This window comes from Phycobacter sedimenti, assembly GCF_038148855.1.
Taxonomy (GTDB): Bacteria; Pseudomonadota; Alphaproteobacteria; order Rhodobacterales; family Rhodobacteraceae; genus Phycobacter; species Phycobacter sedimenti.
Genome location: NZ_JBBVGR010000011.1, coordinates 5,458 through 118,348, shown reverse-complemented (window position 1 = coordinate 118,348; position 112,891 = coordinate 5,458). Strand labels below are relative to the sequence as shown.

Below are 112,891 nucleotides of genomic sequence, written 5' to 3'. Positions count from 1 at the left end.
GCGGTGACGGCGGCGCCAGCCGCGCCCAAGAGCATTGGCCCGGCAGCAATGGCGCCCGTCAGCAGGAAGGCGACGACGATGCCCGGCAGAACCACATGGCTTATCGCATCTCCGATCAGAGCCTGACGGCGCAGCAAAAGGAAATTCCCCGGCAAGGCGCAAGCCACGGCGGCAAAGATGCCGATCAGCAGCGGCGTCAGGGAGAGGGGGACAAATTCGGCGCCGCTCATCACGCGGGGACCTCCTGCGGGCCGCCGATGCGGCGGTCGATTTCGCTGATCTGATCGGGGGTCAGCACGGTCTCGATCTCGCGCAGCCCATCATAAAGCGCGGCGGCGGCCTCATGCGCCAGATCGCTGCGCACCAGCTCCCAGCGTTTTTCATCGCGCAGGGCTTTCATGGCGCGAGCCCGGCCCATGTCGGTGGCCACACCGTCAGCGCGCACCAGTCCGGCACGGCGCAACAGACGCAGGGTGAGCGGTTCATAGATCGGTTGCCCCTGAGCGAGCGCCAAAAGCCCCTGCCGCAGGTGTACACGGCGCTGGAACCGCTGGTGGCGCAAAACGGCGGCCAGAACGCCCCGGTTGGGGGCAAACAGCAGCGACAGGGCAAAAAGGACAAAACTGACCAGAACGATGATCGGCCCGGTCGGCAGGTTCGGCGCAGAGGCGGAAATCGCCGCGCCCACATAAGCCGCAGCCGCGCCGACCAGGCCGGCGATGACAACCACGCGGTCCGACCTTTCGGTCCAGAAGCGGGCGGTGACAGCTGGGATGATCAGCAGGGCCACAATCAGGATCAGCCCGACGATCTTCAGCCCCACCACGGTCACGGCCATCACCAGCCCCATCATCAGCATGTCGATGCGCTGCACCGGCAGGCCGCGCGCGGCGGCATATTCGGGATCAAAGGCCACCAGCATCATTGGTCGGCGCATCAGCAAGATCACCGATAAGGCCAGCGCGCTGCCACCCGCGATGATCATCGCATCGCTGAGCAGCATTCCGGCGGTGGATCCCAGAAGAAAGCCTTCCAGCCCGGCCTGCCGCCCCACGCCAAGAGTCTGAATCACGGTCAGTAGCACGATACCAAAGCCAAAGAAGACGGACAGCACCGCCCCGATGGCCGCATCCTCGGCCAGGCGGGTGTTGCGGGTCAGCCAGTTCATACACAAAAGGCCAACGCCGGCCGACAGGGCCGAACCGATCAGCAGCCCCGCCAGATTGCGCCCGTCGCCGCCAAGATAGACCATAACAAGGAAGGCAAGGCCGACGCCCGGCAGGGTCGCATGGCTCACCGCGTCGCTCACCAGCGCGCGTTTGCGCAGGAACAGGAAGGTTCCCGAGATCCCCGCAGCCCCCCCCAGAAGGGCCGCCCCGATCGAGACCAGCGTGGCGTTATAGCCCAGTTGCAGAAAAAGCGCATCCAGCAGCATGGGTTCAGCCCTGCAGGCCCGAAAGCTGGTCGATCTGCGCGGTCGCCAGCCTGCCACCATAAGCCGCCTGTAGCGTTTCCGGCGTAAAGGCCTCAGCCACCGGGCCTTCGGCAACCTTGCGGGTGTTGATCAGGAAGACATTGTCGAAATAGTCGGCCACGGTGGCCAGATCGTGATGCACCACCACGACGGATTTACCGGCTTCGCGCAGGGATTTCAGCACCGTGATGATCGCCTTCTCCGTCGCCGCGTCCACCCCGGCAAAGGGTTCGTCCAGCAGGTAAAGGTCCGCATCCTGCGCCAGGGCGCGCGCCAGGAACACCCGCTGCTGCTGGCCACCCGAGAGCTGGCCAATCTGGCGGTCGGCGAAATCGCCCATGCCAACGCGATCCAGACAGTCGCTCGCTACGGTGCGGTGATGGCCCCGGATGCGTCCCAAAAGGCCCAACTCCCGGTAGAGCCCCATCATCACCACGTCGATCACACGTGTGGGGAAATCCCAGTCGATGCTGGCACGCTGCGGAACATAGGCAATACGGGAGCGCATTGCCTCCAGCGGGCGGCCAAAGACCTGCACGCGGCCCGAGACCGGCGCCACGATCCCGAGCGCGGCCTTCAAAAGCGTCGATTTTCCCGCTCCATTGGGGCCAATGATCGCGGTCATCTTGCCCGGCTCCACCGTCATGTCGACACTGAAGACTGCAGGCTTTTCACCATAGGTGACCGTCAGGCCGCGAACGGCCAGCGGGCTGGCGTCACTCGACTGCCCTGCCATGTCGGCACCTTGGCCACGCACCAATTCTACCGTCTGCCCCATGATCAAAGCCCCGCCGAAAGTTTGCCATCCATGCCGCGCGCGGGCACATCCGCGCCCAGCGCCCCGGCGATGGTCGTGATGTTGTGGTCCAGCATGCCAAGGTACGTGCCCTCGTAGGTGCCATCCGCTCCCATGGCATCCGAAAACAGCTCTCCGCCGATCTTGACGATATGGCCCTGCGCCGCCGCCCCTTCGATCAGAGCGCGCATGGAACGGTCAGAGACCGAGCTTTCCACGAAAACCGCCGAAATCCTGCGCTGCACCAGCAGATCGACCAACTCGCTGATCCGGTTAAGGCCGGCCTCGGACTGGGTGGAAATGCCTTGAATGCCCAGCACCTCGAACCCGAAATCGCGGCCGAAATAGCCAAAGGCATCATGGGCCGAGATCAGAACCCGGCTGTCTTCGGGTACGCTGGACAGGGTCTCGTGCGCAAAAGCCAGGAGCCGGTCAAGATCGGCCATATGCGCCATGGCATTTTCAGAAAAAGTCGCGGCCTGATCGGGACGCGCTTCGCTAAGAACCTCGGCCACGCGCGCAACGACCTCTTTCCACAGCGCGGGGGTCATCCAGACATGCGGGTCGAACTTGTTCTCATAGTCGTCATGGGCCCGCAATAAATCCTTCGGCAGGCTCTCGGCCACAGCAACCACCGTGCGCTTGCGCGACAGATCGTGCAGGAAATCTTCCATCTGCGCTTCAAGGTAGAGACCATGATAGAGCACCAGATCCGCGCGGGTCATGGCAACGATATCCGAACGGGTCTGACGGTAAGCATGCGGATCCACCCCCGGTCCCATCAAGGCGCGGACCTCCACCGCATCACCGCCCACCTGGCGCGCAGCATCTGCAATCATGCCGGTGGTTGCGACCACCTTGAGCGGAGCCTCGGCCAAGGCCCCTCCTGCAGATGCAACAAGGGACAACGGAACGGCCAACATAAGACCCAAACCCAAAATGACACGGCGCAGAGGTTGCATCCCCGAAACTCCTTGGAACGTCACATACCGGATATATGAGAACGGTTCTCAACAGTGTCAATGAAAATGAGAATTATTCGCAACAAAGATTGAAATTTGTCCGGAAGGTCAAATTTGCTGCGCGAAAAGCAGGCGCTTCGCTTGCCAAGATGCCGCACCCGTGCGAATTTCGCGCAAACCTGTGATGAGGAAACCCCCGATAATGGAAAGCCACGTCTCTGAGAATGCTGCGCAGAGCACTGCTGCGGGCAATGCGCAACTGCCGCAGGTGAGCGAACCCCGCAATCCCGGCATGGAGCTGGATCTGGATTGGGCGCTTGGTGTGCAAGCCAATACCTCGGCGATCGAGCGGCGCTGCGCGACCCTGCCCGGACGGCGCAGCGTCAAGAAAGACTATCAGGCCGCCTGGCTTTTGAAGGCCATCACCTGCATCGACCTGACCACGCTGTCGGGCGATGACACCGCCGGACGTGTGCGCCGCCTGTGCGCAAAGGCGCGCCAGCCGGTACGCGCCGACCTTTTGCAGGCCCTTGGCACCCCCGGCATCACCACCGGCGCCGTCTGCGTCTATCACGACATGATCGCCCCGGCGGTCGCGGCGCTGAAAGGTACCGGTATTCCTGTCGCGGCAGTCTCCACCGGATTTCCGGCGGGTCTGTCGCCCTTCCATCTGCGCGTCGCCGAGATCGAGGAAAGCGTCAAGGCAGGCGCCCATGAGATCGACATCGTGATTTCGCGTCGGCATGTGCTGAGCGGCAACTGGCAGGCGCTTTATGACGAGATGAAAGCCTTCCGCGCCGCCTGCGGCGAGGCCCATGTGAAGGCGATCCTCGCTACCGGAGAGCTGGGATCCCTGCGCAACGTCGCACGCGCCTCGATGATCTGCATGATGGCGGGGGCCGACTTCATCAAAACCTCCACCGGCAAGGAAAGCGTCAATGCTACCCTGCCTGTCTCCCTCGTGATGATCCGCGCCATCCGCGACTATCATGAGCGCACGGGCTATCGCGTCGGTTACAAACCCGCCGGGGGGATTTCCAAGGCCAAGGATGCGCTGGTCTATCTCAGCCTCATGAAAGAAGAGCTGGGCGACCGCTGGCTGCAGCCCGACCTGTTCCGCTTTGGGGCGTCGTCCCTGCTGGGCGATATCGAACGCCAGCTCGAACACCATGTCACCGGCGCCTATTCCGCCGGCTACCGCCACGCGATGGCCTGAGGAGTGCCCAAATGTCCATCAAAGAGATCTTTGACACCATGAGCTATGGTCCCGCCCCTGAAAGCGCCGCAGAAGCGCTCGCCTGGCTGGTCGATCAGGGCGACCGCTTTGGCCACTTTATCAATGGTGCATTCACCGCGCCCGGCGACGGCTTTAACAGCCAGAACCCCGCCACCGGAGAGGTGCTGGCCACGCTCAGCCAGGCCACACAAGCGGATGTGGATGCCGCCGTCGCCGCCGCCCGCAGCGCGCAGCCCAAGTGGGAGAGGCTGGGCGGGCCGGGCCGGGCGGCATACCTTTATGCCATCGCGCGCCTGTTGCAGAAGCACAGCCGCCTGTTCGCCGCGCTGGAGAGCATGGACAACGGCAAACCGATCCGCGAAAGCCGCGATATCGATATTCCCCTGGCGCAGCGGCATTTCTATTATCACGCGGGCATGGCCCAGCTGATGGACAGCGAACTCCCGGACCGCGCCGCCCTCGGCGTTTGCGGCCAGATCATCCCGTGGAACTTCCCGCTCTTGATGCTGGCCTGGAAGGTGGCGCCTGCGATTGCCATGGGCAATACCGTGGTGCTGAAACCGGCAGAGTACACATCGCTCACAGCACTTCTGTTTGCAGACATTTGCCGTCAGGCGGGCCTGCCCAAGGGCGTTGTGAACATCGTCACCGGCGATGGCGCCGTGGGCGAGATGATCGTGGCCTCGGATGTGGACAAGATCGCCTTCACCGGCTCCACCGCCGTCGGGCGCCGCATCCGCGAAGCCACCGCAGGCAGCGGCAAGGCGCTGACGCTCGAACTGGGCGGTAAGTCTCCCTACATCGTCTTTGACGATGCCGACATTGACTCAGCTGTCGAAGGGCTGGTGGATGCGATCTGGTTCAACCAGGGTCAGGTCTGCTGCGCAGGCTCGCGTCTGCTCGTGCAGGAAGGCATCGCCGAACGGTTCCACACAAAACTGCGCGCCCGCATGGACAAGCTGCGCATTGGTGATCCGCTGGACAAATGCATCGATGTGGGCGCCGTGGTGGATCCCGTCCAGCTGAAGACGATCACCGATATGGTCGCCGCGAATGACGCTGGTGAGACCTATCAGGCCAAGGTGGACCTGCCAGGGGAAGGCTGCTTCTATCCCCCCACCCTGATCGAGGGGCTGACCCCCGCCGACCGTCTGATGCAGGAAGAGATCTTTGGCCCCGTGCTGGTCTCCTGCACCTTCCGTACCCCGGCCGAGGCGGTGGAGCTCGCGAACAACACACGCTATGGCCTTGCCGCCAGTGTCTGGAGCGAGAACGTGAACCTTGCCCTTGATATTGCGCCGAAACTGGCCTGCGGCGTGGTCTGGGTGAACGGCACCAACATGTTCGACGCCGCCGCAGGCTTTGGCGGCGTGCGCGAAAGCGGCTTTGGTCGTGAAGGCGGATGGGAGGGGCTGTCGGCCTATACCAAGCCAAACGGCAAACCCAAGGCACTGGCACAGGTCGAAGGTTTCACCGGTCAGGGCAGCGGCACCGATCCCATCGATCGCACCGCCAAGATGTATATCGGCGGCAAGCAGGCCCGCCCCGACAGTGGCTATTCCCGCGCGGTCCATGACAGATCCGGCGCGATTCTTGGCCATGTGGGCCTTGGCAGCCGCAAGGACGTACGCAACGCGGTCGAGGCCGCGGCCGGGGCCAAGGGCTGGGCCAGGACCACCGGCCACCTGCGCGCGCAGATCCTCTATTACATTGGCGAGAACCTCTCGGCGCGGGCAGATGAGTTTGCCCATCGCATCGACCACATGACAGGGCGCAAATCCGGCGCGAAGGAGGTCGAGGCTTCGATCCAGCGCCTGTTCACCGCCGCCGCATGGGCCGACAAATACGACGGGCAGGTCCATGGCGTGCCGATCCGTGGCGTCGCCTTGGCGATGAAAGAGCCGGTTGGCGTCATCGGCGCGCTCTGCGCCGATGAGGCGCCGCTGCTGGGGTTGGTTTCCGTGATGGCCCCTGCCATTGCCATGGGCAACCGGGTGGTGCTGGCGGCATCTGATCCTTTCCCGCTGGCCGCTACCGATTTCTATCAGGTGCTCGATACTTCCGACGTTCCCGCTGGCGTGGTCAACATCCTGACCGGCATCCACGCCGATCTGGCAGGACCGCTGGCGTCACATATGAACGTGGATGCGGTCTGGAGCTTTTCCTCCTCCGATCTGTCGGGTGAGATCGAAAAAGCCTCTGCCAGTAACCTCAAACGGACCTGGGTCAACAATGGCACCGCGCCTGACTGGTACAGCGACCACAGCCGCCGGTTCCTGGAGGCAGCCACAGAGGTCAAGAATATCTGGGTGCCATACGGCGAGTAAGGCCGCACCCAAGACAAAAAAACGGGCCGGAGATCTCACTCCGGCCCGTTTGCGTTTCCGTCATGTAGCAGCGATCAGCCGCCGGTCTTCAGACCTTCAGGACGGCCCACGACCACGAAATGGAGGTTATCGGGCTGCAGTACTTCAGACGCCACCCCATTGATTTCTTCCAGCGTCACCGCGTTAATCTTGTCGTTGCGTGTCACGACGTAGTCGATCGGCAGCCCTTCCATCTGCATGCCCACCAGGATCGAGGCAATGCGCCCATTGCCGTCAAAGCGCAGCGGATAGGCCCCGGTCAGATAGGTCTTGGCATCCTGCAGTTCCTTTTCCGTGACACCCTCGGTGGCCATACGGGTCCATTCGGCGCGGATCACCTCAACCGCCTCGGCCATCTTGGTATTGGCAGAGGCGAGGGAGCCCATGTAGACCGCGCCAAGATCGCGCGGCACAAGGTAGGAATAGACGCCATAGGTCAGACCGCGCTTTTCGCGCACCTCGGACATCAGGCGGCTCTCAAACGACCCGCCGCCAAGGATCTGGTTCATGATATAGGCCGCGAAAAACCGGGGATCTTGCTGATCGATGCCAATATGGCCAAAGAGTGCAACTGACTGCGGCGTGTCGAAATCGATCACCGTGATGCCGCCCGCAATCGTGACCTCGGCGAGGCCGGGCTGAGGCGACCCGGTTTCCGGGAGATCGCCAAGCAATCCGTCCAGCAGGGTCCCCAGCTCTGCTTCGCTGATGTCACCTACCGCAGCAACATAAAGCCGGTCGCGGGCAAGAACCGCCGCATGGGCATCGAACATGTCCTGACGGGTCAGGGCTGAAACCGATTCAATCGTGCCGGTCCCATCGCTGCCATAAGGATGATCGCCAAAAGCCATCTTTCCGAAGGCACGACCGGCAATGGCATCGGGATCCTTTTCATCCGAACGCAGCCCCGAGAGCACCTGCGCGCGCACCCGGTCCAGGGCATCCTGATCAAAGCGTGGCTCGAGCAGGGTCTGCCGCAGCAGATCCATCGCACTGTCCCGGTTCTCGGTCAGGAAGCGTGCCGAGACGGACAGGGATTCCTTATCAGCATCGTAGGAGAAACTGGCTGCAAGATTTTCCACCGCTCTGGTGTAATCCTGGGCTCTCATATCGCCAGAGCCTTCCTCGAGCAGGCCTGTCATCAAATGGATGGCACCACGTTTGCCGGGTGCATCCAACGAAGTGCCGCCCCTGAAGCGCAGTTCCAGCGCGGCAAAGGGAATTGAGTGATCCTCAACCAGCCACGCCGTGATCCCGCCGGGAGACGTGACTTCCTTGATGTTGATCTCGGCCGCCGCAGGCAGCGCCGACATCAGCAGGGAAAAACAGGCGAAAAGCCCGGCGCGGACCGTGGTCAAGACAGTCATTGGGTGACCTCCTCTGGGCGCATCATCCAGCCTGTAACGGATGCCTCTGGGCGCAGAAATTCCCGCGCAACCGCTAGGATCTCATCGGCGGTGATCGATTGCAGGATCCTGGGCCAGTCCTGCACATCCTGAACCGTCAGACCCGAGGTCAGCGCACGGCCATATCGGTTGGCAATCCCGTCCACATTGTCCCGCGCGTAGATTTCAGAGGCCCGCAGCTGCAGCTTGATGCGCTCCAGCTGGTTTTCGTCGACACCCTCCTCCAGGAACTTGCGGAAGGTGGCATCAAGGGCCTCTTCGGCCTCCTCAAGGGACACCCCCTCGGCGGGCACGATCAGAAAGATGAAGTTGGTCTTGTCCAGTGATACTCCCGAATAGAACGCACCGGTGTAAACTGCGGTCTGCTGGTCGAACTGCAGGGCATTGGCGAGGTACGAGGTGTTCCCGCCGCCCAGAAGCTCGGACAGAAGAAAAAGCGCCGCTGCCGCTTCCTGTGCGCCGCTGTCGCGTTCCGGAACCAGGTAGGAGCGCTGTACATAGGGCTGCGCCACACGGGGATCGCGATAGGTCAGGCGCCGCGCTGCGGTCTGTGGCGGGTCCTGGCTGCGGAAGCGTTCGGGCAGATCAGGGTTTGCCGGGATCACCCCGTAGTACTTCTCAGCCAGGGGGCGCACCTCTTCGGGTGTGACATCGCCGGAAACCACCAGGATCGCATTGTTGGGCGCATAATAGGTCTTGTAGAACGAGAGCGCATCCTCGCGGTCCAGCGTCTCCATCTCGTGCCGCCAGCCGATGACAGGCTGACCATAGCGATGATTGAGGAACTGCGCGGCGCGCAGCTGTTCGCGGAACAGAGCGCGCGGGTCGTTGTCGGTGCGCTGGTTGCGCTCCTCAAGGATCACTTCCCGCTCGGTCACAATTTCCTCTTCGCTGAGCCGGATGTTGACCATCCGGTCGCTTTCCATCTTCATCATCAGCTCCAGTCGGTCAGAGGCGATGCGCTGGAAATAGGCCGTATAATCGTAGCTGGTAAACGCGTTGTCCCGCCCGCCATTGGCCGCGACGGTCGCCGACAGCTCACCGGGGGCCAGGGTATCCGTTCCCTTGAACAGGAGATGCTCAAGGAAATGCGCGACACCCGATTGCCCAGGCGGTTCATCCGCGGATCCGGCGCGATACCAGACCATGTGCTGAACGACGGGCGCACGGTGGTCTTCGACCACCACGACCTCCATTCCATTGTCCAGGGTAAAGGCCGTGACCATATCCTCGGCCTGCGACTGCGACTGCGCGCGCACAGACCCAGCAAGCACCGCGGTCAAGGCGATGGCACTCAAAACAATCCGTCGGATCATGTGGCATCCTCCAATCCTACCGGCCCATGGACAGATTCCATGGCCCATCCTGCCCCAGGCTCCTGTCTGGCTGGAAAACCACTGCCACACAAAGCGCTCGGGCGCCCCTCATATTGGGAGCATCATGGTTAACCGCAACCTAAGCCGATGCGGCAAAGGTACAAGTCGGCGAAACAATATTGTGAAAAGCCGCCCTCGGATGCGGGCCGCGCGTCAGGTCGACAAAAGGGCCGTTACTCGCCGCCTGCCGGCGGGGCCGATGGCGTTGCGATCCCAGCGCGACGGAACTGCTCGTTCGCCTCGAATGGATCGAGCGTCTGCTTGGCATAAATCTGCTCGTAGCGATCCACAGGGAACAGTTTGATCCGACCCGTGATCCGTTTGCGCTTGAGGAATTTTGCGTCTTCCTCGGCCAGTTCCTGGCGGACAGATGACGAGACGCCATAGCGGCTGGAGGCAGAGACCAGCGCCAGATCTGAGCTCGGCACGCCCTGCCCCGGCACCAGAGCGGATGCCTTGCCGCCCAGTGCAGCCACGGCATCGGCCTGCGGCGTAGCATCCGTGATGTTGGTCCCACCGGGTGTCGGGGTCGGCAGGCTTGAATAATCGCTTGGCTCGCTCAAGGGCTTGCTTGGCAGAACGAGAAACTCATCCGGACCGGTGCCCGTCTTGCGAATATCGCGCAGCCCTTTTTGCGAGCAGCCCGCAACAGCCACCGCGCCCACCAGAACAATCATGCCCAAAGGGATCCGCATTCCCAGATACTCCTGCCAGTTTCGAGGCTCTTCTACCGCAATTTCAGACCAAGGTCACGCGGGGTTTTTCCCGCCCCGGTCAAACAGGATCAAACCAGCCGCTCCGGCAAAGATGAAGACATCTGCCACGTTGAAGACAAACGGGTTGGTGATGCCGCAGCAGGACATGTTCAGAAAGTCCAGCACGTATCCATAAAGCAGCCGATCCGCCACATTGCCCAGCGCCCCGCCGATTACCAGACCCGCGGCCAGGGCCATCAGACGCGCACCTTGGTGCGAGCGATTGATCCAAACCGCCAGCGCCACGCAGATGACCAGCGACAGGGCGATCAGAACCCAGCGCGCGGCCTCATCCCCGCCGCCGAACAGACCGAAGTTGATGCCGGTGTTCTCACCGTAGCGGAAGTTCAGCAAGGGGGGCAGCACGTCGATGGCCTGGCGCTGGGACAGGCCCATCCAGTGAATCACCAGGTATTTGCTGGCCTGATCCAACAGAAAGGCCCAGAAGGCGCCCCAGAACATCATACGCACTGCCATATCCCTTGCCGTCCGCCGTTCAGTGCCGGAAGTGGCGCATGCCGGTAAAGACCATTGCGAGGCCCGCCTCGTTGGCAGCCTTGATCACCTCGTCGTCCCGCATCGAACCACCCGGCTGGATGACGCAGGTCGCGCCCGCAGCAGCCGCTTCGAGCAGACCATCGGGAAAGGGGAAGAAGGCATCCGAAGCCACGGCCGACCCTTTGGCGAGGCTCTCATCAAGGCCCAGCTCATCCGCCATGCGCTGCGCCTTGGCGGCGGCAACGTTGGCACTGTCAAGGCGGCTCATCTGACCTGCGCCCACGCCCACGGTCGCATCGCCCTTCACATAGACGATCGCGTTGGATTTGACGTGTTTGGCGACCTTCCAGGCAAACAGAAGATCCTGCATCTGCTCGTCCGTCGGGGCCTTTTCGGTGACGACCTTCAGATCGTCCATGCCGATGTAACCCACGTCCTTGTCCTGCACCAGCATGCCGCCAGCGACCTGTTTGTAAGCGGTGATCGGCTTGCGCGGATCGGGCAGCGCGTCGGTCAGCAAGAGGCGCAGGTTCTTCTTGGCGGCAAAGATCTCCCTGGCCTCATCCGAAGCGCCCGGCGCGATCACCACCTCGGTGAAGATCTCGGTGATCTTGGCGGCGGTTTCGGCGTCCAGCGGCTGGTTCAGCGCCACGATCCCGCCAAAGGCGGAGGTACGGTCGCAGTCAAATGCCTTCTGATAGGCTTCGGCCAGGGTCGCGCCACGTGCCACGCCGCAGGGGTTAGCGTGCTTGATGATGGCGACGGCAGCGGTTTCCGCCGGGTCGAACTCGGCGACCAGTTCATAGGCCGCATCGGTATCGTTGATGTTGTTGTAGGACAGCTCCTTGCCCTGCAGCTGCACCGCGGTGGCAACACCTGGACGGTTGCTGCCATCGGTGTAGAAGGCGGCCTTTTGGTGGCTGTTTTCACCATAACGCAGGGTCTGTTTCAGATCCCCGGCAAAGGCGCGGCGACGGGGGGCTTCCAGCTCCAGCGCGCCCGCCATCCAGTTAGAGACAGCAGCGTCATAAGCAGCAGTGCGGGCATAGGCGGTTTGCGCCAGACGCTGACGGAAGACATAAGAGGTCTGACCGTCATTTTCATCCAGCTCGGCCAGAAGCGCGTCATAGTCTTCGACATCTGTGACCACGTTGACGAACAGGTGGTTCTTGGAGGCCGCGCGGATCATGGCCGGACCACCGATGTCGATATTCTCGATCATCTCGTCATAATCTGCGCCGCGCGCCAGTGCAGCCTCGAACGGGTAGAGGTTCACCACCAGAAGATCGATGGCGCCGATCCCGTGTTCCTTCATCGCCGCCACATGGGCATCGTTGTCGCGCAGGGCCAGCAACCCGCCATGCACCATCGGGTGCAGGGTCTTCACGCGGCCATCCATCATTTCGGGAAAGCCGGTGACGTCAGAGACGTCCTTCACATCCAGCCCCGCATCGCGCAGCGCCTTAGCGGTGCCGCCAGTCGAGAGCAGCTCAACCCCGCGTTCGGCGAGGGACTTACCCAGCTCAATGAGGCCGGTCTTGTCGGATACGGAAAGCAGCGCACGGCGTACGGGGTGAAGGTCGGTCATGGCAGGGCGGTCCTTTGCAGGCTCAGTCAATACTCTCGGGGTCGTCCCGGTTCAGGTCGCGCACGGCATCGGCAGTTTCCTGCGCCTTGCTCAGCGTCCACCGGACGCGGGTGGCATAGTCGATCACCCGGCCGGATAAAACGATCTGTTTTGACGCACGCGGCTTCAAGCGGGTCTTTTCCAGGTAAACCCCCGGCTCCAGCTTCAACTCGCAAGTGCCGTCATGGCGGAAAACCCAGATTTCCCCGCTCTTGAGCGCCATGGATACTGCTGCGCCGCCCAAGTCAAGGGTTGCATCCACTTCGGGATGCAGATGCAGGCGAATATCAAAACCAATCCCGTCAGTTCCATGAGACGCCAGCGCGGCCGAGCAGCGTGTTTCGGCTGCCTCGTCGAGTGCCACCAGCATGTCCTCACCCGCGAGCGCCCGCCCATCAAAGGACAGATCCAGCGTGCGCGCATGGGTCAGGCCAAACTCGCGCAGGTAGCCATCATGACCACCCTGGAACCGGCTGCCGTCGCTCAGATCTTCAAGCTGAACCTGAACATCACTCGGTCCGTCGACAAGCTCTTCCTGCGCTGTCGCGCGATCAGGCGGAGCCAGGCGAGCGCTGGAGTGCCCCTCAAGGCACAGAGTCGAATGCGAGGGGGTGGCCCGTCCAGCGCGACGCCACTCGACGCCAAAGGTTTCACCCGAGCCGCAGTTGACGATCAAGGGACGCCGCCCCGAAGTCAGCTCGAACGCCAACGTGGAAGCATGCCCGTTTCCCGAAGCACGCCCCTTGGGTGGCACCGCAGCATCCACCACAACCGATGTGCGGCGGGCCGACAAACGCGCATAACCCATGGCCAACCCTTGTGCCGGGCGGGCTGCCACATGACTGGCAGCCAGAGCATGATCCAGCCACCCTTCCAACCCGCGCCCTCCGCCATGGAACCGCGCCAACCCGCCATCGCTGTGGCGCAGGGCGCGCAGGGTGGGCGCGATACGCTCAATCGCAGCGACTTGTGGTGCAGGAACGGTCCGACCTGCCTCGTGCAGGGCCGCAGCTGTCCAGGTCAGCAGAGTAAAGACTTCCAGCAGTTCTTCAGGATTTCGGGTCGGAAGGCCGCCCTGCTCATCGATCTGGCGCTCGCATTCCTCGCTGAGGGCGCGAATCGCGGGATCGGCCAGCTCCTCTTTGCCCTGCAGGGCAAGACCCGCGTAAATAAGCCCCGCCAGCGCCTCGAACCGGGGAAGGCCAGGCGTGGCGCCCTGCCAGCGATGCGCAAGGAACCAGGTCTGCTGCGACAGAGAGCGATAAAAGGCTTCGGTATCATCCCGCCCCTTGCCGCTGAGCAGGAACAGGGCGTGGTTGATCCATCGGATGACCCGGCGCCCGGTCAGATCCGGCGACCAGCCGGGGCCAGTGCCGCGCCCGTGCATCAGGATCCAGCCCCAGACCCAGTTCTGCGCCTTCATGCGGGCCTTGATATCCCCCACGGCAGCCAGATCGTCGAGCCAGGCAAATCCGTGCCGTTCCGCGTCAAAGGCGGCATCGGGGGCTGCGACCTCCCAGAGGCCGGTGGTGGTCGATTCGACGAGGTAACCCGCAAGCAGAAGATTGCCCGCAACAAGCTGCCGCCCGCGGGCAAAGCTTCCGATGGTACGGGGTTCGGGCTGGGATACGAATCCGGTCGCCGCAGGCTGCTTGCGCGCCCGCCAGGCATATATCCGGTTCATCAGGCGGGTTCCGCGCCCCGCCAGTCTGTCGTATCTGGACATGCTCTTTCCGCCTCACGCCGCTGGCGTTTTGGTCGAAGCATAGCCCGGTCAAACATCCGAGTCACCGAAGAATAACCGTGCCGCACCCCTTGGGCGAGAATTGATCAGCCTGCTTTGCGCAAAAGGGCCATGTAAAAGCCGTCCATCCCGCCGCGCTCCGCCCAATAGTCCGGTCGCAGGCGCAGACCGCCTTCTTCGGTGATCCAGGCCGGATCAACGCCAAGACCTTCGAAACAGGCACGATCCGCTGTCATCTCCGGGAACATATCAAGCGCCTCTTCGATTTGGCATTCGCCCTCGTCCGGCAACAGGGAGCATGTGCAAAAGACCATGCGCCCGCCGGGTTTGACCAGGGTCCAGGCATGAGCCAGCATCTGCGCCTGCAATTCGATCAGAGCGCCGAATTCGCTACCGTCCTTGGCATGAGGCAGATCGGGATGGCGACGAATGGTGCCGGTCGCCGAACAGGGCGCATCCAGCAGCACCGCATCGAACTGCCCGGCCTGCTCCAACGCATCGCCTACGATCAGATCGGCGCTGAGGCCTGTGCGCGACAAATTTTCTTGCAGCCGTTCCATCCGCGCCGCCGAGGCATCCACCGCCGTCACCTGCGCGCCTGCGGCGGCCATCTGCATGGTCTTGCCACCGGGCGCGGCGCAAAGATCCAGCACCCGCTCGCCCTTTTGAGCGTTGATCATCTTTGCGGGCAGGGCCGCCGCTGCATCCTGCACCCACCAGTCCCCGGAGGCATAGCCCGGCAGCGCAGAAACCTGACCGGCCTCCGTCAGGCGCACCGATCCAGTGGGGAGCACAGCGCCGCCCAGCGCCGACAGATCCGCACCGGGTTTGCCGGTGATATCCAGCGGCGCGCCCGCGAAATGGGCAGCCTCGATCCCCAGCATCGCCTCGGCGCCCCAGGCCTGCACCAGCGGTTTGCGCAGCCAGTTGGGCAAGCGGGGAATGCGCAGCTTTGCCCATTCCTCCGGTCCCTTTTCGGCCACCTTGCGCAGCACGGCATTGACCATACCCTTGAGCTGCCCGTGGCGGCGGTGTTTCGAAATGATCGTCACCATGGCATTGACCACCCCATGGGCCGCGCCGCCCGAACACAGTTCGACCGCGCCAAGGCGCAGCGCACTCATCACCGTCAGCGGGGGCGTTTTCTTCAGATGCTTTTGCAGGATCCGGTCGGCCCGTTCCAAGGATCGCAGGGTCTCGACCGCCAGCCGCTGGGCACGGGCGCGCTCTTCGGGGGCCAGCCTTTCGAGCGTCCCGGCGGCATAACATTCGGCCAGCAGCCGCCCTTCGCCCAGTACCTGATCCAGAAGATAGATCGCAGTCTTACGGGCCTGGAGCGCATCGGGGGTTTTGTCGGACATCGGGGTTCTGGCTTTCTCTGGCGGCTTGGGGATCACCGGCGCTGACTTGTTCCCGCCGGACAGGGGCGTATATCATGGCCAAAGCATAAAGGAACCCGCGATGAGCGACGAGACCACACCGAAGGCCCCCGCGCCAAAAGACCTGCCCCCCGCCGCCCAGCGCGCCCTGGCTGAGGCAGAGGAACGCCGCAAGGCCGCCGCCGAAAAGGCCCCGCTGCCCAAGGAATTGGGCGGGCGCGACGGCCCCGACCCGGCGCGTTATGGCGATTGGGAGAAAAAAGGCATCGCCATCGATTTCTGAGCCCCGCCTATCATATGGTGGCCACCACCCGGCGGGCAAACTGCCGCGCAGGGCAAAACAGTTCAAACCGAAAGATCTTTTCCATGAAATCAATTGGCTTGCTCGGCCTTTTCCTCTGCGCTGTTGCTGCGGGCGGCTGGTACTTTTTTCTCCGGGACAGCTCTCCCTCAGCTGATGACGTTCTGGCGGAAATTCGCAAAACGCTGCCAGACGACCAAGAGATAGAAGTTGCCCTGTCAGGGTGCCATTTCTCCCTAGACGCAAAAACGCAGATCCAAGGCACCAGCCAGGCCAGGGATGGAACGGCCCAGTTTTCAATGTCCCGCGTAGAGGCCGATCTGTCCCTGTTCCGGCCTGATCGCGCCAATATTCGCCCGACCACCGGCAATCGCGCAGTGCTGACCCTTGAGACGAAACCGATTTCGCAAGATACGCTTTTGCAGGCCGAGGCGCTGGTCCAGCGCGCGCGTGAAAGCATGCCGCCCAAGGAACAGGGGACTTTGATCATGCTGCCCAATTCCGGCGGCCAGATCACCCACACTCCTCTTGAAATGCATGCGGACCAAGCCAAGCAACGACAGGCCCTGCAAAAGATGCTTGAGCAACCAAACAGTCAGTTGACCTTCAGGCTGTCCAGCATGGTGAAGATTTCGCAGGAGGGTGAAGCTCCCCCGCCGGTGACCCCCCACGAGGATGCGCCAAAGTTCCACGCGCTTGCCCAAGAACTGATGGCAGACGCCGCATTCACGAATTACGCGCTGACGCTTTTGTATCTCTCAGAGACCCCTAGGGCCGACACGCTGCTGACGGGCCTCATCGCATTTCCGCCAAGGCTTCAGTTTGCGGCGGCCTCGGAAGAGGGTGCCAAACGGCTGGCTCAGAGCATGCTGGGTTACATGACGGCGAACTGCGATTAGCAAAATCGCGCTAACCAGCCTGACATGGGAGAGGCGACATGATCTTTGAAATCCGCCGCTACCGCCTGAAACCCGGCAAGCGAGAAGACTTCATCCGGTTTTTCGAGACCGTGAACCGCCCGACCCTGCGCGCGGCTGGTATGCTGGTCTTTGGCCCGATGCGCGATCTTGAGGATCCCGACGTGGTGCATTGGCTGCGCGCCTTCCCATCGATGGAAGAGCGCGAGCGGATCAAGGCCGCCTTCTATGACGGCCCTGTCTGGGAAAAGGAAGTGGAGCCGATCGTCATGCCGATGATCGAACACTTCGAAGCCTCAGTCGCCGAGGCAACCGAAGGGTTTGAAGAGCTGAGTTAGGTTCTTGACCGGGTTCGGCAGGCTTCGAATCGATGGTTCACGATCAGCTAAGGTTCACAGAACCGCCTGAAAAGGCCTTTCCCCTCATTCCTTGCTCTTCAAACATCAAAAATCACCTATCGGCCAAAATTAGTCCCGCGCAAGCTCCCGTAATAGAAGCACGCCGGACGGAGAAACGTTGGTCATAGTTATTCAATACCAGACCGGCCATCATACACACGTCAAACCTATTTCTTTCGGAACTTGAAAATCCGGGAGTCGCCGTAGATCGGCCCAGTTCCGTCTTCATCTGTTGAACTTGAAAGAACATAAAGTCGCTTTTGCCAGAAAGAGGCCATTCATCCCCATACGCCTCCTTCAAAATCACTCCTGAAACAAACTGATTCCCTCTGATGAACGCCTCCGACTGCTTGGCCAAAACTTGAATCGCGGGAACTAGGATTTTTGGTACGAAATCCTGATCCTGGAAGTCAGACGTAAAGACAACGAACAAGTCAACATCCTCGGTCGCGACCCACCCCGGCTCCCGGGAGAAGACTTCGTTCTCATCAAGGCGAAACAGGTATTCCATCAAACTTGGCGGGGACGAAAACAAACGCACACGAACCTGCCCCTCTGCATGCAGGGCACTTGTAAACAAGCCGCAATACACACACAAAGATGTGCAGAAGGCGTTCAAATACTTCCATGAAAAAACCATAGTTTTCTCCAGCCCTTTTGTTCGCAATCTGATTTCTCAAAAACTGTGAAGGTGTAATAACGGCGACAGCCTTGTGATGTTGCTACCTCATGGCCTGACCACGCCGCAGGTTCAGACCGGCGTCAAAGCCCCAGAACGTCGATCATGTCGTATTCGCCCGGGGATTTGTCCTGCCCCCAAAGCGCCGCTTTCAGCGCGCCGCGGGCAAAGAGTGCGCGATCAGTGGCCATGTGGCGCAATACGATCCGTTCACCTGCACCGGCGAACAAGACGTCGTGTTCGCCCACGATGTCACCGCCGCGAATGGCGGTGAAGCCGATATCGCCGCGTTTGCGCGCACCGGTGATCCCGTCGCGGCCCCGGTCCGAGACATCCGCCAGATTGACCCCGCGCCCTTCGGCGGCTGCCTCGCCCAGCATCAGCGCGGTGCCAGAAGGCGCATCGACCTTGTGGTGGTGGTGCGCTTCGATCACCTCGATGTCGAAATCCTCGTCCAGGGCGGCGGCGACCTTTTTGGTCAGCTGCACCAGAAGGTTCACGCCCAGCGACATGTTTCCGGCGCGCACGATCACCGCGTGGCGGGAGGCAGGCTCCAGCCGGGCGATCTGTTCATCGGTCATGCCGGTGGTGCCGATCACATGCACGGCGCGAGCCTGCGCGGCAAGCGCGGCAAATTCCAGTGTGGCCTCGGGGGCGGTGAAATCAATGACCGCCTGCGCCTTGGAAAAAGCCTCCAGCGCGTCATCGGTGACAGTGACGCCAAGCTGTGTGCCGCCCATCGCCTCACCCACATCGCGGCCAACCCAGTCATGGCCGCTGCGCTCCACCGCGCCGACCAGCGTGGCCTTGTCGCTGTCCAGCACGGTCTTGATCAGCATCTGCCCCATCCGGCCAGAGGCTCCGGTGATCACGATACCCGGTTTATGAGTCATTTGGCCTGATCCTTTTCCCAAGCTGGCGCTTCAATCCATAGCGGCTTTTGTCCTACCCTTTTGGACGTGTCTTGGCAAAGGGCTGCTTTCGGCATAGATCGAACCCATGGCAAAGAACAAATTCCACGATGGCCCCGGCCCCTCTCAACGTCAGCTGCGCGTCGGCGAGCTGATCCGCCGCTCTCTGTCCGAAGTGCTGGCGCGGGGCGATGTGCATGACCCCGAGCTGAACCGCATGTCGATCACGGTCGGTGAGGTGCGCACCTCACCCGATCTGAAGATCGCCACCGCCTATGTGCTGCCGCTGGGTGGCAAGGGGCAGGAGGACGTGCTGAAGCTCTTGGCCCGCAACAAGAGCGAGCTGCGCCGCGCAGTGGGCAAGAAGCTGGGGTTGAAGTTCACACCCGATCTGCGGTTCCAGCTGGATCAGACCTTCGACCAGATGGATGACACCCGCCGGATGCTGAGTCAGGACGCGGTGCGCCGCGATATCGAAGAGTGATCTTTCGGGCGGCGTCCATCTGCGCTGCCCTTTTGGCGGGCCTCTGGGTCAGTGCCGCCGCCGCTGTCGAATGTCGCAACGACAGCTATGACGGCAACCGCTACACCATCTGCGAGGTGGATGCGGGCCGTGAAGAGTTGCGCCTGTTCCTGCGCAATGCGGATGGAAAGCCCTATGGCCATTTCGCCCCCATCGAGGCAGCGCTGGCACAGGATGGAAAAAGCCTCGCCTTTGCCACCAATGCCGGGATGTATCACGCGGACCGCTCTCCGGTTGGCCTCTATGTGGAAGACGGCCAGCAGGAGATGCGACTGATCCCAAATGCAGGTCCCGGCAATTTCGGCCTGCTTCCGAACGGTGTCTTCTGCATCAACGACAGCCGCGCCGATGTGATCGAGACGCTGACCTTCCGGCATCGGGGGAAGACCTGCCGCGATGCCACCCAATCGGGGCCGATGCTGGTGATCGACGGCGCGCTGCACCCGCGCTTCCTGCCCGACTCCACCTCCTACTATGTGCGAAACGGGGTTGGCACCTCGGCGGACGGACAGCGCGCGGTCTTTGTCATCTCGCGCAATGCGGTGACCTTCCACCAGTTCGGCAGCCTGTTCCGGGACCACCTAAAGCTGCCCAATGCGCTGTACTTTGACGGCAATATCTCACGGCTGCACGCGCCCCAGCTGGGGCGTTCGGATGCGGGTTTTGCCATGGGGCCCGTGGTGGGCGTGGTGGAATAGCACCCCCCGCCCTGAGCGGCAATTGACAGCTTCCATCCGATCCGCTACCCCGCGCGCCTCAGCAAGACATCATGGGGAACAGGCATGGTACGCAAACGCAAGGGGCGCGATATTTCCGGCTGGCTGGTGGTGGACAAGCCCGCGGGGCTGACCTCGACCGCAGTCGTGAACAAGGTGCGCTGGGCGCTGGAGGCCAAGAAGGCCGGCCATGCGGGTACGCTCGATCCCGAGGCAACGGGCGTTCTGGCCGTGGCCCTGGGCGAGGCGACCAAGACGGTTCCCTATATCACTGATGCGCTGAAGGCCTATACTTTCACCGTGCGGCTGGGGCAGGCCACCAATACGGATGACGCCGAGGGCGAAGTGATCGCCAGCAGTGACGCGCGCCCCTCGGACGAGGAGATCAAGGCAGCACTTGGCCAGTTCATCGGTGAGATCATGCAGGTGCCGCCGAAATTCTCGGCCGTGAAAATCGACGGGCAGCGCGCCTATAAGCTGGCCCGCGACGGCGACGAGGATTTCGAGATCGCCGCCCGGCCCTTGTGGGTCGAGGAACTGGTGCTGGTGGACCGCCTTGACGCCGATCACGTGGTGCTGGAGATGACCTGCGGCAAGGGTGGCTATGTGCGGTCGATCGCGCGCGATCTGGGCGCGGCACTTGGCTGTCATGGCCACGTCAAAGAACTGCGCCGGATCTGGTCCGGGCCGTTTGATGCCGCCGATGGTCTCACGCTGGAAGCGATCCTGCGGATGGAGCGCACGCCCGAGCTGGACACCCACCTGCGCCCGCTGGAGGAAGGTCTGGCCGACCTGCCTGAGCTGAAATGCACCCCCGAGGGCGCCGCCAAACTGCGCAACGGCAATCCCGGCATGGTGCTGGCCTCAGACGTGGAATACGGCGATGAAGCCTGGGCCTCGTTCGAGGGCAAAGCGGTCGCCGTGGGCATCTACAAGGCGGGCGAGCTGCACCCGAACCGTGTATTCAACCTCTGACGCCTGCGCTTGCCCCTTTGGGGGCGGCGTGGCATCCCTGCCCCATGATCACCCGCAGCCACATCAAGGGCGATGCCCCCTCCACTGCCGTCTATTCCGATTGCAAGACCTATCGCTACAGCCTGACCCGCGTCTGGGATCCGGGCGGCAAAAAGGTGATGTTCGTGATGCTGAACCCCTCGACCGCGACCGAGGTGCAGAACGACCCCACCATCGAACGCTGCGAGCGGCGGGCGCGGGCGCTGGGATTCGGCGGTTTCCGCGCCACCAATATCTTTGCCATCCGCGCCACCGATCCGCGCGTGATGCGCGCGGCCAAGGATCCCGAGGGGCCAGAGAATGAGGCGGCGATCCTGTCCGGCGCGGAGTGGGCGGATCAGATCATTTGCGCCTGGGGCACTCATGGTACCCACCGGGAGCAAGGCCCGCGTATCGAAGCCGCCCTACGGGCCACCGGACGGCCCTTGTTTCATCTCGGCCTCAGCAAACACGGCCACCCGAAGCACCCTCTCTATATTTCCTACACGCAACAGCCGCTGGAATGGGCATAGCCCTGGCCCTCCTTCCTGTTTGCACCTCATTAACCGATGTTCCCTATTTGTTTTGCTCACCGCGGGAAAGCATGCGATCCTTTTGCTGACACAGATGTGTCTTCCGTGGAGTGGAGAGTGAGACCATGTTCTGGTTGGTCGGCGTATTGGGCCTTGTTGCCGTCGGCAGCGCAATATTCGTTGATTTTGGCGACGACGGGGATGAAGCCGAAAGCAATGAGCCCCTTGCCGGTGACGAGAGTGGACCCGAGATTGTTCCGGTCTCGGAGATCATTGACCCGGACAAGTCTGATCCCGATGACGGCCCCCAGGATGGCCTGACCCTGACCGGCGGAGACGATGTGGATCTGCTGTCGGGCAGCGATTTTGGAGATCTCCTGTCCGGCTTGGGAAATGACGACCAGTTGAACGGCTATGGAGGCGACGATGTGCTGTCAGGGGATGACGGCCACGACACCCTTTATGGGGATCTTGGGGAAGACACCTTGTTCGGTGGGGAAGGGCGCGACCTTCTGCATGGAGAGGACGGAAACGATTCCCTGTCCGGCGATGCGGGCGATGACAGCCTCTACGGGCATTTCGGAAACGACACGCTCGATGGCGGCGGGGCAGACGACATCGCCCACGGCGGGCAAGGCGACGACCAGCTGAGCGGTGGCTGGGGCAATGATGCCCTGCACGGGAACGATGGCAATGACACGCTCGCCGGGGGCGCCGATGTAGACACGCTGTTTGGCGGTGTTGGTAATGACCTTGTCTGGGGCGCGGACGATGGCGGAACCAGTGACTTCCTGAACGGGGGCGATGGGGAAGATACCCTCGTTGCAGGTGCAGGAGACATCGTCACGGCTGGCGAGGGCGCCGATCACATTGTGTTCAGCCATGGCATCGGCCTTCTGCAGGACGATCAGGAAGCCGTCGATCTGGGAGACTATGACCCTGATGAGGACCAGCTCATGGTTCTTTGGGAGCCGGACGATGGACCAGAGCCGGTAGTCTCGGTGGAACAGGACCCAGACAATCCGGAGGAACAGATCATTCGTCTGGACGGGGCAGAGGCCCTGCGGATCAGCGGTGCGGCACCACTCAGCGCCGCCGACATCCAATTGATGCGTACCGACGACCCGGCCTTCCCAACCCTGTCCCAGGCCTGAGGTGCCCATTGACGCGGCAAACTGGCATCACAGCGATGACCGGGGAGCAGAAGAAAGGCGGGAGATCTTGCCTTTCTCGATCCGATGTGAATGTTATGTCATAACATTACAATCACGGAGACACCCATGTCCGATCCCCGCCTTCCTGTCACTGTTCTGTCCGGCTTTCTGGGCGCCGGTAAGACCACTTTGCTGAACCGGGTCCTGAACAACCGCGATGGTCGCCGCGTTGCGGTCATCGTCAACGACATGTCCGAAGTGAATATCGATGCGGATCTCGTGCGCGCGGGGTCGGCAGAGCTGAGCCAAACAGATGAGACCCTTGTCGAACTTTCGAATGGCTGCATCTGCTGCACCCTGCGCGACGATCTGCTCAAAGAGGTGCGCCGTCTCTCAGAGGCCGGACGTTATGACTACCTCCTGATCGAATCCACCGGGATTTCGGAACCGCTTCCAGTCGCGACCACCTTCGAATTTCGCGACGAAACCGGTGCCAGCCTGTCGGATGTGGCTCGGCTGGACACCATGGTGACGCTGGTTGATGCGGTGAACCTGCCGGATGATTTCTCGAGCCACGACCAGCTGTCAGACCGCGGTGAGACCCTCGGGAACGAAGACACCCGCAGCCTGGTGCACCTTTTGACCGACCAGATGGAATTTGCAGATGTGGTGGTGCTGAACAAGGTTTCGGACGCAGGCCCTGCCAAGGTCGACGCAGCGCGAAAGATCATTCGCAGCCTCAACGCCGATGCCCGCATCATCGAGGTTGATCACAGCCAGGTGAAGGCGGGCGACATCCTCGACACAGGCCTGTTCAGTTTCGAAACCGCCCACGAACACCCCATGTGGGCAAAAGAACTGTATGGATTTGCCGATCACACCCCCGAAAGCGACGAATATGGCATCCAGTCCTTCGTCTTTCGCGCCAGGCAGCCTTTTGATCCGGCCGCCATCCACCGGGTTCTGAATGCGGACCTTCCCGGTGTGATCCGGGCCAAGGGGCATTTCTGGATCGCAACCCGCCCCGATTGGGTGGCGGAATTCTCCCTGGCCGGGGCCCTGTCCAGCGTGGCCCCGCTCGGCACCTGGTGGGCGACCGTCCCCGAAGATCGCAGGCCGACCCACGCCCAGGCGCAGGCCTATCTGACAGAGCATTGGCAGGAGCCTTTCGGAGATCGCAGGCAGGAGCTGGTCTTTATCGGAAGCGGGATCGACTGGCCGCGTCTGAAATCCCAGCTGGAAGCCTGCCTGATGGATGTCCCCGATGCCGAGGCGCTTTCAGGGCTGACCGACCTGCCAGACCCGTTTCCAGGCTGGCGCAGGGCTTGAGGCCATCGCCAAGGCGAAAAGGCAATTCAATGAACATCGCCTTTGCTTTTTGCCAAGAAACCGCCTATACGCCCGCATCTGCCGTGGAATCATGGCGGATCTCTCCATGGGCCTGTGCTGGACGACATCCCGGCCTGCGCCATCCACTCTAACCTTATGAAGGAGACCCCGATGTCGATCACTGCTGAAGAAAAAGCACGCCTGATGAAAGAATTCGCAACCAAGGAAGGCGACACCGGTTCGCCCGAAGTTCAGGTTGCCATTCTGACCTCGCGTATCAACACCCTGACCGAGCACTTCAAGACCCACAAGAAAGACAACCACGGTCGTCGTGGTCTGCTGAAGATGGTTGCTCAGCGTCGTAAGCTGCTGGACTACACCAAAGGCAAAGATGAGGCCCGTTACCAGGACCTGATCAAGCGCCTCGGCATCCGCCGCTAAGCGCGACATTGCATCCAGATGCACACGCCCGTTCCGAAAGGAGCGGGCGTTTTTTGTTGGAGCTGATTGATGCCCCAAAAGATCCGCGCCAGACTGAGGTGACAAATTAGTTTCAGGATATTTGTCCTTTCCCCTTACAATCTCGGATGGAATGCCCCATGTGTATTGGGCAAAGCTTCTTCCTACGACCTTCTGTTTCCTAACGGCCCCAGTTGTTCCTATGTCGACACTGGGCCGGGTCATCGCGTGTTGCGGATGGCATTTATTATGGAGACGACACGATGGCCAATGGCACCGTGAAATGGTTCAACACTCAAAAAGGTTTTGGTTTCATTGCTCCCGAGCAAGGATCGCGGGACGTTTTTGTTCATATTTCCGCTCTTGAACGCGCCGGAATTCAGCAGCTTGACGATGGTCAGGCCGTGACCTTCGACCTCGAAAGCGGTCGTGACGGTCGCGAGTCCGCAAGCAACATCGCTCTGGCGTAAGCTTGAAACGGCCCGGCAGAACGGGCTGGAAATACTGGTCGAGGGCATCGTTTCTCCTGCCCTCGCCCCTTGCTGCTGCGAGTATCATCAGCCAGCGGCTATACTTTACAATGATCGAAAGACGACACTTGATAGAAATCACCTGGGGTTCTCCCATGACCATTTTCCTGCCCTCAGAGGGACGGACAAAGAAAATCACGACAATCGAACAAGCCCACCATGTGCTGAAAAAGGCCTGGCCGGTTTCAGATCGCAGACGGGATCAGGCGCTTGAGCAGATCGACGCTGTCATGGACTGCCTTGCACCGGTCGACGCCGCGCGCGCAGCTTTCCTGGCAGCAGTCAAGACCGCCGGTCTACAAGCGGAACATCCCGTTGCCGCCTGAAGCGCAAGCATCATCTTCCCGCTCCCGAAAGCGCCACTAGGACGACCTTCCGGCTCGCCCTGCGCCTGTCGCCACTCCCCCCTTACCGAAGGATTGAGATAATGCAAAAGCTTACGATCAAAGATCTGGAGAAGGCCGGAGTGCCACCCAAGGAAACCGCGATGGACAAGACAACTCGTGCCGCGCGCGAGATCCTGGAGGATGAGAGTGAGATACGGCGCAGGAAGACCGAACGCCTGAGACGTGCTCGTCTTCAGTACCAAGTTCAGGAGGGCAAGGGATAGCCTGCCTCAGCGGACGTCGGCAACCTTAATTTGGTCAGTGGGTTGGCGCAGACCTTGTTTTTCAAGCGTGGCCCGAACACCTGACAATTTTGCGGATGTTCTTTGTGTCCGCAACCGTTTTTTGTCACTGCCACAGCCGCTCCGATAGGGCTTTCCCGGAGCGGCTGTCAGTTAGGCGGCGCCTACTGGCCGGCCTGAAGTTCGCCTTTCCATTTCCCAAGCGCTCTGACCAGAGTGTTGCTCTTGTCGGTGAATGATCCATCGAGGAGTTGGGTGGCGGTTTCCCGTTTTCCTGTGGTCGCTTCCTTCAGGACGCTGCCAGCGCACTGGTGAAATTCGCTGTGAAGTCGTTTGATGACCTGATAAGGTACGCCGTTCTTCGTGGTCGGTGTAATCTTATTGGAGTAAAGCCACTTCCCGAAGTCGCAACAATCATCCCTGGCAACCTGATCCACGCTCAGCGTGCTGGTGCCTGTTGCAATCGCAGTTTTCAGCCGGAGTTTCCAAGCACCATGAGCCCGAATGGCGTTTTGTACTTGTTCGACCATTTCATTGTTTGACATGCGCATCTCTCTCAGAATCGATTAGTAAGTCATGACACCAAATGATTGCTGATGCGTTAACGGCCCTACTGCATCATAAAACCTTGATTTGTAAAAACTAAGATGTGTTGCCAGCACGATATGATATGTTATTACATGCTCCGACAATGCCGTCCTATGGAACTCCCATGCCCCGCATGCATCGCCGCAATCTTGGTACAACCAGCCTGCCCATCCGGAAACGCTCTGAGGATCCGATGGCGGCCTATGATCGCTTGCCACCGGACCTTCGGGCCTGGATGCAGGACGCGGCATTGCCCTGGTCGCCGCGCTCTTGTCGTGCCATCTGGCAGAAGGTTAAGCAACGTGGCGGCTCAGACGCCGAGGCCACGGCGCGGCTGGCAGCGGTGGAGGCCGCCATGCTCGCCCGGGACCAGCAGATCTGTGACCGGTAGGTGCAGCCCCGCATAGACCAAACCCTCCTTTATCTCAGCCGCTTGCGGTGCTTTTCCTTTCAATCCGGCCCAAAGTGATGTAAGGGCCGGGCATCTGAGACGTTGCGCCATGGCCCCGGCGCTCGAAAGAAAGATACAAGGGGGCCGGCGGCAATGGGGCCGCCATGACAACGGGAGACCCGGGATACGCCTGGGAGAGCTCCCACTTAGGATGCTGATATGTTCAACGTTACGAAGAAATCGATGCAGTGGGGCGAGGAAACGCTCACACTGGAAACCGGCAAGGTTGCCCGCCAGGCAGACGGCTCTGTGATTGCCACCCTGGGCGAAACCTCGGTTATGGCAAACGTCACCTTTGCCAAACAGCAGAAACCCGGCCAGGACTTCTTTCCCCTGACCGTCCACTACCAGGAAAAATACTACGCCGCGGGCAAGGTCCCCGGCGGCTTCTTCAAGCGTGAGGCCCGTCCCACCGAGAAGGAAACCCTGACCGCGCGTCTGATCGACCGTCCGATCCGCCCGCTGTTCGTGCCCGGCTTCAAGAACGAAGTGCTGGTGATGTGCACCGTGCTGAGCCACGATCTGGTCAATGACCCCGACATCGTCGCGATGATCGCCGCCTCTGCCGCACTGACCATTTCCGGCGCCCCCTTCATGGGTCCGATCGCCGGTGCCCGTGTCGGTTTCGAGGATGGCGAATACGTCCTGAACCCGACCGTCGACGATATGCAGGACCTGCGCACCAACCCCGAGCAGCGCCTCGATCTGGTTGTGGCCGGCACCAAAAATGCCGTGATGATGGTGGAATCCGAAGCTTACGAGCTGACCGAAGCAGAAATGCTGGGCGCCGTAAACTTTGCCCACGAGCAGATCCAGCCTGTGATCGACCTGATCATCGCACTGGCCGAAGACGCCGCCAAAGAGCCTTTCGACTTTGCCGCGCCGGACTACTCCGATCTGTACGCAGCCGTCAAAGCGGCAGGCGAAGAGCAGATGCGCGCCGCCTTCGCGATCACCGACAAGCAGGAGCGCACCGCCGCTGTTGCCGCCGCACGCGAAGCGATCAAGGCAGCCCTCAGCGAAGAGCAGCTTGCGGACGAGAACCTCGGCTCTGCCCTGAAGAAGCTCGAAGCCAGCATCCTGCGCGGCGACGTGGTGAAAACCGGCAAGCGTATCGACGGTCGCAAGACCGACGAGATCCGCGACATCGTCTGCGAGACCGGCTTCCTGCCGCGCACCCACGGCTCTGCCCTGTTCACCCGCGGTGAAACCCAGGGTCTGGTCGTGACCACGCTGGGCACCGGCGATGACGAGCAGTTCATCGACGCGCTGCACGGCAACTTCAAATCGAACTTCCTGCTGCACTACAACTTCCCGCCCTACTCGGTTGGTGAAGTGGGCCGCGTGGGCTCGCCCGGTCGCCGCGAAATCGGCCACGGCAAGCTGGCATGGCGTGCGCTGCAGGCGGTCCTTCCCGCGGCAACCGACTTCCCCTACACCATCCGCGTGGTGTCCGAGATCACCGAATCGAACGGCTCCTCCTCGATGGCGTCGGTCTGCGGTGGCTCCCTGTCGATGATGGACGCGGGTGTTCCGCTGAAGGCACCGGTGGCCGGCGTTGCGATGGGTCTGATCCTCGAAGATGACGGCTCCTACGCGATCCTGTCGGACATTCTGGGTGACGAAGACCACCTTGGCGACATGGACTTCAAGGTTGCGGGTACCGAGAACGGGATCACCTCGCTGCAGATGGACATCAAGGTCGCAGGCATCACGCCCGAGATCATGGAAAAGGCCCTGGAGCAGGCCAAGGCAGGCCGTCTGCACATCCTCGGCGAGATGGGCAAGTCACTGACCGAAGCCAAGGGCTTCTCGGCACACGCACCGCGCATCGAGACCATGAACATCCCCACCGACAAGATCCGCGAAGTGATCGGTTCGGGCGGCAAGGTCATCCGCGAGATCGTGGAAACCTCGGGTGCCAAGGTCGACATCAACGACGACGGCGTGATCAAGATCGCCTCTTCCAACGGTGAAGCCATCCAGAAGGCCTATGACATGATCCACGCGATCGTGGCAGAGCCGGAAGAAGGTGCAATCTACAAAGGCAAGGTCGTGAAGATCGTCGATTTCGGCGCCTTCGTGAACTTCTTTGGCAAGCGCGACGGCCTGGTGCACGTCAGCCAGATCGAGAACCGCCGCCTGAACCATCCTTCGGACGTGCTGAAGGAAGGCCAGGAGGTCTGGGTCAAGCTTCTGGGCTTTGACGACCGTGGCAAGGTGCGTCTGTCGATGAAAGTGGTCGATCAGGAAACCGGTGAGCCCGCCGCGCCTGAAAAGAAAGAAGAAGCCGCGGACTGATCCGCAGCCTCGTCTAGAAATGGAAAGGCCCCGCTGGCAACGGCGGGGCCTTTTTCATTCTGCCTGCGCCCTCACAAATCAAGCGACAGCTTTCCACCCTGGAAAACGCCGCGAATCAAATGACCCGGCCGACTGAGTTCAGGATGTTCCCCGACCCAGTCCCGGTAGCGGTCATTGGTCACTATGCGCGCGCCCAGATCCCGGGCCGCCGTCAGGATTGCAGGATCGGCGGGCGTACCTTTTGGCACAACCATGACCCGATCACGCGGAAGGCCCAACGCCTTGGCAAAACTGCCATCGTGCATGTAGCTGCCGGACAAGAGATACCCGGCATTGGCATCAAAGATCACTCCTGGCGAATATCCCTTCTTTTTCAGATTGGACAGGACCTTTTCAACAGTTTCCAGCCGCGGCACACCGTCTTGCCAATGCATGACGTTGGAGCCATCCAGGACAACTGGCCGCGGCGTGTCAGATACCCGCCTCCGGGAAAACAGGGCGAGGAACAAAAGGATCAGACTTGCCAGCACACATGGCACGGTGAGCAATAATAGATCCTGCAATCCGGGCGCCACTATAGCAACCACGGTCGCGACGGTCGAAATAGCAAACAGAACAAACTGAACACGCATAGCGCGACTTTACGTCCGGCACCCCCCAAGTCAATCAGGCTTTGCGGCAACGACGAGCTTCCTTCGGTACGCAAAGCGGTTTAAGGATTTTCGGTATGCACAGCCTAATTATCCATATGTCCGGCAGTAGCAAACGGGCGGCCAATGTAGAGCACCTGCTTTATTCGCTGCCGCAGGCAGAGATTGCCGAGGCCGTGAATGGCCGGGAGGCGGTCAGCCATCGTTTGCACCCGACACGCAACGGCGATTTGCACAATCCCGGCTACCCTTTCCCCCTGTCCCCGGGTGAGGTCGGCTGCTTCCTGTCGCACCGCCAGTGCTGGCAGCGGGTCGTCGATGAGGGCTGGGACTACGCGCTGATCGTCGAGGATGATCTGGCGCTGGAGCCGGAACCCTGGCAGGCGGCACTGTCGCTGATCGCGGCCCATGCCGATGCGGACAGTTTCATCCGCCTGCCCGCCAAACGCCGCGAAAGCCCCGCCGCGATCCTTGATCAAAACGGCGCGGCCAAGCTAATCCTGCCCCGCGTGATCGGCCTTCAGACCGTGGCGCAGGTGGTGGGGCGCAATGCAGCGGCGACCCTTTTGGCCGCCAGTACCACCATCGACCGGCCCGTTGATACCTTCTTGCAAATGCATTGGATCCACGGTCAAAGGATCCACACGATCCTGCAAACCGGTGTCAGCGAACTGACCGAGGAACTGGGCGGTTCAACCATTCAGAAAAAGAAACGCGGCAGCAAACTGACCCGTGAATTCAAACGCGCGCTCTACCGAGCCCAGGTCTCGACCCGCCCGCAAAAAGCGTGATCCGTAGACTTCTGTGCAGGGCTGTGCGACGTATTCTGCCATGAAACCCTTTGTTCAGAACCCCACCAGACTGCGCCACGCGCGAATTACTGTCCCGGCCTGATCGTCGTCGGGCCGGGTGGTCGAATTCTGAATATTCTATGCGCTCCTTCTCTGCATGCTTTGCGCTTTTCAAGGTTTTCAACAATGTCCCAAACACATCCCGTGCTGCACATACTGTGCGGCAAGATCGCCTCAGGAAAATCCACTCTGGCGCAATACCTGAAACGCCAGGACAACGCGGTGCTGATCGCCGAGGACGAGTGGCTGAGCACCCTCTATCCCGGTAAAATCACCTCAGGCGCCGACTACCTGAGCTGCACGGGGAAACTGCGTGAGACCATCGCGCCCCATGTCATTGAGCTGCTCAATGCAGGCGTCTCGGTGGTGCTTGATTTTTCTGCCAACACAACCCAGCATCGCGGATGGATGCGCAGCCTTCTGGACAACACCAGTGCGGCCCATCAGCTGCATGTACTCGATGTTCCAGATGAGGTCTGCCTTACCCGTCTGAAAGCCCGCAATGCTGAGGGCGCCCATCCCTTTTCGGCAACCGAAGATCAGTTTCACCAGTTCTCGAAACACTTCGTGCTGCCCACGCCGCAGGAGGGGTTCAACATCGTGTTTCACACCGCACCCGAAGCGACTCCCCCGAAATGACAAAGGGGCCAAACGGCCCCCTTGTTGAACTTCAAAACAGCCTTTCGGCTTATTCCGGCGCCTTGGTCTTGCGCAGGTAGGGGAAGATGGTCTCGAACTCGCCGAACTTCGCCTTGGCGTCTTCGTTCGACACGGTCGGCGGAATGATCACGTCTTCGCCCGGCACCCAGTTCGCGGGGGTGGCAACGCCATTGCCGGTCGCCATTTGCAGACCGTCCAGCGCGCGCAGGATCTCGGCAAAGTTGCGGCCCACCGACATCGGGTAGGTCATCGACAGTTTCAGCTGCTTGTCCGGGCCGATGATGAAGACAGACCGCACGGTGGCGCTGTCGGCTGGGGTGCGGCCATCGGGCAGGTAAGCTTCGGCGGGCAGCATGTCAAAAGCCTTGGAGACCGCCAGACCTTCGTCCGCGATGATCGGGAAGCCCGCTGCCGTCTTGGCATAGGTCTCGATGTCACCTTTCCACTTCTTGTGGTCCTCGACACCGTCGACGGAGACACCGATCACCTTGGTGTTGCGCTTGGCCCATTCATCGGCCAGCTGCGCCACGGCGCCGAACTCGGTGGTGCAGACCGGGGTAAAGTCCTTGGGGTGGGAAAACAGGATCGCCCAGCTGTCCCCGATCCAGTCGTGGAAGGTGATGGTGCCCTGATCGGTCTCGGCGGTGAAATTCGGAACCACATCGTTGATGCGCAAACCCATGTCGGTCTCCTTTTCGCATTCACATTCAGATTTCAATACGTATCTTGCTACGCAAGGTAATCAATCGCGGCGCAGGTTAAACCCCTGATGTGACAAGACCAGCAGAAAAGCGCCAATTCCCTGCGACAAAAAGGAAAATCTGTATTTTCGGGACAGATTTACCCGGTGAATAATTTGATCAAATTTTTCACCTCCGGTCTTGCCCATAGGTCAATGCGGTGACACAGTGGCGCGCGAAAGCGTCGGCAACGACCCGGCGAAACGTCTGATTTTTGGGAGATCCGGACATGATCGAGAAACGCGACTTTTACATCAATGGCCAGTGGGTTGCCCCGGCGACCGCAAAGGACCACCTGGTCATCGATCCCTCCACAGAAGAGCCCTGCGCGGTGATTTCCCTCGGCAGCGAGACGGACACCAACGCCGCCGTTGCCGCCGCCAAGGCGGCCCTGCCCGGCTGGATGGCCACCCCGGTGGAAGAGCGCATCGCGCTGGTCGAAAAGCTGATCGAGATCTACAAGACCCGCAGCGAAGATCTGGCGCTGGCCATGTCCACTGAAATGGGCGCCCCAATCGACATGTCCCGCACCGAGCAGGTGGGCGCGGGCATCTATCACCTCAAGAACTTTGTACGCGCTGCCAAGGATTTTGAGTTCGAACGCCCCCTTAGCGATCGCTTCCCGAACGATCGGATCATCTACGAGGCGGTCGGCGTCGCCGCCCTGATCACACCCTGGAACTGGCCGATGAACCAGATCACCCTCAAGGTGGGCGCGGCGGCCATCGCGGGCTGCACCATGGTGCTGAAACCGTCCGAGGAAAGCCCGCTTGATGCGATGATCTTTGCCGAGATGATGGATGAGGCTGGCTTCCCCGCCGGTGTCTTCAACCTGGTGAACGGCGATGGCGTGGGCGTCGGCTCTCAACTGTCTGCGCACCCGGATGTGGACATGGTCTCCTTCACCGGCTCGACCCGCGCGGGCACCGCGATCTCCAAATCCGCTGCCGACACCCTGAAAAAGGTGCACTTGGAGCTGGGCGGCAAGGGCGCTAATGTGATCTTTGACGATGCCGACGAAAAGGCGGTCAAGCGCGGCGTGCTGCACATGATGAACAACACCGGCCAAAGCTGTAATGCGCCCTCGCGGATGCTGGTCCAGAAAGGCATCTACGATCAGGCCGTTGCCACAGCTGCCGAAGTTGCTTCCAAGGTCACCGTTGGCCCCGCATCGCAGGAAGGCCGCCACATGGGCCCCGTGGTGAACGAGAGCCAGTGGAACAAGATCCAGGACCTGATCCAGAAGGGTATCGACGAAGGCGCCCGCCTTGTCGCCGGTGGCACCGGCCGCCCGGATGGTCTGAACAAGGGTTTCTATGTCAAACCGACCGTCTTTGCCGATGTGAACAACCAGATGACCATCGCCCGCGAAGAGATCTTTGGCCCGGTCCTGTCGATCATCCCGTTCGAGACCGAAGAGGAAGCCGTCGAGATCGCCAATGACACCCCCTATGGTCTGACCAACTACGTGCAGACTCAGGACGGCGCGAGGGCCAACCGCATGGCCCGCGTGCTGCGCTCTGGCATGGTCGAGATGAACGGCAAATCCCGTTCCCCCGGCGCGCCCTTTGGCGGCATGAAACAGTCCGGCAACGGCCGCGAAGGCGGCATCTTCGGGATCGAGGATTTCCTGGAAATCAAGGCCGTCGGCGGCTGGTCCACCGACTGATTTTTAGTCCTCTTGGAGTTGCAGAAGCCGCCCTGATTCCGGGGCGGCTTTTCCTTGGCGATATTTGCAAATTGCGTTGGTCTGCTTTGAGGCCATTGTAGCCATCGTATCTAATAGCTACCTTCGAGAAATGAGCATTCAAAACTGTATTCCCAAAGACAAATATGATGTGCCTGCCACGGACCGGGCAGGGGAATTAGGTTTTCCGTCTCTCAACGAGGCCATCCCAGATTTGCTGGAATGGCTTCAAGACGCGAACTGGCCGGTGGCCGAGCCTATTGCATCTATCATGCAATACGCCGGAACAGAAATTGTGCCCCATATTAGGAAGATACTGGCCGGACAGGACCAGGAGTGGAAATGGGCGATAATAGTTCTTGTGGTCGCACGATCCTCTCCAGAAGTGATCTGCGATCTGCAAGATGAGCTTCTGCGTTTAGCTCACAGCCCGAGCGAAGGTGAAAAGCGTGCCGGAGTGGATGGCGTAGCCCAAGAAGTTGTGCACGAGCATTTGGTGTAGTCAGGTAACGGCAGGTTTGTCCTGCATAGCTGACCAACAAGACTTGCAGACATCGCCTCCCCCTCACACCCAAACCTGATCCGGGTCTGGCAGCGGGATCGCGGACAGCAGCTCCTGCGTGTAGGGTGCTGTGGGCGCGGCGAACAGATCTGCCGTCGCTGCGTTCTCGACGATTTCGCCCTGGTAGAGCACCAGAATACGGCTGCACAGGCGGCGGATCACCGACAGGTCGTGGCTGATGAAGGCCAGCGTCAGGCCCAACTCGCGCACCAGCTCTTCAAGCAGATTCAGCACCTGCGCCTGGCTTGAGACATCCAAGCCCGACACGATCTCATCCGCCAGAATGAAATCCGGGCGCAGGGCGATGGCGCGGGCGATGCCGACGCGCTGACGCTGCCCGCCCGACAGCTCATGCGGGTAGCGGCTGGCAAAGCTGCGCGGCAGCCCGACCATATCCAGCGCCTCGGCCACGCGGGCGTCGATGCCGTCCAGCCCCTGCAGGCGCAAAGGCCCGGCGATGATCCCGCCCACCCGGCGGCGCGGGTTGAGCGAGGACAGGGGATCCTGAAAGATCATCTGGAACCGCCGCCGCAGGGGCCGCAGATCCTCCTCGCCCATATGGGTGATGTCTGTCCCTTCAAATGAAATCCGGCCGCTGTCCGGCTCGATCAGGCGGATCAGCGCCCGCCCCAGCGTGGATTTGCCCGAGCCAGAGCCGCCAACGATGCCTAAGACCTCGCCCTTGGGGATCTGAAAGGTCAGCCCTTTCAGGATCTCGATCCGGGGCGCAGGGCCAAGGATCGGCTTGCGCGACATATCGGGAAAGCTGAGCCGCAGATCCTTCACGTCATAGATCACGTCGCTCATGCCGCGCCCTCCAGTTGGCGGTCAAAGGCGGCGACCTCTTCTTCTACCGCGCGGATCACCGCATCGGGCACAGGGGTCAGGCTGCCGTCCGGGTCGGTGTATTTCGGCGTCGCCGCCAGCAGGGCCGCCGAATAGGGATGGCCGGGGCTGGCGAAGAAATCGCGCACATCCGTGTCCTCCACCACCTTGCCGGAATAAAGCACGCTCATCGTCTGGCAGACCTTGGAGACCACGCCCAGATCATGGGTCACGAACAAGAGCGCGGTGCCATGGCGCTGCTGCATCTCCGAGATCAGCCGCAGGATCTGTTTCTGCACGGTCACATCCAGCGCGGTCGTCGGCTCGTCCGCGATGATCAGCTTTGGCTCAGCCGCAAAGGCCGAGGCGATGAGGATCCGCTGCCGCATCCCTCCCGACAGCTCGTGCGGATAGGCGCGCATGGCGCGGGCGGGATCGGGGATGTGGACCTCTGCCAAAAGCTCCAGCGCCCGGGCATTTGCGGCCTTGCGCGACCAGCCAAGGATATCCACCAGCCGGTTGGTGATCTGCGGCCCCACCCGACGCGAAGGGTTGAGCGCAGTCAGGGGATCCTGAGGGATCAAGGCGACCTTGGCGCCGATCCTTTGGCGACGGGCACGGGGGGAAAGCTGTTCCAGATCCTCACCATCAAGGATGATCCGCCCGCCCGTGATGCCCAGCGCCTGCGGCAGGGTGCCCAGCACCGATTTGCCGATCATGGATTTGCCTGCCCCGCTTTCGCCAACCAGGGCGCGGACCTCGCCCGCCGCCACGTCGATGGAGACATGGCGCAGGATCGGCAGAGTGCCCCTGAGCCGCACGGTCAGGTCTTGGATGGAAAGGAAGCTCATCGCAGCACCGGATCGAAATGGTCCTTCAGCCCCTCGCCCAATTGCGAGAAGCTGAGAACGGTGAAGAACAGCGCCACCAGCGGGAAGACCAACACCCACCAGGCCTGATGCACCGAGGTGCGCCCCTCGGCGATCATGCCACCCCAGGTGGGCGCATCGGTGGAGATCGAGAGATTCACGAAACTGAGGATCGCCTCGACGATGACCGCGATGCCCATTTCCAGCGTCAGAAGGGCGACGATGGTGGGCAGCACATTGGGCAGGATCTCGGTCAGGGCGGTGCCAAACCGGGTACGCCCCACCACCTGCGCAGAAGCGACATAATCCATCTTGGACTGGGTCATCGCCTCGGCCCGGATCACGCGGGCGAAGCGCGTCCAGTCTATCACCACGATGGCGATGATGATCGAGGTCATGCCGGTCCCGAGAACCGCGATCAGCAGGATCGCGAATAGCACCGGCGGGAAGGCCATCCAGATGTCCACAAGGCGCGAGATCACCAGATCCGCCCAGCCGCCGTAATAGCCGGCGATCAGCCCCAGCGTGGCGCCAATAAGGCAAGTCAGCACCCCGGCGATCAGAGCCACTGTCAGGGCAAGGCGCGCACCATGCAGGATGCGGCTAAGCACATCGCGGCCAAGGGAGTCGGTGCCCAGCCAGTAATTGGGATCAGCGCCCGCCTGCCAGAAGGGCGGCATGCGGCCCGCGAACAGGTCTTGCGCCAAGGGGTCATGCGGGCTGATCCAAGGGGCCAGCAGGGCGGCCAGCACAAGAACGGTGATCCAGCCCCCCGACAGCCAGAGGCGCAGGCCGGGTTTGCGGGTGTGTGCTCTGGTATCACGCATGGCGCAGCCTCGGGTTCAGGGCGGCATAGGTCATGTCGACGACCAGATTGACCACGGTGAAAATCAGGGCGAACAGGATCACGATCCCCTGAATGAGCGGCAGATCACGGTTGATCACAGCGTCGATGGCCATGTTGCCAAGCCCTTCGTAAGAGAACAGCCGCTCCACAATCACTGTGCCACCAATCAGAAAGGTGAACTGCACGCCCACCAGCGTCAGCGTCGGCAGGATCGCATTGGGCAGCGCCTCTCGGGTGATGATGCTGGTCTCCGAATACCCCTTGGTCCGCGCTAGGGTCACATAATCCAGATGCATGGTTTCTTTCAGCGATTGCTTCAGAAGCTGCGAGATGATCGCCGCCAGCGGGATCGCCAGTGCCAATGCGGGCATGAACATATGGGCGACGATATCGGCCCAGACATCGAACCGCAGGCGGACGAAACTTTCCCAGAGGTAGAAGTTCGACTGAAACTCAAACCCCAGAGAAGGCGAGATGCGCCCCGAAATGTGAAACAGCGGCCAGAGCACGCCGAACAGCAGGATCAGCACAAGCCCCCATAGGAAATCCGGCACCGACAGGGCCATTCCGCCAGTCACATCAATGGCGCCTTCAATGCGTGTACCGCGATAGAGCGTCGCCGTCAGCGCCATGGCTCCGCCAAGGATCACCGCAATCACCAGCGCCATTACCGAGAGTTCAAGCGTGGCAGGCAGGCGGCCCAGAACCAGATTCGCAACCGGCTGGCGCAGCGAAATCGAAGTGCCGAAATCCCCCTGAAGGACCCCGCCTGCCCAGATCAGGAACTGCTCAGGGATGGATTTGTCGAGGCCGTATAGCTCTTGTAGTCGCTGGATATCCGCCTCGGTGGCCCCCGGCGGCAGCATCATGGCAATCGGATTGCCCGGCACCACGCGGATGACCACAAAGACGATGACCGCCACCCCGACCAGCGTCACAGCCGTGGCCGCCAGCCGCGCGATCATTCTGCGCAGGATCTGCATGTCTGTCCTTCACTCTTGCAAGAGATGCCAAAAAGGGCGGCGGGGGTCGGCGCAATCACTCCGCCCCCGCCGCCAAGTGAAGCGGGGATCAGGCCCGCGTCATCAGGTGGGGCAGAAGCGCCCCGGAGGCATGTGGAACGACCTTGACCTGCTCGCTGTGCAGGATCGGCTGCACGTATTGCAGCAGCGGGATGACCAGCGCATTGGCCGCGATGAAGCGGTCAACCTCTTTCCAGCCATCGATCCGCTTGGCCTCATCCGCTTCACCCCACAGCGGCAGGATCTTCTGCATCAGATCCTCGCCGTCCCAGACCGAATGCGGCGAGGGGCCGAACATGGCAAATCCGGTCGAGGTGGTGGGATCACCAATCGAGTTGCCCCAGTTGTAGAAGGCCGCAGGGGCAAGGGTGTCGGCCGCGCGCAGCTCATAGTGTTTGGCGATCTCGTAGACTTCGATCTCCGCCTCAATCCCGACCCGGCGCCAGAGGCCGACGATGGCCTGGATGATCTCATAATCCTTCGGCTTGAAGCCACGGGTGGTCTGGATGGTGAACTTGACCGGGTTGTCCGGCCCAAAGCCCGAAGCCGCCAGCAGTTCCTTGGCCTTTTCAGGGTCATAGGCAACCTTGATCGAGGCATCATAGGCGGAATAATCCGGCGTTTGAAGCGTGTCGATGGCCACGCCATAGCCCGACAGCAGGCGGTCGATGATCAGCTGCTTGTCTATGGCATGGGCCATGGCCATGCGCACATTGGGATCCTTCATCACGTCCACATCGTTGATGAAGATCATGCCTATATCAGAGACCGGCGCGGCGGTGCCCATGATGCCGGACTTCTCCTTCAGGCGGTCGAACTCCTCGTAGGGCATTTCGAGCGTCACATGGGCGTTGCCCGACTCCACCTCGGCCACGCGGCTGGCAGCATCAGTCACGAACTTGATGGTGACGGATTTGAACTCGGGCGCGCCGCCCCAGTAGTTTTCATTCGCCTTGAGGCGCACGAATGCGTTGCGCTCAAACTTTTCGACCATATAGGGGCCGGTGCCCACGGGCGCGGATTCGAACCCGTCTGCGCCGACAGACTCATAGTAGGTCTTGGGCAGAATATAGCCGGTGAGGAAGCTCATCCATTTGAAGATCGTCGGCTCATAGGCCAGCACATCCGCCGTCACCCGGTTGCCCTCGATGGCGTAGTTGCCGATCTTCCCCCAGATGAACTGGATCGGATTGCCGGTCTCAGGATTGCCCGCGCGCTCCAGCGACCAGGCCACGTCCTCGGGCGTCAGGGGATCGCCATTGTGCCAGGTCACCCCTTCGCGCACATCCATCCAGATCTTGGTCTTGTCCTCACTCCAGCCATAGCCCGTCAGAATACCCGACCCGAAGGACAGGTCCGGGTTCTGAGGGATGAACAGATCAAAGACCGACTGGTAGATGCCTTGGATGGTCGGATTCACCGCCGAAGGCCCCACCGTGGGATCCCAACTGGGCAGGTTGACGTTATAGGCAATCACCAGCTCCTCGATCCCGGCGGCAAAGCTGGGCAAGCTGGCGCCCGCAAGGGCCACACTGGCGGCGGTACTTTGTAATAATGTGCGTCTTGTGAGTTTCATTTTGCGTTTCCCTGTTGGTTGGAAGACCGGCATGTTGTGTTTGTTAGGCGCCAGCCAGTTTTTGCCCGAGCAGGTATCCCGCTCCGGCTCCGGTTCCCGCGCCTGGCCAGACCGCCGCCCCGGTGTGATAGAGATCACGAATGGGGGTAGAGCCGTCAGCGAACCCGCGCAGGGGCCGGAACATGAAATGCTGGTTCAGATGGTGACTGCCGCAGACCTGATCCCCGCCCACCAGGTTGGGATTGTCGGCCTCCAGCATGGCGGGAGTCACGATATGCTGGCCAAGGATCTTTGCCCTTGTGCCGGGTGCATAGGTTTCAAGGATATCGAGCGCGCGCTCTGCCATCGGCTGCGCCGCATCGCGCCAGTCGGTTGCGGTGATCTTTCCGGCGGCATCACCCTTGATCTGTCCGGGCACCATGCGGACCTGCAGCCATAGAACATGCTTGCCCTCTGGCGCACGACTGGGATCCACGGCAGTGGGCTGACCGCAGACGATAATCGGCTCGTCCGGCAGCAGCCCCGCCTTGGCCTGGGCATAGGTGCGCGCCATCTGATCCAGGCTCGGCGCCATGTGCACATAGGCAAAGCGTTTCAGATCCGCACCCGCCGCCCAATCTGGCAGATCCGCCATCGCGAGGTGGATCATCATGGTTCCCGGCGCGTGGGAGAAGCTTTCCAGCCCGCGATCATACCGTTTGTCCGGCGTGCCGCCGGTCAGCCGCAGCATCGCGGCAGGGGCCACATTAGCAATGACCGCCCGTTTCGCCTGCACCTGGGTTCCATCGGCCAGCTCGATCCCCATGGCGCGCCCGCCAGAGTGGAGGATCCGCGAGACTTCGGTGCCACAGGTCACAGATCCGCCACGCGATTCGATCATGGCCACCATCGCCTTGATCATGCCGTCGGCGCCGCCCTGCCCCAGCACCATGCCAAAGGCCTGATTGACCTGCCCTTCGAGATAGGGAAACAGGGCGCCGCCCGCCGCATCGGGGGCAAAATCCAGATGCATGCCCCAGGCCGCCAGCAGCGCGCGCACCTTGGGCGACTGAAACGTCTCCTCCAGCCAGCTGCGTGGGGATGAGACGAGGAATTGCCCCAGATCCATCAGGCCCGCAGCACCCATCTTGCGCCAGATCTTCCACCCTAAATATGCAAATGCACGTTTATTGATCGGACTTCCAAGAAGAGCGAACAAAGTTTCAGCACGCGCTGGGAACTGCGCACTCAGAGCCTCCCAGGCTTTGGCGTCAGCGGCATTTTCACCCTCGATCCGCGCGACATTTGCAGCGGCGTCCGCCCCGATTCCCAGCCAGGTCTGATCGGGAAAAACCGAGGCGAAACACTCCGTCGCAGGTGCAAACCCTAGCCCATGCCCCGCCAACTCCTCGGCATATTTCTGATGAAATACTGACCCTGCAAAAAGCGACAGGTTCATAGCCGCCCAATCGTGGCGAAAGCCGGGAAGCGTGTACTCGCCCGTCTTCACGGCCCCGCCCGGAACTTCGGCCCGTTCATAGACCGCCACACGCCACCCCTTTGCAGCAAGATGCGCAGCGCAGGCCAGTGAATTGTGACCGCTTCCTACAATGACTGCATCCGGCGCCGATGACATGGCAGATTCCTTTATCCTTCACATATTGATATTTGCAAATGCATTTAAATATGTCTAGCATGGATTTGTCATCGCACAAAAAGCGGCACCAGATAGACCGCGCACAACACGGGAGGCGATAATGACCGCAACAACCGCATTGGACGGGCTTGGCGCCAAGCTTTTGACAGGAGAGATCGAAGTCGTGGACTGCACGGGCGTGCTGGGTCCGAACACACCGATCCTGCAACTGCCCGAGGATTTTGCAAAGAACACCCCCAAGGTCGAGATCCACAAGATCAGCGAATACGACAAGGACGGTCCCTTCTTTGCCTGGAACTGGATGGTGCTGGGAGAGCATTCCGGCACGCATTTTGATGCGCCGCACCACTGGATCACCGGGAAGGACTACGAGGAAGGCTTTACCGATACGCTCGACGTGCAGCGCCTGATTGCGCCGGTCAATGTGATCGACTGCTCCGCCGAAAGCGCCGAGAACGAGGACTTCCTGCTGACGGCCGACCTGATCAAGGCCTGGGAAGCCAAGCACGGCGAGATCGGCAAGGGCGAATGGGTGGTGATGCGCACCGACTGGGATAAACGCGCAGGCGACGAGGCGGCTTTCCTCAACGCCGATGAGACCGGCCCCCACAGCCCCGGACCGACCCCGGACGCGATCGAGTACCTCCTCAGCAAGGGGATCGTGGGCTGGGGTAGCCAGTGCATCGGCACCGATGCCGGTCAGGCCGGCGGGATGGAGCCGCCCTATCCGGCGCATAACCTTCTGCACCGCGACAACTGCTTTGGTCTGGCCTCGCTTGCCAACCTCGACAAGCTGCCGCCCAAGGGCGCCATCCTGATCGCCGCCCCGCTGAAGATAGAACGCGGCACCGGCAGCCCGATCCGCGCCCTGGCGCTGGTTCCGAAGGGATAAGCGGGGATGGCCGCCGCTCCGCATATCGTCATCGGCTCTGGCATCAATGCGCTGGTCGCCGCCGCGCTGTTGTCCCGCAAGGGGCAGCCGGTTGTGATGCTCGAACGCTCTGACCGGATCGGCGGCTGCATGCGCACCGATGAGATCACGCTGCCGGGCTATGCCCATGATGTGATGGCGGCGACCTTCGTTCTGTTCCTGACCTCCCCCGCCTATGCAGAACTGGCCGAGGATCTGGGCAAGCATGGGTTGGAATTCTGCCATACGGCCCACCCCACGGCTGTGCTGCGCCCGAACGGGCGCGCCACGGTACTGACCATGGACCGCGCCGCCAATATCGCAACCTTTGATGCGCTGCATCCCGGCGACGGGGCACAGCATGGCCACGATGTGGGCGGGATCGAGGCGGACGCGGAGTTCCTTTTTGCTCTGCTGGGTGGATCGCTCTGGTCGCTGGGCACCGCCAAACTGATGGCGAAACAGGCCTGGAAGCGCGGCCTCAATGGTCTCAAATCCTGGGTCGGCACGGCGCTGCAACCGGCGCGGGGCTGGCTGGAAAGCTCCTATGGCTCCGAAGACATGCAGGCGCTTTGGGCGCCCTGGGTTCTCCATTGCGGGCTGACCCCGGAAAGCACCTACTCGGGCCAGATGGGCCGGGTCATCGCCTTCGCGCTGGAGGCCGCCGGGGCGCCGGTGGTCAAGGGCGGTGCGGGCGCCGCGGCCGAGGCCTTTGGCCGCCTGATCACCTCCAATGCCGGTGAGATCCGCACCGGCGCAGATGTGGCCCGGATCATCACACAGAACGGGCGTGCCATAGGCGTGGAAACCAGCGACGGAGAGGTGATCCACGGTGCCTCAGTCATTGCATCCGTTACGCCCTCGCAGCTTTATGGCCGCCTGCTGCCTCAAGAGGACGCGCCCGAAGCGGTCAAGACTTACCGCCACGGACGCGGCAATTTCCAACTGCACTATGCGCTGGACGCCGCCCCCGAATGGCTGGCCGAGGGTCTGGAAGACGTGGCTCTGATCCATCTGGCCGACGGGGTGGACAGCGTCTCCAAATCCGCAAACGAGGCCGAGCGCGGCATGCTTCCCGAAACCCCGACCATCTGCGTCGGCCAGCCGCAACGCATGGATCCTTCCCGCTGCCCGGACGGCAAGGCGATTCTCTGGCTGCAGATCCCCGACGCCCCCCGCGTGATCAAGGGCGATGCCGCTGGCACGATCGAAACCGGGCCGGACTGGAGCGAGGCCACCCGCGAAGCCTTTGCCGATCGGATCGAGGCGATCCTGGCGCGCCACATCAAGGATTTCGACAAGATCAAACTGGCGCGCCGCGCCTATTCCCCCGCCGATCTTCAGGATCTGAACATGAATCTGGTGGGTGGCGACCCCTATGGCGGGGCCTGCACTCTTGACCAGTTCTTTGTCTGGCGCCCCTTCCCGCAATCGGTCAATAACGCCACCGCAGTGAAGGATCTGCATATGATTGGCGCCGCGACCCACCCCGGACCTGGTCTGGGCGGCGGGTCCGGCTACAACCTTGCAAAAAGGATGGGTGCATGAACGAGGATGATGTTGTCACGCAAGAACCTCAAGCCGCAGGTACGCCGCGGCTGGGAGAGATCGGTCTGGAAAATTTTCCGCCCTATCTGATGAACCGGATCATGGGGCGCTACAACGCCTCCCTGCGCGACGAGATGGCGGCCCTGGGCCTGACAACACCCAAGATGCGGACGCTGGCGGTGCTTTCCGTGATGGACGGGCTATTGATCCGTGAACTTGCCGTCTATGCGGTGGTGGAGCAATCGACGCTCAGCCGATCCCTGGACAAGATGGAAAAGGAAGGGCTGATTTCCCGCTGCCCCGACCCGGACGACAGCCGCGCCACCCGCATCTACATGACCCCGAGGGGCCGTGAGACGCAGGAAAAGCTCTGGCCGCATATCGCCGCGGCCTATGCGCAGATGTTCAAAGGCATCAGCGAAGAAGAGCAGCGCCAGTTCGTGACCACCCTGCAAACCATCCTGCGCAACGTGCGCGTGCACCAGATCTGATCCCGAAAGAAGAGCCAAGGAGGCGCCCATGGCCGAAAGGTCGTTCAAGGCAGAAGTCGAGCACCTGCGCAAAGGCGCCGGGCACAGCTTTACCGGAGAGGGTATTCTCGCCATCACCAAGGCTCTTCTGGAAAATGGAGTCGGCTATGTAGGCGGTTACCAGGGCGCGCCGATCTCGCACCTGATGGACGTTCTGGCCGATGCCGAGGATCTGCTTGGCGAACTTGGCGTTCGCTACGAGGCGAACGCGTCAGAGGCGGCAGCCGCAGCGATGTTGGCCGCTTCTGTGCACTATCCTATCCGGGGGGCTGTCACCTTCAAGGGATCGGTTGGGGTCAACGTGGCCTCGGACGCGCTGGCGAACCTCGCGTCCTCCGGCGTCACCGGCGGCGCCCTTGTGGTGGTCGGTGAGGACTACGGCGAAGGCTCCTCGATCATGCAGGAGCGCTCTTATGCCTTTGCTATGAAGTCACAGTTCTGGCTGCTGGATCCGCGCCCCAACCTGCCATCCATCGTGAAATCCGTGGGCGACGGCTTTGGCCTGTCGGAGGCGTCGAACACGCCCGTGATGCTTATGGTGCGAATCCGGTCCTGCCATGTGACCGGCACCTTCGAATGCCGCGACAACAAGCGCCCCGATCTGACTGTGCGCGATGCCTTGGCGAACCCGCAGCGGGATTTCTCGCGCGTGGTGCTGCCGCCGATGTCCTACCAGCACGAACATGACAAGATCGAAAACCGCTGGCCCGCCGCCGAGAAATACATCCTCGACAATGGGCTCAACGAACGCTTTGGCCCAAAGGAGGGCAAAGTCGGCCTGATCTGCCTCGGCGGTATGTACAACAGCGTCATCCGCTCCCTTCAGCGCCTCGGCCTTGCGGATCTGTCGGGCAACACCGACGTGCCGCTTTACGTGATGAACGTGACCTACCCGCTGGTGCAAAGCGATCTTCTGGACTTCTGCGAGGACAAGGACGCCGTCCTGATGATCGAGGAAGGCCAGCCCGAGTTCATCGAGCAGCAGCTTGGCGCCATGCTCTACAAGGCGGGCAGCAGCACGAAACTCGAAGGCAAGGGTACCTTCCCCAAGGCGGGCGAATACACCGGCCAGGTGATGAAAGACGGGATCGAAGATTTCCTGCGCACCTATGCCGCAAGCCTTCTGCCCGGTCAGATCCTCGCCCCCAACGAACCCGTGCCCGAGATCCCCGACCTCAGCCAGACCGTGCCAATTCGCCCACCGGGGTTCTGCACCGGCTGCCCGGAGCGGCCCATCTTTGCCTCGATGAAGCTGGTGGAGCAGGAGCTCGGTAAGCACCAGATCTCGGCCGATATCGGCTGTCACCTGTTCGCCGCCCTGCCTCCATTCGAAATCGGCGGGCAGACCATGGGCTATGGTCTTGGCCCGGCCTCAAACGCGGCCTTTGACGGCGGCGGCGAAAAGCGTGCGATCTCGATCCTTGGCGATGGGGGCTTCTGGCACAACGGGCTGAGTTCCTCGATCGGCAACATGGTGTTCAACAAATCCGACAGCGTCGCCATCATTGTCGACAACTACTATTCCGCCGCCACCGGCGGGCAGGACATTCCGTCGAGCCGCGCCAAGAATGCCAGCAAGGCCACGAACAACCCGATCACCAAGGCGCTTGAGGGCGCGGGCGTCAAATGGATCCGGCAGATCGACCGCACCTATGACGTCACACAGATGCGCGCCACCATCCGCGAGGCGCTGACCACCGACTATGACGGGCCAAAGGTCATCGTCGCCTCCTCGGAGTGCATGCTGAACAAACAGCGGCGCGAGAAACCTTTGCGCAATGCTGCGATCAAGGACGGCACACGTGTCGAGGTGCCTCGTTTCGGCGTCGATCAGGACATCTGCACCGGCGATCACGCTTGTATTCGCCTGTCGGGCTGCCCCTCGCTGTCGCTGAAGACACTCGACGATCCCCTGCGCGACGATCCCGTGGCCCATATCGACCAAACCTGCGTCGGCTGTGGCAACTGCGGCGAGGTGGCCGATGCCGCGATCCTCTGCCCGTCTTTTTTCGAGGCGCGTGTCGTGCACAATCCCACCGGCTTTGAACGCTGGAAGGCGGGGCTGCGCACGCGGATCATCTCGTGGCTGCAAGGTCGTCGTTCGGCGCGGCGTCTGCAGTTTTCCAGTACCGTGAGCCAGGGAGCCGCCTGATGTCCATCGAACTGCCAATCGGAACAGGTCAGCGCGACGCTGGCCTCGACGGCGTGATCAAGCTCGCAATCCTCGCAGTGGGTGGCCAGGGCGGTGGGGTGCTGACCAATTGGATCGAATCCCTTGCGCGCTCGCAAGGCTACAACGCCCAGGCCACCAGCGTTGCAGGCGTCGCCCAGCGCACCGGCGCCACGATCTACTACATCGAGATGGCCCCGGCCTCGGTTTCGAACCCAGTGTTCTCCTTGGCGCCCGCACAGGGCGACGTGGACGTGATGATCGCAGCCGAAATGATGGAGGCCGGACGCGCCATCCTGCGCGGCTTTGTGACACCCGATCGCACGACCCTGATCGCCTCAACCCACCGTGCGCTTGCCGTGTCGGAGAAGATGGTGCCCGGCAACGGTATGGCCGACGCCGAAGAGGTGCGCGCTGCTGCCGAAATGGCCGCTGAAAAACTGATCATGGCCGATATGGAACGCGCGGCCGTAGGCGCGGGATCGGTGATCTCGGCCTCGCTGTTCGGAGCGCTGGCCGGATCCGGTGCCCTGCCGTTTGAACGGTCCGCTTTTGAGGATGCGATCCGCGCCTCCGGGAAGGGGGTCGAGGCCAGCCTCCGCGCCTTTGCTGCCGGGTATGATCTCGCGCAGACGGGGGAAGACCCGTCAACGGAACAGCCCAAGGCAATACCGGCGCTGGTCCCATCCGGCTCACCACAGCAGATCCGGGCCTTTGGCGATCTGATGACCCGCATCGCCGCATTGCCGACCGAAGTCAAAGAGATGGCAGAGGCCGGTCTGCGCAAGGTGGTTGAGTTCCAGGATGTCGCCTATGGCACCGAGTATCTCGACCGGCTTGCGCCCTTTGTTGCACAGGACGACGCAGGCCGCGACCACGTGTTGTCTCGCGAAGCGGCGAAATATATCGCCAACGCCATGGCCTATGACGACGTGATCCGTGTGGCTGATCTCAAGACCCGCGCCAGCCGGTTCGACCGCATCGAAGGTGAGATAGGCAGCGTGGGCAAGGCAATGACACTCACCGACTACCTGCATCCCCGCGCCGAGGAGATTGCAGGCCTGTTTCCTGCCCGTCTGGGGGCACGGATCGAAGCAAGCCCCGTCTGGATGAAGCGGCTGGATCGTCTGTTCAACAAGGGCCGCCGCATCCGAACCGACAGCCTGCGCGGCTTTGTGATGCTCTATGTCCTGGGTGGCTTGCGGGGCTGGCGTCGCAAGACCCACCGTCACGCACTGGAGCAGGCCCATCTGCAGGATTGGTTGTCCCGCGCCAATGCCTATCTGCCGGATCGATATGACATGGCTGTGGAAATCCTGCGCTGTCGCCGACTGATCAAGGGCTATTCCGACACCCACGCCAGAGGCCTCACGAAATTCGACCGTGTGCTGGAGGGTGCAAGACTGGTCGATACCCGCGACGACGGCCCTGAGTGGGTCGCCCGCCTGCGTGAAGCTGCCCTGCAAGACGAGAAGGGTGAGGCTCTTGATGGCGCCCTGAAAACCATCCGCAGTTTCCTCTGAACCTGCGGATAGGCTGAATCGCAGCTCTCCCGCGCCCGCAGGATGCCGTGGCATGGCCACGACACCCTTGGCGACCTTGGGCCCGGCGCCGCGCCTTGCGCGGCGCCGGGCCCAACGGGAGGATGTCTTCCATCAGGAAGGCTGACGACGGGCGGGAGGGCTCAGGTTTCCAAGCCCATTGCAAACCGTTCCACGCGGTATCGACCTTTCAATGTGTCCGCCACACCGATATGCAGGACCAAACGGATCCTTCGCATGGACAGACAGTCGCAATGATCACCGCCCGCCTGCACGGCCGCCTTGGCAACCAGATGTTCCAATACGCCGCCGCCCGCGCCCTTGCCGAACGCACCGGAACCTCGGTCTCCCTTGACACGCGAGAAGCCATCCGGCGCGGTGAAGGTGTCCTGACACGGGTCTTCGATCTGGATCTGGTCGCTCCTTCTGCTCTTCCACCGCTGAAAAGCGATGCGCTCCTGCGTTATGCCATCTGGCGGGCCTTCGGTCGCGCACCAAGGTTTCAGCGCGAACGGGGCCTCGGCTACAACGCGGATTTCGATACCTGGGGTGATGACACCTATTTGCACGGCTACTGGCAGAGCGAGAGGTACTTTGCCGGGATTGCCGACCGCATCCGCTCCGATTTCATTTTCCCGGAATTCTCCAACACCCAGAACGCCGAAATGGCCGATCGCATCCACGGCTGCAACGCGATCTCTTTGCATGTACGCCGCGGCGACTACCTGGCGCTTGCGGCCCATGTGCTTTGCGATCAGGCCTACTACGAGGCTGCCCTTGCGCGCATCCTCGACGGGCTTTCCGGCACACCTACGGTCTTTGTGTTTTCCGATGATCCCCAATGGGCCAAGGAAAACCTGCCTCTGCCCTGCGAGAAGATCGTGGTGGATTTCAACGGACCCGAAACGGACTTCGAGGACATGCGGCTGATGACGCTGTGCCAGCACAACATCATCGCCAACAGCTCCTTCTCCTGGTGGGCGGCATGGCTGAACCCCAACCCGGAAAAACGCGTCACCGGCCCGGCGCAGTGGTTCGGAGATCCCAAGCTTCACAACCCCGACATCCTGCCGGACAGCTGGCACCGGGTTGAGGCCTGATCAGAACGGCGCCTTGGCCCGGAATTTCATCGATTCTTCACTATCGGGATGCTTGATCCGCAGCTCCTCGGAATGGAGCATCATGCGGGGAAAATCCCGCGCCGCCCCTTCGGCATAGAGCGGATCGCCCAGAATTGGATGCCCGAGCGATAGCATATGCACCCGCAACTGATGCGACCGTCCCGTCTTGGGCGTCAGTCGCACGCGCGTTTCGCCCTCCTCATATTTGATCACCCTCCAGTCCGTCACCGCTGGCTTGCCCGTTTCCTGGCAGACCATCTGGCGCGGTCGGTTCGGCCAGTCCACGATCAGGGGCAGATCCACCGTACCTGATCGCGGCTCCAACCGCCCGGAAACACGCGCCACATAGGCCTTGCGGGCGGTGCGCTTTTCGAACTGCATCGACAGGTGCCGCTGCGCATGGGGCGTCAGCGCAAAGATCATGACGCCCGAGGTGTCCCGGTCCAGCCGATGCACAAGCAACGCCTCGGGAAAGGCAAGCTGGACCCGGCTGAGCAGGCAATCGGACAAATGCTCCCCCCGCCCCGGCACGCTCAAAAGCCCTGCCGGTTTGTTCACCGCAAGGATCTGCGCATCGTGGAGCAGGATCTCCAGGGGATCCTGCGGCGGGGTGTATTCGCTCGATAGGGTCATGGCGCCTGCCTAGCGTCTCGCCCTGTCTGCGGCAAGTTCCCGCGACGTCCTTCTTGCCCCTCACTGCGACGCAAGGGCAGGATCGGCTGCAAAGAGGGAGAGAGACAATGCATCCAACCATCACCCGCATGCAGGAGGTCGTCGCCAAGGGCGAGGAACACCTGATCGCCGAGCTACTGGCCGAAGACGTGAAATTCCTGCCGCCGACCTATTGGAAAACCTGGACGGGGCGCGCGCCGGTGGCTGCAGTTCTGGGACATGTGGGGCAGGTGTTTTCCGATTTTCGCTACCGCCGCATCATGGGAGAGGGTAACGACTGGGCGCTGGAATTCCAGTGCAAGATCGGTGAGTTCGACGCCGTGGGCGTGGATCTGATAACGCTGAACGACGACGGGTTGATCGAGACCTTCGAAGTGGTCATGCGCCCCTACAAATCGGTCGGCGCACTGCGTGATGCTATGAATGCGCGGGTTCAGACCGACGCCCGCTTCCTGAAATTCCGCGAGGCACTCAGCTAACTGCCTCCTATTAGAGCCTGATATTTCCAACCGTGCCATGATCGCAATCGACCAGATCCTGCGCCTGCCGCTGTTGCCCGTGTTGATCGCGCAAGGGTTAGCGGTGCGGCGCAAGGCACTGCGCCTGCCGGAACCTGAAGGTCCGAGACAGGGGCGTATGGGATCGGGTCCGCCCTTACGCCTTTTGATTGCCGGAGACAGCTCTGCCGCTGGCGTTGGTGCCGCGCATCAGGATCAGGCGCTTGCGGGTCAACTGGTGACGCGCCTTGCACCGCGGTGGGAGGTGCATTGGCGGCTTGAGGCCACGACCGGTCACGCCACAGCAGACACCCTGCAGCGGCTGACCAACCTGCCCGCGCAGCCCTTTGACGTGGCCGTTCTGGCACTTGGCGTGAATGATGTGACCGGGGCCGTTTCGCAGCGCAGATTTGCGCGCCAGCAAAAGGGTTTGGCGCGGTTGTTGGCCGATCGGTTCGGCGTGCGGCAGATCTTGGCCTGCGGGGTGCCACAGATGGAGCATTTCCCCGCCCTGCCCCAGCCGCTCGCCTGGGCGCTGGGGCGTCAGGCGCAGCGACTGGACAACAGGCTGGCCCGGCTTTCCATGCAGATTTTCGGGCTGCACCACCTGCCTTTCGAGTTGCCAAGCGATCCTGAACTGGCGGCGGAAGACGGCTATCATCCAAATCCGCGCGCCTATGCGCTCTGGGCAGAGCGGTTGGCCAAAGAGATTGAAAAAAACTTGCTTAGAGACTGATTCAGCCCGGCTTTGCCGTTCCGGGCTTGCGCCGCATCTGCCGGATCAGCGGGATCGAGTAGATCACCAGCGCGGCCCAGATCATCGGGAAAGCGATCATGCGGGCATGGCCGAATTCCTCACCAAAGACAAAGACGGCGACGAGGAAGATGAGCGTCGGAGCAATGTATTGAAGAATTCCGATGGTCGACAGCCGCAACAGTTTTGCCCCGTTCGCGTAGATGATCAGGGGCACCGCCGTCACCACTCCACAGCCCATCAGAAGCAGGCTTTGCTGCAAGCTGACGGTGAAATGCCCTCCTCCCACCGCCCCGAGGTAAGCGAGATAGCAAAGAGCAGGTACAGAAAGGATCAGCACCTCCAACAGAAACCCCTGGTTCGGGCCGACCGGCAACCATTTCTTGAAGAAGGCATAAAACCCCCAACTGAAGGTCAAGCCAATCGCAGCCCAGGGCAGGCTGCCGGTTTCGACCGTCAGAACCACCACTGCGGCGGCTGCAAGGGCGATGGCAACCATCTGCGTCCGGGTCGGACGCTCACCCAGTAAAAGGGCGCCCAGTGCGACACTAAACAGGGGGTTTATGTAATATCCGAGAGCGGCATCAAGCGCGTGATCCGTGGCGATGGACCAGACATAGATCCCCCAGTTGACCGAGATCAGCACCGCCGTCAGGCAAGCCATCACAAGGGTGCGCGGGCTCCGCAGGGCGGCGCGCAGATCGTCGGTGCGGCGCAGCAGGATCAGCAACGCTCCGGCAAGCGGTACCGACCAGATCACCCGGTGCGCCACCACCTCGGCCGCCGGAATATGCGAGACCGCCTTCATGTAGAGCGGCAAGAAACCCCAAAGCAAATAGGCCGTGATGGCAAAGGCCAATCCCTGCGGGGTGTCGACGTTGTCGGGCTTGTGGCTGGTCATCTCGGCTCTCCTCTGCGGCCTTTATGGCAGCTTTGCAGGCGAAGGGAATGCACAAAAACAACAGGGGTGGTCACACTGCGCACCACCCCCATATTTCTGGCAAATTATCCCGTGTTAGAGCCGCATCACGCCTTCACCCGCTCTGATTTCGGGTCATACATCGGCCTTAGGGAGGCCTCTGCTTTCACGCGGGCGCCCATCACGTCGATCTCATAAGCGGAGGCCAGCACCTCTGCCGCGCTTTCCCCTTCGCAAGGGACATATCCCATGCCGATGGCGCCCCCCAAGGTATGGCCATAGGCGCCAGAGGACACATAGCCGACGATCTCTCCGTCGCGCAGCAGCGGTTCGTTGTGATAAAGCAACGGTTCGGGATCGGTCACCCGGAATTGCAGCATACGGGATTTCGGGCCGCTTTCCTTGCGGGCGGCAACCGCGGCCTTGCCGATGAAATCCTGCTTGGTCAGATCCACCGCAAAGCCGAGCCCCGCATCGATCACGTGATCCTCGCAGGTGATGTCATGGCCGAAATGACGAAAGCCCTTCTCGATCCGGCAACTGTCCATCATGTGCATGCCGCACAGCTTCAGATCCATCTCCTGTCCGGCCTCGTACAGCACCTCGAATACATGACCGGCCATGTCGGCAGAGACATAGATCTCCCACCCCAGTTCCCCGACATATGAGACCCGGTGCGCGCGCGCCAGCCCCATGCCGATCTCGATGTCCTGCGCCGTCCCAAAGGGGTTCACCGCGTTCGAGAAGTCATTGGGTGATACCTTTTGCAACAACTCGCGCGAGCGCGGTCCCATCACCGCCAGAACGCCCTCACCCGCAGTCACATCCGTGATCGTCACGCGGTAGTCTCCGGCCAGCCGCCGCATTCGCGTTTCATCCGCCAGTCGGGTGATCGCGGGCGTCACAACCAGGTATACAGTCTCTGACAGGCGCGTGACGGTCACATCCGCCTCGATCCCGCCGCGGGTATTGAGGAACTGCGTATAGACGATCTTGCCCACCGGAACGGACATGTTCGCCCCGCAGATGTGGTTGAGGAAGCTTTCGGCATCGGGCCCCTCCACGCGGATCTTCCCGAAGGAGGACATGTCGTACATGCCGACGTTTTCCCGCACCGCACGGTGTTCGGCAGCGGAATTCTGGAACCAGTTCTGCCGCTTCCAGCTGTAGTGATATTCACGCAACTGGCCCTCCGCAGCGAACCAATTGGCGCGCTCCCAGCCCGCCAGTTCCCCAAAGACGGCGCCCGCTTCGGCAAGGTGGTGATGGAAAGGCGAGCGCCGCACCCCGCGCGCGGTGGCCTTTTGCCGATAGGGGAAGTGATCGGCGTATAGCAGGCCCAATGTTTCCTTGGAGCGTTCGAACAGATAATGTTTGTTGCCCTGAAACGGCTGCATCCGGCTGATGTCCACGTCACCAAGGTCAAAGGGCTTTTCGCCGTCCTGCATCCACTGTGCCAGCGCCATGCCTGCGCCACCTGCCGACTGGATCCCGATCGAATTGAACCCTGCCGCGATCCAGACATTGTCCATCTCGGGCGCCAGACCCAGATGATAGGCATCGTCGGGTGTGAAGCTTTCGGGGCCGTTGAAGAAGGTATGAATCCCCGCCTCCGCCAGCAAAGGCATGCGGTTGCAGGCCGCCTCCAGGATGGGTTCGAAATGGTCGAAATCCTCGGGCAGCTGATCAAATTCGAAACTGTCGGGAATGCCGGTCATGCCCCAAGGTTTGGCGTTTGGCTCAAAGGCGCCAAGCATGATCTTGCCTGCGTCCTCTTTGTAGTAGGCGCATTCATCGGGCACCCGCAGCACCGGCATCTGGGTGAGGCCCTGGATCGGCTCAGAGACGATGTAGAAATGCTCGCAGGCATGAAGCGGTACGTTGACACCCGCCATCCGGCCCACCTCGTGCCCCCACATCCCGGCACAGTTCACCACCATGTCACAGGCGATATGCCCTGTATCAGAGCCTGAATCGGACGCCCAATCGACCCCCGTTACCCGGCGCCCTTCGCGGGAAAGGCCGGTGACCTTGATCCGCTCCTTCACCAGCGCGCCGCGCTGGCGGGCGCCCTTGGCCAGGGCCAGCGCAATATTCGCCGGATCCGCCTGACCGTCCGTGGGCAGCCAGACACCGCCGGTGACCCCATCAAGTTTGATATGGCCGTAGCGCTCTTTGACTTCGGCCGGGGACAGTTCCTCAACCGGCACACCAAAGGCGCGCGCCATGGCGGCGTTCCGGTACAGTTCCTCCAGCCGCTCATCCGTCAGCGCGACCGAAACAGACCCGACCTGGCGCATGCCGGTGGCAACGCCCGTCTCTTCCTCAAGCCCCAGATAAAGGTCCGCAGAATAGCGCGCGAGTTTCGTCATATTGGACGAGGCGCGCAGCTGACCGATCAACCCCGCCGCATGCCATGTGGTGCCCGAGGTGAGCTGCTTGCGTTCCAACAGCACCACATCAGTCCAGCCAAGCTTGGTCAGGTGATAGGCCACCGAGCAGCCCACCACGCCGCCGCCGATGATGACCACGCGGGCCGATGTAGGAAGATCGCTCATCTCGTGCACTCCGAAGGCAATGTCTCTGGCCCATAGTGGCACGTATAGACGGCAGGAAATGCATCAAAAACGTCAGCGCGAGCCTGGTCTTTGCCTGACCTGTGGTGAAACGCTAGCCAACAGAAGAATGCGCCCGGCGCTGTTTTCGCAGGGCAAAAGGCGTGATCCCGAAGACCGATTTGTAGAGTGAAGAGAACCCGTTGGGAAAGCCGCAGGCGAGGCCGATTTCTCGCACGCTCAGCGTGGTATTCAGCAAGAGGTTGTTTGCCTTGCTCAGCCGCATTTCGCGATAAAAGCCGTTGGGCGTGGCGCCAAAGAACGTCTTGAACTTGCGTTCCAGCGACCGGTTGGACAGGCCCAGCTCCGCCACGATTGCGCTGATCGGCAAGGGCTCCTCGATATGGGCCTGCATCAGGCGGATGCAATTGTCCAGATCGCGATCTCCCGAAGTGGTGGGGCCATGCCCAGAAAAGGGCTGCAGCGAGGCAAAATCGCGGATGTGATCATGCAAGAGGATATTCGCCACGGTTACCTGCACCGCCGCCGAGGTCAGCCTGCCCACCAGCGCCAGAACGATATCGGTGGTGGCGCCCATGCCGGCGCAGGTCACCACCAGACCGTCCTCATGGGCAAGGGTCTGGCTGCCCGGATCCAGCCCAAGCTGTTCCCGCAACAGGTCCGAGTTTTCCCAATGGGTCGTATGCGGGCCGGTCTTGCCGCTCTGATTACGGATATGTCGGGCGGCAGCTTCGGCCAGCAGATATACCTGTGTTCCACGGCTGGTATAGCTCTGAATCACCCGGCCCAATGACAGGCCGGGATGGCCGGGATCGCTGTTACCGAGCACAAAGGTGAAATCCGCATCGGGCCGCGCCACAAAAGGCTCGGTTTCGACATTGAGGCCCGAACGGCAGCCGATACGCCCACCAATGGCCGAGCGCACGGTCCATTCAAACTGAGGGCGCGCCAGAACCCGGTTGGCAATCCGCAGCGTATCCGTCACGGCAGCCATTTCAGTCAGAACGAAGCCCTCGCAGACCAGAATATCGATCTGCCATGGACCTTCTTTCCGGGTGCCGGTTTTCTGCGTCATCGCGCCCCCTTTTGCTGCCGGTCAGACGATGTGATGTCCGTCCGCCTTCAGGCGGCGGGCTAGTTCGGCGATGTGATCGGGACCAACCTCGCAGCAGCCGCCAACGATAGTCGCACCCTGGTCGATCCACCCCATGACCAGGTCGGCATAGGCTTCGGGCCCCAGATCCTTGCGCTTTTCCAGAGCGTCCACTGTCGGGGCGTCCTTCAGGAACCCTTCGGATATTTTGGTGAAACCGTTCGCATAGGCGCCAAAGGGGCGACCAAAGGTTTTGAGGATCTCAAGGCCCGCCGGGATCGCCTCGGGGCGGGAGCAGTTGACCAGCACCGCATCCGGCGCAAATTCGGCCACCACAGGCGCCAGATCCGCAACCGGCTCGCCGGAGCGCAGGCGGGTTCCGTCCTCATCATCGACCGTCACCGACAGCCACACCGGGCGGTCTGCCTTCTGGCAGCCCATCAATCCGCCCCGCGCCTGATCGACTGAGGCGACGGTTTCCAGGATGAACAGATCGACCCGGTCGCGCATCAGTTCCACCAGTTCGGCAAAGAGCGGCGCGGCCTCATCTGCCGGGGGCGTCTTGTCCGTGCGATAGGTCGCCCCAAGCGGCCCCATTGCTCCGGAAACGCGGCCCCCGCCATTGGCATCGCGCGCCGCGCAGGCGCCCTGCAGCGCCATGTCGATCAGCTCTTCGAACCGGTCCTCCAGCCCGCCCATGGGCAGCCGATCCCGGTGCACGGCATAGGTATTGGCCGTTGCAATCGTGGCACCCGCATCGAAATAGGCTTTGTGCACGGCGCGCACCGCTTCGGGCTGCTCAAGCATCACGGAGGTGGACCACATGGGCGTGGGCTGCCCCTTGGCTCGTTTCACCAGCTCCTGACCGATGGAGCCGTCAAGCAATGTGATATCGGACATCTACACTCTCCAAACTCTTCTGATTGCGCCCTGGCTGCGGCACCTCAGGCGCGCAAGCGGGCATTCTGAGGATCCCAGAGCGGTTCGTCCTGCTGCACAACGGCCCTGCACATCTGCCCGTAGATTTCCACCTCCAACTCGGTGCCCGGAACAGCCAGGTCACTGCGCAGCATGCCCAGCGCGATGGAGGCGCCGACGCGGTAGCCCCAGTCGCCCGAAGTGGTCTCTCCCACGATCTCCCCATCCTTCCAGATGCAGGACATGTAAGGGGCATCCGCCTCTGCCGCCTCGACCACCAGGGTGACAAAGCGTTTCGCCGGGCCGGTCTCTGCCTCTGCCGCCAGCACCGCCTTGCCGGGGAAATCCTGCGGCTTGCCCAGCCGGATGAAACGATCCAGCCCCCCTTCGATTGCGGAATAATCGGTGGAAAGGTCCCCTTTCCAGGCGCGGTATCCTTTCTCGATCCGCAGGGAGTTCAGCGCGTACATGCCAAAGGGTTTGGCACCGGCTTCCAGCACAACATCATAGAGCGCCGGGATGTCGTCGGGGGCTGCGTGGATTTCCCAGCCCAGTTCCCCTGCGAAGGACACCCGCGCCAGACCGCAGTCGACTCCTGCAATGCGCGCAGTCTGCACCGACAGCCAGGGCAAAGACAGGTCCGCCTCGGTTCCGATGGCGGTGAAGATGTCGCGCGCGGCGGGGCCGGTGACGATGAGGGTCGAGAAATCTCGCGTCCGGTCCCGCAGCATGATCCCCTCGGGCAGGTCATGCGCCAGCACATCGTAGTCATGCCACTGGGCCGTGGCGGCGGTGATCAGCATATAGTGATCCTCCCCGTGCCACATCACGCTCATCTCGGTCAGGATGCGGCCGCGGGGATCGGTGAAATAGGCCAGACCCATGCGCCCCTCACCGGGCAGGCCACCGGTAATCTTGCCGAGCAGCCACTCACGTGCACCCTCTCCCTTGACCTCGAACCGGGAAAAACCGGGCAAGTCCAGAACGCCGCAGTGATCGCGCACCGCCTCGCATTCCTCACGGATGCGCGCCTCCCAAGGGCCAGAGCGGTCCCAGGTGCGGGTTGCTTCCTCGGAGGTGTCATCGCCGGGTTTGGCGAACCAGTTGGCGCGCTCCCAGCCGTTATAGGCGCCCATCTGCCCGCCCAGCGCCTTGACCCTTTCATGCACGGGCGAGAGTTTCTTGTCGCGCCCGGCGGGCCATTCGTGGCGGGGAAAGTGCATGGCATACTCGTGGCCGTAGACCTCCATCCCCTTGGCGACGCAGTAGTCGTGATCGGTGTAATCGGTGTAGCGGCGCGGATCGCAGGACCACATGTCCCATTCGGTCTGCCCATCGACAATCCATTCCGCAAGCACCTTGCCCGCACCGCCCCCCTGGGCAATGCCGAAGGTGAAAACGCAGGCCTCGAAGGCGTTCTTCACGCCCGGCATCGGCCCCAGCAGGGGGAGGCCGTCTGGCGCATAGGGAATCGGCCCATTGATCACGCGCGAAACACCCGCCGTGGCCAGCGCAGGCACACGTGCCATGGCGTCGGTGACGATATCCTCGATCCGGTCCAGATCGTCGTTCCACAGCTGGAACGAAAAATCCTCGGGCATGGGATCGGCGTCGGTATCCCAATGGGCACGGCAGTTAGGCTCATAAGGGCCCAAGTTGAAGCCGTGTTTTTCCTGCCGCAGGTAGTAGGAGACATCCACATCCCGCAAAAGCGGCAGCTTCTTGCCGGTCTCCTTGCTGTGGGCTTCGATCTCGGGGATTTCCTCGGACAGCAGGTATTGGTGGCTCATCACCATCATCGGCACGGTGCGCCCGCCATAGGGTTTGAACCATTCGCCCACCCGCTGCGCATAGTATCCAGCGGCGTTGACCACATAGTCGCAGGCGATATCACCCTTGTCGGTGTGCACGATCCAGGTGCCATCATCGTTCTGGGTCACGCCGGTTGCCGGGCAAAAGCGCAGAATCTTCGCGCCCATGTCGCGCGCGCCCTTGGCCAGCGCCTGCGTCACCTGCGCCGGGTCGATATCGCCGTCGTTGGGATCATAAAGGGCGCCCGCCAGATCGTGGGTTTCAAGGAAGGGATAGCGCGCCTTGGCCTCTTCCGGCGTCAGGATCTCCATCCCCATGCCCTGATAGCGGCCCATGGCGGCGGCGCGCCCGAACTCCTGCATCCGTTCCTTCGTGTGCGCCAGCCGGATCGACCCCGTCTGATGATAATTCATCGGGTAGTCGACCTCATCGCCCAGCCGCGCATAAAGCTCGGTCGAGTAGCGCTGCATGTTCATAATCGACCAGGAGGTGGAAAAGGTCGGCACATTGCCCGCCGCATGCCAGGTCGAGCCCGCCGTCAGCTCGTTCTTTTCCAAAAGAACGCAGTCGCTCCAGCCCTTCTTGGCCAGATGATAAAGGGAGGAACAACCGACGACACCGCCGCCAATGATGACCACGCGGGCCTTTGATGGAAAATCAGACATATCCGCTCCCTTTTGCTTTGAGTGCTATGGTTTCTGAGGCAGCCCGTCGGCGATCTCGTAGAAATCGCCCTTGCTGGCCGTAAAGATGTGCTTTTCGATCTTCAGCCCCGTCGGGTCATCGACCGCGCCAAGGGCAAAGCTGATGGTGTCTTCGTCATGAGCCTTCCAGAACAGGAAAGACCCGCAGCGCGCGCAGAATCCCCGTTTGGCGTCCGGTGAGGCATGGAACCAGCTGACGGATCCGGTGATCGCAAGCTCCGCCTCCGGCACATAGGCCGAGGCCCAGATACCGCCCGACTGCTTGCGGCACTGGCCGCAATGGCACATGGAGGCTCCCTGCGGTGCGGCAGCGGTTTCAAAGCGGATGTTTCCGCACAGGCAGGATCCCTTGATCATCGGACTGACTCCAGATTCGGTGTGCTGCTGGCGCCCAGAAGAACGCCGTAGACAATGAAGCAGATTGCCAGCACCCGGCGGATCCAGACGTTGAACACGGCTTTCAGCGCCGCCTTGCCCATCAGAACACCCAGCAACGTAAACCCGGTGTAGCTGAGGGTCGTCAGCACCAGAGCGGTGGGCATGATCACCGCCATCTGCTCCCAGATGGGAACACCCGGCTGCACGAACTGGGAAAAGGCCGCAAGGTATCCGGCGACGCTTTTGGGGTTGATCGTGGCAACGGCCAGCGCGTGCAGGTAGACATGACGGGCGGGACGCTCGACCGCGGGCGTGGGCCGCGTGGCATTGAGCCAGCCACGAACGCCCAGAAAGATGAGAAACCCCGCGCCGATCACCTTGGCCACAAAAAACCCGGTCGGGGAGGCCGCGATCAGGGCCGTCACGCCGAGGGCCGAAAAAATCAGAAACGCACTGGCCTGCGTGAGGATCGCCAGCACTCCCAGCATCGCCTTGGGCAGACCAAGGGTCATGCCGTTCGAGATGCAGTTTACCGCATTCGGGCCGGGCGTGGTCACAAAGACCACCCAGAACAGGGCAAAAACACTCCAGGCTTCGAAACTCATTGTCGCCCCCCTTAGTACACCGGCGGGGCGATGACCCAGACGGCCACGGCGGGCACGTCATAGGGGTTGGCCCATTGATAAGGTTCATGGCGAATGCGGAAACTGTCGCCGGGGCCGACGGTGAAGGCGCGCCCGCCGATCACCAGATCCAGCTTGCCCGAGATGATGTAGCCCACCTCCTGCGTGGGGCGGTCCGCCGGGGTCTGCATACGCGAGTGCGGCGCAAAGGTGGAATGCACCATCTCGAAATCATCGGTGAGGTCAGGCGAGAGCAGCTCTTCGATCAGACCTTCCTCGCCCGAGCCCATTGGGCGGCGGGCGCCTGCGCGCACCACATAGCCCTGCTCCTCAGCGGGGACGTTCGAATGGGCAAACAGCATCGACATCGGCACGCCCAGACACTGCGCAATCTGGCGAAGATCCGAAATCGACGGCTCCGACAGATCCCGCTCCACCTGGCTGAGCCAGCCGACGGAACGCTCAAGCCGCTCGGCAATTTCCGCCAGCGTCAGCCCGCGTGCCTTGCGCAGAGCGCGGATGTCGGCGCCAAGAGTGGCTGAGGGCGGGGACAGATCTGACAAAGAGGGACTCCGGGCCGTGAAAAAATAGTCTACTTTTTCACGATGGCCCGAAGCGGTGAAATCTCAAAGCATTTTTTCACGACGATCGGAGAAATCCGTAGCTAGCGGGCAAAGACCTGACGAAGTATCGCCCCCAGTTCGTCAGCGTCCTCCTGCGTGAAGGCATCCGGCTGGTCGCTGTCGATATCAAAGACGCCGATCAGATCCCCCGCTTTGTTCCAGACCGGCAGAACCAGTTCCGACCGTGTGGAAGAGGCGCAGGCGATATGACCGGGGAAGGCCTCGACATCCGGCACAAGCTGCACTTCGCCGCTGCGCGCCGCCGCGCCGCAGACCCCGCGCGAAAACGGGATCTGCAGGCAGCCGTGCCCGCCCTGATAGGGCCCGATCTTCAGCAGTTCGGGCGCCACCACCCGATAGAACCCGGTCCAGTCGAACCGGTCGTCGCTGTGATGCACTTCGCAGGCCACGGTGGCCATCAGGGCGACTTCGTCGTCCTCCCCCTCAGTCAGGGCGGCGATCGTCTTTGCCAGGGTGCTGTAATCGAGGCTCATGGGGCAGGCTCCCGCATCTGTCAGTTTCATGGCTGCTGTATCCCGCGACGGGCGCAGCAGTGCAAGACCGCGTCACGAGTCGGCATTCAGCGCCAGTCCCAGCCACGTCGCTGCCTCGGAAATGGCCAGATCCCCTTGGGGGACCACCTTGGTGAGGTTCAGGAAACCGTGGATCTGACCCGGATAGCGCGAGACGGTGACGGGAACGCCCGCCTGTTCCAGCGCCCCCGCGTAGGACAGCCCATCGTCCCAAAGGGGGTCATGGCCTGCGACCAGTACAAAGGCCTGTGGCTGACCGGCAAGATGCTGCGACATCAAAGGCGAGACCTCTGGCGCCAGCCTGTCGTGACCTTTCGGGATATACTGATCCATGTACCACTGCATCCGCGTGCGAGACAGAAGAGCATGGTCATGCAGCGCCTCGACCGAGGCCGAAGTGAGCCGCGCATCCACCGCCGGGTAGATAAATAGCTGCGCCATTGGCAGGGGCACCGCCGCCTCGGACAGGCTGTGCAACAGGCTTGCCGTCAGGTTGGCACCGGCGCTGTCGCCACCGACCGCAATGCGATGAGGGTCTATGCCAAGGTCCTCGGCGTGGTCCAAAAGCGCGCGATATCCCGCCATGACATCCTGCGGCGCCGCCGGAAAAGGGTGCTCGGGCGCAAGACGATAGCTGTAGGCCACAACACAAATACCTGCACGCGCCGCCAGCTTGGCACAAAGCGCATCATGGGTATCGATGCTGCCCTGGATCCAACCACCGCCATGCAGATACATCAGGCAGGGCATGGGCTGACCCGGATCGATCCCGTCCGGCAGGTACTGGCGCGCAGGCCGAGGGCCATCCGCTCCCGGCAAGGTTATGTCGCACCGCTCAACTCTGGCCGTACAGGGCGCATCGAATTTCTCGATGAAACCGGCCAGCTGCGCGCGGCTTTCCTCGACCGAGGGCACGGCGCCCGGATCGCGCACCAACTCCACCAGATCCGCAACCGCCTGCGCCTTTGGATCGGCCTGCCGAGCATCGACAACCGGCAAGGATCCCGCGTAGAGCCTGCTTACAAGACCCTCGGGCAACAAAACACGCACCAGCGCCCAAAGCAGCTTCAGTTTCTTCATTGGAAATCTCCCAGCACCAAACCCGCCAGTGGTTCGGTCAAAACGTCATTGAATACGTGAAACAGAGTGCGGGGAGCTGAGTTGCCACGCAAGCGGTGTGACGCAGCGGCAGATCAGAAACGAAAAAAGGCGAGGAACTGGTCCCCGCCCTCCAAAAGGATTGATCCGCGATCAGACGCGCTCGATCGCGATGGCTGTGCCTTCGCCGCCACCGATGCAGATCGCCGCAACGCCCCGTTTCAACCCGCGTTTTTCAAGCGCGTTGAGCAGCGTCACCATGATCCGCGCGCCGGATGCGCCGATGGGATGGCCCAGCGCACAGGCGCCGCCGTTGACGTTCACCTTGTCACGGGTGATCCCCATCTCATGCATGAAGGCCATGGGCACCACGGCAAAAGCCTCGTTCACCTCCCACAGATCCACGTCATCGACCGACCAGCCAAGTCGTTTCAAAAGCTTCTGCGCCGCTGGAACCGGTGCGGTGGTGAACCAGCCGGGCGCCTGAGCATGGCTGGCATGGCCCATGATCCGCGCCCGCACATTGAGGCCCTTTTCCTTGGCCGCCTCTTCAGAGGCCAGAACCAATGCGGCTGCACCATCGGAAATGGACGAGGCATTGGCCGCCGTCACCGTGCCATCCTTGCGGAAGGCGGGTTTCAGGTTCGGGATCTTTTCCGGGCGGGCCGACTGAGGCTGCTCGTCGGTGGTGATGATCCGCTCGCCGCTGCGGGTGTGCAGGGTCACAGGCGTGATCTCACCTTCAAAGGCACCGCTGCGCTCGGCATCCAGAGCATTCGAAAGGGACGCCAGCGCATATTGGTCCTGCGCCTCGCGGGTGAACTGGAACTTTTCCGCACAATCCTCGGCAAAGGTGCCCATCAGGCGTCCCTTGTCATATGCGTCTTCCAACCCGTCGAGGAACATGTGGTCGATGACCTGGCCATGACCGATCCGGGCACCACCGCGCATCTTGGGCAGCAGGTAGGGCGCATTGGTCATGCTTTCCATGCCGCCCGCAATCATCGTATCCGCCTGACCCAGCGCAATCTGGTCGTAGGCGATCATCGCCGCCTTCATGCCGGAACCGCACATCTTGTTCAGGGTGGTGGCCGGAACCTCTTCACCCAGACCGGCTGCGAACCCGGCCTGTCGCGCGGGCGCCTGGCCTTGGCCCGCGGGCAGAACGCAGCCCATCAGAACCTCGTCAACCGTCTCTGCACCGGCTCCGGACAAGGCTGCCTTGATCGCGGCTCCGCCCAGTTCAGCGGCGGTTACACCGTCGAATACGCCCTGGAACCCGCCCATCGGCGTTCGGGCCGCACCGGCAATCACAACTTGTTTCATGAAATTTTCCTCCAATCGTCGAAATTATCCATACAGAATGCTAAGCTTTGAGGTCTAGAGTTCTTGTGAAATACAGATGACCCCCGGGGAAATACTATGAGCCTATCCAGCACTGTAACGGACGGCGCGCAGATTGTGACAGTCAACGCGGAGCGGATCGACGCCGCCATGGCGATTCGGTTCAAGGAAGACATGCGGTCGGCCACTGAAAGCGGTCCGGAACGCGTGATTCTGGATCTGTCTGAGGTCCAATTCATCGATTCCAGCGGCCTTGGCGCAATTGTCGCCGCTATGAAGCAGCTGGGCCAGGGGAGACGCCTTGATTTGGCGGGCCCTTCGCCGATGGTGGAAAAGGTTTTCCGCCTGACGCGCATGGATACGATCTTCAATCTGTACGGCTCGCTCAATGAAGCGATGGCAGAACAAAAAGTCGGCATGTGATTGCGCCAGCAAGAACACGAACGAAACACCGCGCGAAGCGAGACAAAAATGGCTGAAACCTTTGCCTGCTCGTTCACGGCTACGGAACTGGATGCCCGTTCTGGCATCTCAGAGGTTGTAGCGCGATTGCGCAAGATGGGCATCCCGGAGTTGCGGGTGGATGAGGTTCAGATCGCACTGGCCGAGGCAGTGAACAATGTCGTTGAACACGCATATGCAGGCTCGGCCCCCGGCGATGTCCGCATTCGCTGTTCGCTGGACCCGCAACGGCTGTGGATCAATATCAGCGATGCCGGCGCGCCATTCCCCGATGGCCAGTTGCCGGACGGTAAACCAGCCGATATCGACGTTCCCCTGGATCAGCTTCCGGAAGGCGGCTTTGGCTGGTTACTGATCCGGGAATTGAGCAGTGACATCCACTACGAACGCAGCGGCGGGAACAACGAGCTCTCCTTGTGTTTCGAAATCCAGGTCACGCGAGCCTGATCGCGCCGCCACCACATTTCCGCCTTGAAAAGGCCCCACCCGCGCCAAACTGATATGTTCAGGATTAACACAAGCTGATCTGCGGCTTTGCCCGGCGCCGTGTTCTACTGCCCCCACCGAAGATCTGGCGCCGGGTATTCAGCGTCTCCAATTCGAATTCGGCTTGGGTGGTCACCCAGTACGTATCTTTAAGTCTTTCGCATTGCCTTTGCCTCGTTTGCCTCTAATCTCCCCCGAAAATCTGACGGGAGAGGCACATGCGCGATTTTCAACAACCGGGACGCTCAGCGGTTTATGCTCAGAACGGAATCTGCGCCACGTCGCATCCACTGGCTGCGGGGGTCGCAATCGATATTCTGAAACGCGGCGGCAACGCCATGGATGCCGCAATCGCGGGCGCGGTTCTGCTTGGCATTTGTGAACCGCAGATGACCGGGATCGGTGGGGATTGTTTCGTACTGTACTCCCGGCCCGGCAGTGATGAGATCCACGCGCTCAATGGATCGGGACGCGCACCCGCCGCCGCCAATGCAGCTGATCTGCGGGCTCAAGGCCTGAGCACGATCCCCCTCCAAAGCCCCCATGCGGTGACCATACCGGGTGCGATCGATGCCTTTTGCCATCTCGCTGAAACCGAAGGGAAACTGGGGCTTGATGCGGTCCTTGCGCCCGCGATCCACTATGCCGACACAGGAGTGCCGGTGGCGCCGCGTGTCGCCTTCGACTGGGCCAATGACGCAGGGACGCTGCAGGGCTCCGCGCGCGAGAAGTATCTGTTCGGCGGAGCAGCACCTTCGGTCGGGCAGATCTTCCGCGCACCCGGTCAGGCCGAGGTTCTGCGTCGCGTCGCCAAGCACGGACGCGATGCCTTCTACACAGGCGAGATCGCTGAGGACATGGTCGCAGCCCTGAATGCTGCCGGCGGCGTGCACACCAGGGATGATTTCGCCGCCACAGCCTGCATGGGCACGACGCCGGTCGCGGGCGACTACAAGGGCATCGATCTGGTAGAGCATCCGCCCAACGGCCAGGGTGCAACTGCCATCCTGATGCTGAATATCCTCAAGCATTTTGACATCGCGGGCATGGATCCCTTCAGCGCCGAGCGCGCTCATATCGAGGCCGAGGCGGCCAAACTGGCATATGATGCCCGCAACCGCTTCATCGCCGACCCCGATCACACCAGCCGCCTCGATCACATGCTGTCGCTTGAAACAGCCGCAGGGCTGGCCGCCCTTATCGACCCCAAACGCGCCATGGCCGCAGCGACGCCCATCAGCGAAGCGGTGCACAAGGACACGATCTACATCACCGTTGTCGACAAGGATCGCATGGCGGTCTCTTTGATCTATTCGATCTTCCACGGCTTCGGATCCGGGATCGCATCAGAAAAATTCGGCATCCTGCTGCAGAACCGCGGGGCCGGGTTCACCCTTGAGGAAGGTCACGCCAACGAGCTGGGCGGTGGCAAGCGCCCGATGCACACGATCATCCCCGGCATGCTGCGGCAGAATGGGAAGGTCATCATGCCGTTCGGTGTCATGGGCGGCGCCTATCAGCCAAACGGTCATGCCCGTTTCGTCTCCAATATCACCGATTTTGGCATGGAGCCGCAGGCCGCCATGGATGCGCCCCGGAGCTTCTCGGATGCCGGTGTGATGAAAGTGGAGCGCGGCTATTCCGACGCCGTGCGCCAGGAGCTTGCGGACATGGGGCACGCGGTCGAGATCCCGGAAACTGCGATTGGCGGATCCCAGGCAATCCGGATCCACGACGGAGACCTGCTCGAAGGCGCCAGCGACCCGCGCAAGGATGGATGCGCCCTGGGTTACTGATCGTCAGAACGGTCCCGTACTGCGCAACCGCGCCGCACCGCAGGGTGCGGCGCCGGGCCCAAGGCTGCCAGGGCAGGTCGGCGCAGCCGATCTACCCGCAGGCGCGGGAGCGCTCTGCGATCCTGTGCCTCGCGCGATTTCAGGAAGCTCAGTTCAATTGGTACTGCAAGGAATATGCGCCGCCGTCGAATTGCCCGAACATCTCCGGCACGTCCGGATGGCTGACCGGCTCACCGGAATAATCGGCAACGAGGTTCTGCTCGGACACGTAAGCAACGTAGTAGGTTTGTTCGTTTTCTGCCAGCAGGTGGTAGAAAGGCTGATCCTTCACAGGTCGGCTGTCTTCGGGAATGGCCTCATACCATTCCTCGGTATTGGCAAAGGTCGGGTCCACATCAAAAACCACCCCACGGAAGGGATGCTTCCGGTGGCGGACGACCTGGCCCAGATTATATTTTGCGCGCGTTCTCATCATGGTCTTGCTGCCCCCGTTCTTAAATAATAACGCGTACGGGCAACAGATGTCCAACTCTTGACGCAAATTTTCGGGGAAACAGACTGTGAACCTTGCTGTAACAGTGCTTGAGATCGTGGCGCCTGTCTTCCTCTTGTCTGGAGTTGGTTTCACCTGGGTACGCCTCGGATTCGAATATAGAATTCAATTTGTTACCAGGCTGGCTATGACTCTGGCAGTACCATGTCTGATCTTCACCGCCTTGATGAAGACCGAGCTGGACAAAGGCGCCATCGGCTGGTTCGTGCTTGCTGCTTTGGCGGGGCACACCCTTCTGGCCCTTGCGGGCGCCGCTTTGGTCAAACTGTTGCAACTTGAGCGGCGCAGCTATCTGGCCCCTTTCATCTTCGGCAACACCGGAAACCTCGGTATTCCGCTGTCGCTTTTTGCATTCGGAGACGCAGGTCTTGGGTATGCGGTGGCCATGCTGGCGGTCTCTGCGGTCCTGTCTTTCACCTTCGGCATCTACCTCGTCGCCGGTGAAGGCGGCGGCAGCAAGGCCCTGCGTGAACCGATGGTCTGGGCAACGCTCCTCGGGGCGCTCTTCCTCTGGCAGGGCTGGCAGACACCGCAGTTTCTGACCAATGCGCTGGATCTGATCGGACAGATGGCGATCCCGTTGATGCTGATCACCCTTGGTGTTGCGGTGGCCCGACTGTCACCTGGAAAGACCGGTCTTGCGGTGGTGCTTTCGCTGATCAAAGTCACGCTCAGCGCCGCCATCGGCTGGGGTCTGGGGCTGGCCTTTGGCCTGGATTACACCGCCTTTGGCGTATTGGTTCTGCAGCTGGCTACGCCCGTTGCTGTGACATCCTACCTGCTGGCGGAAAAGTTCGAAGCCGACGCTCAGGCAGTGGCCGGTATGGTGGTGGTTTCCACCCTGATGTCCGTTGCAGCCTTGCCTCTCCTCCTGTCCCTGCTTCTGGAAATGTGATTTCCTCCGCAGAGCGAATTCGCTAAACTGCCCGAAAAACAAAAGGCAGAGGCAATGAGCAGAATCATCGTCGCCCTGATCCTCCTGTTGGCGGTTGCCTCCTGTGGAGGTGGGTACAATTCCCCGCCGCGCAATCTTGATAACGCCTGCAGCATTATCAAGCAGCGGCCAGAATATCTGAAAGCCTTCCGCGCAACCGAGCGCCGCTGGGGCGTGCCGGTGCATGTGCAGATGGCCACGATCTATCATGAAAGCCGTTTTGACGGCGATGCGCGGACTCCGCATCGCTATCTTCTGGGTGTGATTCCGATGGGCCGACAGTCCAGTGCCTATGGGTACAGTCAGGCGCTGGACGGCACCTGGGACGACTACCGCCGCGACACCGGCAAGCGTCGCGCCAAGCGGGACCGGATACGGGATGCGTCGGACTTCATGGGCTGGTACATGAACAGAACGCGTGAGAAGAACGGCATCCCGCTCTATGATGCGCGCAACCAGTATCTTGCCTATCATGAAGGCCATAGCGGTTATGCCCGCGGCACCTATCGCAGCAAATCCTGGCTCATCCGCGTCGCAGACAAGGTCGAGGATCGCGCGTTGATGTACCAGGCTCAACTCGCCGCCTGCCGCAAGTTCCGCTAAACGGAGGCAAGCCAGGCAAGGGCCGCTGACAAGGGCGCGGGAAGCACTCCCGCCCGTCTCTTGCCCTTCTGTGAAGGACCTTCGCCCGTTGGGCCCGGCACCGCCTCGCGGCGGTGCGGTCGTCGCGCGTCGCCTGGTCTGCCGACACCCTCGATCTGGTCGCCTTCCGCCTCGCCGCAGGCGGGGCGCCACGCCCAACGCCGCACAAAGGGGGACGAGCGCAGCCCGTTCACCTGCGGAGGCGGGAGGGTTTCGTTTTTAAGGTATCCCGACCCTTGCCGGATTGAGGGGGCTCGCGCAGCTCAGCGGGATTTGCTGCCCGGACCGGTATTGAACAGGAAGGATGACAGTTTGCCGCCAGTCTCAAGCGCGCCAAGGATCACCGTAGTCCGACCCCCGGCACTGTCATGCACAACCCATTTGCGCAGTTCCACCGGATCGCTGGTAAACATCAGCTCCAGCCCGCCATATTCCGGGTTCTCAGGGTCCTGGGCCTGCAGGATCGTCGATGTGCCATCGAACTGATGCCCAACCACCATCCCCGCCCGCGCCAGATCCACGGTCTTGGCCAATATGATGGATAAAGGCGTACGTTTCAGCGGGTAGGTCTCGGGCGGCTGGTTCGACTTGGGGTCATGGATTACCACCGACCCGGCCCCGGCGACCACCGTCGCCCCATCCTCGCCGTCATATTCAAAGCGCATCCGCCCCGGGCGATGAATGTAAAGCTTGCCCGTGGACAGGCTCCCATCATCGTTGATCTGGGTAAAGGTTGTCTCAGCCGTGGTCAGCCCGTTGAGATAGGCAGACAGCTCATTGAGACTAAGCTTCTCTGCCGCGTATGAGGCCGGAGCCGCAAAGACAAGTGCGATGGCAAATAGGATCTGTTTCATGAGGTCTAGATAAACCCAGCAGCACCAAAAGGAAGAGGCCGCCCCAACCCAAGGGCGACCTTGCGCATCGATCCGCCGATAGGCGCCCGTGCGGCTTTTACTGTTCAGGGACAAGGATCTCGCGCTTGCCTACGTGGTTTGCCGGAGAGACGAGACCCTCTTCCTCCATCTGCTCCACCAGACGGGCGGCCTTGTTGTAGCCGATCGCCAGTTTGCGCTGGATATAGGAGGTGGAGCACTTGCGATCCTTGATCACGATCTGCACGGCAGAATCGTAAAGCGCATCCTCGCCCGTCGTGTTGCCGCCGGTCGAAAGACCCAGAACCGCGTCGATGTCGTCGGCTTTTTCATCATCCGGGCCATCCAGCACCGTGCCCACATAGGCGGGCGGGCCGAATTGCTTGAGGTGCGTGACGACCTCCTCGACCTCTTCGTCGGACACAAACGGACCATGGCAGCGGGTGATCTTGGCCCCGCCGGCCATGTACAGCATGTCGCCCATTCCCAACAGCTGCTCGGCGCCCATTTCGCCCAGGATGGTGCGGCTGTCGATCTTGCCTGTCACCTGGAAGGAAATCCGGGTCGGGAAGTTTGCTTTGATGGTGCCGGTGATCACATCGACCGACGGGCGCTGCGTGGCCATGATCAGGTGAATGCCCGAGGCCCGCGCCATCTGCGCCAGACGCTGGATGCAGGCTTCGATCTCCTTGCCCGCGACCATCATCAGGTCGGCCATCTCATCGACGATGACAACGATGTAGGGCAGCGCCTCGGGTGCGAATTCTTCGGTCTCGAACACCGGCTCACCCGTGTCATCGTCAAAGCCGGTCTGCACCGTGCGAGAGAACATTTCGCCCTTGGACAGCGCCTCTTTCACGCGGCCATTGTAGCCCGCGATATTGCGCACGCCCATCTTGGACATCTTGCGATAGCGGTCTTCCATCTCGCCGACGACCCATTTGAGGGCAACAACCGCCTTTTTGGGATCGGTCACAACGGGAGACAAGAGGTGCGGAATGCCGTCATAGACCGACAGTTCCAGCATCTTGGGGTCGATCATGATGAGGCGGCATTCATCCGGCGTCAACTTGTACAGGAGCGACAGGATCATGGTGTTGATCGCAACCGATTTCCCGGACCCGGTGGTGCCCGCGATCAGGAGGTGGGGCATCTTCGCCAGATCCGCAACCATCGCATCGCCGCCGATGTCCTTGCCGAGGGCCAGCGGCAGGTTCTGGGTCCCATCTCCATAATCACGGCTCGACAGGATCTCGCGGAAGCTGACCATCTCGCGCGCCTCATTCGGCAGTTCGATCCCGATGACCGAACGCCCCGGCACGGTGGACACCCGCGCCGACAGGGCTGACATGGAGCGGGCGATGTCATCGGCAAGACCGATCACCCGGCTCGCCTTGAGGCCCGGCGCAGGTTCCAGCTCATACATGGTGACGACGGGGCCAGGGCGGACCGAGACGATCTCGCCCTTGACGCCATAGTCATCCAGCACCGATTCCAGCATGCGCGCGTTCTCTTCCAGCGCCTCGTCACTGAGGTGATGACGTTCAATGGCGGCCGGATTGGACAATAGCGACAGGGGTGGCAGCTCGAATCCGTCCTGGTCGGTCTCTTCAAAGGCAAGGCTTGGCTGGGCCTCTGCCTTGGCGCGGGTGGAGGGTTCGGGCGCACGTCGTTGTGGTTTTTCAACCACGACCTTGCGCGGCTCTGCCACCGGGATGTCCATCGTCCCGGCCGGTTCAACACCCCGTGCGGCTGCAGGCGCAGGCGGCAGTGTGGACACGGGCGTCTCAGGCGCGGCGTTCACCTGTGCAAGACCTTCCTCGAATGAGACCTCGGGTGAGAAACCAGCCTTTACCGCTGTCAATGGCGGCTCTGGCGGAAGGCCCGCCTGCGGCTCAGGATCGGCTTTGAACACCAGCGGCTCGGGGCGACGGCCACGTCCTTTGGTCAGGGGCAGGTTGGGATCGGGTTCGGTCACCTTGCCCGCAGCCCGGCGCACCCGGATTGCATTGGCAATCTTCTGGGAAATGCGGTCATCGCCCGGCAGGTCTTCGTCCAGGATCGTCGGCTCCTGCTCTACAAGTTCCGGCTGCGGCATCGGAGCATTCGCGAGCTCCGGGTCGGCGCGGCGGATCAAGCTCGGCACACGCGACAAGAGCCCGGTCTTTTCAGGAACCGGGGCAGGCGCGGGCTCATCGGCATAGGTCTCGAACATCTGTGGCTCAGCCTCGGCCTCAGCCATGGCCGCACGGTGGGCGGCAGCCTCCTGGGCGCGGGCTGCTCGTTTCTCACGATAGGCCATTGCCGCCTGAAGCCCGCCTGATGCGCCACGGCCCAAGAGGCCTGCAATCGCGCCATAGGCCATGACAACACCCACCAACAGAAAACGGGCGGCGCGCAGCAACTCAGCGCGCGAAAAGCCGCAGACAAAGACGCCCAAAGCCACCATTCCACACGCCATCAGGAGGGACATCAGTTTGACCGCGAAATGCGAGCTGATCGGAACGAGCGTCAGCAGAGCGCCCATCACCGTGTCGCCAAAAAGACCGCCAAGGCCAAAACTATGGGTCGACAGCCACTCTGCGTCCGGCACCAGCGTGGCGGCATAGACCGATGCAAGGGCCACCAGAACCGGCGCAAAGACAACCCGCGCAATGGCCCGCTCAGAGCCAAGATGCAGCAGGAACCGCACGCCCCAGGCCAAGAGTGTCACGGCAAAAGCCACCCCACCCCAGCCCACGATCATGAACAGCGGCGCCGCGATTGAGGCCCCCATGCGCCCCATCCAGTTCTGCACCGGAGCATCGGTGGAAACCATCCAGTTGGGATCATCCGGCGTGTAAGAGCCGATGATCGCGGCCGCGACCAGACCCAGCCCCAAAAGGGCGATGCCGATCAGTTCCTTGCCACGCTTTTCAATGGCTGCCTGCATAGTGCTGTCAAGCAACGGATCGCGGCTGCGAGTTTGAAATGCCATGCCTACCTCGGTTCCATCTTGTCGCGGGCTGCCCGGCTGTCCCGCCGGATCTTTACCTGCATTGGTCTATTGATCTTGGCCACCTGCCCCCTCTCAGGGGCAAGCCGCAGTCGTTATTCGTAAAGGCACGCGCGCAGGGTCCTGAGCGCGGCCCGTGTTGTCTCTGCCGGGGCGACAAGCGCCACCCGAATGTAGCCTTTTCCGGGATTCTCCGCCCCGTCGCCCTGAGCCAGATAGGCCCCCGGAAGAACGCGCACGCCCGTCTCGGTCCAGAGTTTCAGCGCCGCGGCCTCGCCATCCTCGACCGGCAGCCACAGGAAAAAGCCCGCTTCGGGGGCCATATAGCCATTGAGACCGCCAAGGACCTCGTCCGCGATGCGGTATTTTTCCTGATAAAGCGCGCGGTTTTCCTCGACATGTGCCTCATCCGCCCAGACCTTTGCGGCGGCGGCCTGCAGTGGTCCGGGAATGGGGGCACCGCTGTAGGCGCGCAGCTGCTTGATCCGCGTGATGCTTTCCGGCCCGCCCGCAATCAGCCCGGCGCGCAGGCCCGGCAGGTTCGACCGTTTCGACAGGGAGTTGAACAGCACCACCCGTTCAGGATCGGCGCCCAGGTCCTGCGCCACGGTCAGTGCGCCAACAGGCGCCGCATCTCGGTAGATCTCAGAGTAGCATTCATCGGCAAAGATGCGGAAATCATACTTCTCTGCCAGACGGATCAAATCGGCCCAGTAGTCGCGGGAGGCAACCGCCCCCTGCGGGTTCGCTGGCGAGCAGATATAGGCGACGGCGGTACGGTTCAGAACCTCTTCGGGCAGGCTTGCGTAGTCTGGCAAATGGCCGGTTGCCGAGGTCGCGGGAACAAAAACCGGCTCCGCCCCGACCGAAATCGTTGCCACCATGTAAACCTGGTAGAAGGGGTTCGGGATCAGCACCACGGGCCGCTGGCCATTCTTGGTTTCCGGGCACAGGGCCATTGCAGCGTTGTAGAGCCCCTCGCGCGTCCCGTTCAGCGCCATCACATGCCGATCCGGATCCATAGTCACGCCATAGCGCCGCGCGATCCAGTCGCACATGGCACTGCGCAATTCGTCAGAACCGTCATTGGGTGGGTAGTTGTTAAACCCGGCCGCATTCTCGGCGATGACATCCGTGACCCAGGATGGAAAGGCATGTTTCGGCTCGCCAATGGTCATATGCACCACTTCCCCGCCGGGAGTATGGTGGTCCAACAGCGCCCGCAAACGCGGAAACGCATAGGCTGGCAGGTCCGAAAACCGCTCAGGAAAGTTCATCGCATATGCCTCAGGTTCGGGATCATTGGCGCCCCGTTTGCAAATAAGGTACAGAGCACGGCCCCCCCCGTCCAGTCGCATGGACGCCGCGCGATGAATTTGTGGCTTTCAGGACAACGTCCGCAAAAGGCACGCAAGCTTACCAGAAATTTTATCAGGACAAGGCAGCTTCGACGCTCGCGCCGATCCGCAACAAGGCTTCTTCGCAGTCGGGATGGCCCAGTATCTGCAACCCGCAGCTTGATTTGCCAGTCGGCAAGGTAAGGGCGCAAAGCCCCATCAGGTTCCCGATCCGCGTGTTGCGCAAGGTCAGAAGGTTCGCTTTGACATAGTAATCGCGGTCATTCTGCAGTCGCTCCATGTTGGGAGGCAGGATCGGACAGGTTGGCGTCAGCACCCCGTCAAATCCCGAAACCGCCTGATCCCAGACCATCCGGCACTGCTCCAGCTTGGCCCAGGCGGCCACATAGTCGGCACCGCTGAACTGAGCGCCCGCGCGGAAGCGTTCCAGGATTTCGGCAAACATCACCTCGGGGCTGGCCTCGATCACGTCTTTCCAAAGCCCATAGGCCTCGGTCGTGTAGAGGATGGCGCTGAGGTCCATAGCCTCTTGCAGCTGCGGCACCTCAAGCGGCACGATTTCGGCACCTGCCGCTTTCAGCTTGCCCAGAGTTTCGACATGAGCCGCAGCAACCTCCGGCTCCAGATCATCACGCGCGATGGTGCGCAGGTCGGCAAAGCGGCGCCCCTTGAGCGAGGGTGGGTTGCGCAGGTCAGGCCCCAAGGTGCCCTCCAACAGACCCAGCATCAGACCCGCATCCTCGACCGAACGGGCCAGCGGGCCGACCGTGTCGAACTTGAGACACAGCGGCACCACGCCCTCCAGACTGATCCGCCCGGAAGTGGTCTTGAGCCCAACAAGGTTGTTCCAGGCCGAAGGGATCCGGACCGAACCACCCGTGTCCGAGCCAATGCCGCAGGGCGCAAGCCCAAAGGCCACCGAGGCCGCCGCCCCGGAGGACGATCCGCCCGGCACCGCACCGTCATCATTGACGCAGGGCGGCGTTGCCTTGACCGGGTTCAGTCCGAGCCCGGAAAAGGCCAGTTCGCTCATGTGCGTCTTGCCCAGGCACACCGTCCCCATTGAGGTGGCGTTTTCCAGGACCCGTGCATCGCGGTCCGGCACCCGGCCCTTCAAAAGGTCCGATCCCGCTTCGGTCTTTGTTCCGGCGCTGTCGAAAAGGTCCTTCCAGCTGATCGGCACCCCATCCAGCGGAGAGCGCCGCAGGTCCATCCTTGCGCGCTGCGAGGCAGCTTCGGCCTCGGCGAGGGCGCGATCATGGGTCACCTCGGTGTAGATCCTGTCGCGCAGCGGATGGGCATCGATGGCATCCAGATAACAGCCGGTCAGATCGATCGGGTCGATCTCTCCCGCACCGATTCCGCGTCCGAGTTCTGCCGCAGTCATCTTCAGCCAATCATGCATCCGTCATCTCTCCCCTAGTGCATTCTGCACGCCTTGTGTCGTTGACCGCGACGGTAACGTTAGCCTCGCGGAGGGACAATCCCGCGCAGTGCTCAAAGCGGACATTCGGTTGGACAATCTCCGTACAAAGCGCATATTGCACCCCATGAAGAACAGCTCCGATATCCTGATCGTTGGCGGCGGGCTTAACGGCCCCGCCCTGGCCCTCGCGCTCGCCCAAACGGGCCATAGCGTCACCGTGATTGACGCCCTGCCGGAAATCGCTCTGCAGGATGATGGATTCGACGGACGTGGCTACGCGCTGGCGCTGGCCTCCAAACGCCTGCTCGACCGGATCGGCGTCTGGCGGCACGTGGCAGACAAGGCGCAGCCCATGTGCGAGATAAAGGCCTCGGACGGGCACGCGGACGAAGGTCCGGCTCCGTTCTTCATTCACTTCGACCACACCGAGATCGAAGAAGGCCCCATGGGCTATATGGTCGAGGACCGCTTCCTGCGCCGCGCCTTTCTGGCCGCAATGCAGGCGGAGCCGCGGATTTCAACCGTCAACGGACGCCGCGTGGTTGCACAGGACACGGATCAGACCGGCGTCACCATCACCCTTGATGACGGGGCCGAACTGCGCGGCAAGCTGCTGGTCGGATCGGACGGACGCAAGAGCGGCACCGCCCTGCGCGCCGGGATCAAGCGCAGCGGCTGGGACTACGGGCAGACTGCGCTGGTCTGCGCCATCGAACATGAAAAGCCCCACGGGGGCATTGCCCATCAGTTCTTCATGCCCGCAGGGCCGCTGGCCATCCTGCCCCTTCCCGGCAACCGCTCCTCCATCGTCTGGAGCGAGAAGACCGAGACTGCCGAAGCCATCCATGCCCTAGGTGATGCCGGTTACATCGCCGCACTGAAACCCCGGTTCGGGGATTTCCTGGGCGAGATCGCGCTTGCTGGCAAACGCTTCACCTATCCGCTGAATCTGACCGTCGCCAACAGCTTCATCGCGGATCGTCTGGCGCTGATTGGAGACGCCGCCCACGGGATGCACCCGATTGCCGGACAAGGCCTCAACGCAGGCCTGCGTGACGTGGGCGCGTTGGCCGAGGTGCTGACCGAGGCCACCCGGCGCGGCGAGGATATCGGATCTTCGCTCGTGCTCGAGCGCTATCAGCAGTGGCGCCGCTTTGACACCGCAATCCTGGCCTTGACCACGGATGTGTTCAACAAACTCTTTTCCAACGACAACCCGCTTTTGCGGCTGGGCCGCGACATCGGTATGGGGCTGGCAGGCGCCCTACCGGGCCTGCGCCGCGGCTTCATGCGCGCGGCAGCGGGCCTGACCGGCGATCTGCCACGTTTGCTGCAGGGCAAACCCATCTGAGCCACTCCGCCTGATCAGGGCGCAACCGCGCCGCGCGCCAGCGCGGCGCCGGGCCCAAGTCCGCGCCTTTGCTTTGGCACAGCCAAAGGACAGGCCGGACGCGGGAGCGCCTGCTTTCCCAGTCAATGCTCGGCCCAAAACTCCAACGACGGCTCACAGAGTTTTTCCACGGGCACGATGAACCGCCCGGGGTGTTCGATCCTGTCAAACTGCATACGTCGTGGCGACCAGTTGAAATACTGACGCCCATCGTCCTGTTCGGCAATCATGACACCATGAAAGTACCAACCGGAGTTTGATTTGTACCCTGAATCAGTTGTGTAAAAAGAAAAACCCCGAAGATCCCAAATCGACTGAACCTGTGATGAAGGACCATGATGCGCAATGCAGAATGGTGCTCCCCCGGCAAGTCTGTTTGCGTGACCAATCACCATGACAGCCGCAAGGATCGACCAGAGTGCAGCCCCTGTGGCGACCGCCATTCCCGACAAGGCAGCACGTGTTGCAAACGGCCCCAGATAACTGCCTCCCAATAACAGCAGGCTTGCCGCCACCCCAGATGACAGCGCGCCGCCGTGAAACATCACCAATAGGCCCGGTTTTGGCGAAGCGAATGCCCAGACGATCAGCGTCAACAACAACCCAAACAGAAGAACGGCGATTGAAGCTGACTTTGCCAGCACCGGCGATACAGGGGTTTTTCGCAAACGCCCTGCGAAAACCGCAACCAGCGGAACCAGCGGAGCAACCCACACCGTCAGGGCGAGAATCGAAAACACCCCTATCGATGCACCCAAGATCCTCGCATCAAGCGGTTGAAGAAAGCCGACGGCAATCAAAGCGGCACATGCACCGCGTATGGAAACGAAGTTTCTTTCCGACCAGCTTGCTGCAGTCAAAACGCCCTACTCCAGCGGGCGGGCCTCGTCCACCAGCATCACCGGGATGCCTCCCCGGATCGGGAAGGCCAGGTTCGCCGGTTTGGAGATCAGCTCCTGCGCTTCGGCGTCATATTCCAGCACCGCATGGGTGACCGGACAGACCAGCGCCTCCAACATGCGGCGGTCAAAGGCTGGCTGCTGGGGCAGTTCTTCGCTCATTGAAGGGGATCCTCATTCGAACCGCAGCGCAACGCGAATTCGATCAGTGTGACAAGGGTTTCCCGCCTTGTGGCAAGAGAGGGCGCCTCAAGCAAGGCCTGTTTGTCCTCGGGTTCGAAATCGAGCAGCATCGACAGGGAGTTGATCAGAAGCTCGTCATCAGCCCCTTCAAGCGCCTCCCAGTCGGTGGACAGGTTGCGCGCGGCGAAATAGCGCGACAAAAGTTCCAGAAGCGCCGCCCGCTGAAACCCGCAATCCGGTTCAGCGCGGCCCAAATCCGCGTCAAAGCCAGCCCAGTCCACCTCGCATTTGCGGTAGGGGGAAAAGCCCGTAATTTCACTATTGATACGAAACCGGGAGATACCCGAAAGGGTGATCAGGTAACGGCCATCTTCGGTCTCTGAAAACTGCGTCACGCGTCCTGCGCAACCAATGGCGTGCAAACCGCTGTTCCCGCCATCGCGCTCGGGGCGGGGCTGCACCATTCCAATCAATCGCTCGCGCGTCTTGAGTGCGTCCTCCAGCATCTGCAGGTAACGCGGCTCAAAGATATGGAGCGGCAGCTTTGACCGGGGCAGCAAGAGCGCCCCGGGCAGTGGAAAAACGGGCAAGGTGCCCGGCAGGTCCGCTTGGTTCAACATGAAGTCTAGTCTAGCGCGCCTGCCGCCTCAGGCAAATATCATTGAACTCAATTTGCGACGCCCGTTCAGAACGACAGGATCATTGGGCTGCAGCGCATCAAAGATCGTGAAGAGCTGCGTTTTGGCTGCCCCGTCGTTCCATTCGCGGTCGCGGCGGAACAACTCCAAAAGCTCGGCAACCGCAGCTTCGGCATCACCTGCAGCATGCAGCGCCTGCGCCAGATCAAACCGTGCGGCGTGATCTCCGGGATCCGCGTCCACCTGGGCCCGCAATTCGGCCACCGGACCTGCGTTTTGCGCCTGACGGGCCAGTTCGATCTGGGCGCGGGCGGCTTCGATCTCGGGCGCGTCATAGATTTCCGCGGGGGCGCCATTCAGGATGGCTTCGGCCTGGTCAAGGTCCTCCAGCGCAATGTGCGCACGCGCAAGACCGCCATAAGCAGCGGCATTCTTGTCATCTTCACCCAGAACGGCAGCAAATGTCTGGGCGGAATCGGCCACGGCTCCCTCGGCCAACATCTCTTCAGCGGCCTCAAGGGCAGCGCCAAGGCCGCCATCCGCCTCGCCGCCCGCGGCCTCGATCACCTTTTTGAGGAAGGCGTCGATCTCGCTTGGCGGCAATGCGCCCTGGAACATGTCAATGGGACGGCCCTGCACAAAGGCGACAACCGTGGGAATCGATTGCAGCGGCAGCCCCTGCTGCGCCAGTGCCTGCGCCAGGCGCTGGTTCTGATCCACGTCGATCTTAGCCATGGTCACAGCACCCTTGGCGCGCGTCACCGCAGCCTCCAGCGCCGGGCCAAGCGTCTTGCAGGGGCCGCACCAGGGCGCCCAGAAATCGACAATCACCGGTGCCTGCATCGAGGCGTCGACCACGTCCTGCATAAAGGTCGCTTCCGTGACGTCCTTGATCAGATCACCTGCGGGCGCAGCCGTGCCCGCACCACCGAGAATATCCATCATGCTCTTGTTCTCCGTTTGGAACTTGCCCCCTATATGGAATCCCGAGCCCAAGAAACCAAGAGAGGAGTTTTCGGGTGGCCCGTTCACGGCAAGTCCTATCCGGGAACCAGAACACGCGAAAGTCGGACCGCATTCGCACCACAAACCACGCCTCACCCGGAAACACGGCAGCGCTCCCGTGCCCGCAGGCGCCCTGAGAGGGCACCTTTGTACGGCCTTGGGCCGCGCAGCGCGCGAGCGCGCTGCGGTTGCGTCCCGATCCACGACAGTCGCCAACAGCGGTCCCGCCGTGCGTTAGCACGGCGCCCGGCCCAACTGAGACGGGTCAATCTGCGATTGCCCCGGAACGGGCGGGAGTGCCCTCCGCAGGTTCAACGCTCTAGAGATCGAAGGTGGCAAAGACCGGCGCGTGATCGCTGGGTTTGTCCCAACCGCGTGCATCCCGCAAAATCCGGCTGGAATGGCCCGCGTTCGAGATATCGCCCGTCGCCCAGATGTGATCGAGACGCCGACCCTTGTCCGCTGCGTCCCAGTCCTTGGCGCGATAGGACCACCAGCTGTATAGCAGCCCATCGGGGATGTCCTGCCGGGTGATATCAACCCAGCCGCCTGCATCCTGCGTCTCTGCCAGATGCTCGACCTCGATGGGCGTATGGCTGACGATCTTCAACAGTTTCTTGTGATCCCAGACATCATCCTCGCGCGGGGCGATGTTGAGATCCCCGACCAGGATGGATTTCTGCGGCTTGTCGCCATGGAACCAGTCCCGCATGCCGGTGAGGTAGTCGAGCTTCTGGCCGAATTTCTCATTAATCTCGCGATCTGGTTTGTCGCCGCCTGCCGGAACGTAAAAGTTGTGGATGGTGACGCCGTTCTCCAACTGACCAGCTATATGCCGTGCGTGGCCGAGCTCCGCGAAATCCTCGCTTGCGACCTCTTTGATGGGCAGGCGCGACAGGATCGCAACTCCGTTGTACCCCTTCTGCCCGCGCGCGACCATGTGGGTGTAGCCAAGAGCCGCAAAGCCCTCCATCGGGATCTTCTCCACCGGGCTTTTGCATTCCTGCAGACACAGCACATCCGGCGCCTCTTCCTGCAGCAGCTTAAGCACGATGGGCTCGCGCAGGCGGACGGAATTGATATTCCAGGTGGCAAGGGTAAAGGGCATGCGCGGTCTCCGGCTTGAAGGATGGACCTTCGGTACCACAGGCCCCAACCCGCGAGAAGTCCGGCAATCACAAAGACAAGTATTGACCTGTGGTCGCGCCGCGTAAATAAACGTATGCGTGTTTACTTTGATGCTATACTCGTATTAATTGTGGAGAGATTACATGTCAAAAGAATCTAACTGGCAAATCGAACTGAGTGGCGACATCAACAAGGCCCTCGACCAGATGGCTGCTTTGGGAAAACTGGTCTGGGACGGGTTCCATCAGCCTTCCACCGCCGTGGTGATCGAGTTGATGAACGAAACCAAATATACACTCCACCACGTTGGCAACTATCGCTGGCAAGGCAACTTCAAGGAACCGACAGACGGTCTGCAGCCGGGCCACGGGCGCGTCTGGGGCATGGAGTCCAAAGGTCTGGATGGCAGCTTTGGGGCCGTGATCTATCAGCTGTGGAATGGCGACACCGAATTGAAAGCCTATCTGGTCATCGGCAACCTGGTCTATTTTGACGGCGCCCAGCCGCACTACACGGCGCTATTGACGGAAATTAATCAATACACCGAGGGGAAACCCCGCACGCTGAACCTCTTGAATGACGGAAAATCTTCGGCCTGGACGCAAGCATACCCCGACATTGCCGGACTATCCCTGACAATCAAGGCCGACATCTGGACAGAAACGATCAATGCCAGAGCAGAGAACTTCCGCGTTCAGCTGACTGCGACACCCTGAACAAAGGGCAAAAAAAGACCGGGCACAAGGCCCGGTCCAGTCCAACAGGGAGGTGCATATCATGACCCGGATATGCGCGGGATTTGATGAAGATCCGTTGCAGGATAAAGGTGACTGCTAGATCTCTCTTTGATCTGCGTCAACGGGTTTCCCCTGCGTCAGGATGCCTTCCTTTCGCCTTCAGGTTGCCAGACGGTAGCCGCCCGATTCCGTTACCAGGATCCGCGCGTTCGAGGGGTCCGGCTCGATCTTCTGGCGCAGGCGGTAGATATGGGTCTCCAGCGTATGGGTGGTGACGCCCGCGTTGTAGCCCCAGACCTCATGCAGCAGCACATCGCGTGCAACCACGCCGTCATTGGACCGATAGAGAAACTTCAGGATATTGGTTTCTTTCTCGGTCAGGCGGATCTTGCGGTTGTCCTCGGTCTCCAAAAGCTTCATCGCCGGCTTGAACGTGTAGGGGCCAAGGCCAAACACCGCATCTTCGGACTGTTCATGGGTGCGCAACTGGGCGCGGATACGGGCCAGCAGAACCGGGAACTTGAAGGGCTTGGTCACGTAATCGTTTGCACCCGCATCGAGGCCCAGAATGGTGTCTGCATCGCTGTCATGACCGGTCAGCATCAGGATCGGTGCCTTGACGCCCTGTTTGCGCATCAGGCGGCACAGCTCGCGCCCGTCGGTGTCCGGCAGGCCCACATCAAGAATGACCAGATCGTAAAGCGCTTCTTTGGCGCGCTCCATCGCGGCCTGACCGTTCTCGGCCTCGAAGACATCAAAGTCCTCGGTCATGATCAATTGTTCGCTCAGCGCCTCGCGCAGATCGTCGTCATCATCCACCAACAGTATCTTTTTCAATTGCGCCACGGGGCTGTCCTCCTTTGCGTTGGCAAACAGATGCGGTCAGCATCTCACAACCACAAGATATGCTTCAAAAGTTTCACGCCCTCGTGTCCCTGACGCAGGAATTGTTTCACTTCCGTTGCATTTGGGCCTAGGTAGGGAGCGTTATAATGTCACGAACCGCCGGATGGTTGCATGAGCCTGCTGCCCACCACTCTCGAACTTCTGGCCCGCGCGCGGGTCGATCTGCGCATGGGGCTGCCCGTGGTGTTGGAAGGCAACGGCACGGCGGCACTTGCGCTGGCAGTCGAAAGCCTCACGGCCGAGCGGCTGACGGATCTGCGCGCCCTTGGCCCCGTTTCCCTGGCGCTGACCGCGCGGCGCGCCGAAACGCTGAAGGCGCGCGCCTATGACGGGGATCTGGCGCGGATCGAGGTCCCGACAGGGGCTGCAATGGGGTGGATCCAGGCCCTTGCCGATCCGGCGGATGATCTGAAGACCCCGATGAAGGGCCCTCTGATCAGTCTGCGCGAAGGACCTGCAGACCTGCACCGCCTTGCCATTGCACTGGTAAAATCGGCCCGCCTGCTGCCAGCCGCGCTTTTGGTGCCCATCGGATCGAACGCTCCCTACGTCACCGACTATGGGCTGACACGCATTGCCGAGGCTGCCGCAGAACCGCTCCTGAGCCAAAGCTCCCCGCTGCACCCGGTCGCCGCCGCCCGCCTGCCCATGGATGCCGCCGAGGTCGGCCGCCTTCATATCTTCCGGCCCGAAGACGGCGGAGAAGAACACTACGCCGTTGAAATCGGCCGCCCGGATCGCAGCAAGCCGGTCCTGGCGCGGCTGCATTCAGCCTGTTTCACCGGCGATGTGCTTGGTTCGCTCAAATGCGACTGCGGCCCGCAATTGCGCGGCGCGCTGGCGCAGATGGGAGAGGAAGGTACCGGTGTGCTCTTGTACCTCAACCAGGAGGGGCGCGGCATCGGCCTTGCCAACAAGATGCGCGCCTACAGCCTGCAGGATCAGGGGTTCGACACGGTCGAAGCGAACCATCGCCTTGGCTTTGAGGATGACGAACGCGACTTCCGCCTGGGTGCGGCGATCCTCAAGGAGATGGGATTCAGCGCTGTGCGCCTGATGACCAACAACCCCGGCAAGATCGCGATGATGGAAAAAACCGGAGTGACCGTCACCGAACGCGTGCCGCTCAAGGTAGGTGAAAACGCGCATAACCGCGCGTACCTTGCAACCAAGGCGGCCAAATCGGGACATATGCTATGATCACCCGGGCCGCCTCCCCTGCTGATCTGGTGCTGACACCGCGCGGTGTCCGTTTCATGGGGCGCACTCTGCCCTGCACCATTGGCAAGGGCGGGCTGACTCGAAACAAGCGCGAAGGAGACGGAGCCACCCCGGTTGGCGTACATGGTATTGTCGGGATGCTTTATCGGCCGGATCGCATTGCCAAGCCTGCGGATTGGGCAGTTCCCGTTGGGCCAAGCGATCTGTGGTCAGACGATGTGAAAGATCCCGACTACAACCTGATGGTCCGAACGCCGCATGAGTTCAGCCACGAGCGCCTGCGCCGCGCGGATCCGCTTTACGATCTGGTGCTGATCACCGACTGGAACTGGCCCAATGCGGTCAAGGGGCGTGGATCAGCCATCTTCATCCACCAATGGCGCAGGCCCGGCTACCCGACCGAGGGCTGCATCGCCTTCAGCCGCAGCGACCTGCACTGGATCGCGCCGCGCCTGCGGCACGGCTGCCGGGTGATCATTCCGCCGGTTTGACCCGCTCGCCGAAGATGGCCGAGCCGACGCGCACATGGGTCGCGCCCAGCGCAATCGCCGTTTCGAAATCACCGCTCATCCCCATCGACAGGCCTGTCAGCCCGTTGCGCGCCGCGATCTTGGCCAATAGCGCGAAATGCAGCGCGGGCTCTTCCTCTACAGGGGGAATGCACATCAGCCCCTTGATCGGCAGGTCCAGCGCGCGGCAATCCGCGATGAAGGCATCGGCGTCGGCAGGCAGCACGCCCGCCTTCTGCTCTTCCTCGCCGGTGTTGACCTGAATGAAGAGATCCGGGCAATGGCCGACCTCCTGCGCCAGCCGCGCGATGGCCTTGGCCAGTTTGGGACGGTCGACCGAATGGATGCTGTCGAACAGCTCCATCGCCTGACGGGCCTTGTTGGTCTGCAAGGGGCCGATCAGATGCAGGTCGATCCCGTCGAATCGCGTTGCAAAATCCGGCCACTTGCCAGCGGCCTCTTGCACGCGGTTTTCGCCGAAACACCGGTGGCCCTGCTCCAGCACGGCCTCGACCCGCTCGTTGGGCTGAACCTTGGAGACGGCGATCAGATGAACCGATCCCGGCGCGCGGCCTGCGGCCTGTTCGGCCTGTGCGATGCGGGTCTTGATCTCTTCCAGGGACATGGGTGGCCTCCGAGCAATGAAAATGCGGTTGGATCTCGGCGCAGAGAAACACTGTTTGGCGCAAAATGTTAAGGGGCAAAAGAAAAGGGCGAGCCTGCAAGCAGGCCCGCCCCCAATTTCACGCTAAGCGTGGTTCAGCTTAGAAGCTGAAGTACACACCAGCCTGGAACTGGTTGTCGTCGTCGGCTTCGTCAACGTAACCGGCAACGATGGTTGCGCCGCCACCCAGGTCGTACTGGTAGTTGATGCCGAAGGAGGTGCCGTCAACGCCGCCGTCACCTTTGACGGTGGACACGGAACCAGGTGCGTCAGCGGAGTTCACCCAAACCAGGATGTTGGACGCTGCGCCGATGTCCATGTTGCCTTCCAGAGTGAACGAGTCAACCTGGTCGGTCGAACCGTATGCCAGTTTCGCGCCGAATGCACCGAAGCTACCGCCGATGGCAGCGAAGGTGATGTCGTTGATTGCAACGGAGGAGGACTGCATCGCTGCGGTGACATAGTAGTCGCCGAAGGAGTAGGTGACCATTGCGCCGGTGCGGTCTTCGCCGCCTGCGGTACCGGCAACGGTGCCCCCGTTACGCTGCGAGTAGGACAGGTGACCGGTGAAACCACCAGCGGAGTACAGAACTTCAATGCCGTTTGCGCCAGCGCCAGCGGAGGAGTATGCGTCCCAGTTGAACGAAGTACCTGCGTTGGTTTTGATGGCCAGCGAGTGGAAGCCCATGCCGTCGATGCCGGTGCCTGCGGAGCGGGTGCCGGTGGTATACAGGCCGGGTGCGTTTTCAACAGCACCGATGATGTTGCCGACGTTCACGGAGATACCGTTGTAGGTCACACCAAAGCGAGCGCCGTTGAATGCGCCGGTGCCTGCGGTACCGTCACGGCTCTCGGCCTGTGCGCGGTAGCGAGCATTGAAGCCAACACCGGCGTCGGTTTCGGTCGACATGTCGAACTGCAGACGCAGACGGCTGGTGATGTTGGTTTTGGAACGGCCAACAACGCGCTCGTTTGCGGAGTTGTAGTCCAGACCGAAACGGCCGTAGCCGCCGATTTTCACGTCTGCTGCAGCCATGCCCGCGGTCGCGATCAGCGCGGTGGTTGCGAAGAGAACCTTTTTCATAGTTTTTCCCTCGGTTTTCAATTCACATGCCCAAACCGGGGAATCCGGCGTGGGTATGACAAGGGGTTTCGCTCTTTCGGCCCCGGTTTGGCAAGAGCCGCCCATCGGCCGCAGATCATTGCCGCCCGCGATGGTGCAGCTTTGCCACAGTTCTGTTTACCATGTTTCAGTATGACCCTGCAGACATGGGGTTTCTTGCGCTTCAACCCCACCGCCTTTTCATACTTCTTAACGGCAAGGCAGCGCTTTTCTGCTGCCTGCTTCACCCGGCAATACGGATGTGAAGAACCTCTGCCAGTAGATTCTGCAGCCGCCAGCTCTGATGGCACCGGGCTTCGATACACCGCCCCCATTGCTAAAGCCCTTGCCCCGCTTGCTTCCCATGCGATAGGACTGCCTCAAGTCAAAGGCTCCGGGAGCGGCTATGAAACTGCAGAAGATCTTCAAGGTAACACTGATCGGCGCGCTGTGCCTGGGCGTGGCGGCTTGTGGCGGGCGCGGTAAGGATCGCCCCGTGAACACCACTGCACCATCGGAATTCAACAACGACGTTGATGCCGCAAAAAGCGACAAATCCTCGATCTGGGATGTGTTTGGCGGCAAGCCCGATCAGAAGGTTCAGGTCAACCGGTATCTGTGGAACGCCAGCATGGATGTGCTGAACTTTCTGCCAGTGCAAAGCGTCGACCCCTTCACCGGCGTGATCGTGACAGGTTACGGTACGCCTCCGGGCGGCGGACGCGCCTATCGCGCCACGGTGCATATCAAGGATCCGGCGCTGGACGCGCGCTCTTTGAATGTCTCGCTTCACTCCAAAGGCGGGCCGGTCAGCGCCTCTACCACCCGCGCGGTGGAGGATGCGATTCTGTCCCGCGCACGGCAGCTGCGCATCGCGGACAAGAAGTTCTAACGCCTCTCCCCTCTGGAAAGCCGCAGAAAACATCAGTATCACCAGCGCCGGGCCCTATCGCCCGGCGTTTTCACTCTCAAAGGACCGCATCCATGTCGCGTTACTCTGCCTCCGAGATCGAAGCAAAATGGCAGGAAGCCTGGGACAAGGCCGGGATCTTCCAGGCCAAACGGACGGCAGACAAGCCGAAGTACTATGTGCTGGAGATGTTCCCCTACCCGTCGGGCCGCATCCACATGGGGCATGTGCGCAACTACACGATGGGTGACGTGGTGGCGCGCTACAAGATGTCCACCGGCCACAATGTACTGCACCCGATGGGATGGGACGCCTTCGGGATGCCCGCGGAAAACGCCGCAATGGCCATCGGCGGCCATCCCAAGGACTGGACCTATAACAACATCGCCGACATGCGCGGCCAGATGAAGCCGCTGGGCCTGTCCATCGACTGGTCCCGCGAATTCGCAACCTGCGATCCCGAATACTACGGCCAGCAGCAGTCCCTGTTCCTTGATTTCCTTGAAAAAGGTCTCGTCTACCGCAAGAACGCAGTGGTCAACTGGGATCCGGTCGATATGACCGTTCTTGCCAACGAACAGGTCGAAAACGGACGCGGCTGGCGCTCGGGCGCGCTGGTGGAGCGGCGCGAGCTGACCCAGTGGTTCTTCAAGATCTCCGACTATTCCGAGGAACTTCTCGACGCGCTCGATACCCTGGAAAACTGGCCCGCCAAGGTGCGGCTGATGCAGGAAAACTGGATCGGCAAATCGCGCGGTCTGCAGTTCTCGTTCGAGCGCACGGACGGCGGCGAAGCGATCGAGGTCTACACCACCCGCCCCGACACACTGATGGGCGCGTCTTTTGTCGGCATCTCGCCCGATCACCCGATTGCCAAGCAGCTTGAGGCCGACAGCCCCGAGATGGCTGAATTCCTGGCCGAATGCCGCAAGGGTGGCACCACCGCCGAAGCCATTGAGACCGCACCGAAACTCGGCCGAGACACCGGCATACGCGTGAAGCACCCGCTGAACCCGGAATGGGAGCTGCCGGTCTGGATCGCCAACTTCATTCTGATGGACTATGGCACCGGCGCGATCTTTGCATGTCCGGCACATGACCAGCGCGACCTCGACTTCTGCCGCAAATACGACCTGCCGGTCACCGATACCTTTGTTGCCTTGGACGATCCCAAGCCGGTCGAGAACGAGGCCTTCGTGCCGCCAAAGAGTGAAAAGGTGAAATGGATCAACCATTTCGCCGGTCTCGACGAGGCAACTGGCGACGAGGCAATCAACACCACCATCGACAAGGCCGAGGCCGAAGGCTGGGGCCAGGGCGTCACCAAGTTCCGTCTGCGTGACTGGGGCCTGTCCCGCCAGCGTTACTGGGGCTGCCCGATTCCGGTCGTCCACTGTGACGGCTGCGGCGTGGTGCCCGAGAAGAAGGAAAACCTGCCGGTCCGCCTGCCGGATGATGTCAGTTTCGACAAGCCCGGCAACCCGCTGGACCGCCACCCGACCTGGCGCGATTGCGCCTGCCCGAAATGTGGCAAGCCCGCTCAGCGCGAAACCGACACCATGGATACCTTCGTTGATTCCTCCTGGTATTTCGCCCGTTTCACCGCACCGCGCGCTGAAACGCCCACGGTGATGGAAGAGGCCGAATACTGGATGAATGTGGACCAGTATATCGGCGGTATCGAACACGCGATTCTGCATCTGCTGTATTCGCGCTTTTTTGCCCGCGCGATGCACATCTGTGGCCACCTGCCAGAAACCGCTAAAGAGCCCTTCGATGCGCTCTTCACCCAAGGCATGGTGACCCATGCGATCTACCAGACCAAAGGCGACAATGGCCGCCCGGTCTATCACTACCCCGAAGAGGTGGATCTGCGCGACGGCAAGGCCTTCCTCAAGGAAACCGGCGCCGAGGTTGAGGTGATTCCCTCGGCCAAGATGTCGAAATCCAAGAACAACGTGGTGGATCCGCTCAGCATCATCTCGTCCTTCGGGGCGGATACCGCCCGCTGGTTCGTCCTGTCTGACAGCCCGCCGGAGCGTGACGTGGAATGGACCGCCGCCGGTGCCGAGGCCGCCTACAAGCACCTGAACCGGGTCTGGAACCTTTCGGTGAAGATTGCGGACATGGACACGAGCGAGACCGGCTCGGGCGATGAGGATCTGCTGCGCGAGATGCACAAGGCCATTCGCGACGTGACGCTGGGCGTCGAATCCTTCGGTTTCAACGCCGCAATCGCCAAACTCTATGCCTTCACCAACACGCTTGCGAAATCAAAGGCGGGCGCAACGGCGCAGAAACAGGCGATCCGCACCCTGGCGCAGTTGATGTCCCCGATGACCCCGCACCTGGCCGAGGCGATCTGGGAAGCGCAAGGCGGCGAAGGTCTGGTGGCCGTCGCGCCCTGGCCCGTTGCCGACGAATCCATGCTGGTCGAGGACAGCGTCACCCTGCCGATCCAGATCAACGGCAAGCGGCGCGGCGAAATCACCGTGGCCAAGGATCTGGGCAAGGACGAGGTTGAAAAAATCGCGCTGGCGCACGAAGCTGTGCAAAAGGCGCTGGATGGCGCCGCTCCGAAAAAGGTGATCGTGGTGCCGGGCCGTATCGTCAATGTCGTTGCCTGACCTGAGGCATATCCTCCTGATGCCGCTGGCTGCGCTCCTCATGGGGATGTCAGCCTGCGGCTTTACCCCGGTCTATGCGCCGGGGGGCACGGGCGATGCGCTGTATGGCAGGGTCCTTGTACAGTCTCCCGAAGAAATGCAGGCCGACAGCGACGTGGACGCCTACCACCTTGTGCGCAGCCTTGAGGAGCGCCTCGGGCGTGGAGCCAGGGGCACAACTGACGGAGATTACCGGCTTGATCTGACACTGCGCACCCGCAGCGAGGGACAGGCGATCACAGCGGACAATGCCACCACGCGCTATTCCATCATCGGCACCGCCGGCTACGTACTGACCCGGCAGTCGGACGGCGTGATTGTCGCCAGCGGGACCGAGGATGCCTTCACCGGCTATTCCGCCACAGGATCGACCGTGGAAACGCTGGCCGGCGAACGGGACGCGCACGAACGGCTGATGCAGATCCTCGCCGACCGGATCACTGCGCGGCTGTTGACCACGGCGGATCTGACGTCTCCAGCCTCCACCGATCCGGTTGAGGGATGAAACTCTCCCCGCGTGAAGCAGAGGGCTATTTTGCCAAGCCCGACCCGGACAAGACCGGCCTGCTGATCTATGGCGCCGATGCCATGCGCGTGGCGCTGAAACGCCAGCAGATGCTGGCGGCCCTGCTTGGCCCCGGCGCCGAAGAGGAAATGCGCCTGTCGCGTATGCCCGGCTCAGACCTGCGCAAGGATCCCGCTCAGCTTTTGGATGCGATCAAGGCGGTTGGCTTCTTCCCCGGCGCCCGCGCTGTTTTCGTGGAAGATGCCAATGATGCAGTCGCGCCCGCGATCCTGACCGCGCTCGAAGACTGGCAGCCGGGCGATGCCCAGATCATCGTGACCGCTGGTCAGCTGAAAGCCACATCGAAACTGCGCAAGGGATTCGAAGGCCACAGGAATGCCTATGCAACCGGCATCTACGACGATCCCCCATCCCGCGCCGAGATCGAGCGGATCCTGTCGGAGGCTCAGATCCGCGATGTGCCCGGTGACAGCATGTCGGCGCTGACGGATATCGCCAATGACATCGGCCCCGGCGATTTTTCCCGCATGATCGAAAAGCTCGCGCTTTACAAATTCGAAGACACCGGCCCCCTCACGCTGGAAGATATCGAGGCCGTCGCGCCGCAATCCACGGAGGCCGCGCTGGACGATGTGCTGAACGTGGTGGCCGAAGGACGCAGCGCCGAGATCGGCCCGCTGTTGCGGCGGCTTCAGGCTCAGGGCACCAATGCGGTAACGCTCTGTATCGGGGCCACCCGCCATTTCCGCACGCTTTACACCGTGGCCGCCGATCCGGGTGGCCCTGCACAGGGCATCGGCCGTCTGCGCCCGCCTCTTTATGGAAAGCGCCGTGACCGGGTGCTGCGGCAGGCGCAGGGCTGGGGCGCCGCGAAACTCCAGACGGCGCTGACCATCCTCACCGATACCGACCTGCAGCTGCGCTCTGCCGGGCAGACAGCGCCTGCGCTTGCGCTGATGGAGCGCGCGCTCATCCGTCTCGCCATGCTGAGCCGGTCACGATAGAGCGCAGCGTCCCATCTCTTCTGCCTTGACGCCACGACATCCGCGCGCATCTGATGCAGCCAACAAATCAGGGAGAGAGACACATGTACACCGTGATCGGCAAACCGATGACCCGCGCCTTCCGCGTGATCTGGACGCTCGAGGAGCTGGGCCAGCCCTACGAGCTGAACACCGCCGCGCCGCACAGCCCGGATATCGTCGCCGTTAACCCCTCGGGCAAGGTCCCGGCCCTGATCGAGGATGGCGAGGTGATCACTGATTCCACCGCCATCATCACCTATCTGGCGGACAAGCACGGCGCGCTGACCGCCCCGGCAGGCACGCTTGCGCGCGCTAAGCAGGACGCCGTGATGCATCAGATCCTTGATGAGATCGACGCGGTATTGTGGACCGCCGCCCGCCACAGCTTTGCCCTGCCCGAAGAACAACGCGTGCCCGCGGTGAAGGACAGCCTGCGCTGGGAGTTCGAACAGAACATCGCCCGGCTGGAGGCCCGCCTGATTGGCCCATACCTGATGGGGGATGCGTTCACCATCGCCGATATCATCTGCGTGCACTGCCTGAACTGGGCCTATGGCGCCAAGTTCCCGGTCGAAAGCCGCGCCCTGCTGGACTACTCGAAAACCGTGCGCAGCCGCGACGCCTTTCAGCGCACGGCAGCACTGGCCAAATAAGCGACCGCGCCCTGCCCGGCCCAGCGCCCGGTGGCCAGGCAGGCCGTCAGCAGGTAGCCCCCCGTGGGCGCCTCCCAATCCAGCATCTCCCCGGCGCAAAACGTGCCGGGGATCGCTTTCAGCATCAGCGCCTCATCCACAGCCTCTTGGCACACGCCGCCAGCGGTCGAGATTGCCTCGTCCATGGGCTGCAACCCCCGGTGGCGCACCGGCAGACATTTGATCAGCGCTGCAAGTCCTTGCGGATCCTGCGGCAGGGGCCGGGCAAACTCCTGCAGCAAGGCAATCTGCACAGGCGGCAGCTTCAAAACCTTGCGCAGATGGTTCGACAGGCTCGCCTTGCCGCGCGGACGTTCTAACCGTCGAGCGACTTCCGCCACAGTCAGATCGGGTAGCAGATCGAGGCTCAGATCGGCACCCTCCCGCACCGCCGCACAGACCGCATAGATCCCGCCGCCCTCAAGACCGCGCTCGGAAATCACAGCTTCGCCACGCGACGAAAAATCTCCCGCCCTCAGCGCAATCCCTTTCAGGGGCGCCCCAAGATGCGTACGCATGTGATCGGACCACGCCACAACCAGCCCCGCATTGGCAGGCTTGAAGGCAGCCAGCGGAACACCCCGCTCCGCCAGAGTCGCCGCCCATTCACCATCGGACCCAAGCCGCGACCAGCTTGCACCGCCCAGCGCAAGAACCGTCGCTTTTGCATGCACCGTCACCAGCCCTTCAGACGTGTCAAAGGTGAGGTCCTCGCCTTCCCAGCCGACCCAGCGCCAGTGCGTGCGGCGCTCAACGCCCATCTCCTCAAGCCGCGCCAGCCAGGACCGCAACAGCGGAGATGCCTTCATCTCCTTCGGAAACACCCGCCCGGTGGAGCCAGTGAACAGATCGCACCCCAACCCCCGCGCCCAGTCCTGTACGCCGCCCGCATCAAACGCCCGCACCATGGGCGCCAGCCAGCCCCGCGCGGCGCCGTAGTGATCGATCAGATCCTCGAAGGGTTCATCCTTGGTCAGGTTCAGGCCGGACTTCCCTGCCATCAGGAATTTGCGCGCAACCGAAGGCTTTGCTTCGACCACCAGCACGCGATATCCGGCGCGCGCCAGTTCCTCGGCCGCCATCAGACCCGTCGGCCCTCCGCCGATCACCACCGCATCCCACTGTTCTGCCATTCCACCCTTGTCCACACATGTTTCCGCCGCATGTAATGCACCCAAGCCCCAAAGACGAGAGGCCCAGATGTCAGACCCGGACGCTTCCCCCATCTGTCCCCTCTGCGACCGCCCCATACCCGGGGACGTGCCCCAAAGCCTGCACCACCTCGTTCCGAAACTCAAAGGCGGCAAGGGAGGGCCCACGGTACTCTTGCACCACATCTGCCACCGCGAGATCCACGCTGCTCTCAGCGAAGCAGAACTCGCCCGCGACTATGCCACAATCGAAGCGCTGCGCAGCCACCCCCGTCTGGCGCGTTTCATTTCCTGGATCCGGAAACGACCACCCGGCTTCTCCTCCCGCGTCCCTGGAAATCGGCGCAAACGATAGGATGTCCCCGGCACGGGCAGCGGGTCAAGGCTGGCCGAAGGCCACCCTGCGCAGCAGGGGCGCAGCGCCTTGAGGCGGTGACGGGGCCAATACGCTTGATATGGCCGTCTGAGGCAGATTCTGCCCTCAGACGGCCTCTTTGCAAAAGAAAACGCCGCGCGACAGCGCGACGCCATGCCCAACGGGACGCAGGGCATGTCAATGCACCAAGGACGGGCGGGAGCCGCCCTGCCCTCTCAGCGGCACATCTCCAGGATCCCCCGTGCGGTCTCGGGCTTGGCCGCCAGAGCATCGCTCAATAGGGACCGGGCACTTTCCATCAGATCATCAGCCGCAACGATCCGGTCCACCAGCCCCCAGGCCAGCGCCTCCTCGGCCTCGATCTTCTGCCCACCGGCCAGGATCATCTTGGTGCGCGCCGGGCCGATCAGCGCCACCATCCGCGCCGGGTCCGAGGGCTGCGGCAGATAGCCGAGCTTCATCACCGGGTAAAAGAACTTGGCCGAAGGCACCGCAAGGCGGATGTCGCAAGCCAGCGCCATCCCGTTGGCACCCCCCGCAAGCGTTCCGTTCAGCGCCGCGATCTTGAGACATGGCAATGCAGCGATGGCACCCGACAGCCGCTCCCACAGGGGTGAGGTCGCAAGACCCGCGCGCGCCTCGTCCAGATCGGCGCCGGCGCTGAAGACCTTGCCCGCTCCGGTCAAGATGAAACCACGTGCCTCTCCTGCACGCTCGGCGATCTCGGCCAGCTCCGTCAGCATCTCCCCCGTCAGGGAGTTGGCCTTGTCCGGACGGTTGATCGTGACCGTCCAAAGGCCCTCATCCGAAACATCCAGGTTGATCATACCAGCCCAACCCGGCGGCGGATCGCCTCGTCCCGCAGGGCGATTTCCTGACCTACGAATTCATCCGCATCGCTGCTGCACATCCACAGCAGTGTGCGGGCGGGCCATTCGGCGGGAATGTGATCTTCCCAGTTCAGTTCGCTCACCGGGTTGATACCGCTGGCCTTGATCTCGCGCTGCATCTGGGTGGCGACTGTGCCCGGCGACAGGCCCATGGCGCGGATGCCATTACCGCCTTCCTCAAGGTGCAGCGCGCGGGTCAGCATTGCTGCGCCGGCCTTGGAGGTGCAATAGGCGCTCCAGGCCTCGAGCGGATTATGAGCCGCACCGGAACTGACGGTGATGATGGTGCCGCCACCGGCCGGTTTCATCAACGGCAGGGCGGCGCGAATGCCGTAGAAAACGCCCTTGATATTGATGTCGATGAGCTTGCCCCAGGCGGCGGGGTCCACGTCTTCAAGGCGCGCGATCGGTTCGATCACGCCCGCGTTGTTGATCAGCACATCAAGGCTGCCGAAATGCTCATGTGCCTTGGTCAATGCATCCGCTACCGCATCAGGATCCGCCACGTCGCAAGCAAAGGCAAGCGCCTGCCCGCCGATCTCTGCGACAAGGTCCTTCAATGCCGCCTCGCTGCGCGCCAGCAGCGCCAGATTCGCGCCCGCCGCTGCAAACACACGCGCTGCATCGGCTCCGATGCCCCGGCTGGCCCCGGTGATGATAACGGTCTTGCCATTGATATCCATGCTCTTGATCTCCAAATCCCTTGGCCGCCGCTGCGGCGCTGCCATTCTTGCCCATGTGGTAAACCGCCTAGGGGGAACGGTCCAGCCCCAGGCCCCCTTGACGGCGACCGCGCACAAGCTGACGATAGATCAAATTGCTGGCTATGAGAGGTTTCAGTCATGTCCATTTTCTTCACGCGCAGCTGTGGCGCCACCGCCCTGCTCGTTTTTTCTGCTCACGGTTCCATGGCTGATGTCTCCGCCCAGGATGTCTGGTCCGACTGGAAATCCTACATGACGGGAACCGGCTACGAGATCACCGCCACCGAAAGCCAGTCCGGCAATACGCTGACCGTGTCGGACCTGTCCATGATGATGCCGATCCCGGACGAAGAGGATGTCACGGCCGCGATCAGCATGCCCGAGATCAAGTTCACCGAGAACGGCGACGGAACCGTGAGCGTGTTGCTGCCGAAAGAGTTCCCGATGATCGTTCGCGCAAGCGAGGATGACGAAAAATTCACGGTTTCCGTTACCGTCACCCACGATGGCACGCCAATGACGGTCTCCGGCGATCCAAAGTCCATGACCTATGACTATGCCACCAGCCTGATGACGGTGACGCTGGACAGCATCGAGGCCACAGGCGAAGACATCCCGGCAGATGCGGTGAAGGCCACCGTAAGTTTGGCTGACATGGTTGCAAAGACCACGATGTCCTTGACCGAGACGCGCAGCTACGAACAGACCTGGACCGCTTCTTCCGTGACCTACAACCTCGACGTTCGGGAACCGGGTGGCGATGACCATGTCTCTGCCAACGGCACCATGCTTGATCTCAAGACCGGCGGTACAAGCACCATACCCGCCGATCTCGACAAGGCCGGGGATATGGCTGCGCTTCTGGCGTCCGGGTTTGGCTTTGACGGTTCTTTCTCGTACGCCAGCGGCAACTCTGCGGTTTCCGTTCAGGATGGCAGCGACAGCTTTGCCTTCAACAGCACCTCTGGCGGCGGCAAGATCGGCATGCTGATGGATGCGAGCAAACTGTCCTATGACGTCACGCAAAAGGATATGGACTTTAACGTCAGCGGGTCGGAAATTCCTTTCCCGCTCGCGCTCAGCATGGCCGAGGCCGGTTTCAACATCACCATGCCGCTGGCCAAATCCGAGGAAGAGCAGGACTTTGCTCTTGGGATTTCCTTGCGCGACTTTGCCGTGCCCGAGATGCTCTGGGGCATGATTGATCCCGCAGGCACCCTGCCCCACGACCCGGCAAGCGTCGTGCTGAGCCTCACCGGCAAGGGCAAGGTGCTGTTCGACATCTTCGATCCCGAAGCCATGGAGCAGGTCGAGGACGGCGACATCGCACCGGGTGAGCTGAACGCGGTCACGATCGAACAGCTGCTGGTCTCGGCAGCGGGTGCAAAACTGACCGGAACCGGCGATTTCACCTTCAACAACGATGACCTCGTCAGCTTTGACGGCATGCCCGCCCCCGCAGGCGAAGCGAACCTGTCACTCGTTGGTGCGAACACGCTGATGGACAAGCTGATGGAGATGGGCCTGATGAGCGAGAGCGACGCCATGGGCGCGCGCATGATGATGGGGATGCTGGCGGTTCCGGGCGAAGGCGAGGATACGCTCAACTCGAAGATCGAGATCACCGAAGACGGCAAGATCCTGGCCAACGGTCAGCGCCTCAAGTAACGCACGCCTCATGCAGTTGCATCTTTGGGACCGCCACAGCGCGGTCCCTTTTTATGTTGGCATTTCCCCTCATTTGACCCTACGCCCTTGCAGCAGGGGGTCACTCTGGCTAGCTCTATGGCAACCCAGAATTACAGGATGGCCTTTTGCGCATGACCCAATCTCCCGAAACCCTGTGCCATGCCCTGATCGAAGCCGCTCGCAAGGCAGGCGCCGACGCGGCGGACGCCATGGCCGCCGATGGCTCCTCGCTCAGCATCGAGGTGCGCGAGGGCAGGCTGGAGCATGCGGAACGCTCAGAAGGGACGGATCTGGGCCTGCGCGTTTTCATCGGCCAGCGGCAGGCGCAGGTCTCCTCCTCCGACAGCCGCCCGGAGACGATCACGGCCATGGCCGAACGCGCTGTCGCCATGGCCCGTGAGGCGCCCGAGGATCCCTATGCAGGGCTTGCTGATCCCGCCCAACTTGCGCAGAACTGGGATCTCGCGGCTCTGGATCTTATCGACCCTTCGGATGAACCAGCTCCTGCTGCCCTGCAAGAAGACGCCTTGGCCGCCGAGGCCGCCTGCCAGGCCATCGAGGGCATCACCCAGGTGCAATCGGCGGCTGCGGGCTATGGGCGACACACGGTGTTTCTCGCGACCTCGACCGGGTTTGCAGGCGGCTATACCCGCACAGGGCGATCCACCTCCTGCACCGGGATTGCGGGCACCGGCACAGGGATGGAGCGCGACTATGACGGCGATTCACGCACCTATCAAAACGATCTGCGCAGCCCCGAGGAAATCGGTCGCACCGCCGGGGAGCGCGCCGTGGCGCGGCTCGGCGCGCGCAAGCCGAAGACCGGCAGCTATCCGGTGCTGTTTGACGAAAGGATCTCCTCTTCGCTGATCGGTCACCTGTTGTCAGCGGCCAATGGCGCAGCCATCGCACGCGGCTCTTCCTGGCTGAAGGACTCCCTCGGCCAGCAGATTCTGCCCGCGCATCTGTCGGTAATCGAAGATCCGCACCGTCCCCGGATTTCCGGCTCGCGCCCCTTTGATGGCGAAGGCCTGCCCACGCGCCGTCGCGCTATCATCGAAAACGGGATGCTGACCGGCTGGACGCTGGATCTCGCCTCCGCCCGCAAGCTGGGGATGGAAAGCACCGCTAATGCTGCACGTGGCATCGGCTCGGTGCCTTCGCCCTCGAACTGGAACATCGCGCTGACCGAGGGCGATCAAAGCCGAGCTGACCTGATCGCGGGCATGGGAACGGGGCTTCTGGTGACCTCACTGATCGGCTCGACCATCAACCCCAACACAGGGGATTATTCGCGCGGGGCTTCGGGATTCTGGGTGGAAAAAGGTGAGATTTCCTATCCCGTCAACGAATGCACCATCGCGGGCAATCTGCGCGACATGCTGATGCGGATCGTACCCGCCAATGATGCGCGCGGCTACCTGTCGCGAGTGGTACCATCGCTGCTGGTCGAGGGGATGACGCTTGCCGGCAACTAGAACTGCAAAGACGGCGGACCAGGCGGATCTTGAGCTGCTGATCCGTGCCGCCGAAGCCGCGGGCGAAATAGCCTGTCGCTATAGCGGCCCGCAGACGCGGCGCTGGGACAAGCCGGATGGGCAGGGCCCGGTGACCGAGGCGGATCTGGCGGTGAACGCCCTTCTGGAAGAGATGCTGCCCGCAGCACGGCCCGACTATGGCTGGCTGTCCGAAGAGACCGAGGACAATACCGAGCGGCTGGCGCGGGACAGTGTCTTCATCATCGATCCCATCGATGGCACCCGCTCTTTTGCCGAAGGTTCCCGCACCTGGGCGCATTCGCTTGCCGTGGCACGGGCAGGTCGCGTCACCGCCGCCGTCATCTACCTGCCCCAGCGCGAGCGGATGTATTCGGCGGCTTTCGGGGTAGGCGCTTCTCTCAATGGCGTGGCAATTGAGGCCAGCGCCCTCACCGACCTTGCGCAGGCCGACGTGCTGACCGCGCGCCCCAACCTTGCGCCTGAACATTGGAAAGGACGCCAACCGCCAGGTTTCAACCGCAGCTATCGTCCTTCTCTGGCCTATCGCATGGCAAAGGTCGCTGATGGACGCGCCGGGGCCATGCTGACCCTGCGCCGCAGCTGGGAATGGGACATCGCTGCGGGCGATCTGATCCTGCGCGAGGCGGGCGGACGCGCCAGTGACAGATTTGGCAGTGATCTGCGCTTCAACAACCCCGTGCCCCTGCTGGATGGCGTGGTGGCCGGACCCGAGCACCTGCACAAGGCGTTGATCGCCGCGCTGGACCCAAACGGGCCGGGCATTGCCGGTTGACCTGTCTTCTGCGCCACGCGCGACTGGAATGAACGGACTGACGATATGGCCATGAGCGATGTCTCCCAGGCAGACACCCCCCGCCGCCGCCCCGACGGCGAGCTCTTGTGGGTGCACGCCACCAGCACCGAGCGGTTTCTGGCCCTCTGCGACCTTGGTACGCGGCTGAAGACAGCCCGTCCCGACCTGGTCGTCCTGGTGACCTGGGAGCCGGATATCCTGGTGCCACAGGACACCGAAGGCTGTGACATCGCCGCCGGGATGTTGCCCCCGGACAATGCGCCCGAGGTCCGCGCCTTTCTGAACCGCTGGCAACCGGATTTTTGCATCTGGTCGGGCGGCAGGCTGCGCCGCACCCTTTTGCGCCGCATGCGCGAGCAGGGACTTGATGCGCTTCTGGTGGATATCACCGAGGAAGAACTGCCAAGCCGCACCAGCCGCTGGCTGCCTGATCAGCGCAAGCGCATGCTGGATGGGTTTTCCGGGATCCTGACGCCTGATCCAGCCGTGCGCACCCAGCTGTTGAGGTCCGGACTGTCGGCGCAGAAGGTGCAAGTATCCGGGCGCCTGCGGATTTCGACCACACCACCAGGCTGCAATGACGATGATCTTGAGGATCTGCAAAGCACACTTGGAAGCAGGCCCGTCTGGCTGGCGGCCCATATACGCCCCGATGAGCTGCCCATGGTGCTTGAGGCGCAACGGATCGCCCTGCGGCTGCTTCACAGGCTGATCCTGGTACTGTCCCCGGACGGGCATGCCAATCTGGAGATATTTCGCTCTGCCCTGCGCGACAGCGGGCTGCAGTTTGCCGACTGGGAGGCCGGAGACGAGCCGGATGACTATACGCAGATCCTTTTGACCGATGGTGAGGAGCTGGGCCTTTGGTATCGGCTTGCCCCGGTGTGCCTGATGGGTGGCAGTCTCCTGCGCGGGCGCGAGGGGCACTCTCCACTTGACGCAGCAGCGCTTGGCTCAGCCATCCTGCATGGCCCGGGCACAGTGCGCCACCAGGAAATCTATGCCCAATTGACCAAGGCAGGCGCGGCGGAATGCGTTTACACCGCGCAGGAACTGGCCGAAATGGTGATTCATCTCTCTGCCCCTGACATGGCCGCCGAGATGGCCCTGGCCGGGTGGGAAGCCGTGACGGAAGGCGCTGCAATGACAGATGAGTTGATTGATCGCGTGCAGGATCTTCTGGACGCACAAGAGGCACAGCATGCGACCCCCTGAATTCTGGAACAAACCGCCCGGCGCCTTTGATCTGCGCACCACGCTTTTGGCCCCACTGGGCTGGATCTATGGGGCCGCCACCCGGTCACGTATCGCCAAGAGCACCCCCGAACGTATCGGCGTACCGGTGATCTGTGTCGGCAACCTGAACGCCGGCGGCACCGGCAAGACGCCGACAGTGATCTGGCTGATCGAGGCTCTGCACGCCATGGGGCACACCCCCCATGTGGTCAGCCGCGGCTACGGTGGCACGATCATCGGCCCCGAAGAGGTCGATCCGACGCGCCACAAGGCCTCGCAAACGGGGGATGAACCGCTGTTGCTGGCCGCCTTTGCCGATGTCTGGGTGGCCCGCGACCGCGCCGCAGGGGCACGCGCGGCAGCCGAGGCGGGCGCGACGGTGATCCTGCTCGATGACGGGTTTCAGAATCCTGCGCTGGCCAAGGACCTGTCGCTTGTGGTCGTCGATGCAGCGCGGGGCTTTGGCAACGGCCGCTGCCTACCTGCCGGCCCCCTGCGCGAGCCCGTCCCCGAGGGGTTGAGCCGCGCCGATGCAGTGCTCTCTATCGGTGATCCTGCAGCGCAAGAGCGGTTCGCGCGCCAGTGGGGAAAAAAACTCGGAGATCTGCACCACGCCACCGGGCACCTCGCCCCTCTGCCCACCGGTATGCCCTGGCAGGGAACGCGGGTTCTCGCCTTTGCCGGGATTGGCTATCCGCAGAAGTTCTTTGACACGTTGAAAGCCCTCGGGGCCGATCTGGTCCGGGCCGAGGCGCTGGACGATCACCAGACCCTTCCGGCGGCACTGCTGACCCGGCTGGAAGCAGAGGCCAAAGCGCTGAGTGCCCAGCTCGTCACCACGGAAAAGGACGCCGTGCGCCTGCCCGACAGCTTCCGCTACAAGGTGATCACCCTACCCGTACGTCTTGAGATCCAAGAGGCCGGACCTTTGACGGATCTTCTGAAGCGGGCGGCACCGCCACCGCCCTAGCCACAAGAAGAAAAGACCATGCCAGAAAGGCGTGTTGGTCGTCTATGCGGACGAAGAGAGCTTTCGCGGAGCAGCGGGTCACTTTTTCGATATCACTCCACTCCGCCCGATGAGGAACTTACTTGCGTTGAGGGAGTTGAACGGTCAGCTAACCACCGATACTTGTATTGACAAAGGAAGGTTGAAGAGGCGGGAATGCAAAAGAGTTGGATTTGTGCTTTGGCCTTGGTTTCGCTGATGGCAGCTTGCGTGAAACCTGAGTCTGAAGACAACGATTATGCGATCCAATCGCGCTATGGCGCGTGGTCGGTCTTGTGCAGCGAGGCGCAGGCGCATTGCTTCGCTTACCTGCCTGTCGAGGACATGGCCGGCAAGCCAATTCTCCATATCAGCGGAGAGTTTCTACCCAAAAACAAACAGGCTGCTCTTGCAGGTTTCACTGTCGAGATCCCAGCTAGAATGATTGCGCGGGGGCGCCCGGACCTGACCGTGAACAAGGCTGCCGGGCTCGTGATATCTGTCGATCACAGGTTAGCGCGGCGATATTCCATTGGGGACTGCAAACGCGACTATTGTGTGGTGCATGCGGGGGTACCGCGCGAGTTCCTGCGGGCGCTTGAAAGGGGTAAAACTGCCCAGCTCACGCTTGTGTTTTCGGGTTGGCAAGAAAGAACAGAAGAGTTTTCTGTTCCCTTGAACGGTCTGGCTGAGGCGATGAAGGCTGCACGCTGAATGACTCATCACGCTGAAGCGGGAGTTGGGCGTTCAAGTGTAAGACATCCGAAAATCACTTTGTTGGGGCAGCATGTATTTGGCGCCCTTTCTCACTCACACCTACCTATCAGACCCCAAGGTGGCCGATCCGGCTGACTCCAGAGCAGACCAACACGATTTTCGGATATGTCCAATGAAAAACCCGGCACCGGGGCCGGGTTTTCATGTCGTGTCTCTAGAACGGATCAGCCGTCCAGTTCGGCGTCGATCAGGGCCTTGAAGGACTCATAGGACTGATTCTCAATCTTCTTACCGTTCAGCACGAAAGACGGCGTCGCGGTCACATCATCTTTTTCGGCGTTTTCCTGGTACCATGTCACCAGGGTCTGCAGCTTGGTTCCGTCCTGCAGGCAGGCCTCCAGCTGGTCCTTTTCGAGGCCCGCCAGAAGGCCGATCTTGCGCAGCGCATCGACGATCTCGGTCGCGCCGCCAGCGCGGGCCCACTCGGATTGCTGCTGGAAGATCAGATCGGTGATGCCAAAGAACTTCTCAGGCCCCGCGCAGCGCGCGATGGCCGAGGCCCAGAGACCGTAGCGGTCAAAGTAGACCTCGCGGTAGATGAACTTCACCTTGCCGGTGTCGATGTAATCCGCCTTGAGCTGCTTGTAGGGGCCGGTGTGGAAGTTGGCACAGTGCGGACAGGTGTAAGAGGCGTATTCGATCAGCGTCACCGGCGCATCCTCGGCGCCCTGCACCATTTCGACGATGGTCGATGTGTCGATCTCGGCCTCTTGCGCGACGGCAGCGCCGACCAGCGGGTTTTCAGGCAGCCTGTTTTGGCCGCTCAGACCAGAGATGGCATAGGCCCCGGCAGCCACGGCCACCACGGCAAAGACACCAGACATAAGACGGGTCATTCATACCCCTTTCGCATTGTTTTCTGTTTTGTAAGAACGTTGCGCCCAAGCCGTTCCAGCGCGGCGCGCAGCCCCTCATCACCGACACCTGCGGCCACATGGGCGGCCTCAGTAACCGCCTCTGGGTCGGGCTGGACGGGGGCGGCCTGTTTCGGCGCATATTTGAACGAGACCTGTCCTTCGGAGAACCCGATCGGGGCGGTCTGGGTGATCAGCACCTTCGAGATCGCGTTGTAGCCGTAGACCGCGTTCACCTTTTCCCGCAGCTTTTCCTTTTGCATTTCCAGCATTGGCGCATTGGCGCCTGTGGTCAGCACCGTCAGCGTCGCCCCGAAGGAACTGCGCCCATAGCCGACCTTGACCGGCCGCGCCATGGCGGCCAGATCTGTACCGACAATCTCTTCCCAATGGGTGAGCAGACGGGACACCGCAAAACCCCGGCTTTCGCCAGCCTTGCGGATCTGGTCGTTCAAAAGCTTGGAGGTCCGTGCGAACCCGCGTGTGCTGCTGCGTCTGACTGACATGACTGTGGTTTTGCGTGACTGTGCGCCCTATTGTAAAGGGTCCGTTTGCAGGCGCCAGCGAAACCAGAAGAGGCAAGAGATAAACTATGCGTGACTTGAAACAGGGGGCCGAGGCGCTTGGGCGTGATCTGCTGGAGTGGTACGACGCCAATGCCCGCACCCTGCCCTGGCGCACGTCCCCGTCAGATCGCGCGGCAGGGGTGCGCCCCGATCCCTACCGCGTCTGGCTGAGCGAAGTCATGCTGCAACAGACAACTGTCGCCGCCGTAAAGGATTATTTTCACCGCTTCACCAGCCGCTGGCCGACGGTTATGGATCTGGCTGCGGCGGCGGATGCCGATGTGATGGGCGAATGGGCCGGTCTTGGCTACTACGCCCGCGCCCGCAACCTTTTGAAATGCGCCCGCGTTGTGGCCGAAGACCTGGATGGCATCTTTCCCGATACCTATGAGGGCCTGCTCAAACTCCCCGGTATCGGCCCCTATACGGCGGCCGCAATCGCCTCGATCGCCTTTGACCGGCCCGAGGTGGTTCTCGATGGCAACGTAGAGCGGGTGATGGCGCGTCTCCATGATATTCACGATCCGCTCCCCGGCTCAAAACCGATCCTGAAAGAGCGCGCCGCCGAGCTGACCCCTCAGGCCCGCCCCGGTTGCCATGCGCAGGCGGTGATGGATCTGGGCGCCACGATCTGCACGCCCAAGTCCCCTGCCTGCGGGATCTGCCCCTGGCGGGACCCTTGCGCCGCCCGCATTACCGGCACTGCAGCAGAGCTTCCGAAGAAGACGCCGAAGAAGCCAAAACCAACGCGTTACGGCTTCGTCTACCTCGCGCGCAGCGCTGCGGGCGACTGGCTGCTTGAGCGGCGCCCCGACAAGGGGCTCTTGGGCGGCATGCTCGGCTGGCCCGGATCAGAGTGGAATGACGCACCGGACCCCGCGCCGCCATTTCAGGCCGATTGGCAGGATCTGGGGGCAGAGGTGCGCCACACCTTCACCCATTTTCACCTGATCCTGCGCGTGATGGTGGCCGAGCTGCCAAGCAGCTACACCCCCGACGCGACCCAAGAGGTGATCGCCCGGCACGATTTCCGCCCCTCGGATCTGCCTACCGTGATGCGCAAGGCTTTTGACTTGTGGCGCGGGGGCCAAAACACAAAAAACTGAGGTCATTCGCCCTCTTGGGTTTCCCGCCGCCCCGGCATAGGGTTTCACCAGACGCACCATGACCCCATGGGAGAGCCGAAGATGAAGCCTTCTGCAACTGCAGACCGTATCGCTCACAGGATCACGCCCGAGGTTCTGCGGCGCTGGCAATCCGCCCTGCCCTTCTGGCTGTCTTTCCTCCTTGTACCACTGTTGTGGTTCTCCGCAATGATGGGGGGGTGGTGGATCCTTCTGACGCCGGTTGTGACATGGTATCTCTTCGCGGCGCTGGATGGGGTGTTCGGTCTCAACCTCGACAATGCCGATCCAATGACACCCGAAGACGACCTGCGCTGGTACAGCATGCTCACCATCGCCTGGGTGCCAATCCAGTTCCTGACCCTGTTTGGATTGATCGCCTATGTGGCGGGCAACGAAACCCTCAGCGCTTTGGAGAAATTCGGCCTCTTCTTCGGCATGGGCGTGATCAGCGGCACCGTGGGCATCAACTACAGCCACGAGCTGATGCACCAGCGCAGCCGCCTCGAACGCTGGCTCGCGGATATCCTGTTGGCGATGGTGCTCTACTCTCATTTCCGCTCGGAACATCTTCTGGTGCATCACCGCTATGTCGGCACTCCGCGTGACCCGGTCACGGCGCGCTACAACGAAGGCTTCCATCGTTTCTATCCACGCGTTTTGCGCGAATGCTGGCAGTCCGCCTTTCGCGCCGAAAGAGAGAAGCTGGCGAAAAAGGACCGCCCCTGGACGGATCTTTCCAATCCCTTCTTCCGCTACTGGGCTTTACAGGGCGCGATGCTGCTCCTCGCCGTTGTGCTAGGCGGCTTTGGCGGGCTGGTGCTGTTCCTCGTGCAGGCGGGGGTGGCCATCTGGCAACTTGAGCTGGTGAACTACGTGGAGCACTACGGTCTGACCCGCAAACACCTGGGCGAAGGTAAATACGAAACCGTGCGACCCTGCCACTCCTGGAACGCGGCGCACAAGGCGTCGAACTGGCTCCTGATCAATCTGCAGCGCCATTCGGATCACCACTACAAGCCCGACCGGCGCTTTCCTCTTTTGCAGAACTACACCGAGGCCGACGCACCGCAACTGCCCTACGGCTATCCGGTGATGACCATCGCCGCGATGATGCCACCCGTCTGGCGCCGGGTGATGAACCCGCGCGTGCGCCGCTGGCGCGAGATGTATTACCCCGAGATCACCGACTGGACGCCCTACAACCGCGCCAGCAATCCTACGCCGCGCTGATGGAGCCGCCCGCACCGCGCACGGCGCGGTGCTACGCCCAACGGGAGAAGGGCATGACAATGCCTGCCGACGGGCGGGAGAGCTTCCTTCGTGGAATAGTCAGGAAGCGCGGCTGTAACGCACCCCTTCGGGTTTATGGGCATCGAACTGGCTGGCGATGATTCGCGTCAGGGCGCGGCCCTCGGGCAGGACCGAAAGGCCCTGTTCATCCAATGCCACCAGATCGCCGAACCGCGCCTGAATGGCTGCCATCTCGATATCAAGGCTGCGCGCCAGATCGCCGTACTCCCGAATCAAGGCCCGCCGGTCCAGGTGGAAATCGCACATGATCATCTCGATGGCGCGGGCCCGCAAATGGTCCTCTTCGCTCATCTCGTGACCGCGTGCACCAGCCAGATCTCCGGCCTCGATCCGCTCCACATAGGCGGGCGTCGCCGCTGCGTTCTGCACATATCCCCCGGCGTAACGAGAAATCGACGAAGCACCCAGTCCAATAAGGGTCGGGCAACGGTCGTCGGTATAGCCCTGGAAATTGCGGCGCAGATGGCCGCTTTTGGCCGCCTTCGCCAGCCCGTCGCCCGGCAAGGCGAAATGGTCGATCCCAATCGTTTCGAAGCCGGCGGCCCGGAATTGATCGCCCGCAAGACAGGCCAGTTCATAGCGCTCGGCGTCCCCCGGCAAGGCCAGCTCATCAATCAGCTGCTGACGCTTGGCCACCCATGGCACGTGAGCATAGCCAAAAAGCGCGATCCGGTCCGGCGAAAGGCTCAGCACCTTATCCACCGTATCCGAGAGCCTCGCAGCGTCCTGATGGGGCAGCCCGTAGATCAGATCGGCGTTGAGGGACATGATCCCCGCCTCACGCAGATCCTCAACGCAGGCGCGGGTGACCTCGTAGGATTGATCCCGGCCAATCGCCGCCTGGACCTCCGGATTGAAGTCCTGAATACCGATGCTGGCACGGTTCATTCCAACATCCGCCAAGGCGGCGATCTTGTCCCGGTCCACAAGCGTCGGATCGATCTCAACCGAGAATTCCCAGTCCGGCGTCCGGGGAAACACCGCCCGCACCGCGGATGCCAGACGATATATCAGATGCGGCGGCAAAATCGTGGGCGTACCGCCACCCCAGTGCAAGCGGCCCATCTGCACCCCCTTTGGCAGATGCTGCGCGACCAATCGCAACTCTGCCTCCAGCGTCCCGATATAGGCTTCGACCGGGTCGAGACGCCGGGTCCCCTGGGTGCGGCAGGCACAGAACCAGCACAGGCGTTCGCAAAAAGGAATGTGGACGTAGACCGACACCGGTACAGCCGGATCCAGCGCCTGCAGGTGGGCAGCTTGTTCCGGTGCGCCCACAGCCGATGAAAAGACCGGAGCCGTCGGATAGGAGGTGTAGCGGGGCACCCGGCTGTCGAACAGCCCAAGAGTGGCGAGGCGATCAATCTGTGTCATACCGCCCTTCTTGGCCGGTTCCGTTTGAGCCGACTTTGCGCAGGATCAAATCGCGCGGTCAAATCGCCTCAAAACTGCTCCAATCGCCCCGCGTCTGCACGCATAACAGGGAATCAAGCGCCTGAAATCCCGCGGGAATACGCAGATCGTCCAAGACTTCTGAGAAATTGTCATATCAGCTTCATTTTGGGTTTGACGCCCCTCGCGACTCCGCTTATACGCCCTCTCCACGACACCTGCCCAGGTGGCGGAATTGGTAGACGCGCTAGCTTCAGGTGCTAGTGTCCGTATGGACGTGGAGGTTCGAGTCCTCTCCTGGGCACCATTTCCCAATACATCACGATATCTGGTGGAAATACCGCTTCAACGGTGCGCTCTGGTTGTCGATTGGTCAGATCCGGACGCATTGAGGCATGACCGCCACTGCCGCGCCCGACAGGCTTTCGTTCTCCTGACAGTCCATCGATTTTGCCGGTCATGTGTATCCGGCTGCTTGCGACAAGAACATCCGATGGACATGTGCTGTTGAGCGACCAAGCCGGAGCCCTCGGCAGGGTTCCATAACGAAAGAGGGGCCGCGATCGCAGCCCCTTTCCCTGTGTCTTGCGTGTGTCGTCGCTCAGAAGCGGTGCGAGTAGGACAGCCTCAGACCGTAGTCCTCATAGCCGCTGACACCCAGCCCGTCATACATTGCAGACAGGTCAAGCGCGCCACCGTAGGCCCAGGTGTAGCGCAGACCAAGGTCCAGTTTGCCACGCCAGCCTGCATAGGCCGGGATTACGGTCTGGGCCACGGCCGTTCCGCTGGTCGAAGACCAAACCCCCGCCAGCCCACCGGTCAGCAGCATCGAGCCGCCGTCTGTCGCAGGCATCTGGTGGGACATGTCCACACCAAATGAGGCCTGCCGCAGGTGGATCTTCTGTGCACCGATGGCATTGCCGAGACTGTCGGTATAGGCCTTCTGGTCTTCGTTGGCATAGGCAACGTCGAGATAGGGCATAACGCGGGTATCGCCCTGCCGTAGCTCCCCTGCCAGACGCAGCTGGGCCAGCAGACGGGTGGTGTCGAAATCATCCTCATAGGTCCCGAAGGGCGAGATGCTGTTGGAAGTCTCGCCGTATAGCAGGCGCCCCTCCAGGAACAGCGCCTCACCAGGCAGCTGCGCAACCACATAAGGTCCAGCCATCCAGCCTGTACCACTGACCGCACTGGCGCCGCTGTCCTGGCTCAGATGATCGAACTGGAGCATGGCGCCAATCAGCACGGTCTCGGACACCCGGAAATGTGTTCCCACCGCGCCAAAGCTGTATTGACTGTCACTGGAGTCGGTCTTGCTCCAGCGGCCCTGCAGACGGAACCACACGGGCTGACCAGCGCGCGAGGCGAGGTCGAAATCGCCGGCACCACGGGTCACATGCGCCCGCGCAGAGCCCGCACCGTCCGCGCCGGACAGAAACCCGATCAGGCCCGGCTGGTTGGCGATCAGCTGGTTGGCCCGCCCATAAAGGAAGCCTGCGATCTGCTTCTGGGTTTCGGTCACTGTCGTATTCGCAATCACCAGCGTGTTCGAGACCGTGGTCTGATTGCCTGCGCCATCCTCAGCCGCACCGGCAGGTACCTGGACGCTGACCGTGCCGACACCGCTGGCGCGCAGCTGGGCCTGGTATGACGCCCCCGTGCCGCTGACGCCGACAACGGTGGCATTGCTGGCCGAGACATCGGCAGCCGTGAAGCCGGTCACATCCTCCGAAAAGGTGACCGTGATGGAGAAGGTCTCATTGACGGCGACCCCGCCCGCGGGACCGCCGCTCAGCACAACGTCGGGGGCGGTCGTGTCGACTGTCGCGGTGACATTGGCCGAGGATGCTCCGCTGCCGTTGGCCGAGGAAACGATGATGTTTCCGCTGGTCTGGGGCGTTGCCGAGGTTGCCGAATAGGGTCCGGTTCCGGCGCTGAGAACAGTGCTTTCGGGCCCTGGGGCAGCGGCTTTCAGGGTCCTTGCCGACACGCCTACGGTCGGCGAAGTCTGAACCTGGCTACCATCGGGGAAGGTGACGGTGACGGTGCTTCCGATCTGTGCCGTACCGGTCACGGTGACAGTCTGATCGCCATTGACCACGACGGAACTGATGGTGGGGGCCGGGGGCGGCGTCCCATCGGCAACCGTCACGGTAAAGCTTACCTGCGTCCCGGCATTTCCCGCACTGTCGCTGGCATCCATGGTCACCGTGGTCTGCCCGATCGGGAAGTCATGGGCGCCCGTCAGCGTCGTCGTTCCGACCTTGTAGGTGATGGAGACCGAACTGTCCGTATCGTCCGAACCGGACCCGAGGGAGGTTACATCCAGAGACGCTGTGGTCTCTCCGGCCGCGGTGGTCAGCCTCTGATCGTCCGGCGCGGTCAGAACCGGCGCGGTGCCATCCCCAACGGTGACGGTAAAGCTGACCTGATCCGCCGCATTGCCCGCACTGTCGCTTGCATCCATGGTGACGGTGGTGTCGCCCACTGGGAAGTCATAGGCCCCGGTCAGCGTGGTGGTGCCCACCTTGTAGATAATCGCCACAGAACCATCGACGTTGTCGGCAACAGATCCCAGCCCGGTGACATCGATCGAGGCAGAACTCTGCCCCGAAGCGGCAGTTTGCGACTGATCATCCGGCGCGGTCAGAACCGGTGCTTCTCCATCGGTCACAGTGACGGTAAAGCTCGCCTGATCCGCGTCATTGCCTGCCGCATCACTGGCATCCATGGTCACCGTGGTCTGCCCGACCGGGAAGTCGTAGGCGCCCGTCAGCGTGGTCGTGCCCACCTTGTAGGTAATGGTGACAGAGCTGTCGGTATCATCCGTCCCGGAGCCGAGCGAAGTCACGTCCAGAGCGGCGGTTGCCTTGCCCGCATCCGTGCTCGCGGTCTGGTCGGTCGGCGGCGTCAGGACCGGCGCAGTGCTGTCAGGTGGATTGCCTTCGGTACTCAAAGTGAAGGTTCCAGCATCCATCCCTCCTGCAGCCTCGGTCAGGGTGAAGGTGAACCCCATGTAGGTGTCCGACTCAAATGTACCGTCGGCCCCGTCCTGAGTGAGCCCGGTGATCTTATCTGCTGTGGTCCCGAGGCAAGACGCAATCACATCTTCGCTCACAGGGTTGTAGTAGGTAGATATTACCCCCCCCGTCTCGAAGTACGCGCCACCAGCGAGTTGCGTTTCGGTGCCGTACAAAACGACAAACCCAATTTGGCTTGAAACCGAAACATACTTACGGGCGTTACATGAACCTAGGCTGATGGTTTGATCGGAAACATCATCACCCGTTGTAAAACTAAGCGCCCCGGTGGGAACCATCTGTGTGGCTGCCAGGCAGAGGGCAAAATAGTGGTTTCTGAATCTCATTGGTCTCTCAATCCTCCTAAAGTCTTGGCAGAGCTCAAATTTGCGATACGCTGACGTGCTTTTGTATGGAAAATTCTTAAAATGAGACTAAGTGCAGAGGGGCTGAGAGAGAAAAAAGAACGTGACCCAACGTCCGCCCGAAGCCTTTCCTGAGAACAATCATAGGGTGCAGAAAGAGGCGGCGCTGTTGTTTGCCCTGTCAGCGCAACGAACTGCGACGCCTACTTGACGCGCACGTCAATGTCAGGAGACAAATTTCTTTTTGATATCAAAATAGTAAACCCCGCCGGTCAGCGGGGTTCAGTAATAAAGCTTCACCGTCACGCAAGCAAAATGCTTTTCGTGATGCCACTCTCGATCAGTCAGTCAGACCTGACCCCGACCAGCAGACCAGGCGCACGGATCTACCGCTATGGTTTATCCATGTTGCTGCCCGCCTTGAGCGTATCTGCGTTGTCCGCATCTGCCCCAGTGTCAGGTGTCGGGTTATTCTGGTCATCGCTTGGCGGGACATCATCTGCAGCGATCAACTCGGCCTCAGCCACCTCTTCAGACGCTTTGCTCGCAGCTGGCGCAGCCCGTAACAGCGGCAGCATATGCGCGCCGGTTGCGCTTGCGATCTCGGGCGTTTCCGGACGCCGCCAGCTGAGAGTGTCGAAACTGGTGCAGTTTTCGCACACAGGTACCCATTCACTGTGGATGTGGTTGCAATTGTCACAAACCCACTGCGGACCACGTGGCGCGCTGAGCGCGCGGGTGAGCCAGCCCTGCACGATGGCGTCAGAGGCCCCTTCGCCCCGTTCGATCGCGGCCATCAGCGTCAGCGCCCGCGCATCCGGGGCGCGTTCGGCCAGATCGCCCAGCGCGCGACGCGCCTCGGGGAAGTCCTCGGCAACGATGTTGAGTTCGGCCATCACAAGGCGCGTCTCGTCGTCATGGGGTTTGAGCCGCGCCAGCTGGCCAAAGCGCTTCACCCTTTCGGAGGCGGTCTCGGTCGGCTCCACCTCGGCAAAGGCATGGGCCAGATCCGGGTGTGGCTGCGCCTCCCAGGCTTTTTTCAGAACGCGCACGGCGTTGCGGGTCTTGCCCTTGGCGATATAGGCACGGGCGGCCATGGCGGCGGCGGGCACCAGATCTGGCGACAGGCGGTTGGCCTCGATGGCCTGTTCCTGCTGTTCGACCGTGGCGCCCTCTTCGATCACGCCTTTGGAGGCAGATAGCGCCAGAACAGCATCGCGCCGTTTGAAGACGTCACGCGGCAGGGTGCCGGTCTTGAGCTTGGTTGCAAGCGTCTTGCGAGCCCCCGCCCAATCCTCGGCGCGGGCCTGCAATTGCAACAGCGTATCCTGCACCTCTTCGTGCTTGGGGCGCAGGGCAAGCGCCTTTTCCGCCAGCTGGCGGGCCGTATCCGTGTCTCCGTCCGACAGCTTCTGCTTCATGATCCCGCGCACCCCGACAAAACGTGTGTTCTGGTTGCCCAGGAGGCGTTTGTAGGCTTCGGCGGCTTTCTTGGTGTCGCCGGCCATTTCGGCGGCTTGTGCGGTCAGAAGGTCCGTCAGTTCTGGCTTGTCCAGGTACCGCGCCGCGCGCGACGCCTTGGCCAGCGCCAGACGCCCCTCGCCCGAGGCCAGCGCCATCATCCCGTCCGACAGCGCCTGGTATCCCTTTGCCTCGCGCCCCTTGTCGAAATAACGCGACAGGGCAGTCTCATCCCCGTTGAGGAATTTCAGCGTGGCGATCAGCAGCGACAGCAATTTGAAGAACAGCCACACCACCAGCACCAGAACCGCCAGGGCCATCACCGATTGCAGCGCGCCAAGGGTGTATTCAGTGCCCGCAACGGTGATCTGCACCCCGCCGGCGGTTTCCATCAGGATCCCGGCGCCAAGGGCCAGAAGCGCGACGATTGCAACAAAGACGAGGATTTTCAGCAATGACCAGAGCATGGCAGGGTCCTTATTTCGCGTTCAGGCTTTGGGACAGATCATCGGCGGCGGAAACAGCTGCGATACGGGTGCGGGCAGCGGCCTCCCAATCCGAAAGAGCCGCGCGGGCCGACTCGGGCAAGCCGCCGAGTTCACCAAGGGCGTCAGACATCCTGCCTTCATCAACGAGCGCCCCGGCGCGGGACAGAATGGCATCAGGGTCATCTCCGTCGCGCGGCGCGACCGAGCGTGCACCCAGGTGGCGCTTGATGTAATCCATCACATTGCCGGTGCCTTTTGTCTCTTCCCGCGCGGCAGCAAGGGCAGCGCGGGCGGCGGGGGCGAAGGTGTCGCGCAGGCCCGTCAGCGTGGCGACGCCGGTATCTGCGGGCGCGGTCAGGGCCTCGGATACCGTCACATCAAGCGCCCTCAATTCATCAACCAGATCGACATAACCGCTGCCGCTGTCCAGCGCGGAGCGCATACGGGCCAGAACCGTCTGGGCGCTTGCGATACGCGCCGCCTCGGCGCTGGCCGCGTCCATCTGGCGGGCCTCTGCCATCATCTGCTCGACCTCGGCGCGCTGTGCTGCAAGGCTATCCTGTAGCTGTTTCAACTGTGCATCTACGGCAGCAATGGCTTCGGGGGATCCGGCATCGGCAAGCGGACGCTGTTCCAGCGCGGTCAGACGGTCGGTGATTGCAGACAGTTCGGCCGCCAGCGCTTCGCTTTGGGGTGCGTTCTGGGATGCGCCCACGAGATCGGACAGTGTTCCATCAAGCGCATCGAGCCGCGCGTTCAAAGGAGAGAGGTCAGGGATCGACAGATCATTGATCTGAGCCTCGAGCGCGGTCAGCTCCGAGCGCAGGGCATTTTGTTCCGCCTCGATCGCGGCAACGTCGACTGTGGGCGATTTCAGACGGGACGGCAGGACAGAGTCCAAAACACCGCCCTGACCCAGCACAAAACCCACCACAGCAGCCACGGCACCGCCCAACAGGGCTGCTCCGAACCCGCCGCGTTTTTCCACGACCCGTTCGACCACCTTCTCCGGTTCTGGCGGTTCGGCAGCTATGGTCTCCTGCTCGTTCTCTGCGTGCTTTTCGGCTTCGGCTTCGGCTTCGGCTTCGGCTTCGGCTTCGGCTTCGGCTTCGGCTTCGGCTTCGGCTTCGGCTTCGGC

General features: G+C 61.9%; 108 protein-coding genes and 1 tRNA gene (1 of these 109 cut by a window edge). 53 read left to right on the top strand and 56 right to left on the bottom strand.

The genetic code is table 11. The annotated features are described in order from the left end of the window. The 4 genes in view from AADA15_RS18275 to AADA15_RS18260 are tightly spaced (at most 4 nt apart) and all read right to left on the bottom strand, a layout consistent with a single transcriptional unit that may run on beyond the window. On the bottom strand, window positions 1-230 hold the 5' end (the start) of the coding sequence (locus AADA15_RS18275) for a metal ABC transporter permease (RefSeq protein WP_341642997.1). 700 nt of this gene lie to the left of the window's left edge; 230 of the gene's 930 nt are visible here — the first part of the coding sequence; the start codon lies at window positions 228-230; the stop codon falls past the left edge of the window. Continuing rightward, complete coding sequence (locus AADA15_RS18270) at window positions 230-1,435, bottom strand: metal ABC transporter permease (RefSeq protein ID WP_341642996.1); 1,206 nt, start codon at window positions 1,433-1,435, stop codon at window positions 230-232. Before AADA15_RS18270 ends, AADA15_RS18275 begins: the two co-directional genes overlap by 1 nt. Before the next feature lie 4 nt (window positions 1,436-1,439). Next, on the bottom strand, window positions 1,440-2,252 hold the full coding sequence (locus AADA15_RS18265) for a metal ABC transporter ATP-binding protein (RefSeq protein WP_437343222.1): 813 nt from the start codon (window positions 2,250-2,252) through the stop codon (window positions 1,440-1,442). 2 nt (window positions 2,253-2,254) lie between these two features. Next, window positions 2,255-3,193, bottom strand: coding sequence for a metal ABC transporter solute-binding protein, Zn/Mn family (locus AADA15_RS18260; RefSeq protein ID WP_341643034.1), 939 nt, complete (start codon window positions 3,191-3,193; stop codon window positions 2,255-2,257). Between the two features lie 241 nt (window positions 3,194-3,434). Between AADA15_RS18260 and deoC the strand changes: the two genes are divergently transcribed. Together deoC and AADA15_RS18250 are read left to right on the top strand one after the other, a co-directional pair. After that, entirely contained in the window at window positions 3,435-4,448 is a 1,014-nt protein-coding gene (gene deoC, locus AADA15_RS18255; RefSeq protein WP_341642995.1) for a deoxyribose-phosphate aldolase, read from the top strand. Window positions 4,449-4,459: 11 nt separating this feature from the next. Further along, entirely contained in the window at window positions 4,460-6,796 is a 2,337-nt protein-coding gene (locus AADA15_RS18250) for an aldehyde dehydrogenase family protein (protein WP_341642994.1), read from the top strand. A gap of 74 nt (window positions 6,797-6,870) precedes the next feature. On the opposite strand, the gene AADA15_RS18245 is transcribed toward AADA15_RS18250, so the two are convergent. The 7 genes from AADA15_RS18245 to AADA15_RS18215 form a co-directional block, all read right to left on the bottom strand. Next, window positions 6,871-8,202, bottom strand: coding sequence for a M16 family metallopeptidase (locus tag AADA15_RS18245; protein ID WP_341642993.1), 1,332 nt, complete (start codon window positions 8,200-8,202; stop codon window positions 6,871-6,873). Next, on the bottom strand, window positions 8,199-9,557 hold the full coding sequence (locus tag AADA15_RS18240; protein ID WP_341642992.1) for a M16 family metallopeptidase: 1,359 nt from the start codon (window positions 9,555-9,557) through the stop codon (window positions 8,199-8,201). The genes AADA15_RS18245 and AADA15_RS18240 overlap by 4 nt, the downstream gene beginning before the upstream one ends. A 233-nt stretch (window positions 9,558-9,790) precedes the next feature. Beyond that, entirely contained in the window at window positions 9,791-10,312 is a 522-nt protein-coding gene (locus tag AADA15_RS18235; RefSeq protein WP_341642991.1) for a DUF3035 domain-containing protein, read from the bottom strand. Window positions 10,313-10,366: 54 nt separating this feature from the next. Further along, the gene (lspA, locus tag AADA15_RS18230) at window positions 10,367-10,849 is read right to left on the bottom strand and encodes a signal peptidase II (protein ID WP_341642990.1); all 483 of its coding nucleotides are present in this window, start codon (window positions 10,847-10,849) and stop codon (window positions 10,367-10,369) included. 19 nt (window positions 10,850-10,868) lie between these two features. Then, on the bottom strand, window positions 10,869-12,458 hold the full coding sequence (gene purH / locus AADA15_RS18225; protein WP_341642989.1) for a bifunctional phosphoribosylaminoimidazolecarboxamide formyltransferase/IMP cyclohydrolase: 1,590 nt from the start codon (window positions 12,456-12,458) through the stop codon (window positions 10,869-10,871). A gap of 22 nt (window positions 12,459-12,480) precedes the next feature. After that, complete coding sequence (locus AADA15_RS18220; protein WP_341642988.1) at window positions 12,481-14,223, bottom strand: heparinase II/III family protein; 1,743 nt, start codon at window positions 14,221-14,223, stop codon at window positions 12,481-12,483. A 104-nt stretch (window positions 14,224-14,327) separates the two neighbouring features. Further along, window positions 14,328-15,602 (bottom strand): RsmB/NOP family class I SAM-dependent RNA methyltransferase, encoded by a 1,275-nt coding sequence (locus tag AADA15_RS18215; protein ID WP_341642987.1) that lies wholly within the window; start codon window positions 15,600-15,602, stop codon window positions 14,328-14,330. Between the two features lie 100 nt (window positions 15,603-15,702). Between AADA15_RS18215 and AADA15_RS18210 the strand changes: the two genes are divergently transcribed. The 3 genes from AADA15_RS18210 (at window position 15,703) to AADA15_RS18200 (ending at window position 17,176) form a co-directional block, all read left to right on the top strand. Further along, window positions 15,703-15,903 carry a DUF1674 domain-containing protein gene (locus AADA15_RS18210; protein WP_341642986.1) on the top strand — a complete coding sequence of 67 codons (201 nt, stop codon included), beginning with the start codon at window positions 15,703-15,705 and terminating at the stop codon, window positions 15,901-15,903. Window positions 15,904-16,220: 317 nt separating this feature from the next. Beyond that, window positions 16,221-16,820 (top strand): hypothetical protein, encoded by a 600-nt coding sequence (locus AADA15_RS18205; RefSeq protein WP_341642985.1) that lies wholly within the window; start codon window positions 16,221-16,223, stop codon window positions 16,818-16,820. 38 nt (window positions 16,821-16,858) lie between these two features. After that, window positions 16,859-17,176 carry an NIPSNAP family protein gene (locus AADA15_RS18200; RefSeq protein WP_341642984.1) on the top strand — a complete coding sequence of 106 codons (318 nt, stop codon included), beginning with the start codon at window positions 16,859-16,861 and terminating at the stop codon, window positions 17,174-17,176. A gap of 112 nt (window positions 17,177-17,288) precedes the next feature. Here the strand turns inward: AADA15_RS18200 and AADA15_RS18195 are convergent, their stop codons facing one another. Further along, the gene (locus tag AADA15_RS18195) at window positions 17,289-17,876 is read right to left on the bottom strand and encodes a hypothetical protein (RefSeq protein WP_341642983.1); all 588 of its coding nucleotides are present in this window, start codon (window positions 17,874-17,876) and stop codon (window positions 17,289-17,291) included. 122 nt (window positions 17,877-17,998) lie between these two features. Further along, complete coding sequence (gene dapB, locus AADA15_RS18190) at window positions 17,999-18,808, bottom strand: 4-hydroxy-tetrahydrodipicolinate reductase (RefSeq protein WP_341642982.1); 810 nt, start codon at window positions 18,806-18,808, stop codon at window positions 17,999-18,001. A 106-nt stretch (window positions 18,809-18,914) separates the two neighbouring features. Here dapB and rbfA point away from each other — a divergent pair, with 106 nt between their 5' ends. The 10 genes from rbfA (at window position 18,915) to AADA15_RS18140 (ending at window position 25,673) form a co-directional block, all read left to right on the top strand. Next, window positions 18,915-19,310 (top strand): 30S ribosome-binding factor RbfA, encoded by a 396-nt coding sequence (gene rbfA / locus AADA15_RS18185; RefSeq protein WP_341642981.1) that lies wholly within the window; start codon window positions 18,915-18,917, stop codon window positions 19,308-19,310. After that, window positions 19,310-20,047, top strand: a complete 738-nt coding sequence (locus AADA15_RS18180) for a phosphodiester glycosidase family protein (RefSeq protein ID WP_341643033.1) — start codon at window positions 19,310-19,312, stop codon at window positions 20,045-20,047. Before rbfA ends, AADA15_RS18180 begins: the two co-directional genes overlap by 1 nt. A gap of 84 nt (window positions 20,048-20,131) precedes the next feature. Further along, window positions 20,132-21,040: a tRNA pseudouridine(55) synthase TruB gene (gene truB, locus AADA15_RS18175; RefSeq protein ID WP_341642980.1), complete on the top strand. Its 909-nt coding sequence runs from the start codon at window positions 20,132-20,134 to the stop codon at window positions 21,038-21,040. 44 nt (window positions 21,041-21,084) lie between these two features. Then, window positions 21,085-21,591: a DUF1643 domain-containing protein gene (locus AADA15_RS18170; protein WP_341642979.1), complete on the top strand. Its 507-nt coding sequence runs from the start codon at window positions 21,085-21,087 to the stop codon at window positions 21,589-21,591. A gap of 125 nt (window positions 21,592-21,716) precedes the next feature. Beyond that, window positions 21,717-22,745, top strand: coding sequence for a calcium-binding protein (locus AADA15_RS18165; RefSeq protein ID WP_341642978.1), 1,029 nt, complete (start codon window positions 21,717-21,719; stop codon window positions 22,743-22,745). Between the two features lie 126 nt (window positions 22,746-22,871). Next, window positions 22,872-24,074: a GTP-binding protein gene (locus tag AADA15_RS18160; RefSeq protein ID WP_341642977.1), complete on the top strand. Its 1,203-nt coding sequence runs from the start codon at window positions 22,872-22,874 to the stop codon at window positions 24,072-24,074. 171 nt (window positions 24,075-24,245) lie between these two features. Then, on the top strand, window positions 24,246-24,515 hold the full coding sequence (gene rpsO / locus AADA15_RS18155) for a 30S ribosomal protein S15 (protein ID WP_019295116.1): 270 nt from the start codon (window positions 24,246-24,248) through the stop codon (window positions 24,513-24,515). 281 nt (window positions 24,516-24,796) lie between these two features. After that, a complete protein-coding gene (locus AADA15_RS18150) occupies window positions 24,797-25,003 on the top strand; it encodes a cold-shock protein (RefSeq protein WP_341642976.1) in 207 nt (68 codons plus the stop codon). 2 nt (window positions 25,004-25,005) lie between these two features. After that, entirely contained in the window at window positions 25,006-25,389 is a 384-nt protein-coding gene (locus AADA15_RS18145; RefSeq protein ID WP_341642975.1) for a DUF982 domain-containing protein, read from the top strand. Window positions 25,390-25,490: 101 nt separating this feature from the next. Further along, window positions 25,491-25,673 (top strand): hypothetical protein, encoded by a 183-nt coding sequence (locus tag AADA15_RS18140; protein ID WP_341642974.1) that lies wholly within the window; start codon window positions 25,491-25,493, stop codon window positions 25,671-25,673. A gap of 182 nt (window positions 25,674-25,855) precedes the next feature. Here the strand turns inward: AADA15_RS18140 and AADA15_RS18135 are convergent, their stop codons facing one another. Continuing rightward, window positions 25,856-26,236 carry a CZB domain-containing protein gene (locus AADA15_RS18135; RefSeq protein ID WP_192965050.1) on the bottom strand — a complete coding sequence of 127 codons (381 nt, stop codon included), beginning with the start codon at window positions 26,234-26,236 and terminating at the stop codon, window positions 25,856-25,858. 167 nt (window positions 26,237-26,403) lie between these two features. Between AADA15_RS18135 and AADA15_RS18130 the strand changes: the two genes are divergently transcribed. Beyond that, window positions 26,404-26,670 (top strand): DUF6525 family protein, encoded by a 267-nt coding sequence (locus AADA15_RS18130; protein ID WP_341642973.1) that lies wholly within the window; start codon window positions 26,404-26,406, stop codon window positions 26,668-26,670. A gap of 219 nt (window positions 26,671-26,889) precedes the next feature. Beyond that, on the top strand, window positions 26,890-29,031 hold the full coding sequence (gene pnp / locus AADA15_RS18125; RefSeq protein ID WP_341642972.1) for a polyribonucleotide nucleotidyltransferase: 2,142 nt from the start codon (window positions 26,890-26,892) through the stop codon (window positions 29,029-29,031). A gap of 71 nt (window positions 29,032-29,102) precedes the next feature. Here pnp and AADA15_RS18120 read toward each other — a convergent pair whose 3' ends face one another. Continuing rightward, window positions 29,103-29,663 (bottom strand): NYN domain-containing protein, encoded by a 561-nt coding sequence (locus AADA15_RS18120; protein ID WP_341642971.1) that lies wholly within the window; start codon window positions 29,661-29,663, stop codon window positions 29,103-29,105. Between the two features lie 95 nt (window positions 29,664-29,758). On the opposite strand from AADA15_RS18120, the gene AADA15_RS18115 reads away from it, so the two are divergent. Continuing rightward, the gene (locus AADA15_RS18115) at window positions 29,759-30,472 is read left to right on the top strand and encodes a glycosyltransferase family 25 protein (protein WP_341642970.1); all 714 of its coding nucleotides are present in this window, start codon (window positions 29,759-29,761) and stop codon (window positions 30,470-30,472) included. A 186-nt stretch (window positions 30,473-30,658) separates the two neighbouring features. Continuing rightward, window positions 30,659-31,171, top strand: a complete 513-nt coding sequence (locus tag AADA15_RS18110; RefSeq protein WP_341642969.1) for a P-loop nucleotide/nucleoside kinase family protein — start codon at window positions 30,659-30,661, stop codon at window positions 31,169-31,171. Between the two features lie 49 nt (window positions 31,172-31,220). On the opposite strand, the gene AADA15_RS18105 is transcribed toward AADA15_RS18110, so the two are convergent. Further along, window positions 31,221-31,874, bottom strand: coding sequence for a peroxiredoxin (locus AADA15_RS18105; protein WP_341642968.1), 654 nt, complete (start codon window positions 31,872-31,874; stop codon window positions 31,221-31,223). A 287-nt stretch (window positions 31,875-32,161) separates the two neighbouring features. Here AADA15_RS18105 and AADA15_RS18100 point away from each other — a divergent pair, with 287 nt between their 5' ends. Beyond that, window positions 32,162-33,601, top strand: coding sequence for an aldehyde dehydrogenase family protein (locus AADA15_RS18100; protein ID WP_341642967.1), 1,440 nt, complete (start codon window positions 32,162-32,164; stop codon window positions 33,599-33,601). Between the two features lie 130 nt (window positions 33,602-33,731). Further along, window positions 33,732-34,121, top strand: a complete 390-nt coding sequence (locus AADA15_RS18095) for a DUF5071 domain-containing protein (protein WP_341642966.1) — start codon at window positions 33,732-33,734, stop codon at window positions 34,119-34,121. A 63-nt stretch (window positions 34,122-34,184) separates the two neighbouring features. Here the strand turns inward: AADA15_RS18095 and AADA15_RS18090 are convergent, their stop codons facing one another. From AADA15_RS18090 to AADA15_RS18065, 6 genes are all read right to left on the bottom strand, one after another. Beyond that, entirely contained in the window at window positions 34,185-34,988 is an 804-nt protein-coding gene (locus tag AADA15_RS18090; protein WP_341642965.1) for an ATP-binding cassette domain-containing protein, read from the bottom strand. Further along, entirely contained in the window at window positions 34,985-35,857 is an 873-nt protein-coding gene (locus AADA15_RS18085) for an ABC transporter ATP-binding protein (RefSeq protein WP_341642964.1), read from the bottom strand. The genes AADA15_RS18090 and AADA15_RS18085 overlap by 4 nt, the downstream gene beginning before the upstream one ends. Further along, a complete protein-coding gene (locus AADA15_RS18080) occupies window positions 35,854-36,702 on the bottom strand; it encodes an ABC transporter permease (protein ID WP_341642963.1) in 849 nt (282 codons plus the stop codon). The genes AADA15_RS18085 and AADA15_RS18080 overlap by 4 nt, the downstream gene beginning before the upstream one ends. Then, window positions 36,695-37,705 carry an ABC transporter permease gene (locus tag AADA15_RS18075; RefSeq protein ID WP_341642962.1) on the bottom strand — a complete coding sequence of 337 codons (1,011 nt, stop codon included), beginning with the start codon at window positions 37,703-37,705 and terminating at the stop codon, window positions 36,695-36,697. The genes AADA15_RS18080 and AADA15_RS18075 overlap by 8 nt, the downstream gene beginning before the upstream one ends. An 88-nt stretch (window positions 37,706-37,793) precedes the next feature. After that, window positions 37,794-39,320, bottom strand: a complete 1,527-nt coding sequence (locus tag AADA15_RS18070; RefSeq protein WP_341642961.1) for an ABC transporter substrate-binding protein — start codon at window positions 39,318-39,320, stop codon at window positions 37,794-37,796. Between the two features lie 43 nt (window positions 39,321-39,363). Continuing rightward, on the bottom strand, window positions 39,364-40,935 hold the full coding sequence (locus AADA15_RS18065; RefSeq protein WP_341642960.1) for a phytoene desaturase family protein: 1,572 nt from the start codon (window positions 40,933-40,935) through the stop codon (window positions 39,364-39,366). Window positions 40,936-41,056: 121 nt separating this feature from the next. Here AADA15_RS18065 and AADA15_RS18060 point away from each other — a divergent pair, with 121 nt between their 5' ends. From AADA15_RS18060 to AADA15_RS18035, 6 genes are all read left to right on the top strand, one after another. Then, window positions 41,057-41,848, top strand: a complete 792-nt coding sequence (locus AADA15_RS18060; RefSeq protein ID WP_341642959.1) for a cyclase family protein — start codon at window positions 41,057-41,059, stop codon at window positions 41,846-41,848. Between the two features lie 6 nt (window positions 41,849-41,854). Next, window positions 41,855-43,414: a phytoene desaturase family protein gene (locus AADA15_RS18055; RefSeq protein ID WP_341642958.1), complete on the top strand. Its 1,560-nt coding sequence runs from the start codon at window positions 41,855-41,857 to the stop codon at window positions 43,412-43,414. Next, window positions 43,411-43,905 carry a MarR family winged helix-turn-helix transcriptional regulator gene (locus AADA15_RS18050; RefSeq protein WP_341642957.1) on the top strand — a complete coding sequence of 165 codons (495 nt, stop codon included), beginning with the start codon at window positions 43,411-43,413 and terminating at the stop codon, window positions 43,903-43,905. Before AADA15_RS18055 ends, AADA15_RS18050 begins: the two co-directional genes overlap by 4 nt. 28 nt (window positions 43,906-43,933) lie before the next feature. Then, window positions 43,934-46,096, top strand: a complete 2,163-nt coding sequence (locus AADA15_RS18045) for a thiamine pyrophosphate-dependent enzyme (RefSeq protein ID WP_341642956.1) — start codon at window positions 43,934-43,936, stop codon at window positions 46,094-46,096. Further along, entirely contained in the window at window positions 46,096-47,637 is a 1,542-nt protein-coding gene (locus AADA15_RS18040; RefSeq protein WP_341642955.1) for an indolepyruvate oxidoreductase subunit beta family protein, read from the top strand. The genes AADA15_RS18045 and AADA15_RS18040 overlap by 1 nt, the downstream gene beginning before the upstream one ends. A 272-nt stretch (window positions 47,638-47,909) precedes the next feature. Continuing rightward, window positions 47,910-48,755 (top strand): alpha-1,2-fucosyltransferase, encoded by an 846-nt coding sequence (locus tag AADA15_RS18035; RefSeq protein ID WP_341642954.1) that lies wholly within the window; start codon window positions 47,910-47,912, stop codon window positions 48,753-48,755. Here the strand turns inward: AADA15_RS18035 and AADA15_RS18030 are convergent, their stop codons facing one another. After that, complete coding sequence (locus AADA15_RS18030) at window positions 48,756-49,409, bottom strand: RluA family pseudouridine synthase (protein ID WP_341642953.1); 654 nt, start codon at window positions 49,407-49,409, stop codon at window positions 48,756-48,758. Between the two features lie 107 nt (window positions 49,410-49,516). Here AADA15_RS18030 and AADA15_RS18025 point away from each other — a divergent pair, with 107 nt between their 5' ends. Continuing rightward, window positions 49,517-49,927 (top strand): nuclear transport factor 2 family protein, encoded by a 411-nt coding sequence (locus AADA15_RS18025; protein WP_341642952.1) that lies wholly within the window; start codon window positions 49,517-49,519, stop codon window positions 49,925-49,927. Between the two features lie 37 nt (window positions 49,928-49,964). Continuing rightward, window positions 49,965-50,681 (top strand): SGNH/GDSL hydrolase family protein, encoded by a 717-nt coding sequence (locus tag AADA15_RS18020; RefSeq protein ID WP_341642951.1) that lies wholly within the window; start codon window positions 49,965-49,967, stop codon window positions 50,679-50,681. 1 nt (window position 50,682) lies between these two features. Here AADA15_RS18020 and rarD read toward each other — a convergent pair whose 3' ends face one another. From rarD to AADA15_RS17965, 11 genes are all read right to left on the bottom strand, one after another. Beyond that, window positions 50,683-51,600 (bottom strand): EamA family transporter RarD, encoded by a 918-nt coding sequence (rarD, locus tag AADA15_RS18015; protein WP_341642950.1) that lies wholly within the window; start codon window positions 51,598-51,600, stop codon window positions 50,683-50,685. A gap of 125 nt (window positions 51,601-51,725) precedes the next feature. After that, a complete protein-coding gene (locus AADA15_RS18010) occupies window positions 51,726-54,176 on the bottom strand; it encodes a GcvT family protein (protein WP_341642949.1) in 2,451 nt (816 codons plus the stop codon). Between the two features lie 112 nt (window positions 54,177-54,288). Continuing rightward, the gene (locus tag AADA15_RS18005; RefSeq protein ID WP_341642948.1) at window positions 54,289-55,269 is read right to left on the bottom strand and encodes a GlxA family transcriptional regulator; all 981 of its coding nucleotides are present in this window, start codon (window positions 55,267-55,269) and stop codon (window positions 54,289-54,291) included. 21 nt (window positions 55,270-55,290) lie between these two features. Beyond that, window positions 55,291-56,187 (bottom strand): homocysteine S-methyltransferase family protein, encoded by an 897-nt coding sequence (locus tag AADA15_RS18000; RefSeq protein ID WP_341642947.1) that lies wholly within the window; start codon window positions 56,185-56,187, stop codon window positions 55,291-55,293. Window positions 56,188-56,231: 44 nt separating this feature from the next. Beyond that, entirely contained in the window at window positions 56,232-58,682 is a 2,451-nt protein-coding gene (locus AADA15_RS17995; RefSeq protein ID WP_341642946.1) for a GcvT family protein, read from the bottom strand. Between the two features lie 24 nt (window positions 58,683-58,706). After that, window positions 58,707-59,078, bottom strand: a complete 372-nt coding sequence (locus AADA15_RS17990) for a GFA family protein (protein ID WP_341642945.1) — start codon at window positions 59,076-59,078, stop codon at window positions 58,707-58,709. Next, a complete protein-coding gene (locus AADA15_RS17985) occupies window positions 59,075-59,704 on the bottom strand; it encodes a LysE family translocator (RefSeq protein WP_341642944.1) in 630 nt (209 codons plus the stop codon). The genes AADA15_RS17990 and AADA15_RS17985 overlap by 4 nt, the downstream gene beginning before the upstream one ends. Window positions 59,705-59,715: 11 nt before the next feature. Beyond that, window positions 59,716-60,285 (bottom strand): helix-turn-helix domain-containing protein, encoded by a 570-nt coding sequence (locus AADA15_RS17980; RefSeq protein WP_341642943.1) that lies wholly within the window; start codon window positions 60,283-60,285, stop codon window positions 59,716-59,718. A gap of 101 nt (window positions 60,286-60,386) precedes the next feature. Beyond that, window positions 60,387-60,839 (bottom strand): GAF domain-containing protein, encoded by a 453-nt coding sequence (locus tag AADA15_RS17975; RefSeq protein ID WP_341643032.1) that lies wholly within the window; start codon window positions 60,837-60,839, stop codon window positions 60,387-60,389. A gap of 72 nt (window positions 60,840-60,911) precedes the next feature. Further along, entirely contained in the window at window positions 60,912-61,958 is a 1,047-nt protein-coding gene (locus AADA15_RS17970) for an alpha/beta hydrolase (RefSeq protein WP_341642942.1), read from the bottom strand. A 171-nt stretch (window positions 61,959-62,129) separates the two neighbouring features. Next, window positions 62,130-63,302 carry a thiolase family protein gene (locus tag AADA15_RS17965; RefSeq protein WP_341642941.1) on the bottom strand — a complete coding sequence of 391 codons (1,173 nt, stop codon included), beginning with the start codon at window positions 63,300-63,302 and terminating at the stop codon, window positions 62,130-62,132. 96 nt (window positions 63,303-63,398) lie between these two features. Here AADA15_RS17965 and AADA15_RS17960 point away from each other — a divergent pair, with 96 nt between their 5' ends. From AADA15_RS17960 to AADA15_RS17950, 3 genes are all read left to right on the top strand, one after another. Further along, window positions 63,399-63,743, top strand: coding sequence for an STAS domain-containing protein (locus tag AADA15_RS17960; RefSeq protein ID WP_341642940.1), 345 nt, complete (start codon window positions 63,399-63,401; stop codon window positions 63,741-63,743). A gap of 48 nt (window positions 63,744-63,791) precedes the next feature. Next, window positions 63,792-64,229, top strand: a complete 438-nt coding sequence (locus AADA15_RS17955) for an ATP-binding protein (RefSeq protein ID WP_341642939.1) — start codon at window positions 63,792-63,794, stop codon at window positions 64,227-64,229. Between the two features lie 257 nt (window positions 64,230-64,486). Further along, entirely contained in the window at window positions 64,487-66,064 is a 1,578-nt protein-coding gene (locus AADA15_RS17950; RefSeq protein WP_341642938.1) for a gamma-glutamyltransferase family protein, read from the top strand. Window positions 66,065-66,212: 148 nt separating this feature from the next. On the opposite strand, the gene hspQ is transcribed toward AADA15_RS17950, so the two are convergent. Beyond that, the gene (gene hspQ, locus AADA15_RS17945) at window positions 66,213-66,539 is read right to left on the bottom strand and encodes a heat shock protein HspQ (RefSeq protein WP_341642937.1); all 327 of its coding nucleotides are present in this window, start codon (window positions 66,537-66,539) and stop codon (window positions 66,213-66,215) included. An 85-nt stretch (window positions 66,540-66,624) separates the two neighbouring features. Here hspQ and AADA15_RS17940 point away from each other — a divergent pair, with 85 nt between their 5' ends. Then, the gene (locus AADA15_RS17940; protein WP_341642936.1) at window positions 66,625-67,512 is read left to right on the top strand and encodes an AEC family transporter; all 888 of its coding nucleotides are present in this window, start codon (window positions 66,625-66,627) and stop codon (window positions 67,510-67,512) included. Window positions 67,513-67,566: 54 nt separating this feature from the next. Then, entirely contained in the window at window positions 67,567-68,154 is a 588-nt protein-coding gene (locus AADA15_RS17935) for a transglycosylase SLT domain-containing protein (RefSeq protein WP_341642935.1), read from the top strand. Between the two features lie 302 nt (window positions 68,155-68,456). Here AADA15_RS17935 and AADA15_RS17930 read toward each other — a convergent pair whose 3' ends face one another. The 4 genes from AADA15_RS17930 to AADA15_RS17915 all read right to left on the bottom strand — a co-directional run bounded on the left by AADA15_RS17930 (window position 68,457) and on the right by AADA15_RS17915 (window position 74,823). Further along, window positions 68,457-69,047, bottom strand: a complete 591-nt coding sequence (locus AADA15_RS17930) for a LolA family protein (protein ID WP_341642934.1) — start codon at window positions 69,045-69,047, stop codon at window positions 68,457-68,459. 97 nt (window positions 69,048-69,144) lie between these two features. Continuing rightward, entirely contained in the window at window positions 69,145-72,042 is a 2,898-nt protein-coding gene (locus tag AADA15_RS17925; RefSeq protein WP_341642933.1) for a DNA translocase FtsK, read from the bottom strand. A gap of 113 nt (window positions 72,043-72,155) precedes the next feature. Continuing rightward, the gene (locus AADA15_RS17920) at window positions 72,156-73,337 is read right to left on the bottom strand and encodes an aminotransferase class I/II-fold pyridoxal phosphate-dependent enzyme (protein WP_341642932.1); all 1,182 of its coding nucleotides are present in this window, start codon (window positions 73,335-73,337) and stop codon (window positions 72,156-72,158) included. Window positions 73,338-73,491: 154 nt separating this feature from the next. Further along, a complete protein-coding gene (locus tag AADA15_RS17915) occupies window positions 73,492-74,823 on the bottom strand; it encodes an amidase (protein WP_341642931.1) in 1,332 nt (443 codons plus the stop codon). A gap of 145 nt (window positions 74,824-74,968) precedes the next feature. On the opposite strand from AADA15_RS17915, the gene AADA15_RS17910 reads away from it, so the two are divergent. After that, window positions 74,969-76,195: an FAD-dependent monooxygenase gene (locus tag AADA15_RS17910; protein ID WP_341642930.1), complete on the top strand. Its 1,227-nt coding sequence runs from the start codon at window positions 74,969-74,971 to the stop codon at window positions 76,193-76,195. A 122-nt stretch (window positions 76,196-76,317) separates the two neighbouring features. Here AADA15_RS17910 and AADA15_RS17905 read toward each other — a convergent pair whose 3' ends face one another. The 5 genes from AADA15_RS17905 to AADA15_RS17885 all read right to left on the bottom strand — a co-directional run bounded on the left by AADA15_RS17905 (window position 76,318) and on the right by AADA15_RS17885 (window position 80,067). Beyond that, complete coding sequence (locus tag AADA15_RS17905) at window positions 76,318-77,094, bottom strand: hypothetical protein (protein WP_341642929.1); 777 nt, start codon at window positions 77,092-77,094, stop codon at window positions 76,318-76,320. 6 nt (window positions 77,095-77,100) lie between these two features. After that, window positions 77,101-77,295 carry a Trm112 family protein gene (locus AADA15_RS17900; protein WP_341642928.1) on the bottom strand — a complete coding sequence of 65 codons (195 nt, stop codon included), beginning with the start codon at window positions 77,293-77,295 and terminating at the stop codon, window positions 77,101-77,103. After that, the gene (locus AADA15_RS17895; RefSeq protein ID WP_341642927.1) at window positions 77,292-77,936 is read right to left on the bottom strand and encodes an LON peptidase substrate-binding domain-containing protein; all 645 of its coding nucleotides are present in this window, start codon (window positions 77,934-77,936) and stop codon (window positions 77,292-77,294) included. Before AADA15_RS17895 ends, AADA15_RS17900 begins: the two co-directional genes overlap by 4 nt. Window positions 77,937-77,963: 27 nt before the next feature. After that, window positions 77,964-78,899: a tetratricopeptide repeat protein gene (locus tag AADA15_RS17890; RefSeq protein WP_341642926.1), complete on the bottom strand. Its 936-nt coding sequence runs from the start codon at window positions 78,897-78,899 to the stop codon at window positions 77,964-77,966. Between the two features lie 379 nt (window positions 78,900-79,278). Continuing rightward, entirely contained in the window at window positions 79,279-80,067 is a 789-nt protein-coding gene (locus AADA15_RS17885; RefSeq protein ID WP_341642925.1) for an exodeoxyribonuclease III, read from the bottom strand. A gap of 163 nt (window positions 80,068-80,230) precedes the next feature. Between AADA15_RS17885 and AADA15_RS17880 the strand changes: the two genes are divergently transcribed. Continuing rightward, window positions 80,231-80,803 carry a hypothetical protein gene (locus AADA15_RS17880; protein WP_341642924.1) on the top strand — a complete coding sequence of 191 codons (573 nt, stop codon included), beginning with the start codon at window positions 80,231-80,233 and terminating at the stop codon, window positions 80,801-80,803. A gap of 180 nt (window positions 80,804-80,983) precedes the next feature. On the opposite strand, the gene AADA15_RS17875 is transcribed toward AADA15_RS17880, so the two are convergent. Then, on the bottom strand, window positions 80,984-81,670 hold the full coding sequence (locus tag AADA15_RS17875) for a response regulator transcription factor (protein WP_341642923.1): 687 nt from the start codon (window positions 81,668-81,670) through the stop codon (window positions 80,984-80,986). Window positions 81,671-81,841: 171 nt separating this feature from the next. Here AADA15_RS17875 and ribA point away from each other — a divergent pair, with 171 nt between their 5' ends. Then, window positions 81,842-82,930: a GTP cyclohydrolase II gene (gene ribA / locus AADA15_RS17870; RefSeq protein WP_341642922.1), complete on the top strand. Its 1,089-nt coding sequence runs from the start codon at window positions 81,842-81,844 to the stop codon at window positions 82,928-82,930. Continuing rightward, window positions 82,927-83,442, top strand: a complete 516-nt coding sequence (locus AADA15_RS17865; protein WP_341642921.1) for a L,D-transpeptidase family protein — start codon at window positions 82,927-82,929, stop codon at window positions 83,440-83,442. The genes ribA and AADA15_RS17865 overlap by 4 nt, the downstream gene beginning before the upstream one ends. Here AADA15_RS17865 and AADA15_RS17860 read toward each other — a convergent pair. Continuing rightward, the gene (locus AADA15_RS17860) at window positions 83,426-84,085 is read right to left on the bottom strand and encodes a YggS family pyridoxal phosphate-dependent enzyme (protein WP_341642920.1); all 660 of its coding nucleotides are present in this window, start codon (window positions 84,083-84,085) and stop codon (window positions 83,426-83,428) included. The two genes, AADA15_RS17865 and AADA15_RS17860, sit on opposite strands and share 17 nt — an antisense overlap. Before the next feature lie 139 nt (window positions 84,086-84,224). Next, on the bottom strand, window positions 84,225-85,208 hold the full coding sequence (locus AADA15_RS17855; protein ID WP_341642919.1) for a porin: 984 nt from the start codon (window positions 85,206-85,208) through the stop codon (window positions 84,225-84,227). 424 nt (window positions 85,209-85,632) lie between these two features. Between AADA15_RS17855 and AADA15_RS17850 the strand changes: the two genes are divergently transcribed. The 5 genes from AADA15_RS17850 (at window position 85,633) to AADA15_RS17830 (ending at window position 91,006) form a co-directional block, all read left to right on the top strand. Continuing rightward, on the top strand, window positions 85,633-86,118 hold the full coding sequence (locus AADA15_RS17850; protein ID WP_341642918.1) for a DUF3576 domain-containing protein: 486 nt from the start codon (window positions 85,633-85,635) through the stop codon (window positions 86,116-86,118). Window positions 86,119-86,210: 92 nt separating this feature from the next. Next, window positions 86,211-88,763 (top strand): leucine--tRNA ligase, encoded by a 2,553-nt coding sequence (leuS, locus tag AADA15_RS17845; protein ID WP_341642917.1) that lies wholly within the window; start codon window positions 86,211-86,213, stop codon window positions 88,761-88,763. After that, entirely contained in the window at window positions 88,750-89,307 is a 558-nt protein-coding gene (lptE, locus tag AADA15_RS17840) for an LPS assembly lipoprotein LptE (protein ID WP_341642916.1), read from the top strand. Before leuS ends, lptE begins: the two co-directional genes overlap by 14 nt. After that, window positions 89,304-90,332, top strand: coding sequence for a DNA polymerase III subunit delta (gene holA / locus AADA15_RS17835; RefSeq protein ID WP_341642915.1), 1,029 nt, complete (start codon window positions 89,304-89,306; stop codon window positions 90,330-90,332). The genes lptE and holA overlap by 4 nt, the downstream gene beginning before the upstream one ends. 83 nt (window positions 90,333-90,415) lie before the next feature. Then, window positions 90,416-91,006 carry a glutathione S-transferase family protein gene (locus AADA15_RS17830; RefSeq protein WP_341642914.1) on the top strand — a complete coding sequence of 197 codons (591 nt, stop codon included), beginning with the start codon at window positions 90,416-90,418 and terminating at the stop codon, window positions 91,004-91,006. Here the strand turns inward: AADA15_RS17830 and AADA15_RS17825 are convergent. Beyond that, window positions 90,979-92,178: a TIGR03862 family flavoprotein gene (locus tag AADA15_RS17825; protein ID WP_341642913.1), complete on the bottom strand. Its 1,200-nt coding sequence runs from the start codon at window positions 92,176-92,178 to the stop codon at window positions 90,979-90,981. The two genes, AADA15_RS17830 and AADA15_RS17825, sit on opposite strands and share 28 nt — an antisense overlap. Window positions 92,179-92,245: 67 nt before the next feature. Here AADA15_RS17825 and AADA15_RS17820 point away from each other — a divergent pair, with 67 nt between their 5' ends. After that, a complete protein-coding gene (locus AADA15_RS17820) occupies window positions 92,246-92,551 on the top strand; it encodes an HNH endonuclease family protein (RefSeq protein ID WP_341642912.1) in 306 nt (101 codons plus the stop codon). 236 nt (window positions 92,552-92,787) lie between these two features. Here the strand turns inward: AADA15_RS17820 and AADA15_RS17815 are convergent, their stop codons facing one another. Both AADA15_RS17815 and AADA15_RS17810 read right to left on the bottom strand, forming a co-directional pair. Further along, entirely contained in the window at window positions 92,788-93,399 is a 612-nt protein-coding gene (locus AADA15_RS17815) for an enoyl-CoA hydratase/isomerase family protein (RefSeq protein WP_341642911.1), read from the bottom strand. Beyond that, the gene (locus tag AADA15_RS17810) at window positions 93,396-94,145 is read right to left on the bottom strand and encodes an SDR family oxidoreductase (RefSeq protein WP_341642910.1); all 750 of its coding nucleotides are present in this window, start codon (window positions 94,143-94,145) and stop codon (window positions 93,396-93,398) included. Before AADA15_RS17810 ends, AADA15_RS17815 begins: the two co-directional genes overlap by 4 nt. 159 nt (window positions 94,146-94,304) lie before the next feature. Here AADA15_RS17810 and AADA15_RS17805 point away from each other — a divergent pair, with 159 nt between their 5' ends. From AADA15_RS17805 to AADA15_RS17780, 6 genes are all read left to right on the top strand, one after another. Further along, window positions 94,305-95,834 (top strand): DUF2125 domain-containing protein, encoded by a 1,530-nt coding sequence (locus AADA15_RS17805; protein WP_341642909.1) that lies wholly within the window; start codon window positions 94,305-94,307, stop codon window positions 95,832-95,834. 152 nt (window positions 95,835-95,986) lie between these two features. Further along, window positions 95,987-97,333: a TldD/PmbA family protein gene (locus AADA15_RS17800; protein WP_341642908.1), complete on the top strand. Its 1,347-nt coding sequence runs from the start codon at window positions 95,987-95,989 to the stop codon at window positions 97,331-97,333. Next, entirely contained in the window at window positions 97,320-98,147 is an 828-nt protein-coding gene (locus AADA15_RS17795; RefSeq protein ID WP_341642907.1) for a 3'(2'),5'-bisphosphate nucleotidase CysQ, read from the top strand. Before AADA15_RS17800 ends, AADA15_RS17795 begins: the two co-directional genes overlap by 14 nt. A 51-nt stretch (window positions 98,148-98,198) precedes the next feature. Then, window positions 98,199-99,383, top strand: a complete 1,185-nt coding sequence (locus tag AADA15_RS17790) for a 3-deoxy-D-manno-octulosonic acid transferase (RefSeq protein WP_341642906.1) — start codon at window positions 98,199-98,201, stop codon at window positions 99,381-99,383. Continuing rightward, window positions 99,370-100,374, top strand: a complete 1,005-nt coding sequence (gene lpxK, locus AADA15_RS17785) for a tetraacyldisaccharide 4'-kinase (RefSeq protein WP_341642905.1) — start codon at window positions 99,370-99,372, stop codon at window positions 100,372-100,374. Before AADA15_RS17790 ends, lpxK begins: the two co-directional genes overlap by 14 nt. Before the next feature lie 195 nt (window positions 100,375-100,569). Continuing rightward, window positions 100,570-101,106 (top strand): invasion associated locus B family protein, encoded by a 537-nt coding sequence (locus tag AADA15_RS17780; protein ID WP_341642904.1) that lies wholly within the window; start codon window positions 100,570-100,572, stop codon window positions 101,104-101,106. A gap of 227 nt (window positions 101,107-101,333) precedes the next feature. Here the strand turns inward: AADA15_RS17780 and AADA15_RS17775 are convergent, their stop codons facing one another. Then, complete coding sequence (locus AADA15_RS17775; RefSeq protein WP_341642903.1) at window positions 101,334-102,005, bottom strand: DsbA family protein; 672 nt, start codon at window positions 102,003-102,005, stop codon at window positions 101,334-101,336. Beyond that, the gene (locus AADA15_RS17770; protein WP_341642902.1) at window positions 102,002-102,529 is read right to left on the bottom strand and encodes a DUF721 domain-containing protein; all 528 of its coding nucleotides are present in this window, start codon (window positions 102,527-102,529) and stop codon (window positions 102,002-102,004) included. Before AADA15_RS17770 ends, AADA15_RS17775 begins: the two co-directional genes overlap by 4 nt. Window positions 102,530-102,615: 86 nt before the next feature. Here AADA15_RS17770 and mutY point away from each other — a divergent pair, with 86 nt between their 5' ends. Both mutY and AADA15_RS17760 read left to right on the top strand, forming a co-directional pair. Continuing rightward, window positions 102,616-103,695 carry an A/G-specific adenine glycosylase gene (mutY, locus tag AADA15_RS17765; protein ID WP_341642901.1) on the top strand — a complete coding sequence of 360 codons (1,080 nt, stop codon included), beginning with the start codon at window positions 102,616-102,618 and terminating at the stop codon, window positions 103,693-103,695. Between the two features lie 81 nt (window positions 103,696-103,776). Next, window positions 103,777-104,946, top strand: a complete 1,170-nt coding sequence (locus AADA15_RS17760; protein ID WP_341642900.1) for an alkane 1-monooxygenase — start codon at window positions 103,777-103,779, stop codon at window positions 104,944-104,946. 99 nt (window positions 104,947-105,045) lie between these two features. Here AADA15_RS17760 and hemN read toward each other — a convergent pair whose 3' ends face one another. Beyond that, a complete protein-coding gene (hemN, locus tag AADA15_RS17755; protein ID WP_341642899.1) occupies window positions 105,046-106,401 on the bottom strand; it encodes an oxygen-independent coproporphyrinogen III oxidase in 1,356 nt (451 codons plus the stop codon). Between the two features lie 238 nt (window positions 106,402-106,639). Here hemN and AADA15_RS17750 point away from each other — a divergent pair. Beyond that, window positions 106,640-106,726 (top strand) — tRNA-Leu (locus tag AADA15_RS17750). A 294-nt stretch (window positions 106,727-107,020) separates the two neighbouring features. On the opposite strand, the gene AADA15_RS17745 is transcribed toward AADA15_RS17750, so the two are convergent. From AADA15_RS17745 to AADA15_RS17735, 3 genes are all read right to left on the bottom strand, one after another. Next, entirely contained in the window at window positions 107,021-109,435 is a 2,415-nt protein-coding gene (locus tag AADA15_RS17745; RefSeq protein ID WP_341642898.1) for an autotransporter outer membrane beta-barrel domain-containing protein, read from the bottom strand. Between the two features lie 761 nt (window positions 109,436-110,196). Beyond that, complete coding sequence (locus tag AADA15_RS17740) at window positions 110,197-111,732, bottom strand: heme biosynthesis protein HemY (protein ID WP_341642897.1); 1,536 nt, start codon at window positions 111,730-111,732, stop codon at window positions 110,197-110,199. A 10-nt stretch (window positions 111,733-111,742) separates the two neighbouring features. After that, on the bottom strand, window positions 111,743-112,891 hold a 1,149-nt coding region (locus tag AADA15_RS17735), incomplete at its 5' end, for a hypothetical protein (RefSeq protein WP_341642896.1).

What these genes read in the sequence shown, in the direction of transcription:
- AADA15_RS17810 (WP_341642910.1), bottom strand. Translation starts at nt 94,145, where the DNA reads ATGGATATCAATGGCAAGACCGTTATCATCACCGGGGCCAGCCGGGGC.
- AADA15_RS18110 (WP_341642969.1), top strand. Translation starts at nt 30,659, where the DNA reads ATGTCCCAAACACATCCCGTGCTGCACATACTGTGCGGCAAGATCGCC.
- AADA15_RS18030 (WP_341642953.1), bottom strand. Translation starts at nt 49,409, where the DNA reads ATGACCCTATCGAGCGAATACACCCCGCCGCAGGATCCCCTGGAGATC.
- AADA15_RS18055 (WP_341642958.1), top strand. Translation starts at nt 41,855, where the DNA reads ATGGCCGCCGCTCCGCATATCGTCATCGGCTCTGGCATCAATGCGCTG.
- AADA15_RS18150 (WP_341642976.1), top strand. Translation starts at nt 24,797, where the DNA reads ATGGCCAATGGCACCGTGAAATGGTTCAACACTCAAAAAGGTTTTGGT.
- AADA15_RS17760 (WP_341642900.1), top strand. Translation starts at nt 103,777, where the DNA reads ATGAAGCCTTCTGCAACTGCAGACCGTATCGCTCACAGGATCACGCCC.
- leuS (WP_341642917.1), top strand. Translation starts at nt 86,211, where the DNA reads ATGTCGCGTTACTCTGCCTCCGAGATCGAAGCAAAATGGCAGGAAGCC.
- AADA15_RS18140 (WP_341642974.1), top strand. Translation starts at nt 25,491, where the DNA reads ATGCAAAAGCTTACGATCAAAGATCTGGAGAAGGCCGGAGTGCCACCC.
- AADA15_RS17920 (WP_341642932.1), bottom strand. Translation starts at nt 73,337, where the DNA reads ATGAACTTTCCTGAGCGGTTTTCGGACCTGCCAGCCTATGCGTTTCCG.
- AADA15_RS17900 (WP_341642928.1), bottom strand. Translation starts at nt 77,295, where the DNA reads ATGAGCGAAGAACTGCCCCAGCAGCCAGCCTTTGACCGCCGCATGTTG.
- AADA15_RS17815 (WP_341642911.1), bottom strand. Translation starts at nt 93,399, where the DNA reads ATGATCAACCTGGATGTTTCGGATGAGGGCCTTTGGACGGTCACGATC.
- AADA15_RS18115 (WP_341642970.1), top strand. Translation starts at nt 29,759, where the DNA reads ATGCACAGCCTAATTATCCATATGTCCGGCAGTAGCAAACGGGCGGCC.
- AADA15_RS17895 (WP_341642927.1), bottom strand. Translation starts at nt 77,936, where the DNA reads ATGTTGAACCAAGCGGACCTGCCGGGCACCTTGCCCGTTTTTCCACTG.
- AADA15_RS18160 (WP_341642977.1), top strand. Translation starts at nt 22,872, where the DNA reads ATGTCCGATCCCCGCCTTCCTGTCACTGTTCTGTCCGGCTTTCTGGGC.
- AADA15_RS18025 (WP_341642952.1), top strand. Translation starts at nt 49,517, where the DNA reads ATGCATCCAACCATCACCCGCATGCAGGAGGTCGTCGCCAAGGGCGAG.
- AADA15_RS17865 (WP_341642921.1), top strand. Translation starts at nt 82,927, where the DNA reads ATGATCACCCGGGCCGCCTCCCCTGCTGATCTGGTGCTGACACCGCGC.
- AADA15_RS18235 (WP_341642991.1), bottom strand. Translation starts at nt 10,312, where the DNA reads ATGCGGATCCCTTTGGGCATGATTGTTCTGGTGGGCGCGGTGGCTGTT.
- hspQ (WP_341642937.1), bottom strand. Translation starts at nt 66,539, where the DNA reads ATGATGAGAACGCGCGCAAAATATAATCTGGGCCAGGTCGTCCGCCAC.
- AADA15_RS18090 (WP_341642965.1), bottom strand. Translation starts at nt 34,988, where the DNA reads ATGAGCGACGTGATCTATGACGTGAAGGATCTGCGGCTCAGCTTTCCC.
- AADA15_RS18250 (WP_341642994.1), top strand. Translation starts at nt 4,460, where the DNA reads ATGTCCATCAAAGAGATCTTTGACACCATGAGCTATGGTCCCGCCCCT.
- AADA15_RS18130 (WP_341642973.1), top strand. Translation starts at nt 26,404, where the DNA reads ATGCCCCGCATGCATCGCCGCAATCTTGGTACAACCAGCCTGCCCATC.
- AADA15_RS18265 (WP_437343222.1), bottom strand. Translation starts at nt 2,252, where the DNA reads ATGGGGCAGACGGTAGAATTGGTGCGTGGCCAAGGTGCCGACATGGCA.
- AADA15_RS18100 (WP_341642967.1), top strand. Translation starts at nt 32,162, where the DNA reads ATGATCGAGAAACGCGACTTTTACATCAATGGCCAGTGGGTTGCCCCG.
- ribA (WP_341642922.1), top strand. Translation starts at nt 81,842, where the DNA reads ATGAGCCTGCTGCCCACCACTCTCGAACTTCTGGCCCGCGCGCGGGTC.
- AADA15_RS17830 (WP_341642914.1), top strand. Translation starts at nt 90,416, where the DNA reads ATGTACACCGTGATCGGCAAACCGATGACCCGCGCCTTCCGCGTGATC.
- AADA15_RS18095 (WP_341642966.1), top strand. Translation starts at nt 33,732, where the DNA reads ATGAGCATTCAAAACTGTATTCCCAAAGACAAATATGATGTGCCTGCC.
- AADA15_RS17860 (WP_341642920.1), bottom strand. Translation starts at nt 84,085, where the DNA reads ATGTCCCTGGAAGAGATCAAGACCCGCATCGCACAGGCCGAACAGGCC.
- AADA15_RS18000 (WP_341642947.1), bottom strand. Translation starts at nt 56,187, where the DNA reads ATGTCCGATATCACATTGCTTGACGGCTCCATCGGTCAGGAGCTGGTG.
- AADA15_RS17995 (WP_341642946.1), bottom strand. Translation starts at nt 58,682, where the DNA reads ATGTCTGATTTTCCATCAAAGGCCCGCGTGGTCATCATTGGCGGCGGT.
- AADA15_RS17910 (WP_341642930.1), top strand. Translation starts at nt 74,969, where the DNA reads ATGAAGAACAGCTCCGATATCCTGATCGTTGGCGGCGGGCTTAACGGC.
- AADA15_RS18245 (WP_341642993.1), bottom strand. Translation starts at nt 8,202, where the DNA reads ATGACTGTCTTGACCACGGTCCGCGCCGGGCTTTTCGCCTGTTTTTCC.
- AADA15_RS18010 (WP_341642949.1), bottom strand. Translation starts at nt 54,176, where the DNA reads ATGAGCGATCTTCCTACATCGGCCCGCGTGGTCATCATCGGCGGCGGC.
- AADA15_RS18105 (WP_341642968.1), bottom strand. Translation starts at nt 31,874, where the DNA reads ATGGGTTTGCGCATCAACGATGTGGTTCCGAATTTCACCGCCGAGACC.
- truB (WP_341642980.1), top strand. Translation starts at nt 20,132, where the DNA reads ATGGTACGCAAACGCAAGGGGCGCGATATTTCCGGCTGGCTGGTGGTG.
- AADA15_RS17740 (WP_341642897.1), bottom strand. Translation starts at nt 111,732, where the DNA reads ATGCTCTGGTCATTGCTGAAAATCCTCGTCTTTGTTGCAATCGTCGCG.
- lspA (WP_341642990.1), bottom strand. Translation starts at nt 10,849, where the DNA reads ATGGCAGTGCGTATGATGTTCTGGGGCGCCTTCTGGGCCTTTCTGTTG.
- lptE (WP_341642916.1), top strand. Translation starts at nt 88,750, where the DNA reads ATGTCGTTGCCTGACCTGAGGCATATCCTCCTGATGCCGCTGGCTGCG.
- AADA15_RS17930 (WP_341642934.1), bottom strand. Translation starts at nt 69,047, where the DNA reads ATGAAACAGATCCTATTTGCCATCGCACTTGTCTTTGCGGCTCCGGCC.
- AADA15_RS18075 (WP_341642962.1), bottom strand. Translation starts at nt 37,705, where the DNA reads ATGCAGATCCTGCGCAGAATGATCGCGCGGCTGGCGGCCACGGCTGTG.
- AADA15_RS18040 (WP_341642955.1), top strand. Translation starts at nt 46,096, where the DNA reads ATGTCCATCGAACTGCCAATCGGAACAGGTCAGCGCGACGCTGGCCTC.
- AADA15_RS17935 (WP_341642935.1), top strand. Translation starts at nt 67,567, where the DNA reads ATGAGCAGAATCATCGTCGCCCTGATCCTCCTGTTGGCGGTTGCCTCC.
- AADA15_RS17975 (WP_341643032.1), bottom strand. Translation starts at nt 60,839, where the DNA reads ATGAGCCTCGATTACAGCACCCTGGCAAAGACGATCGCCGCCCTGACT.
- holA (WP_341642915.1), top strand. Translation starts at nt 89,304, where the DNA reads ATGAAACTCTCCCCGCGTGAAGCAGAGGGCTATTTTGCCAAGCCCGAC.
- AADA15_RS18045 (WP_341642956.1), top strand. Translation starts at nt 43,934, where the DNA reads ATGGCCGAAAGGTCGTTCAAGGCAGAAGTCGAGCACCTGCGCAAAGGC.
- AADA15_RS17915 (WP_341642931.1), bottom strand. Translation starts at nt 74,823, where the DNA reads ATGCATGATTGGCTGAAGATGACTGCGGCAGAACTCGGACGCGGAATC.
- AADA15_RS17925 (WP_341642933.1), bottom strand. Translation starts at nt 72,042, where the DNA reads ATGGCATTTCAAACTCGCAGCCGCGATCCGTTGCTTGACAGCACTATG.
- AADA15_RS18065 (WP_341642960.1), bottom strand. Translation starts at nt 40,935, where the DNA reads ATGTCATCGGCGCCGGATGCAGTCATTGTAGGAAGCGGTCACAATTCA.
- AADA15_RS17965 (WP_341642941.1), bottom strand. Translation starts at nt 63,302, where the DNA reads ATGAAACAAGTTGTGATTGCCGGTGCGGCCCGAACGCCGATGGGCGGG.
- purH (WP_341642989.1), bottom strand. Translation starts at nt 12,458, where the DNA reads ATGACCGACCTTCACCCCGTACGCCGTGCGCTGCTTTCCGTATCCGAC.
- AADA15_RS18210 (WP_341642986.1), top strand. Translation starts at nt 15,703, where the DNA reads ATGAGCGACGAGACCACACCGAAGGCCCCCGCGCCAAAAGACCTGCCC.
- rarD (WP_341642950.1), bottom strand. Translation starts at nt 51,600, where the DNA reads ATGACCAGCCACAAGCCCGACAACGTCGACACCCCGCAGGGATTGGCC.
- AADA15_RS17960 (WP_341642940.1), top strand. Translation starts at nt 63,399, where the DNA reads ATGAGCCTATCCAGCACTGTAACGGACGGCGCGCAGATTGTGACAGTC.
- AADA15_RS18035 (WP_341642954.1), top strand. Translation starts at nt 47,910, where the DNA reads ATGATCACCGCCCGCCTGCACGGCCGCCTTGGCAACCAGATGTTCCAA.
- AADA15_RS17820 (WP_341642912.1), top strand. Translation starts at nt 92,246, where the DNA reads ATGTCAGACCCGGACGCTTCCCCCATCTGTCCCCTCTGCGACCGCCCC.
- AADA15_RS17850 (WP_341642918.1), top strand. Translation starts at nt 85,633, where the DNA reads ATGAAACTGCAGAAGATCTTCAAGGTAACACTGATCGGCGCGCTGTGC.
- AADA15_RS18205 (WP_341642985.1), top strand. Translation starts at nt 16,221, where the DNA reads ATGTCCCGCGTAGAGGCCGATCTGTCCCTGTTCCGGCCTGATCGCGCC.
- AADA15_RS18135 (WP_192965050.1), bottom strand. Translation starts at nt 26,236, where the DNA reads ATGTCAAACAATGAAATGGTCGAACAAGTACAAAACGCCATTCGGGCT.
- AADA15_RS18215 (WP_341642987.1), bottom strand. Translation starts at nt 15,602, where the DNA reads ATGTCCGACAAAACCCCCGATGCGCTCCAGGCCCGTAAGACTGCGATC.
- AADA15_RS18050 (WP_341642957.1), top strand. Translation starts at nt 43,411, where the DNA reads ATGAACGAGGATGATGTTGTCACGCAAGAACCTCAAGCCGCAGGTACG.
- AADA15_RS17800 (WP_341642908.1), top strand. Translation starts at nt 95,987, where the DNA reads ATGACCCAATCTCCCGAAACCCTGTGCCATGCCCTGATCGAAGCCGCT.
- lpxK (WP_341642905.1), top strand. Translation starts at nt 99,370, where the DNA reads ATGCGACCCCCTGAATTCTGGAACAAACCGCCCGGCGCCTTTGATCTG.
- AADA15_RS18070 (WP_341642961.1), bottom strand. Translation starts at nt 39,320, where the DNA reads ATGAAACTCACAAGACGCACATTATTACAAAGTACCGCCGCCAGTGTG.
- AADA15_RS17880 (WP_341642924.1), top strand. Translation starts at nt 80,231, where the DNA reads ATGTCAAAAGAATCTAACTGGCAAATCGAACTGAGTGGCGACATCAAC.
- AADA15_RS17990 (WP_341642945.1), bottom strand. Translation starts at nt 59,078, where the DNA reads ATGATCAAGGGATCCTGCCTGTGCGGAAACATCCGCTTTGAAACCGCT.
- AADA15_RS17885 (WP_341642925.1), bottom strand. Translation starts at nt 80,067, where the DNA reads ATGCCCTTTACCCTTGCCACCTGGAATATCAATTCCGTCCGCCTGCGC.
- AADA15_RS17985 (WP_341642944.1), bottom strand. Translation starts at nt 59,704, where the DNA reads ATGAGTTTCGAAGCCTGGAGTGTTTTTGCCCTGTTCTGGGTGGTCTTT.
- AADA15_RS17825 (WP_341642913.1), bottom strand. Translation starts at nt 92,178, where the DNA reads ATGGCAGAACAGTGGGATGCGGTGGTGATCGGCGGAGGGCCGACGGGT.
- deoC (WP_341642995.1), top strand. Translation starts at nt 3,435, where the DNA reads ATGGAAAGCCACGTCTCTGAGAATGCTGCGCAGAGCACTGCTGCGGGC.
- AADA15_RS18080 (WP_341642963.1), bottom strand. Translation starts at nt 36,702, where the DNA reads ATGCGTGATACCAGAGCACACACCCGCAAACCCGGCCTGCGCCTCTGG.
- AADA15_RS17790 (WP_341642906.1), top strand. Translation starts at nt 98,199, where the DNA reads ATGAGCGATGTCTCCCAGGCAGACACCCCCCGCCGCCGCCCCGACGGC.
- AADA15_RS18220 (WP_341642988.1), bottom strand. Translation starts at nt 14,223, where the DNA reads ATGTCCAGATACGACAGACTGGCGGGGCGCGGAACCCGCCTGATGAAC.
- AADA15_RS17950 (WP_341642938.1), top strand. Translation starts at nt 64,487, where the DNA reads ATGCGCGATTTTCAACAACCGGGACGCTCAGCGGTTTATGCTCAGAAC.
- AADA15_RS18200 (WP_341642984.1), top strand. Translation starts at nt 16,859, where the DNA reads ATGATCTTTGAAATCCGCCGCTACCGCCTGAAACCCGGCAAGCGAGAA.
- AADA15_RS18170 (WP_341642979.1), top strand. Translation starts at nt 21,085, where the DNA reads ATGATCACCCGCAGCCACATCAAGGGCGATGCCCCCTCCACTGCCGTC.
- AADA15_RS18195 (WP_341642983.1), bottom strand. Translation starts at nt 17,876, where the DNA reads ATGGTTTTTTCATGGAAGTATTTGAACGCCTTCTGCACATCTTTGTGT.
- mutY (WP_341642901.1), top strand. Translation starts at nt 102,616, where the DNA reads ATGCGTGACTTGAAACAGGGGGCCGAGGCGCTTGGGCGTGATCTGCTG.
- AADA15_RS17770 (WP_341642902.1), bottom strand. Translation starts at nt 102,529, where the DNA reads ATGTCAGTCAGACGCAGCAGCACACGCGGGTTCGCACGGACCTCCAAG.
- AADA15_RS18120 (WP_341642971.1), bottom strand. Translation starts at nt 29,663, where the DNA reads ATGCGTGTTCAGTTTGTTCTGTTTGCTATTTCGACCGTCGCGACCGTG.
- AADA15_RS18020 (WP_341642951.1), top strand. Translation starts at nt 49,965, where the DNA reads ATGATCGCAATCGACCAGATCCTGCGCCTGCCGCTGTTGCCCGTGTTG.
- AADA15_RS17970 (WP_341642942.1), bottom strand. Translation starts at nt 61,958, where the DNA reads ATGAAGAAACTGAAGCTGCTTTGGGCGCTGGTGCGTGTTTTGTTGCCC.
- dapB (WP_341642982.1), bottom strand. Translation starts at nt 18,808, where the DNA reads ATGACTCATAAACCGGGTATCGTGATCACCGGAGCCTCTGGCCGGATG.
- AADA15_RS18060 (WP_341642959.1), top strand. Translation starts at nt 41,057, where the DNA reads ATGACCGCAACAACCGCATTGGACGGGCTTGGCGCCAAGCTTTTGACA.
- AADA15_RS18165 (WP_341642978.1), top strand. Translation starts at nt 21,717, where the DNA reads ATGTTCTGGTTGGTCGGCGTATTGGGCCTTGTTGCCGTCGGCAGCGCA.
- AADA15_RS17890 (WP_341642926.1), bottom strand. Translation starts at nt 78,899, where the DNA reads ATGATGGATATTCTCGGTGGTGCGGGCACGGCTGCGCCCGCAGGTGAT.
- AADA15_RS17780 (WP_341642904.1), top strand. Translation starts at nt 100,570, where the DNA reads ATGCAAAAGAGTTGGATTTGTGCTTTGGCCTTGGTTTCGCTGATGGCA.
- AADA15_RS17955 (WP_341642939.1), top strand. Translation starts at nt 63,792, where the DNA reads ATGGCTGAAACCTTTGCCTGCTCGTTCACGGCTACGGAACTGGATGCC.
- AADA15_RS18240 (WP_341642992.1), bottom strand. Translation starts at nt 9,557, where the DNA reads ATGATCCGACGGATTGTTTTGAGTGCCATCGCCTTGACCGCGGTGCTT.
- AADA15_RS18260 (WP_341643034.1), bottom strand. Translation starts at nt 3,193, where the DNA reads ATGTTGGCCGTTCCGTTGTCCCTTGTTGCATCTGCAGGAGGGGCCTTG.
- pnp (WP_341642972.1), top strand. Translation starts at nt 26,890, where the DNA reads ATGTTCAACGTTACGAAGAAATCGATGCAGTGGGGCGAGGAAACGCTC.
- AADA15_RS17805 (WP_341642909.1), top strand. Translation starts at nt 94,305, where the DNA reads ATGTCCATTTTCTTCACGCGCAGCTGTGGCGCCACCGCCCTGCTCGTT.
- AADA15_RS17855 (WP_341642919.1), bottom strand. Translation starts at nt 85,208, where the DNA reads ATGAAAAAGGTTCTCTTCGCAACCACCGCGCTGATCGCGACCGCGGGC.
- AADA15_RS18085 (WP_341642964.1), bottom strand. Translation starts at nt 35,857, where the DNA reads ATGAGCTTCCTTTCCATCCAAGACCTGACCGTGCGGCTCAGGGGCACT.
- rpsO (WP_019295116.1), top strand. Translation starts at nt 24,246, where the DNA reads ATGTCGATCACTGCTGAAGAAAAAGCACGCCTGATGAAAGAATTCGCA.
- hemN (WP_341642899.1), bottom strand. Translation starts at nt 106,401, where the DNA reads ATGACACAGATTGATCGCCTCGCCACTCTTGGGCTGTTCGACAGCCGG.
- AADA15_RS17745 (WP_341642898.1), bottom strand. Translation starts at nt 109,435, where the DNA reads ATGGGGTTCACCTTCACCCTGACCGAGGCTGCAGGAGGGATGGATGCT.
- rbfA (WP_341642981.1), top strand. Translation starts at nt 18,915, where the DNA reads ATGGCAAAGAACAAATTCCACGATGGCCCCGGCCCCTCTCAACGTCAG.
- AADA15_RS18270 (WP_341642996.1), bottom strand. Translation starts at nt 1,435, where the DNA reads ATGCTGCTGGATGCGCTTTTTCTGCAACTGGGCTATAACGCCACGCTG.
- AADA15_RS18005 (WP_341642948.1), bottom strand. Translation starts at nt 55,269, where the DNA reads ATGACGCAGAAAACCGGCACCCGGAAAGAAGGTCCATGGCAGATCGAT.
- AADA15_RS17775 (WP_341642903.1), bottom strand. Translation starts at nt 102,005, where the DNA reads ATGACCCGTCTTATGTCTGGTGTCTTTGCCGTGGTGGCCGTGGCTGCC.